The following is a 115,343-nucleotide window of genomic DNA, read 5'->3' on the forward strand; positions in this document are numbered from 1 at the left end:
AAAACAAGCAATTATTAATTGTAAACACCATAAGCCAAAGATGCAACGCTATGCATCTGAGAGGAACACCGTACCCGCGGTGTGAATCAATTGGTTAAGCTAATAAGAGCGCAGGGTGGATGCCTTGGCACTAAGAGCCGATGAAAGACGTGATAAGCTGCGAAAAGCTTCGGGGAGGAGCAAATATCCATTGATCCGGAGATATCTGAATGGGGAAACCCGGCTGAGAAGACCTCAGTCATCCATACGCCAATACATAACGTATGGAAGGGAACCCGCTGAACTGAAACATCTAAGTAGGCGGAGGAAGAGAAAGAAACATCGATTCCCAAAGTAGCGGCGAGCGAAATGGGAAGAGCCCAAACCAGAGTGCGTGCACTCTGGGGTTACGGACTGCATAAGTGAGCTGATTCGTTAATGGAACGGTCCTGGAAAGACCGGCCAGAGAGAGTGAAAGCCTCGTACATGAAAACGATAGGCAGCGGCAGGATCCAGAGTACCGCGAGACACGTGGAACCTTGCGGGAATTCGGGGGGACCACCCCCCAAGGCTAAATACTCCTTAGTGACCGATAGCGCATAGTACTGTGAAGGAAAGGTGAAAAGGACCCCGGGAGGGGAGTGAAAGAGAACCTGAAACCCTGTGTTTACAAGCTGTGGAAGCACGTTAAGGTGCAACCGCGTACTTTTTGTAGAACGGTCCGGCGAGTTGCGGATGCTGGCGAGGTTAAGGAGTAAAGCTCCGGAGCCGAAGCGAGAGCGAGTCTTAATAGGGCGTAAAGTCAGCATGTGCAGACCCGAAACCGGGTGACCTATCCATGTCCAGGTTGAAGTTCCCGTAAAAGGGAATGGAGGACCGAACGCACATCCGTTGAAAAGGGTGGCGATGAGGTGTGGATAGGGGAGAAATTCCAATCGAACCCGGAGATAGCTGGTTCTCCTCGAAATAGCTTTAGGGCTAGCCTCGTATTAGTTTAGCGGAGGTAGAGCACTGAATTTCCTAGGGGGCGTCAAAGTCTACCGAAGAATATCAAACTCCGAATGCCGCATAAATGATGTACGGGAGTCAGACTGCACGAGATAAGTTGGGTAGTCAAAAGGGAAAGAGCCCAGACCTACAGCTAAGGTCCCAAAGTGTGTGTTAAGTGGAAAAGGATGTGGGATTTCGAAGACAACTAGGATGTTGGCTCAGAAGCAGCCACACATTCAAAGAGTGCGTAATAGCTCACTAGTCGAGAGGTCCTGCGCCGAAAATGTCCGGGGCTAAAACACAACACCGAAGCTTAGGAATGTAATTATACATTGGTAGAGGAGCATTCTTAAAGAGACGAAGCAGTACCGATAAGGAGCTGTGGATTTTTAAGAAGAGAGAATGCCGGAATGAGTAGCGAGATGGAGGTGGGAATCCTCCAGGCCGAATATCTAAGGTTTCCAGAGTAAAGCTGATCTGCTCTGGGTAAGTCGGGGCCTAAGGCGAGGTCGAAAGACGTAGTCGATGGATAACAGGTTGAAATTCCTGTACTGCATATCATCAGAACTGTGGGGACACAGAGAGATACCGGAACCTGGGAGTGAAGATACCAGGGCAAGCGAGGTAGGTGCTAAGCTGGCAAATCCGCTTAGTAAGCCGAAGACGTGATGCGGAGCGAACAAAAGTAGCGAAGTCCGGGATTCGAGCTGTCGAGAAAAGCCGCTATTGTGTGATATGTACCCGTACCGTAAACCGACACAGGTGGATGAGGAGAGAATCCTAAGGCCGGCGGGAGAAGCATTGTTAAGGAACTCGGCAAAATGACCCTGTAACTTCGGGATAAAGGGTGCCACAGAGATGTGGCCGCAGAGAATAGGCTCAAGCAACTGTTTAGCAAAAACACAGGTCTATGCGAAACCGAAAGGTGAGGTATATGGGCTGACGCCTGCCCGGTGCTGGAAGGTTACGAGGAGAGGTTAGAGCAATCGAAGCTTTGAATCTAAGCCCCAGTAAACGGCGGCCGTAACTATAACGGTCCTAAGGTAGCGAAATTCCTTGTCGGGTAAGTTCCGACCCGCACGAAAGGCGTAATGATTTGAGCGCTGTCTCGACAATGCACCCGGTGAAATTGAAATACCAGTGAAGATGCTGGTTACCTGCGCCAGGACGGAAAGACCCCATGGAGCTTTACTCTAGCTTGATACTGGGATTCGGTACTGCATGTACAGGATAGGTGGGAGACTTTGATGACAGGACGCCAGTCTTGTCGGAGTCGCTGTTGGGATACCACCCTTGTGGTACTGGATTTCTAACCAACCTCCGTGACCCGGAGGTGGGACAATGTCAGGTGGGGAGTTTGACTGGGGCGGTCGCCTCCGAAAGGGTATCGGAGGCGCTCAAAGGTTCCCTCAGAATGGTTGGAAACCATTCAAAGAGTGCAAAGGCAGAAGGGAGCTTGACTGCGAGACCGACGGGTCGAGCAGGTACGAAAGTAGGACTTAGTGATCCGGTGGTAGAAAGTGGGATTGCCATCGCTCAACGGATAAAAGCTACCCTGGGGATAACAGGCTTATCACTCCCAAGAGTTCACATCGACGGAGTGGTTTGGCACCTCGATGTCGGCTCATCGCATCCTGGGGCTGAAGTAGGTCCCAAGGGTTGGGCTGTTCGCCCATTAAAGCGGTACGCGAGCTGGGTTCAGAACGTCGTGAGACAGTTCGGTCCCTATCCGGCGCGGGCGTAGGATATTTGAGAGGAGCTGCCCTTAGTACGAGAGGACCGGGGTGGACTGGCCTCTGGTGTATCTGTTGAGCCATCAGGCTCATGGCAGAGTAGCCAAGCCGGGACGGGATAAACGCTGAAGGCATCTAAGCGTGAAGCCCCCCTCAAGATGAGATATCCCATACGCAAGTAGTAAGACCCCTTGAAGACGACGAGGTAGATAGGGCAGAGGTGGAAGCGTAGTAATACGTGAAGCTGACTGTTACTAATCGGTCGAGGGCTTAACCAAAAGGTTATGGTTAAGGATAGGTAAGAGGAAGTTATTTCCTAAAGGATGGAAGATAGAAAGTAGAAGAAATTCAGTGTGCAGTTTTGAAGGTATATAAACGTTCAAGAAAATCAAATATAAACGTGGATGACGGGGTGTGGCTCAGCTTGGCTAGAGCGCCTGGTTTGGGACCAGGAGGTCGCAGGTTCGAATCCTGTCACCCCGATTCTTACAAATATGCGCGAGTGGCTCAGTTGGTGGAGCGCGACCTTGCCAAGGTCGAGGCCGCGGGTTCGAGTCCCGTCTCGCGCTCTTTTTATTTCTAGGATTTATGCGGGTTCCGAGGTTTTCGGAGCCCGCTTTTAATTTACATAGAATTGCTAAAAGTTTTTACTGAAGGTTTTGTATTATCATTCCGTATATGCTTGCTGGAAGAAATTCAAGAAACGAAGAAAAATGAAGGAAAATGCGTGATTTTTTTAATTTCCACTTGCATGTATACCGTGCCTGTGATATAGTATAAAGGCTGAAAATTCACGCCGGTCGGATTTACGCAGGACGGTGCTCATTATGAGTCCCCGCGGAAAGCATGAGAAGACGGCGGAAGAAAAACCAAAATTGGAGGAAAGAAACATGAGCGTTATTTCAATGAAGCAGTTACTCGAAGCAGGTGTACATTTTGGACACCAGACCAGAAGATGGAACCCGAAAATGGCTCCGTACATCTACACCGAGAGAAATGGTATCCACATCATCGACCTTCAGAAATCTGTAGGTAAAGTAGATGAGGCTTACAAGGCAGTATCCGATATCGCAGCAGACGGCGGCACAATCCTGTTCGTTGGTACAAAGAAGCAGGCTCAGGACGCTATCAAGACCGAGGCTGAGAGATGTGGTATGTTCTATGTAAACGAGAGATGGTTAGGCGGTATGCTGACAAACTTCAAGACCATCCAGAGCCGTATCGCTAGATTAAAACAGATCGAGGCTATGTCTGAGGACGGAACTTTCGACGTTCTGCCGAAGAAAGAAGTTATCGAGCTGAAAAAAGAGTGGGAGAAGCTGGAGAAGAACCTGGGCGGTATCAAAGATATGAAGAAGATCCCGGATGCTATCTTCGTAGTAGATCCGAAGAAGGAAAGAATCTGCGTACAGGAGGCTCATACTCTGGGTATTCCGCTGATCGGTATCATCGATACCAACTGTGATCCGGAAGAGCTGGATTATGTAATCCCGGGTAACGATGATGCTATCCGTGCCGTAAAACTGATCGTTTCCAGAATGGCAGACGCTGTTATCGAAGCTAAGCAGGGCGAGGCTGAGGCAGCTGCAGCAGAGGGCGAAGCAGAGGCTACAGAGGCTTAATTAACCCCAAAATTAAAAACTGAAACCAAAAGACCAGGAGCACGCCGCGGTTTTCCGCATAAAAGCGTGCTCCGCGCGGGTATACGAACGTGTACCTGAATTTATATACACGGAGGGATTTAAGATGGCAGTTACAGCCGCAATGGTAAAAGAGTTACGTGAAATGACAGGCGCTGGTATGATGGACTGTAAGAAAGCTCTTGCAGCTACAGATGGCGACATGGACAAAGCTGTTGAGTTCCTGAGAGAAAAAGGACTTGCAGGCGCTACTAAGAAAGCTGGCCGTATTGCAGCAGAGGGTATCGTTATGACTAAGGTTACCGCTGATGAAAAGAAGGCAGTTGTAGTAGAAGTAAACGCAGAGACAGACTTCGTAGCTAAGAACGAGAAGTTCCAGAACTATGTATCTGATGTTGCTGAGCAGGCGCTGAACACAAGCGCAGCAGATATTGACGCATTTCTGGCTGAAAAATGGGCAAAGGATCCGTCCCTGACAGTTGCAGAGGCTCTGTCTTCCCAGATCTCCATCATCGGCGAGAACATGAAGATCCGTCGTTTTGCTCAGTTAGCTGAGGAGAACGGTTTCGTTGCTTCCTACATCCATGCAGGCGGCAAGATCGGCGTTCTGGTAGACGTTGAAACTGACGTTGTAAACGATGCAATCAAAGAGATGGCTAAGAACGTAGCTATGCAGGCTGCAGCTCTGAAACCGCTGTACACCAACGACAGCGAAGTAGATGCAGATTACATCGCAAAAGAGAAAGAGATCCTGACTGTAGCAGCTAAGAACGAGAAGCCGGACGCAAACGACAAGATCATCAGCGGCATGGTTATGGGTCGTATCAAGAAAGAGCTCAAAGAGATCTGCCTTCTGGATCAGGTATATGTTAAGGCTGAGGATGGCAAGCAGAGCGTAGCTCAGTATGTAGCTCAGGTTGCTAAAGAGAATGGTGCGAAGATCACTGTTAAGAAGTTCGTTCGTTTTGAGACTGGTGAAGGTATCGAAAAGAAGGAAGAGAACTTTGCAGAGGAAGTTGCAAAGCAGATGGCACAGTAAGCGAACTACTTGTTGTAACTTCATATAACTTATTAGAAAGTGCTGAAACCCAGTATTTATGTAGGGTTTCAGCACTTTTTTGTGTACTGTTTTTTGATACTTTTTTATATAACTTGTTGCAATTTATTCTATCTTCTTATGCGAATTGTGTAAAAAAGTGTGTAGTGAGTTGTGTAGAGGTTTTGGGGGATTTGTGTAATAACACGAATGGAACGCCTCAGCTGATTGCAGACGCACCTTTGCAGTCTGCTCAGCATTACATTTACCGGTCTCAGGATCCCATTAGCGATTCTTTTGGGTGGCATTATGGGACTCACCGGAATCTGGCGGGCGCTTATGCTGACCTTGATCGTGAAAGGATAGGGGATAAAAGTGCACCAGAAAGTCGCACTTGAAAATTTCGCCAGATGCGCTATAATAAGTCTGGCGATGGTTCAGCATGGAAACATTGCAAATTTGATAAAAACAGGGGAGCTCGTTAGCGGGCTGAGAGGAAGTAATCGAACTTCGACCCTTTAACCTGATGCGGATAATGCCGTCGTAGGAAGTCATGAGATGAATTTTTACAGGAGATATCCGCAGGGGTATCTCCTGTTTTTTCATATAACAGGAAAATCCGTTGAAATTTCCTGTTATATAAAAAGTCCTACCGGGCGGGATCGCACTGCGGCGGAAGGGAATCATGTCGCAAGCGACCGCGCTCGGCGCGGGAATGTGCCAGGGCACATTCTTTTAAAATTAAATTCTTTGAAAGGGGGAACGTATTCCGCATGTGTGCGGCGAGCTGAGGGGGAGCGCCCTGAGCTTTGTAGGCAGCGATGGGAAGCCGTGTTCCGGCGTGAGAGGATACCAGAGAGTATCGACCGAATTTCATGCAGAAAACGTAAATTGTTCGTAACTGTTCAAGAATATCAAAGAAACAGAACAGTTGCAAATTTTCAAAGAAGGAGAAGAAAAATGAATAAGACAAACACGAAAAAACTGGCGATTGCGGCTGTATTCTGTGCCGTTGCCATCGTAGGAAGTTTATTTTCCGTTCCGGTGTTCGGAAGCAAGTGTTCCCCGGTACAGCATATGGTAAATATCCTGTGTGCCGTTCTTCTGGGACCGGGCTATGGACTGGGAGCGGCCTTTGCAGCGGCGCTGATCCGAAATCTGTTAGGACTTGGAAGCCTGATGGCATTTCCGGGCAGTATGTTTGGCGCCCTGATCTGCGGACTGGTTTACAAGAAAACGCAGAGTGTGTTCGCAACTTTGATCGGTGAGGTGCTTGGAACGTCCATTCTGGGCGGATTTGCAGCATATCCGGTGGCAGTTTTCCTGATGGGAAAGAGCGCGGCGGGACTGGCTGTCTATGCCTATGTGGTTCCGTTTTTGATCTCGACCGCGGGAGGCGCGATCATAAGCGCGGTTCTGATTTTAAGTTTAAAGAAAGCCAATATTTTAGCAGGAATGCAGGAAGCACTGAGAGAGGAGAAGCCAGCACATGTTTAAAGAAATATTTGATAATGTAAGAGAAAAATGTCCGTTAATCCACAACATTACGAACTACGTGACTGTCAATGACTGTGCCAACGTGGTACTCGCATGCGGCGCGTCCCCGATCATGGCGGATGATAAGGACGAAGTTTCGGATATCCAGACCATCTGCGGCGGACTGAATATCAATATCGGCACATTAAACAGCCGGACCATCGAATCCATGCTGCTTGCCGGAAAGCGGGCAAATGAGCTGGGTCATCCGGTAGTTTTAGACCCGGTAGGCGCCGGTGCGTCGAAACTCAGAACAGAGACCGCCAATCAGCTTTTAAAGGAAGTCAGGTTTACCGTGATCCGCGGGAACATTTCGGAGATCAAGACACTGGCACTTGGAAATGGGACGACGAAGGGCGTGGATGCCGATCTGGCAGACCGGGTGACGAAGGAAAATCTGGACGAGGCGGCAGCTTTTGCGAAGGCATTTGCCGGAAAGATGAATGCGGTCGTTGCGATCACCGGTGCGATCGACATTGTGGCGGATGCGGAGAAGGCATACTGCATTTACAACGGTCGTCCGGAGATGTCTTCCATCACGGGAACCGGCTGTCAGCTCTCGGCTCTGACGGCGGCCTTTGTGACAGCCAACCAGGAACAGCCGCTTGAGGCAGCTGCTGCGGCAGTCTGCGCGATGGGACTGGCCGGGGAGACGGCATACGCCCGTTTAAGTGAACTGGACGGCAATGCGACTTATCGGAATTATATCATTGATGCTATTTATCGCATGAACGGAGAAGCGCTGGAGGCTGGAGCAAAATTTGAAGTAAGATAATAGAGCTTTAGTGTCCGTTTTTATAAGAACAGCTGAGAAAAGGAGGAAATGCAGATGAACTGCAGACCGGAAGATATGCTGCTTTACGCGGTGACAGACCGCGCATGGCTGAAGGGGGAAACTCTGGAGAGTCAGGTTGAGAAAGCTTTGAAGGGCGGGGCGACGTTTGTCCAGCTGAGAGAAAAGGAGCTTGACGAGGCGGAGTTTCTGGAGGAGGCAAAGAAGCTTAAAATGCTTTGCAGAAAGTATCAGGTTCCGTTTGTGATCAATGACAACGTGGAGATTGCCCTGGCGGTGGATGCGGACGGCGTCCATGTGGGACAGAGCGATATGGAAGCGGGAAAGGTCCGGGAAAAGCTGGGACCAGATAAGATCATCGGCGTTTCCTGCAAAAATGTAGAACAGGCGCTTCTTGCGAAAAAGCATGGGGCGAATTATTTGGGAGTCGGAGCCATCTATCCGACGGGAACCAAAAAGGACGCCGATGCCGTGACGCCGGGGATGCTTGCCAAGATCTGTCAGGCAGTCGATATTCCGGTTGTTGCGATCGGCGGACTGAATAAAGAACATCTGGAACTGTTAAAAGGAACAGGTGTGGACGGCATTGCAGTGGTCAGCGCCTTGTTTGCGGCCGATGATATTGAAAAGGCAGCAGAGGAACTGAAGGAAGCTGTAAAAAAGGTCCTGTAAAGATGAAAACGTTGTCATTTTGTCAAAAAATGGCATGAAAAAGTTTATAAGAAAAAGCTTGTGAAAAAAGCTTCATTAAAAAATGGTAAGAAACTTTGCAAAAAGTTTTTTATGGCGGCACATTGGGGGCACCACCTTGTGTCGCCTTATAAAAGTTATTGATGCCTGAAAGGAGTTAATTATGAAGACAGCATTAACAATCGCTGGAAGTGATTGCAGCGGAGGCGCCGGTATCCAGGCCGATTTAAAGACGATGATCGCCAATGGAGTATATGGAATGAGTGCGATCACGGCGCTGACGGCCCAGAACACAACCGGCGTCCAGGGGATTTTTGAGATAACCCCGGAATTTCTGGAACAGCAGATTGACAGCGTATTTACGGATATTCGTCCGGATGCGGTAAAGATCGGTATGGTTTCTTCAACCGGACTGATCAAGTCGATTGCGAAGAAGCTTTGTGAGTACCAGGCAGAAAACATTGTTGTGGACCCGGTTATGGTGGCGACGAGCGGAGCAAAGTTAATCAGCGACGACGCCATCGACACCTTGAAAGAATCGCTTTTTCCATTAGCGGCGGTTCTGACACCGAACATTCCGGAGGCGGAGGTCTTATCAGGAATGGAAATTAAGTCTGCCGACGATATGATTACGGCAGCAAAATGTATCAGTGAAACGTACCATTGTGCGGTTCTCTGCAAGGGTGGACATCAGTTAAATGATGCCAACGATCTTTTATACCGGGACGGCGGATACCGTTGGTTTAACGGAAAACGCATCCACAATTCCAACACCCATGGGACGGGCTGTACCCTGTCCAGCGCGATTGCATCCAATCTGGCGAAGGGCTATGATCTTGACACCGCGGTGGAACGTGCCAAGGCATATATTTCCGGCGCACTGGGAGCGATGCTGGATCTTGGAAAAGGATCCGGGCCGATGGATCATGGATTTGATTTCTGGGGAAAAGGATTTGCGGAGGAACGCGTATGACAATGACAGAGAGGCTTTTGGAAGCCACAAAGGAGATCTGGGCTGGTTACAATGAAAAACCGTTCGTAAAAGGCATTGCGGACGGCAGTCTGGATCATGATAAATTCAAATATTATATGATACAGGATTATCTGTATCTGATTGATTACACAAAGGTGTTTTCCATCGGGGCGGCAAAATCAACGGATCTCGCATTTATGCGCCTGTTTGCCGGATATACCCACTCGATTCTGGATGGGGAGATGGATATTCACCGTGCTTACATGGAACGTTTGGGGATAACCAGAGAAGAGGCGGAACAGACGCCGGTCGCTCTGGATAACCTTTCTTATACTTCTTATATGCTTCGCATCGCTTATGAGGGGGGCACGCCGGAGGCGGCAGCAGCGATATTGTCCTGCGCCCTCAGCTATGAATGGATTGCGAAGAAAATCGCAGCAGACAGACCGGATGCCGACAAACATCCATTTTATGGGGAGTGGATCCGGGGATACGCTTCCGAGTCTTACCACAAGGAAAATGAAGTCCTTGTAGAGTGGATGAACCGTCTGGCAGAGGATCTGTCTGAGAAACAAAAGAAACATCTGGTGGATATTTTTGTGGCCTGCTCCCGCTATGAAGCGGCATTCTGGGATATGGCGTGGGAAATGAGGCGGTAAATATGCTTACATTTGACAACGTGCGTTTCCAATATGCGGTAGAGGATTTTTCGATCATTGACCATCTGTCGTTTGAAGTCCAGGATGGGGAGTTTGTGTCCATCATCGGCGCTTCCGGCTGTGGAAAAAGTACGATCTTCCGGCTGGTAAATAAGCTTCTTACCCCGGCTTCCGGTGTGATCCGGGTGGATGGGGAATCGATCGAAACGAAGAAAAATTACTGCGGATATATGCCGCAGCAGGATCTGCTGTTTCCATGGCGCACCGTGCGGGAGAATCTGATGCTTCCGATGGAGATTCAGGGCGGATATTCGAAGGAACAGATGCAGAAAAAAGCGGATGATGCGCTTCGATCGGTTGGACTTGCAGACTGGGGAGATAAGACGCCGAAAGAGCTTTCCGGCGGTATGCGCCAGAGAGCCGCCTTTGCGAGAACGGTTCTGACGGGTTCAGACCTTCTGCTTTTGGATGAGCCGTTTTCAGCCCTGGATTATCTGACAAGACTGTCTATGCGGGAGTGGCTTCTGGAACAGTGGGAGAAGGAGAAAAAGACGGTTCTTTTCATCACGCATGATGTGGAAGAAGCGGTGTTTCTGTCCAGCCGGATTCTCGTGGTGGAACAGTCACCGATCACACATCTGCGCTCCATCGAGGTCCCGGCGGGATATCCGCGATCCCGGGAAGAGCTTCGCAGACCGGAGATTCTGTCCTTAAAGGAAGAACTGATCGGAATGCTTAAGAAGGAGAAGGCGTGATGGAACAGAAAAAAACAAATAAAATGGGAAGCCGGATGAATGCGAATCTTCCAGCCCTGATTCTGGTGGCGGTGCTTCTGTTTACATGGCAGGCAGCGGCTATGGGGATTGATGCGGCCTATATTCTCCCGTCTCCGGTTCAGGTGGTTGTACGGCTGTGGGAACTTCGGGGTCCATTATTTACGGCACATCTGCCGGCGACGATGTCGGTAGTTGCGATTGGACTTTTGATCTCGATCGTGCTGGGCGTGGGACTGGCTGTGCTGATGGATGCCAGTGAGACGGCAAGAAAGGCGCTGTATCCGCTGATCATCGCCTCGCAGACGATCCCGACGACGGCGCTGGCACCGCTGTTTGTCCTCTGGTTTGGCTACACGATCTGGAGCAAGGTGCTGGTAACGGTGCTGATTACGTTTTTCCCGATCACGATCACGGTATTTGACGGGTTCCGGTCGGTGAAGACGGAAATGGAAGAACTTTTGTTTACATTTGGCGCGGATAAGCGTCAGATCTTTTTGAAATTAAAGATTCCGGCGACGCTTCCGTACTTTTTTTCAGCGATCAAGATGGCGGTACCGCTGTCGATCATCGGAGCGGCGATTGGAGAATGGCTGGGCGCTCAGAGCGGACTCGGATATTTCAGCCGGAGAATGATGACCCAGTTAGATGGAGCCGGTGTATTTGCACCGATTCTGCTCCTATCGGTAGTGGCGATGGCGGCAACGTGGGTTGTCTCGCTGCTTGAAAAGCGGATGATTTTCTGGAGGAATGAGTAGGAAATTGTGATATAGGATGAAATTTTGAAGTATGTGTGCGGATATTGAAAAGTCTGTATTTTTGAAATGTGTGCTGCAGGCCGAAAAAGTGTATTCACAAAAAGAGCTACTCGTGAAGAAGTCCAGATCGTTGAGATTGGTATGTGAATCCAGTAAGTCATATGCAAAAAAACTGGAAAACAGATAAGTGATAGGGAAATATAAACGGAAATTTGTAAAACTGAAAGGATATGAGATGAAAAAACGAATGAGAATGGCTGCCGCAGTGATGGCAGCAGTGATGGGAATGATGACACTTGGCGGATGTGGAACGGCCAGCGAAAAGAGTGAGACAGCTGCTCAGGCAGAGGGCACGGATGCGAAACAGACCTCGGAAGATGGAAAAAGTCAGGATCTTAAAGAGATCAATGTGGTTCTTGACTGGTATCCGAATGCGATCCATACCTTTATTTATACGGCGATCGAGCGCGGCTATTATGCGGAAGAAGGACTGGATGTGAATGTGCGTTTTCCGGCCAATGCGAACGATGCGTTATCACTGGTAGCGGCTGGAAAGGCGGAGATAGGCATGTACTATCAGCAGGATGTGATCCAGGCGGTTGCCAATCAGGGAACGAAGATCAAATCCATCGGTGCGATCGTGCAGTCCCCGTTAAGTGTCGTTCTTTCTTTAAAGGATAAGAATATCACAGGACCGGAAAATCTGGTTGGAAAAACCGTTGGTTACGGCGGAACAGCACTCAGCGAGGCGGTTGTCAAGAGCATGATGGAATATGTGGGAGCGGATGCATCGGATGTAAACCTGATCGATGTCGGATTTGAACTGATGAGTTCTATGACGACCGGCAATGTGGATGCGACGATCGGATGCCTTGTCAACCATGAGGTTCCGCAGATGGAGGAAGAGGGCTTTGATGTCAACTACTTCATGGCAGATGGATATGGAATCCCGAATTATTATGAGGAAGTATTCCTTGCCAACAACGAAATGATCCAGCAGGAGCCGGAAGTTCTGGAAGGATTCTTACGCGCATCGAAGAAGGGCTTTGAAGACTTTAAGAACGATCCGAATGGCTGCCTGGCAATCCTGATGAATAATCAGAATGAGGAAAACTTCCCTCTGACCCAGAGCGTGGAGGAGAAGTCCTGTGAGACACTTCTGCCGCTCATGGAGAGCGATGAGGTTCCGTTTTTGACCCAGACCGAAGAGTGCTGGCAGGAAAACATCGACTGGATGAGCGAGAGCGGGCTGATCGATAAGAAAGTGGATGTTTCGGATGTGATGGTAAACCTGCAGGAGTAAGAGCCAGAAGTAGTCAGAGACTGGCTGTTTGCGCAGAGCAAGTAAATTTCCGGAACTGGAAATTCTGGTGTTTAACATATATATGCAAGACAAGAATGGTAACAGAGTTACAGAGTTACTGGGGAAGATGGAGTCTCAGAATGTTGACAGTCTGCCAGCCAGGATATATAATATTTTCGTAACTGTTCAGTACCTTAACAGTCACGCGCAAAAATCCATTAAAGAAAAAACACCAGAATGGAAGGGGAAACAAATAGATGAAGAAAATTATTTTAACCGGCGATCGTCCTACAGGACGCTTACATGTCGGACATTATGTTGGCTCTCTGAGCGAGAGAGTGAGACTTCAGAACTCCGGCAAGTTCGATGAGATTTATATTATGATTGCCGATGCGCAGGCACTGACGGACAATGCCGATCACCCGGAAAAGGTGCGTAAAAATATTCTGCAGGTTGCCCTGGACTATCTGGCTTGTGGAATTGACCCGGAGAAATCCACCATCTTTATCCAGTCGATGGTGCCGGAGCTGACAGAGCTTACTTTCTACTATATGAACCTGGTTACGGTATCCCGTGTACAGCGAAATCCTACCGTAAAAGCAGAGATTCAGATGCGTAATTTTGAGGCAAGCATCCCGGTTGGATTCTTTACTTATCCGATTAGCCAGGCGGCGGATATCACTGCATTCCGCGCGACGACCGTTCCGGTTGGAGAGGATCAGATGCCGATGTTAGAGCAGTGCAAGGAGATCGTCCATAAATTCAACAGCGTGTACGGCGAGACCCTGACGGAACCGGAGATCCTGCTTCCGTCCAACAAGGCGTGTCTGCGTCTGCCGGGTATCGATGGAAAGGCAAAGATGAGCAAATCGCTTGGAAACTGCATCTACCTTTCTGATTCGGAAGCAGATGTGAAGAAGAAGATCATGTCCATGTTTACAGATCCAAATCACCTGCGTGTCGAGGATCCGGGTAAAGTCGAGGGCAATCCGGTCTTCATCTATCTGGATGCATTCTGCCGTCCGGAGTATTTTGCAGAGTTCCTGCCGGATTACCAGAACCTGGACGAGCTGAAAGCGCATTACCAGAGAGGTGGTCTGGGCGATGTGAAGGTGAAGAAATTCTTAAACAACGTCATGCAGGCTGAACTGGCTCCGATTCGCGCGAGACGTCAGGAATGGGAGAAGAGAATCCCGGATGTATTTGACATTCTGAAAGAGGGAAGCAAGGTAGCAGAGGCGAAGGCTGCTGAGACGCTTCGCGATGTGAAGGCTTCAATGCGGATCAATTACTTTGATGATGACAGTCTGATCGATACGATCGAGGACTAAGAGAAAAAGTGGAAATTCGGCGCGGCTTTCTGAAATGCCGGGAGTGTGCTGCCGGAAATGAATTGAATTAAGAAATAGAGAAAAGTCTGTCTTCTGGCATGGGAAAGGTGTCGGGGGACAGACTTTTTTGCGTGATTCCCACTTAAAAACGGTTTACATAGTCCCTAAAATTCGATATAATAATCTGTATTGCGTTATAACGCAAGGCTATATCAAATATGAAATGAAAGAATACTAAGAGGGCTACACATGAGTAAAAACAAACAATGGGCGAGTAAGCTGGGCTTTATTATGGCGACGGCTGGGGCGGCGATTGGATTGGGAAATCTGTGGAAATTTCCATATCTGATGGGAAAGAACGGTGGATTTCCATTTCTGGTTGCGTATCTGTTTTTTATCGTCGTTCTCGGACTTCCGGTTATGATCACGGAAATGTCCTTGGGACGGAAGACGCGGCATGATCCGGTGCAGGCGTATGCGGACATTCATCCGCACGCACGGATTGTCGGTATATTCGGCGTACTGGCGGCGTTTATTATTTTGAGTTATTACAGCGTCATCGGCGGCTGGATTTTAAAGTATATTGCCAGCTATGTGACGACGGCGGCAGCGCCGGATTTTAACGCCTTTATCGGCAGCAGCGAGCCGGTGATCTGGCATATTGTATTTATGGCAGCGACTATAGCTGTCTGCTATTTTGGCATCAATGGCATTGAGAAAGCGAGCAAATTGATGATGCCGATGCTTCTGGTTCTGTTATTTGTCATCATTTTCAGAAGCGTGACGCTTCCGGGAGCTTCGAAAGGACTGTTATTTATCTTCCAGCCGGATTTTTCGGCGTTCACGCTTTCTTCTGTCAGCGCGGCACTGGGACAGGTGTTTTATTCCCTGAGTCTCTGTATGGGTATCACGATCACCTACGGAAGCTATCTGAGTGGAAAGGAAAATATTCCAAAAAGCTGTATGATCGTCGGTGGTCTGGACACCGTGATTGCGGTTCTCGCGGGTATCGCGATCTTTCCGGCAGTATTTGCCTTCGGTCTGGAGCCGGGACAGGGACCGGGACTGATTTTCGGCACACTGCCGATGGTATTTGCGAATATTGCGGGGGGAACTTTCTTTGCAATCCTGTTTTTTGCGCTGGTTTTTTTCGCAGCCGTTACGAGTGCGATCGCACTTCTGGAAGTCTGTGCCTCTTTTGCGATTGATTCGCTGGGCTGGGAACGCAAGCATGCGGCGCTTGTGATTGGTACGGCGATCACGCTGCTTGGCATTCCGAGTGCGCTGTCCTTCGGCGTCCTGAGTGATGTCACAATCCTGAATCAGTCGGTCTTTGATTTCGCTGGACTGGTAACGGATAATATTCTGATGCCGCTCGGTGGACTCACGATGTGCTACTATGTAGGCTGGAAATGGAAACCGGAGTATCTACTTGCGGAGATCGAGGCGGACGGTACGAAATTCCGTCTGGGAAAACTCTGGGTGTTCTGCATCCGATTCCTGACGCCGATTATGGTGGGAATCGTCAGTGTAACTGGATTTTATAATTTGTACTTGGCGATTCGGTAGGAAGAGCGGTTTTGTTGACAAAAACAGGAAATTGCCGTATAATTTGTTAAAGTTCAGACAAGGTCATGGAAATAGGGATAGGATGTGCTTGACGGTGGATCAAGGGCGGAAAAAGACCATTTGTGTGATAATCTGAATGGACAGACAACTTGGGGAAACTTGAATATAAGACAATTAAATTATGGGGATACCGCAGAATGACAAGGATGTGATTAGGCGGTGTCCCTACTTCGACTGTCGGGAATGAATCGGATATGAGGCATTGCCGCAGGCGGAAAAGCTGCGCCGTGTGAGTGAGCACAGAATCACAAGCCGGAAGACGTTGCGGAGAAAGCAGAGAAGGAGGATGAGATATATGGTTCAGAGAAAGAAAACATTAGCCAAGACAGCGGCAAAGAAATCTGTTTCAACGGAAGAGAAAAAGGTTCCGTCTGTTGTGGAGAAAAAAGAGACAGCCGTAGCTGAAGTGGCGAAGAAAGAAACGGCAGTGGCAGCAGTCGCAAAGAAAGAGACAGCGGTAGCGGAAGTGGCAAAGAAGGAAACAGCTGTTGCAGCGGTGGAGAAAAAAGAGACGGCAGTAGCATCCGTTCCGAAAAAGGAAACTGCACTGGCACATGTAGAGAAGAAAGAAACAGCCGTAGCGCCGGTACAGAAGAAGGAGACCGCCCTCGCAGAGAAGAAAGAGATGGCAGCAGCCGCAGAGAAAAAGGAGACAGATGTGACCGTAAAGAAAACAACTGCAAAGAGAACTACAAAGACAACCACTGCAGCAAAGAAGACAGCTGCGAAGAAGGAAGTAAAGACAGTTGCATACGTACAGTACGCAGGCTCTGAGATTTCTATCGAGAAGCTGGAGGCAGAAGCAAAGAAAGCATATGCAGCTCTGGGACATAAAGAGGACGAGATTGAGACTCTGACCCTGTATGTTAAACCGGAAGAGCGTGCCGTTTACTATGTGGTAAATGGAGAAGGTTCCAGCGAGTACAAGATTGTGTACTAAGGTGGGCGTTCGGTGAAGTTTCCGGCTCTGTATGACGGGAAGTTTACATACCATATCTGCTTAAAATGAGGGAGCAGGTATAAAAATCTAAGAATGGTAAAAAGCCAGTTTTTATATCTTTGGTGTATTAAGAGAGATATAGAACTGGCTTTTTATTTCATAGAAAAATGTGTCCTATGAAACAAAATACGCTCCGCGAGGATGCACAGTGATTCTGTATGGAATATGTCAGCTTCGCTGATCAGAATCACGCGCCAGGTCTCACGGACGGTTCACTGATCTGTGGATATTTTGATATGGGGATGTTTTAAAATCATAAAAGGGAATGCGGATGATTCGGTGCAGGGCGGAATGAAGGAAAAAACAGCCAGAACAGTACTCCAGCGGTTAAGGTCAGGCAAATCTCCATGGCACTGTTGATGATTCCCGATAAAATCCAGCTGTCCAGACAGAAAACACAAGAAATCCAGAGAAGCAGGAGGCAGAGGCGCCCACGGGCAGCAGGAGAATCCAAAGAGTGAGTCAATTTGCTGAAAAAGGTAGTATGGGAGTTTGTTTGGGAATAACGGGCAGGAGCTGGGGACGAAAGATAGAACTGCAAGCTTAAATAAAACAGATTATAAAGAAATAACAGTGCAGCCGCCAGCGCCAGAAGCGTGTGAAGGATAGCACAGACTGGGAGGTGCTCCGGGGTATAGGGCAGCAGGGCAGCGGCAGTGAGGAGAAGCAGGCAGCATTTTGCCTGGCGGGGGCGGTACAGGGAGAGTTGGGAGTAGAAAAAGCCGCCGCAGAGCAGGCACCAGAGAAAAAATTCGCCGCGTCGGTGCAGTGCGATGCTGATACTGGAAAAATTGGAAGAAAACAGATTGCATCCGCGTGTGAGTGAGAAACTAAAAAATGGGAGGAGAACGAACGTAAATATCCATCGAATCATGAGGATAGTGTGGGAAAATGGGGCGGAAAAGATACTGGAAAGAAGAGGCAGAAATAGTTGACGGAATTGCTGTTTATGTAATAGTATTATTATTTAGGAAAGATGAATTATATGTTTGATTAAGAAGGATAATACAAAACCATGATAAATTTACCAGCAGCATTTACTGAACGAATGAAACAGATGCTCGGCAGGGAGTACGATGCGTTTATCGCCAGTTATGATAAGGAGCGCTCACAGGGACTGCGCGTGAACGGACTGAAAGCGGATCCGGCTGAATTTGCTAAGACGGCTCCATTTTCTCTGAATCCGGTTGCGTGGGCGGCGGAGGGATTCGCTTATGGGGCGGAGGAGCGTCCGGGGCGTCATCCGTACCACGATGCGGGCGTTTACTATATTCAGGAGCCGAGCGCGATGATTGCGGCTTCGCTTTTAAACCCGCAGCCGGGGGAAATGATTCTGGATCTCTGTGCGGCACCGGGCGGAAAATCGACGCAGGCGGCGGCGAGATTGGGCGGAGAAGGACTTCTGGTGAGCAATGAGATCCATCCGGCGCGTGCAAAGATTCTCTCGCAGAATATCGAGCGCATGGGAATCCGGAATGCGGTTGTGACAAATGAAGATTCCGGGCGGCTGACGAAGTATTTTCCGGCATTTTTTGATGGGATCATCGTGGATGCACCGTGTTCCGGCGAGGGAATGTTCCGCAAGGATGAGACGGCGGTCACGGAATGGAGCCCGGAGAATGTGCGTCGCTGTGCTGGGCGGCAGCAGGAGATTCTTGAAAATGCGGCGATGATGCTGAAACCGGGCGGACGGCTGGTGTATTCCACCTGTACTTTTGCGCCGGAGGAGGACGAGCAGGCGATCGGACGTTTCTTAGAGGCACATCCAGAGTTTGCGCTAGAGGAAACGCCGGACTATCCGGGACTTTCGCACGGTGTTCCAGCCTGGGGGGCGGGCGTGACGGATGGAATCGAGAAAACGGTCCGTATCTGGCCGCACCGGACCGAGGGAGAAGGCCATTATGCAGCACTTCTTCGAAAAACGGGCGAGCCGGAGAGCGTGAAGCGTAAATATCCGGCTTCGATGAAGGACAAGAAGCTTCTGGCAGTCTATGAGGATTTCTGCAAAGAGATATTTATTGAGCCGAAGAAATGGACAGCGGACAGTACGATGACGATGTTTGGCGATCAGCTTTACCGGACGCCGGAGGAGATGGTCGATTTTAAGGGGCTGCGGGTGCTTCGCCCGGGGCTTCAGATGGGAGAATTTAAGAAAAACCGTTTTGAGCCGTCCCACGCGCTGGCACTTGCCCTGCATCCATCGGAGGTAAAACAGAACGTGAACCTGTCTGCCGACGCGCCGGAGACGGCGGCATACCTGCGCGGCGAGACGATCCAGCTTTCTGAGGAAGACGCCGGAAAAGGCTGGTGCCTTGTGAGTGTGGACGGGTATTCGCTCGGATGGGGCAAGAAGAGCGGCGGGACGCTGAAAAACCATTATCCGAAGGGACTGCGGAAGCAGTATTAATAGAAGAAGGAAAAATCCTCCGGCATCGGAGCCGTAAACTCCATTGCTTCCCCAGTGATCGGATGCCGGAATGCCACCGTATAGGAGTGAAGCGCCTGCCGTCCGATGAAGCGGTAATCCGGGTTGTATAGAAAATCCCCTAAAAGCGGGTGCCCGATGGCTTTCATGTGGACCCGGATCTGGTGGGTGCGTCCCGTTTCCAGGCGAAGCCGGACGAGGGAGCAGCCGAGATCGTCCCGGTAATCGAGACACCGGTAATGGGTGACGGCGTGTTCCCCATGATCCATATCGATGCAGCGTTCGATGGTGGAACCATCTTTTCGGGCGATCGGCAGATCGATGGTGCCAGATCCTTCTGGTTTACCGGCAACAATCGCGAGATATTCGCGGCGTATCTCTTTTTTTGCAGTCATGGCGGAGAGAAATGCGCCGCTTATTTTATGTTTGGCGATCAGCAGAAGACCGGTGGTGTCTCGGTCTAAGCGGTTCACGGCACGGAACACGAAATGTTCGCCGCGCGAGGCAAACCGGTACGCGAGGGCGTTTGCCAGCGTATTTTCATGGTGTCCCTGGGACGGGTGGACAGGCATTCCGGTGGCTTTGTTGAGTATTATGAGATCTTCGTCTTCATATACTATATCGATCGGAAGATTGACCGGAGGAATATCTGAAGAAACGGGTTCGTCCGGGAGAAAGAGCGTCAGGGTGTCTCCGATCTGAAGCGGTGTGTTCAGCCAGGACGGTGTTCCGTTCAGGCAGATCTGCTCAGGGTTCTGTTTGAGCTCGATGAGGATGCGGCGGGAATATCCGGCATCGCGGAGGAAGGCGCCGATGGTGTCAGCTTTGTTTTTATTTGTAATAGTGTATGATAATGTCCGTTTCATTTAGGGAACCTCTTTGTAATCATTGTGATGCCAATAAGGATAACATAAAAGCAAGGAGGCTGCAATCTCATAGTATTTTTTGAAGGATTCTCGAAACCCTATTGACTTGCGATCAAAAACCTAGTATCATTACTAATAAGTAAGGCTGTTTTTATTCAAATTACTTATAAGTAGAACTAATAAATACAATGCAGAGAAAAGGAGAATGAACGATGGCAAAAGTAGGAATTGTAATGGGAAGCGATTCGGACATGCCGATCATGGCACAGGCAGCAGATTTTCTGGACAAGATGGGGATTGATTATGAAATGACAATCATTTCTGCACACCGTGAGCCAGACATCTTTTTTAACTATGCAAAATCCGCTGAGGAGAAAGGCTTTAAGGTTATCATTGCAGGTGCTGGTAAGGCAGCGCATCTGCCGGGTATGTGCGCGGCACTGTTCCCGATGCCGGTGATCGGTATTCCGATGAAAACCTCGGATTTAGGCGGAGTTGATTCTCTGTATTCGATCGTACAGATGCCATCCGGTATTCCGGTTGCAACGGTAGCGATCAACGGCGGTAAGAACGCGGGTATTCTGGCAGCCAAGATTCTGGCAACTTCCGATCCGGAGCTGTTAGCGAAATTAAAGGCATACTCCGAGGAGATGAAGAATGAAGTAGCCGGTAAGGATGAGAAATTACAGAAACTGGGACATAAAGAGTATCTGGCACAGAAATAAAAACAAAAAATATAAACAAGGACATACGGAGGAAAACCATGGATTACAAGAATTCCGGAGTAGATATTGAGGCTGGTTATAAGTCAGTAGAACTGATGAAAGAGCATGTAAAGAAAACGATGCGCGAGGAGGTGCTGGGAGGTCTGGGCGGCTTTGCCGGTGCATTCTCCCTGGCAAAGATTAAAGAGATGGAAGATCCGGTTCTCTTATCTGGTACGGACGGCTGTGGTACCAAGGTAAAACTGGCGATCATCATGGACAAGCATGACACGATCGGTATCGACGCGGTTGCGATGTGTGTCAACGACATTGCATGTGCAGGCGGCGAGCCGCTGTTTTTCCTGGACTATATTGCCTGCGGCAAGAACTATCCGGAAAAGATCGCGGATATCGTAAAAGGCGTTGCAGAAGGCTGCTTACAGTCGGAGGCAGCTCTGATCGGCGGCGAGACAGCTGAGCATCCGGGACTGATGCCGGAGGAAGATTATGATCTGGCTGGTTTTGCTGTCGGTGTGGTTGATAAAAAAGACATGATTACCGGCGAAAACCTGAAACCGGGTGATGTACTGATCGGTATGGCATCCACCGGCGTTCACAGTAATGGTTTCTCCCTGGTCCGCAAGGTATTTGAGAAGGAACTCAACAAAGAGGGACTGGAGACCTACTATGAGGAGTTGGGAACCACGCTTGGCGAGGCACTTCTGGCACCGACCCGTATCTATGTAAAGGCGCTGAAAGCAGTGAAGAATGCAGGCGTGACTGTGAAAGCGTGCAGCCATATCACTGGCGGCGGCTTCTATGAGAATGTTCCGCGTATGCTGAAAGACGGTGTCCGCGCAGTCATCAAGAAAGACAGCTATCAGATTCCGCCGATCTTTGGTATGCTGGCGAAGAAAGGCGATATCGAGGAGCACATGATGTACAATACCTACAACATGGGTATCGGCATGGTCGTAGCAGTCGATGCGGCTGATGCAGAGCGTGCGATGGAGGCAATGAAGTCCGCTGGCGATACACCGTACATCATCGGTTCCATTGAGGCGGGAGAAAAGGGAGTAACATTATGCTAAGAGTCGTTGTAATGGTATCTGGCGGCGGTACAAATCTGCAGGCAATCCTGGATGCGGTTGATAATGGCAAGATCACGAACGCAGAGGTTGTAGCGGTTATCAGCAACAATGAGGGCGTTTATGCGATTGAGCGCGCGAAAAAACACGGTGTCCCAGCGTTTGTTGTGACTCCGAAGGCGTATGAGACGCGAGATGCATTCGATGAGGCGCTTTTAGAGACCGTCAAGGCGTGTAAGCCGGATCTCATCGTTCTGGCTGGATTTCTTGTGAAGATTCCGGCGGCGATGATCGAGGCATACAGAAATAAAATTATCAATATTCACCCGTCCCTGATTCCGTCCTTCTGTGGCGTCGGCTATTATGGACTGAAGGTGCATGAGGCGGCACTGGCGCGCGGCGTCAAGGTGACGGGCGCGACGGTTCACTATGTGGATGAAGGAACCGATACCGGTCCGATCCTCTTCCAGAAAGCCGTAGAGGTGCAGCCGGATGATACGCCGAAGACGCTGCAGCAGCGCGTGATGGAACAGGCAGAGTGGGTACTGCTTCCGCAGGCGATCGATGCGATTGCAAACGGAAGAATATAAGGAGAAGAACATGAAAGTTTTAATCGTTGGCAGCGGCGGACGTGAGCATGCGATCGCATGGAAAGTGGCTCAGAGTCCGAAGGTAGATAAAATTTATTGTGCACCGGGCAATGCGGGAATTGCAGAGTATGCAGAGTGTGTGCCGATCAGTGCGATGGAATTTGATAAGCTGGCGGCATTTGCAAAAGAGCATGAGGTTGACCTGACCGTGATCGGCATGGACGATCCGCTGGTTGGCGGTATCGTGGATGTGTTCGAGGCACAGGGACTGCGTGTATTTGGACCGAGAAAAAATGCGGCGATTCTGGAAGGATCGAAGGCATTTTCCAAGGATCTGATGAAGAAATACAACATTCCGACCGCAGCCTATGAGACTTTTACCGATCCGCACAAGGCGCTGGAATACTTACAGACCGCTAAGATGCCGATCGTTTTGAAAGCAGATGGTCTGGCACTTGGAAAAGGTGTTCTGATCTGCAATACTTTAGAGGAAGCAGAGGCAGGCGTCAAGGAGATCATGGAGGACAAGAAGTTTGGTTCTGCCGGCAATCAGATGGTTATCGAGGAGTTTATGACAGGACGCGAGGTTTCTGTCCTTTCCTTCGTCGATGGCGATACGATCCGCATTATGACCTCCTCCCAGGATCACAAGCGGGCGCTGGACGGCGATCAGGGCTTAAATACAGGCGGTATGGGAACCTTCTCGCCAAGCCCGTTCTACACAAAAGAAGTAGACGAATTCTGCAAAAAGTACATCTATCAGCCGTCGGTTGACGCGATGAAGAAGGAAGAACGTACCTTCAAGGGTATCATTTTCTTCGGTCTGATGCTGACCGAAGATGGTCCGAAGGTGCTGGAATACAATGCGCGTTTCGGCGATCCGGAGACACAGGTTGTCCTGCCGCGCATGAAGAACGACATCGTGGAAGTCTTTGAGGCATGTATCGACGGAACCCTGGATCAGATCCAGCTGGAATTTGAGGACAATGCGGCAGTCTGTGTTGTTCTGGCGTCGGATGGTTATCCGGTGAAATATGAAAAGGGTTTCAAGATTCACGGTCTGGAGAAATTCAAAGACACGGACGGTTACTATGTATTCCATGCAGGCACGAAGTTCGATGCAGACGGTGATATCGTGACAAATGGCGGTCGGGTGCTGGGCGTTACTGCAAAGGGCAAAGACCTGAAAGAGGCGCGCGCCAACGCATACAAGGCGACCGAGTGGATCGATTTCGCTAACAAATATATGCGCCATGATATCGGGCATGCGATTGATGAGGCGTAAGGGAAGCGGAAGCGATTGTCAATACAGAAATGTGATTCGTATTTGCGGGACTCATTGCCTTCCTTATCACGAGAAAGGTACGGAACCGCTGCATTTACGAGAAAACAGTAAAGTGCCCATATAAGAGGCGCGGAGCGGAAAACTGTAAGACCTGCCAATACTTCTATAAGAGAGGTGTGACATCGGAAGACAAGAAGGGCTTCGAGAGATTCAAAGAAGAGAAATAACGAAAAATGCCGGGTAAGACGACGATTCTTATCCGGCGTTTTTGCATATGTTCTTTTCTTTCTCTTTCTTTTTTATAAAAAATGTGAGACAATAAAAGAAAACAGAAGTTCTAAAAAAGTAAAAGCGGGAGGATTTTATGGAAAAAAAATTAAAACTTCCGGTTGGAATTGATGGATTCGAAAAGATACGTCGAAATGGTTTTTACTATATCGACAAAACAAAATTAATCGAACAGTTATTTTTAAATTGGGGTGAAGTGAATCTTTTCACACGCCCGCGCCGATTCGGAAAGACCCTCAACATGAGTATGCTGAAGAGTTTTTTTGAGATTGGAACGGATACATCACTGTTTGATGGGCTGTATGTTTCTGAGAATAAGGAACTGTGCGAGCAGCATCAGGGGCAATATCCGGTTATCTTTCTTTCTTTAAAGGACGTGGAGGGATTGAGTTTTTCAGAAGCAAAACGTAAATGTATTCAACTGATCAAACGGGAAGCTGAAAGATTTTATGATCTGAAAAACAGCGAGCGACTTCTGGATATAGATAAAAAGAATTATTGCCGACTTTTAGATATGACAGTCCAGGAAGAAGATTCCGACATTGTATCTTCTTCTATAAAGATGCTGTCGGCTCTTTTATATAAGCATTATGGTAAAAAAACAGTCATTCTCATCGATGAGTACGATGTCCCGCTGGATAAAGCATTTCAGCATGGATATTACAAAGAAATGGTTCACTTTATTCGCGGACTGTTAGGTGAAGCATTAAAAACAAACGATTCGCTTTCATTCGCAGTGCTGACCGGCTGCCTTCGTGTTTCGAAAGAAAGTATCTTTACGGGCCTCAACAATTTCAAGATCCTGTCGATCACGGATACGCGTTTTGACGAACAGTTCGGTTTTACAGATACGGAAGTACGGAAACTGCTTTTAGATTATCATCTGGAGGATCGCTTCGAAGAAGTGAAGGAGTGGTACGATGGATACAGATTCGGAAATGCAGATGTATACTGTCCATGGGATGTAATAAATTTTGTGGACCGCGCGAAGGATGACAAAGAGGCAAAGCCGGAAGCGTACTGGATCAACACAAGCGGAAATGACCTCGTAAAGCGTTTTATCGATAAAGCAAATAAAACGACGAAGAATGAAATTGAGCGCCTGATCAACGGGGAAGCCATCGAAAAGGAGCTTCGCCTGGATCTCACGTATGAAGAGGTCGATCAGAGCATCGAAAATCTCTGGAGCGTTCTTTTTACGACCGGATATTTGACGCAGAGTGGAAGAAATGAAGACGGAGCTTATCGGCTGATTATTCCAAACCGGGAAGTACGAGAAGTCTTTCGTCTTCAGATTAACGAGTGGTTTAAAAAGTCGATCTTCAGTAACACGGAGCGTCTAACAGCATTCTGGAAGGCTTTTGAAGAAGGAGATACCGAAGGTGTCGAGCAGTATTTAAACCGCGTACTCAGTAATTCCATCAGCGTATTTGATACAAAGGCAAGGAAAGAAGAAAAAGAAAGCTCTTATCATAATCTTCTCGTCGGGATTCTTACCGGAAATGCAGACTGGCTTGTAAAGTCAAACGTCGAAGCCGGAGAAGGATTTGCAGATATCATCGTAGAAACAGATGATCCAGATGCGGGAATCGTCGCAGAACTAAAATATACAAAAAACTTTGACGATATGAAGATGACTTGTCAAAAGGCTATTGATCAGATCAGGGATCGCCGTTATCAGGAATATCTTCTGAATGATGATCGGAAGGACATCCGGCTGTATGGTATTACCTTCTGTAAGAAACGGTGCTGTGCAATCAGTGAAAAGCTGTGAGATGTTGAGGCTTGTGATGATCGTGCGATCACTTTGTAATTTTCTTAAAAATACGTACCTGAAAAACAGATCACTCTTTAAACAACTATCCTTATGTGAGATAATAAGACTATAAGAAAACAAAAATACTCAAAAAAGGAGAGATGAATATGAAGATAAGAAAGAAGCTTATCACATCTGCAATGATTGTAGTCATGATGATGAGCGCAGCAACGACTGCACTCGCTGGCCAGTGGCAGCAGAATTCAAAAGGCTGGTGGTGGCAGGAGGATAATGGCACTTACCCAAAGTCACAGTGGCAGTGGATCGATGGCAATAAAGATGGCATTGCAGAATGCTATTACTTTGATAACAGCGGCTATATGCTTTCAAATACCACGACCCCGGATGGATACGTAGTAAACGGCGATGGGGCATGGACGGAAGGAGGAGCAGTAAAGACGAAGAATGTAAGCACAGAACCCGTAACGACAAATACGTCAAACGGCACGGTTGCAAATTCACAGGCTCCGGCAACCGATGTCTATAGCGGAACCTATGCATACAATATTGGCACTTACTCGTTTTCAATGAAGATCGTGTATGATCCGGCAACCAAGACGCTGACAGATACCGAGTGGCTTCCGGGATTTGGCGGAGTCACGGATACGTACCATTATGCAGGTGTGAATGAGATTGGCTACACCGTGTTTGAGTGCACAAGTTCGAATAGAACCGCCATCAGTAGCAATTCATATATTTATTTTTCGGCGCCTGGTGTAATGGTCGTAGAGACTGAGAATGGCTATGAGAATGTAAAGAAGCAGTAAAAAGGAGAAATCGATGAAGTTACGAAAGAAGTTAATCGCGTTATCTGCGCTTACATTATCACTCATCATGGTTGTTCCGGTGTTTGCAGATAACCCGATCGGATGGCAGAAGAATGAAACAGGATGGTGGTACGGAACAAATGCCACAGGAACAACCTGGTATCACGATGGCTGGCAGTGGATCGATGGAAACAAGGATGGAATTTCAGAGTGCTACTATTTCGCTCCGAACGGATACATCGTAACAAATGGGAAGACACCGGATGGATATGATGTAAATGCCGATGGTCAGTGGACCATAAATGGTGTCGTACAGACCATAGGCGCTGCGGCAGCACAGGCTACAGGTACAGCAAATACCAATAGACCATCGTCAAAGGAGATCATTGATTATCTGTATCGTGGAAGAAACGCAGAAATAAGGAATGAAGCGATTGGAAAATTAATTGACACTTCAAAACCGGAGTGGAACAATGGCGTCACCAACATTTACATGATAGATGCTGTTGGCGCTCCACGTTGGAGCCATACACATGGCGGATGGTATTATTTAGGCTACGACAATACGGACGTAGAAGCGATTGCGCTGAATGATGAAGGCTATCTTCTTGCAGATACCGTGACACCGGATGGATATTATGTAAATAAGCGGGGTGTGCTCGAAATTGATGGCCGTGAAGTAACGCACTGCGAAGAATGCCTGTATACCGCAAGCAGCGTAAATGTGCCGGATCCAAATCATGTGGATCTAAGTAAATATAACGATTGGGAAATCGGCATCGGCCATAGTTGGCGCATGAGTAGTTTCCCATACGGAAAACTGATTTATAATCATGTTACTGGAATGGATAGAGAACAGGGTGGCATCGGCTCCAACATTGTAAGCCATAATGATTTCGGCGTTTGCGCGGTAGGGAATGCAGAAAATTCGTATAAGCACACGAAAAAATAAATAGATTTTAAAGCAGCGGGAGGAATCCTGCTGCTTTTTTTGTGCTGATAGAAAAACACCGGATTTTCACGAGACCAAGGAAGGTACGCATGAATTTCACCAAAAACACGATTTACACAACATATAATAATTAGGATAACACCGGAAAAAGAACGGGGGCAGACAATGATAAAACGAAGAAAGAAAATAGCGGCGATGCTTGTGGCAAGTATGATTCTTGTGACAAGCCTGCCAAATACAGCAGAAGCGTTTAATAAGTAATTGATGTTGTGGCTGACGAACCTTTCGATGAGTCTTTAGGCTCCAGCACAGGAAAAGAGCTCTTATAGGGCGAAAAACAAAACACCGGCTTAGCCGATGATAATGATTGTCTGGATTTTGGAAAAAAATGCTTTTGAAAAATATATTAAAAACATTCAAGCGTGCTATAATAGAAAGAAAAGATGAACTGTTTTCATGCAATTAAAAGGAGGACAACGCAATGGCTAACAAATATGCAGGAACCCAGACGGAAAAGAACCTGAGGGAGGCTTTTTCCGGCGAATCACAGGCGAGAAATAAATATACCTATTTTGCATCCAAGGCAAAAAAAGAGGGATTTGAGCAGATTTCCGCCCTTTTTTTAAAGACCGCAGACAATGAGAAAGAACACGCAAAGATGTGGTTTAAGGAATTAGACGGCCTGGGAAATACCGCAGAGAATCTGGCATCTGCTGCAGACGGCGAGAATTATGAGTGGACAGATATGTATGATGGATTTGCCAAGACGGCTGAGGAAGAGGGCTTTCCGGAGCTGGCAGCGAAATTCCGTATGGTAGCGGAGATCGAAAAACATCATGAAGAGCGCTACCGTGCCCTGCTTCACAATGTGGAAGCGCAGGAAGTATTTAAGAAGAGCGAAGTGAAGGTATGGGAATGCCGCAACTGCGGTCATATCGTAGTAGGCGAGAAAGCACCGGAAGTTTGTCCGGTATGCGCGCATCCGCAGGCTTATTTCGAGGTTCATGCGGAGAATTACTAAATCTGGGGACTCAATCGTGGAAGCAGATGCCTTTTGTGGGAATGTGAGACGCAAGAGGTAGTTCTGGATTTGGTATGTGATTGAGTATAAGTAATGTGAGTTAGAGTGGATATGCCATGGACGGCGAGGATCTGATGGATTTGCTGGTCAGTCAGCTGGGGCACTTTCGAAAACGACGAGACGCCAGCTGAGGGTGCTGCCGATTCCTTATTGTGTATAAAAAAGGAAGATGCATCATATAAAAGATACGAAAAATAAGCAGGCTGTTTTGGATCGATTCGTATGAGATCGTCTTTTTTATCATTCGCACCAGATGTTTCGAAGGAACAATGCCAGGCAGAGCATTGGATCGATATAGAAAATGTGTCAGAATCAGTAAAAATGACGCCGGAAGAAATTGAAAATTTGAATGCACGGATTTTACGGACATATGGAACGGAAATGCATGATTTGAAAAATGAAGCCTTTGCCAAAGAAGAGAGAGTTGTTTATGATAAATGGTGTGGAAATTTCTTATCATTTGGGATACAGGGGATAAATTGGACTGTGCGTGATGCTCAAAATTGCGTGAATAAAAATGTTCATATCAAATATGGAATCGCGACTTCACAGGGGTTGATCAAACAGTTTCCGATGGAGACTTTTTTAGCCGATGAGGAGGATCCATCCGATCCGGAGTGGGATGAGGCAGCACTTTGTCTCTGTATGGTCGGGGAACCGCTTTTGATTTTGGGTTCGGTGCAGGAGGAGAGTTATCTGTATGTCCGGAATGAATGCAGCGAGGGCTGGATATCGGCAGAGTCGGTGGCAGTCTGTCGGAACCGGGCGGAATGGCTGATGGCGGCATTTCCGATCCATCCGTTAGTAGTGACAGGGGACATGGTCTGGCTGGAAGCAAGTGCGGTCTATCCGGGAACCAGTGCATACCGGCTTCGGATGGGTACGGTGTTGGAATTGTGCGTGGAAGAAGGAATCCCAGAGATAAAAGAAACAATAGAAACAAACAGAATAAAAGGGACAGGAGCGCTAATAGAGACAACAGAAGCACAGGCAGAACAGAGGGTACAGAACAGACTGTCTTGGAATAATTACATCGTCTGGCTTCCATGCCGCGCTCCGGATGGCAGTTTCTTCCGGCAAAAAGGATTGATTCCAATGAGCCGGGACGTATCGGTGGGATATTTGAGCTTGACAAATGAGGAGATTATTAAACAGGCGTTCAAGTGTCTGGGAGACCGCTACGGCTGGGGCGGAATGCTGGAGAGCCGGGATTGTTCTTCCTATATCCGGGAAGTGTACCGCTGTTTTGGATGGATCCTGCCTCGCAATACGACCGGTCAGCTGCAGATGCCAGTTCGAAAAATAGAGCTGGCGGGGCGGCGCTGCTCAGAAAAAAAGCAGATTTTAAAAGTATTAGAACCGGGCACACTTCTATATTTTCCGGGACATGTGATGATGTATCTGGGATATGAGAATGGCAATTTTTATGTCATAAACGATGTGAGCAGGCTGGTGAAAGAAGGAGAAACGATGCCGGTGCGTGTACGATCGGTGATTGTCAACACGCTGGCAGTCAGGCGTCCCAATCTGCGGACTTGGATGGAGGAGCTGACGCTTGCTTTGATTCCTTGGGAACATGAAACGTACAGCAGATAGAAAAAGGGAGAAAAAGAGAGATGAAGATAATTGTATGTGTGGATAATCATAACGGCATGATGTTCAATCACAGACGGCAGAGCCAGGACCGCGTGCTTAGAAAGCGTATTATGGAGCTGACAGGTGGGAAAAAACTGTGGATGAATGCATACAGCCAGAAACAGTTTTTACAGGTGAATGGAAATATGCCGAAAGAACAGGAACAATCCGGGCAACTGGGGCAATCTGGGCAGATTCAGGCAGATGAAGCGTTTTTGGAAAAGGCGGGGCCGGGAGAGTACTGTTTTGTCGAGGACAAGGATGTTGTTCCGTATGAGAGCCGGATCGAAGAAGTGATTCTCTGTCATTGGAACCGGGATTATCCGGCAGATATGTATTTTAAGATGGATCTGGGCAGCTGGAAGCTGGCAGAAACGCAGGAATATGCGGGTTCCTCGCATGAGAAAATCACAGAAGAGCGGTATGTGCGCAGGTAAAAAATATACATAAAAAGTAAGTACAATATAAAAGAGTAAGAAAAACATAAAAAACAAGTCAAATATAAAAAAGAGCCGGTTCTGCACCTGAAAACCAGGCGCCAGAACGCGCAAATCTACATGGCTCTGAAAGGGATAGGCTTAAACGGAAAGGCAGAAATTCATATGAGAAAATTGAAAATGTGGCTTCTGGGGCTGGCTGCAGCGGCGATGCTGTCTGTTTCAGCGTGCGCGCAGGAGATTCCAGAGGAAAGTCTGAATGGAAACGGAAGTGTCAGCGCGGAGGAAAATCAGGCGGAAAGTGCGGACGGAGATTCGCAGGCGGTGTCATCGTCAGAAAATGGTGGAAACCGTGTATCTTCTGCTTCGGGAACGTCATTTAATCTGGCGGATGTACCGGCATATTCTGGTCAGCCGTATGTGGCGGTCAATGGAAATGTGCCGTATTTTACCGATGCGGACCTGACGGATGTATCATTTGAGAGTTACAGTGATCTGGACAGCCTGGGGCGCTGCGGCGTGGCATATGCCTCGGTTTCGCAGGACACGATGCCGACGGAGAAGCGCGGCTCGATCGGGGAAGTCAAGCCGACGGGATGGCATACGGCGAAGTATGACAATGTGGATGGAAAGTATCTCTATAACCGCTGTCATCTGATCGGCTACCAGCTTACGGCGGAGAATGCCAATGTCAAAAACCTGATTACCGGAACCCGCTATCTGAACGTACAGGGAATGCTGCCATTTGAAAATCTGACAGCCGATTACGTGAAAGAAACCGGAAACCATGTCATGTACCGCGTGACACCGGTTTTTGAGGGCAATAATCTGGTTGCCTCCGGCGTCCTGATGGAGGCGGAATCCGTCGAGGATCAGGGCGAGGGAGTGCTGTTCTGCGTGTACGTCTATAATGTCCAGCCTGGTATTGCGATCGATTATGCGACAGGAGAAAGCTGGGCGGACGGTTCTGGAAGTGCGGGAAGCACAGCCGGACAGGGAACGGCTGGAAATGGCAGCAGCCAGAATCAATCGGCTGGATCGGGAGCAGCTGGTTCGTCGGGAGGCGGCGCTGGATCCTCTGGAAGCAGCGCGACGGTTCAGACCTACATTCTCAATACCAACTCGAAAAAATTTCACCTTCCAAGCTGCACATCTGTCACCCAGATGAAGGCGGCAAACCGGCAGGAATTTACCGGTACGCGCGATGAAGTGATTGCACATGGATATGAACCATGTAAGAACTGCAATCCCTGATAAAACAGGGATGCAAAGTGTCTCGTTTGTGCTGTGTATGGAAAGAATCGGATGAGAACACGGTTAAGGAAGTTTCAAGAAGAGGCAATTCCTTAAAGAAAAGTTATAAGAGAAATTTTCCGCTTACGATACGCCCCCGGTGTACATCCGGTCAGGCGTTTGAAACAGGAAGAATAGTAGCTTTGTGTTGTAAAGCCGGAGCTTTGGGCAATTTCCGCGATAGATAGGCGGGAGTTGTTCAAAAGCTCCTGGCTTTTTTTGATCCGGTATTCAAGGAGATACTGGAAAATCGTGATGCCAGTCATCCGTTTGAAAAAACGTTCACATTCTTCCGGACAGAGGCAGACTGCGTCAGAGATCTCGCGCAGGGTGATTTTCTGCGAGTAATGCGCCTGCAAGTAGTGGAAAATCTCTTTCAGGCGGCTGTTGGCGGCAGAAGTATCGCCGCGTTTATTGAACGTGGATTCGTCTTGACGGAGAAAGCGCCAGGCGATGATCCAGAGGGAAAACAGGATACCATATACCTGAAACGAGCTTTCAGGTGTGTGATTCTCTGAAAGCTGTAAAATACGGCAGATGGAGTCCGTCAGCAGAGAACCGTCGGGTGTGAGGGCGTCAAACTGGAAAAAAGACAAGGTTTCCTCATTCAAAAGGGGCAGAACCATCGCATCCGACAAAGCAGCCCCGCTGGCAGCAGTCAGAAGCGCCGGGGAAAAATTGATGCAGTAGTAGGAGGAATCCGGCGTCAATGGCAAAGCGCTGTGGACGAGCCGTCGGTTTAAAAAAATACCGCAGCCGGACGAAATCGGGAATCTGGAACCAGGCGTCTGAAAACAGACCTCGCCGCGCTCGACCAGGCAGAACTGGAAATCTTCATGCCAGTGCCAGCTCACAAGCTGATAAGACGGATCGGAAAAGTCGGTTCGGTACACCGAAACCGGAAAATCCGGGAAAATACGAATCAGGTTTTCCTCCCGGTCAGAATTTATGGAAAGATAGTTTGTAATCATAATAACCTCAATATAATGAAAAAACAAGCCGATATTTTTATATATAAATAAAGATAATACCGATATAATGATAAAGTCAATGAAAAAGAACGAAACTCATAAAAGAATAGTGGAGAAATGAAAGATGTTAAAAAGGAATAGAGATGGAAAGAATCAAATGAACATCAAGGAGTCGAATCATGCCACAGAAAAACAGGCATCAAATTCCACAGAAGTTCCTTCTTCGTCTGCCCGCCTCGGCGCTCTCTGCTGCATGATCGGCGCGACTAGCTGGGGATTTTCGGGAACATGCGGGGAGGCACTGTTTTCATCCTACCCGATCGATGCGGCGTGGGTGACGGCGCTTAGAATGCTGGGGGCGGGGACGATTCTTCTGCTTGCTGCCGCTGCGAAGGGAAAATTGCCGGTGCGGGCACTGGTTCAGGATAAGAAAGCGATGGCTCAGATGGTGCTGTTTTCGTTTCTGGGATTGGTGCTGTCCCAGTATGCGTACTTAAATGCAATCAAATGGACCAATTCGGGAACGGCGACGGTGCTGCAGAATTTATCGATTATCTTCGTGGCGGTCTTTGTATGCGCGGCAGAACGTACATTGCCCACGAAACGGACGTTTTTCTGTATCTGTCTGGCATTCTTTGGAGTCTGGCTGATCGCGACGGGAGGAAGACTGGACGGCATGGAACTGACGGCGAAGGGACTTTTCTGGGGAATCATGGGAGGTGTCGGCGCAGCTGCGTATTTCCTGCTTTCAAAAAATCCGGTGAAGCAGTGGGGAAGTATTCCTGCAACCGGGATGGGAATGTTTATCGGCGGCGTGCTTTTATCGGGAGCCGTCCGCATCTGGGAAGTTCCGGCGGGGCTGGACGGTCATGCCGCATTTTATCTGGGTGTGCTTGTGATACTGGGAAGTGCGGTTGCGTATACTCTTTTTTTAAAGGGAGTTTCTTTGACGGGACCGGTGCGCGCTTCGGTGCTTGCCTGCCTGGAACCGCTGACGGCGGCGTGCCTGTCAGCGGTCTGGCTGAATTCCGTTTTTACACCGGCAGAGTTGATTGGATTCGTCTGTATTCTGGCGACGGTTTTGATTATGAAATAGTATAAGAATAATATTAGAGATTTACTTTTTTAACAACACTTTGCAAGAATTCTCCTATCCTCTTTAGTGTGGCAGTATCGATAGAGAGAAAAAGGATTGATAATTTCACAAAATATTCACAAATAATTAGCACTCACCTATTGATAATGGAAGTCGATTTTTGTTCTGTCTTGTGTATCCTAGAAGTGCCTGTTTTACAGGCTTTCCGGGGCATCAGCCATTTTGTCTGGTATTGTAAAGCAGTGTCAGATTTGTCGTAAATGTCGTAAATTTGTGGTCAAAAAAAGATGAGAAATGGAGAGTGCTAATAAAATGAAATTAACGTATACAAAGAAGAATAGAAATTTTCAATTTAATAATGAAGTGCAGAGAAAGGCGTGAGTCATAGAAATGTGGCTTGCGTCTTTTTCTGTCTGGAAAGGAAGTGAGATAGAATGGCACAGATTTTTCGTGTAGAGAGAACTAAGAATTTTACGGTAATGAGTAATCACCATTTCAAGAATAAGAAGCCAGATTGAAAAAGGGGAAGTCATTGCATGGAGCAAAGATAAATATAACCTGTTCCATCAGCAGGTGAAAGACAGCTTAGTAGCGGATTGTGCAATGGCAGTGTTAAAAGCACTGGAAAATTGTATCAGCAAAGAAAAGTTTAAGGAAAAAATGAAACAGTTTGGATGGAATGTAAATTGGACAGAGAAACGGAAGCACATTACTTTTCAGAACCAGGATGGGAAGAAGGTGAGAGACAGCAATCTGTCAAAAACATTTCATCTGGATATCAGCAAGGAGGGACTAGAGAATGAATTTGATAGAAATAGGAAAAAATCCAGAGATATTGAAATCAGAGAAAGCAGAGCAGCCGAAGAACTTACAAATTATTACAGAGAACTTGACACAGCCATCGCAGCTGCCGGAGGAATCACCGATCAAGCTCAAAGTAGAAAAAGATCTTCTAATGCAGAGTTTCGAGAGAGCGAAAGAGTTCATGCGGACACAGAAAAAGCAGATACAGATGCTGGAAGAAGAGAAACAGACGATCTTGTCCGACAGGCAGAGATTGCGAGAAGAAGTTCGGAAATCAACCGTAGGAATTCAGTGTCTGACAACCGAATTGTCCGAAACGCAGAAGCTGAATCAATCGCTTCAGCAGAGCAACGACGATCTGAGGAACAGAAAATCTGTCTGAATAGAACAGACTTGTAAAACTGCAGAAAGCATCTGCGGAGTGGAAACTGAATACACGAGGAAAATAAAAAATTGAAACACCAAGACTTGACAAATTCCTGTAATGAGTTAAAATATAACAGTGTTATATAGCGCTGTTATATTTTGAAAAGAAGTTTAGAGGATACGAAAAGAATGTCGACGAAAGCAGAAGATACACAGAAAAACATATTAGATACAGCCAGAAAACATTTTCTGAAAGATGGTTTGACAGGAGCATCTTTAAGAAATATTGTAAAAGATGCAGGACTTACTACTGGCGCATTTTACAAATATTATCCGACGAAAGAGGCACTTTTTGATGCACTGACGGATCCTTATATGGAACATATTTATCAGATTTATGACCAGATCGTTGAGGAGTTTGAAAAGCTTTCTGCCAGTGATCAGACAAGGAATATGTCGGATACATCCAGTGATGGGATGGAGCAGATGGTTGATTATATCTATGATCATTATGATAATTTCAGATTATTGTTGAAATGCGGAGACAGTGGAAAATTTGAATTATTCATACACAATATGGTAGAGCGGGAAATGAAGTCCAGCCTGAATTATATGGAAAAGATGAAAGAGAACGGTGTAAAAATACCGATTGTAGAGGAAAGCCTTATGCATATGATCTATACGGGATTTTTTTCATCAGTATTTCAGATCATTGAGCATGATATAGACAGGGAGACTGCAAAGAAAAATGTACATCAACTGAAAGAATTTAATACAGGTGGCTGGGAACGATTGTGGAATATTGAATTTCCAGTATAACTGATGCAGGAATTCTGAATAGGTTATGTGTGTTGCAGGTTCTGGATTTCTGAATAAAGTTCAGACAGGATAATAATATCAGGTGGTTGATGCCAGTAGACCACCTATTTTATTATATGTTGGTTAGCTCGAACTAACAGAAGGTAAAATAATAAAACGAAACAATAAAACGAACGTAAGGAGTGAAAAGATGTGAAAGAAAAAAAGAAGTCGGCAGTCAGCTGGATCCTGACGTGGGCCGGACAAAAAAGAATTGCCTATGTGTGGAGTGTGTTACTTGCAATAGGAAATGTGATTTTTAAGATTTTGCCGTATTTTATTATTGCAGATGTAGTAAAGCTGTTTTTAAATGGTGAAAAGGAGTTTGAAATATATCTTGCAAAAGCGGTTCTGATTGCATTATCGTTTATCATTGCAGAACTGCTTCATTCACTTTCGACAGCATTGTCACATAAAGCAACGTTTGCAGTACTTGCAAATATAAGAAAATCCTGCTGTGACAAGCTGGCGCGGGTACCTCTTGGCTATGTGAAAGACACACCTTCCGGTACATTTAAAAATATTATGGTGGAAAGAATCGACAGTATCGAGACAACACTGGCGCATATTGTCCCGGAATTCACGTCCAATCTGCTGGCACCGATTGTGATTTTGATTTATTTCTTCCTGACAGACTGGAGACTGGCACTCTGGTCATTGGTGCCGGTTATAGTGGGATTTCTTTCCTATTTTGGAATGATGCTGGATTATAAACCAAGCTTCGAGAGAACGGTTCAGACAACAAAAGATCTGAATGATGCGGCAGTGGAATATATTGACGGAATCGAAGTGATCAAGGCATTTGGAAAGACAGAAAGTTCTTATGCAAAATTTACAAAGGCGGCTATGGCTTATGCAGATTCCTTTATTTCCTGGATGAAACGGTGCTCGATCTTTCATGGACTGATGATGGTGGTCACACCTTATACGCTTCTTACGGTATTGCCGTTTGGGGCACATTATGTAGCCAATGGAACACTTGCGATTTCAGATTTTGTCATCTGCATTATTTTATCACTTGGAATCGTTGGACCGTTGATCACAGTGGGTTCCTATACAGATGATCTTGGCAAGATCGGAGTGATTGTTGGTGAAGTGGCAGGAATTCTGGAACAGCCGGAGCTTGAACGTCCAGAGAAAAGTAAAAGTGTTCCAAAAGATAACTCCGTTACTCTTGAAGATGTCAGATTTGGTTATCACGACAAAGAAATCCTGCACGGAGTAACTATGGAGCTGAAAGCAGGAACGGTAAATGCAATCGTAGGACCTTCCGGAAGCGGCAAGTCGACCATCGCAAAGCTGATTGCGTCCCTGTGGGATGTGGATTCCGGAAGCATCAAAATCGGTGGAGTTGATGTCAAAGAACTGGCATTTGCAGATTTTAATCGGAAAATTGCATATGTTGCACAGGACAATTATCTGTTTAATGAAACAGTCCGTGAAAATATCAGACAGGGAAATCCAGATGCTACAGATGAACAGATCATCGAGGTGACAAAGAAAAGTGGATGCTATGAATTTATCATGCAGTTGGAGAATGGATTTGATACGGTTGTAGGAGGTGCAGGAGGACATCTGTCAGGTGGTGAGAGGCAGCGTATCTCCATTGCAAGAGCAATGTTAAAGGATGCTCCGATCGTGATCCTTGATGAGGCAACTGCCTACACAGATCCGGAAAATGAGGCAATTCTGCAGAATTCTATCGCAAAACTGGTAGCAGGGAAGACCCTGATCGTAATAGCACACAGACTTTCTACTGTTAAGGACAGTGACCAGATCTTTGTTGTAAATGATGGAAATGTAACAGCACATGGCACACATGAGGAACTTCTGGTGTCATGCCCGCTTTATAAGGAAATGTGGAATGCCCATATTTCTGTAAAAGATACGGTGAAGGAGGGAGAATGATATGTTTGGGATTCTGGCAAAATTCTTTCGTTTTTCAGGCAGGGAAAATGGCAATAAATTTAAACTGTCGATAGTGATCGGACTCATAGAGGCTCTTGCCTCAGCAATGAAGATTCCGGCTATTATGTACATACTGATTGGTCTGCTGAGTGGGAAACCGACAGGAAAATATATTGGAGGCTCCGTTGCGATTATGGTTCTTGCAATTGTAGTCGACGTAATCTGCAAGAGATACTCTACAGTGCTTCAGACAGAGGGAGGATATAATGCAAGTGCTTTTATGAGAATCAAGATTGCAGAACATCTGCGATATCTGCCGATGGGGTATTTCAATTCCAATAGTATCGGGGAAATTTCTTCCATTACAACCAATACAATGGAAATACTTGGCGATGTGGCTGCGAGAGTGGTTATGCTGACAATGCAGGGAATTCTGGAAACATCAATGATCATTCTTATGCTGTTTATTTTTGACTGGAGAATTGGACTGATAGCTGCAGCAGGAGTACTTATTTTCTTTGGGGTCAATTCTGTGATGCAGAATGCGGGTAAAAAAGATTCAGAGCAAAAAGTGGTATGCGATATGGAGCTTGTAAACCAGATCATGGAGTATCTGCAGGGAATATCAGAAGTTAAATCATATAACTTGCTTGGGAAACAGGCGAAAAGATTAAATGATGCAAATGAAGCATGTGAAAAGATCAATACAAAGATGGAAATGCTGTTTGTGCCCTATCATTTTCTGCAAAGTGTGATAACCAAAATTACAGGTGCTGTGATCGTGGCTTGCAGTGCATATTTTTATATTAATGGAACTATGAGTGCGGTTTATGCGATCGGTATGACAATTTCAGCATTTATGCTTTATGCCAGTCTGGAATGTGCAGGAAATTATTCATCTCTTTTACATGTGGTAAGCGTATGTGTAGATAAAGCAAATGCAATATTGGAGCTGGATACCATGGATATCGACGGTAAAGAAATACAGCCGGAAAATTACGATATCAGACTTTCTAATGTTTCGTTTTCTTATGACAAACGGAAGATCATTGATGATATATCGCTCTCTATTCCGCAGAAAACGACGACAGCAATCGTTGGACCATCTGGTGGAGGAAAATCAACACTTTGCAATCTGATTGCCAGGTTCTGGGATGTGGATTCCGGGGAAGTGACACTTGGAGGTGTGAATGTAAAAGACTACAGCATGAACAGTCTGATGAGTAATTTCTCATTTGTGTTTCAGTCGGTGTATTTGTTTGCAGACACCATTGAGAATAATATTAAATTCGGACGCCAGGATGCAAGTCATGAGGAAGTGGTGGAAGCGGCGAAGAAAGCATGTTGTCATGATTTCATCAGCAAACTTCCGAATGGATATGACACAGTGATCGGAGAAGGAGGAGCCACACTTTCCGGTGGTGAGAAGCAGCGTATTTCGATAGCCAGAGCGATTATGAAGGATGCGCCAATCGTCATATTGGATGAAGCAACGGCAAATGTTGATCCGGAGAATGAAAAGGAGCTGATGGATGCAGTAGATGCACTTACAAAGGAAAAAACGATTATTATGATTGCCCACAGATTAAAAACAGTCAGACATGCAGACCAGATTGTGGTTGTTGAAAAAGGAAGAATTGCACAGCAGGGAACACATGAGCAATTAATGAAACAGGAAGGTATTTATAAGAGATTTGTGGATGCAAGGCAGCAGGCGGTAAGTTGGAAACTGGTGCACTGAGAAATAATCTACAGTCGGTGAATATCCAAATTGAATTGTCTGAAAGAGATTTAATTTAAGTTTCGCTAAGTTTCACTTATATAGGCAGAATGAGGGATATTCAATAATGTAATATGAAAAAAGCACTGAAAACCGTTGGATTATGGGTTTTACAGTGCTTTTCCTTTTGCCAAAGAGGAAAAATGCAGTGAATTTAAGTTTTGCTACGTGTTGTGGATTTTAAGACATCTCACGTAAGGACGTTCTTTTCTGCATTGTCAGATGAAGGACTGGCACACAGTACGATCAAAGGTCTTTATGGCTTATTGAATCCCAGTTTTGAACTGACAGTGGAAGATGGGATTATCCGCAAGAATCCAGTAACAGGAACACTTGGAGATTATGGGGCTCCGGCAAAGGAGAAAGAAGCATTGACACTGGAACAGCAGGAAAAACTTTTGAAGTTTGTTGAACAGAGTAATGTGTATAAGCCTCATCTTCCAATGATGCAGGTTATGTTTGGGGCTTGCCTGAGAGTGAGTGAAACCATCGGCTTAACCTGGTCAGATGTGGATATGAAGAACAGGGAGATCCATGTAGGTGGACAGCTTGTGTATTATGAAGGTGATGACGGATATTGTTTCCATGATTCAGAAACCAAAACGGATGCAGGAATCAGAAATATTCCTATGACACAGATGGTATATGATGCGTTCCGTAAGCAGAGAGAACTGAACCTAATGTTTGGTTTACAGAGTAATGTTGAGATAGGTGGACGCAGTGGATTCATCTTTAATATAAAGCATGGACGTCCGATTATGCCAGCGGGAGTGAACAGCTTTCTGAAAAATATTGTTAATGCCTATAATAAAAAAGAAAGCAAATTGGCAGAAGAAGAGAAGCGAGAGCCGGAGTTGATGCCTCCTATTTCATCGCATACCCTTCGTCATACGGGATGTACCAGATTGGGTGAGAACAATGTCAATCCCAAAGTTATGCAGTATGTGATGGGCCATTCAGATGCACAGATCACAATGAATGTCTATAATCATATTTCAGATAAGTCTCATGTGGAGAATGAGATGTCTAAAATGAACCTGCCAGAAACCGTACCTGCTGTGGTATAAACCATAAGTTGTTGTCGTAAAATGTGGTAAGAAAATCAGACGAATATATTTTTCCAAGAATTTGTGGTAAAAATGTGGTCAAATCAAGAAAATCGAGTGCGAAAGTAAGTGAAAAATCCCTGTGAAGTAGTGGCATACGCCATGCACAGCTCGGGAAAGACTTCCCTCGCTGTAGGGCTGTCGCCCTATACATTTCCATGAAAGAGCCATCTTTATCAAGCAAGCTTGAAAGATGGCTCTTTCACGTAAATGTGCATGGCTCGTAGCGTTCACAAATTCTTCACAAAAAAATTAGCACTCGCCTCTTGACAGTGCTAATAAGAAGTGCTATAACATAGCCAGAACGAAGGAAGAGGAAGAAAAGAAAAGTTCCCAGACCGTCCCGGTTCCGAAAATGTTGGTAAATAAACATAATGAAATGAAGTTAGAAAAGGAGAGATGACTTATGTTAATGCCGAGTATTTTTGGAGAAAATTTGTTTGATGATTTCTTTAATGATTTTCCGTTTTATGATGATAACGCCGGACAGAAGATAGAGAAAAAGCTGTATGGACGCCATGGACAGAACCTGATGAAGACCGATATCAAGGAAATGGAAGATGGCTATGAGCTGGAGATGGATCTGCCGGGATTTAAGAAAGAAGAGATTTCGATTTCCCTGGAAGATGGTAATCTGACGATTCAGGCTGCGAAGGGACTGGATGAGGACGAGAAGGAGAAAAAGTCCGGTCGTTACATCCGCAGAGAGCGTTACGCAGGTTCCAGTGCGAGAAGCTTCTATGTCGGTGATGATATAACAGAGGAAGATATCAAGGCGGAATTTAAGCATGGTATTTTGAAGATTTTTGTTCCGAAGAAAGAAGCAAAACCGGAAGTCGAGCAGAAAAAATATATTGCGATTGAAGGATAATGTAGAAGAAGCAGTCAGCCGGATTGATGGATGCAGTTGTCTGGCTGTAACGTAGAAAAGAGCGCTGCGGCACTCATGGAGCGGTTTTACCAGAAATGGAAAGCCGGTTTGTGAGTGTTGCGGCGCTCTTTTTCACTATTTTATATCTGATTAGTAGTTAATACCTGTGATACCGATAGATCCCTCTTTGTCCAGACCAAAGGTAACTGCCGGTTTACCGGATGGATCGCCTACGATGAAACCTGCCTTGGTCAGTTCGGTGGAAGAAACATCGGCTGTCTTGACTGCCTCAATCAGCGCGTCGGTAAATACCTTGTCTGCGTCGAGAGCCATAAATTCAGTTCTGTTATTTACGACAATCCCGTCATCGATGCCGATGTAGGACGGATAGACAAGCAGCTCGGCTAAATCGTTCATATTTTTATTGGCGATGATGCTTTGAAGGGATCTGGCAAAACCACGGTAAAGTTCTGTGATTTCTTTTTCGCTCAGAGTCTCGTCTTCTGCATAATCTGCATCCGTTGTCTGGGCGGTTTCTTTTTCTCCGGCAGTAGTTGTTTCGCTGGCATCGCTGCTTTCTGCTGATGTATCGTTTTCCTGTGTGGATTCAGCGGCAGTTGTTTCAGCCGTGGTTGTTTCAGACGGCTGGCTGGAGCAGGCGGTCATGCTGGCGGCTGCGATGAGAGTGGAAACCATCAAGGTATAAATTGATTTTCTCATAATTTCCTCCATTTGCAATCAATGGACTCCCGGAAGCTTTCTGTGCTTAATGTTGTGAGATGATTTGCAGGAAAGACTCCGAGAGTACCTATCAATAAGGTATGGACAGTAGGTGTCCTCTGTCTGTATGTTTGGCTGATATGATTATCATATCATAAGGCGATGGGAATGTATATGAGGTTTAATGTAATGCGTTTAAATCCGCCTTTTTTAGCCTTTTATTTTTTATAGAAACAATTCCCACCAACCACCTGATAGCTGGAGTAGCTGTCGTAGTTTGCTGATTTGGTCGAGGTAAAATAAAGGTAGTCGCCTATCTGATTTTCCCCGGCGAGCGCTGCCTTTGCCGCCTTGGTGGCAGTAGAGGACGGTCCTCTATCGAGATATTTGTCAAGCAGGCCGGAGGTCGCGCCTGGGAACTGTCCGTCCGCGTAGATGACGCTGGAGATGGATTTGCCCCATTTGCCAGATTTGACGCGGTTGACGATCAGACTTCCGACTGCCAGATAGCTTTCATAGGATCCGCCGTTGGCTTCCATCGTGAGGCAGGCGGAGAGCAGATAAACGTCGCTCTCGGAGGCGGAGATCACGTAGGATGATTTAGCGGCTGGTGCAGCCGTGCTCTTTTTCGAAGAGCTTCCAGAATTTCCAGATTTTCCCGAAGTCTGGGAGGAACCTTTAGCCGCGTTTGCTTCTGCCTGCGATTTTGCGGCTGCAATCTGGGCCTCCTCGGCGGCTCTGGATGCCTGCTCAGCTTCTTCAGCAGCCTGCCGTGCCGCCTCCAGCGCTGCCATCTCAGCCTCAATGCTGATTGCGCGTCCTGGCTTAACGCTGATTGTGACATAATCAGAAGAAACGTAACCGGAGGTGTCAACGGAAAGCTGGATTTTGACCCATCCAGTTTCCTGACTCAGTACAGGATAGTAGTCTTCCGCGGCAGCCAGACCGACGATGGCAGAATCCGTGCTGGCTTCCTCACGTACATGGAGTGTCTGTGTGCTGACGGTAGCGATATAGAGACCGAGCTCTTTGGCGAGCGGCTTGATATCATCGCCAAATACAAGATAATCGTCCTTGAGCCATCCCTCCAGCCCACCGGAGCGGATTTTTGTCCAGCCATTTTTGCGTTTTAAAATGGTACCGCCGCCTCCGCGGAAGCAGGTGCCGAGTACCTTGGCATCTGTATCTGGTTTTTCTCTCAGGTTCAGCGCATCATCCACATTGGCGACCGCGAGATTTTCATACGGATCGACCGGCTTTTCTTCTTTGATTTTGGCTTTCGCCGTACTTTTAGCATCGGTGCCGATCTGATGACTGTTTTTTAAGGTGCTGGAAGAAGCGATGGAAGGATCAGAGCCGGCGTTGTTCTTCTTATCAGAAGGTTTAGAGAGGCATAGAAATGCCAGCAGAGCCGCCCCGGCCACAATAAAAAGGATCAGGAAATAGATCGCCATCATTGTTTTATCCATTTTTTTGCGCCTGGAAGAAGCCGGTTTCAAAGGGGAATCGTTCATATCGTATATCCTTTCTGATATAAAAACATCTTGGAAATATTACAAAGATATTACAAAATTCTTCATTTACTATAGCAAATGGGGAAATCCTTGTCAACAAAGGCGGATTTTACGATTAGAAGAGGAGATGAAGCTGAGTAAAAATGATGTTTTTGGAAACACTATTCCATCAGTGACAGCAATCGTTTCTCCGGAATTCACACGAAACAATCAATCAAAAACAATCATAAAAAATCAAAATTGTGCAATATAACCCAAAAAGAGGCAGCATGTTTGTGAATAAGTTTGATTGATTTTGAATGAAAATGATTTTATAATACAGTCAGAATCAATCAAGATAAGAAAGGAATGAAGGCTTATGATTTATACGGTAACCTTTAATCCATCGTTAGATTATATTGTGTCAGTGAGCGATTTTAAGCTCGGACTGACCAACCGGACAGATTCGGAGCTTTTGCTTCCGGGCGGAAAGGGAATCAATGTTTCGACGGTCCTTCAAAACCTTGGAATTGCCAATACGGCGTTTGGCTTTACTGCCGGGTTTGTCGGCGAGGAGGTTCGGAAGGAAGTGGAGCAGCTGGGCGTGAAAGCCGAGTTTATTTCCCTGGATGAGGGAGTCTCCCGCATCAACCTGAAGCTGAAATCCATCGACGGGACTGAGATCAACGGTCGGGGACCGAGGATTCCGCGGGAAGCGGTGGATGCGCTGATGACCCAGCTTGACCGGCTGGGGGCGGATGATACGTTGGTGCTGGCTGGAAGTATTCCAGCGTCGATGCCGGATGATATTTATCAGAAGATTATGGAGCGCCTGGATGGCAGGGACGTCCGGATTGTTGTGGACGCGACCAAGGATCTGCTGCTCAATGTGCTGGGACACCATCCATTTTTAATCAAACCGAACAATCATGAACTGGGAGACATTTTCGGCGTGAAGCTCTCGGAGCGGGAGGAAGTTGTTCCGTATGCGAAGAAGCTGCAGGAAAAAGGTGCGGTCAACGTGCTGGTTTCGATGGCAGGCAAGGGCGCGGTTCTTCTGGCGGAGGATGGAAGCGTCTATGCGGCGGAAGCACCGAAGGGAACCTTGAAAAATGGTGTCGGAGCCGGAGATTCGATGGTAGCCGGTTTCCTGGCCGGATACGGGGAGAGCGGAGATTATGAACACGCCTTCCGCATGGGACTGGCAGCTGGAAGCGCGAGCGCCTTTTCGGAGCAGCTGGCGACGAAGGATGAGATAAAGAAAGTGTATGAGACCTGTAAAATCACAAAAATCGGATGAGGTTGTATGCAGACATTTTTGAAGCTGGCAGAATGTACTGCCGGATATGCAATGCATACCTGACATTCGGGCATAAATAGGGAGGCAACAGATATGAAGATTACTGATTTACTGGATCCGAGAAGTATATCGCTGGATGCGGCACCCACCAGCAAATCGGAGACACTGGACAAGGCGGTAGAGCTGATGGCGGCGAGCGGAAAGCTGTCGGATGTCGAGGCATTCCGCAAGCAGGTTTATGCGAGAGAAGAAGAGAGCACGACCGGTATCGGCGAGGGGATTGCAATTCCTCATGGAAAATGTGATGCGGTCAAAAAGCCGGGGCTGGCGGCGATGGTCATCAAAAATGGCGTGGATTTCGACTCCCTGGACGGCGAACCGGTCACTCTGCTGTTTCTGATTGCAGCGCCAAATACAAAAGATAACGTACATCTGGATGTGTTGAGCAAGCTTTCCGTTCTCATGATGGACGAGAATTTCTCAGATTCCCTGCGAAATGCTTCTTCGGTGGAAGACTTTCTTTCCATTATTGATAAGGCAGATGCAGAACAGGCAGGCATCGATGAGAGACTGGCGGCTGATTCCGTCGAAGAAGCGGCAGATACAAATGGAGAGAATGCCGCACAAGCAGGTGGTCAGGAGATTCAGGCGAAAAAAGCGGGTGCAGAGACGGAAAAGACAGCCGGACCGAAGATCTTAGCGGTTACTTCCTGTCCGACCGGTATCGCGCACACCTACATGGCTGCCGAAGGCCTGGAAAAAGCGGCACGCGCGAAGGGCTGGAAGATCAAAGTTGAGACGCGCGGTTCAGCCGGAGCAAAAAATGTGCTGACGGCACAGGAGATCGAGGCGGCGGACTGCATCATCGTGGCAGCGGACGCACAGGTGCCGATGGATCGGTTTGACGGAAAACGAGTGATCGAATGTCAGGTTTCGGACGGTATCAGCAAGGCACCGGAGCTTTTGGAGCGCGCGGCGTCCGGGGAGGTACCGGTTTACCACGCAGCATCATCTGGAAACAGCAGCCCGGCAAAGGCAGCCTCTGGCGGCAAATCGGGCAGTGTCGGACACCAGATTTACACGCAGCTGATGAATGGTGTCTCCCACATGCTCCCATTTGTAGTCGGCGGCGGCATCCTGATTGCGATTGCGTTTCTGATTGATGGTTTTAGTGTGGATATGAATGCACTTCCGCTCGACCAGCGTGTAAACTTTGGTACGATTACCCCGCTGGCGGCATGGTTTAAAAATGTCGGCGGTGTGGCATTTGGCTTTATGCTCCCGATTCTGGCTGGTTTCATCGCGATGGCGATCGGAGACCGCCCGGCGCTGGCAGTCGGTTTTGTCGGCGGCATGATTGCTTCTCAGGGAAAATCAGGTTTCCTTGGCGCCCTGGCGGCAGGTTTTATTGCCGGATATCTGATTCTGGCGCTTCGGAAAGCGTGCGAGAATCTTCCAGAGGCACTGGAAAAGATTGCTCCGGTCCTGATTTACCCGGTTGTGGGCGTCCTGCTCATCGGACTGGTTATGAGCTTCGTCGTAGAGCCGGTCATGGGCGCGATCAATATGGCGTTAAACGATGGTCTGAGCAGCATGGGTGGTTCGAGTAAGCTGATTCTTGGTTTTGTGCTGGCGGCGATGATGGCGATCGACATGGGCGGTCCATTCAACAAGGCGGCATATGTATTTGGTACGGCGGCAATCGCCTCCGGCAACTACGATGTGATGGCAGCTGTTATGATTGGCGGTATGACACCGCCGTGTGCGATTGCGCTGGCAACAATGCTGTTTAAGAAGAAATTTACAAAGGAAGAGCGCGAGGCAGGACCGACCAACTTCATCATGGGTCTGGCATTTATCACGGAGGGCGCGATTCCATTTGCAGCGTCCGATCCGGTACACGTGCTTCCAGCCTGCATCGTCGGTTCGGGTGTTGCGGGAGCGATGAGCATGTTATTTAACTGCACACTGATGGCGCCGCATGGCGGAATCTTCGTATTCCCAGTCATGGGAAATCCGCTGTTCTATCTGCTGGCACTGGTGGTTGGCATGGCGATCTCGACGGTACTCTTAGGAGTTCTCAAGAAGAATGTAGAAGAATAGATAAATAATTTTTTTTGACGGAATGTGAATCTTTATTAGAAATTTTTTGGTCAAATCAATCAAAATAGGTTATAATGAGAAGGAGAACATCATCATGAAAGAGTTTAAATATACCATTACAGACCCGGAAGGAATCCACGCACGCCCGGCAGGTGAACTGGTAAAGGCGGCAAAACAGTTTACGAGTACGATCAAACTGACGAAAGACGGAAAGAGCGGCGACTGCAAAAAGATTTTCGGTATCATGGGACTGGCAGTAAAGAACGGGCAGGAAGTAACCCTGACCTTTGAGGGTGAGGATGAAGAAGCAGCTTATGAGGCAGTCAGCCAGTTTATGAAGGAAAATATGTAGTTTAATAAAGATGCCGCGATGTAAGGGATTATTACATGGCGGCATTTTTCGATAATGGATCAATGGAAAGGGGAATGGTCATGCAGACGTATCGTGGAAAAAGTGTATTTGGCGGTGTCGCAGTTGGAAAAATATGTGTGTATCAGAAAGGCGAGCAGACCGTAAAACGGACGAAAATAGAGAATGCAGAGCAGGAAAAAGCGCGGTTTAATGCGGCAGTTCAGGAGTCCATCCGCCAGCTCGGCGAGTTGTATGAAAAGGCGGTAAAAGAAGTTGGCGAGGCGAATGCGGCGATTTTTGAGATTCACCAGATCATGCTGGAGGACGAGGACTATCTGGACGCGGTTCAGAATATCATCGATACGCAGAAGGTCAATGCCGAGTATGCGGTTGCGGTGACCGGTGACAATTTCGCCCAGATGTTTGCGGCGATGGAGGACGAATATATGCGCGGGCGCGCGGCGGATGTCAAAGATATTTCGGAGCGGATTGTGCGCGTTCTGTCCGGAGGCGCAGGTCAGGGCATCCATACGGACGAGCCGGTGATTATTCTGGCAGATGATTTAGCACCGTCAGAGACGGTACAGCTTGAAAAGGACAAGGTGCTATCCTTTGTGACGGTACACGGTTCCGTCAATTCCCACACGGCGATCCTGGCGCGTACGATGAGCATTCCGGCGCTGATCGGAACGGACGTGGCGCTCGATGAGACGGTAGATGGGAAATTTGCGGTTGTGGATGGTACGAACGGAGTCCTGTATGTGGAACCGGATGAGGAGACATTGGAAACAATGCGCCGCCGGCAGCGGGAGGAACAGGAGAAGAAAGAACTGCTGCAAACACTGAAAGGGCGCGAAACAGTCACTCTGGATGGCAAGGAGATCCGCCTGTATGCGAACATTGGCAACAGCAAGGATCTGGCGTCGGTCATTCAGAACGATGCGGCGGGCATCGGATTGTTCCGCAGCGAATTTTTGTATCTGGAAAAAGAAACATTTCCGACGGAGGAGGAGCAGTTCCAGGTATATAAACAGGTAGCGGAAACGATGGCGGGCAAACCGGTCATTATCCGCACGCTGGACATCGGCGCGGACAAGCAGTGCGATTATTTTGAACTGAAAAAAGAGGAAAATCCGTCGATGGGCTGCCGGGCGATCCGTATCTGCCTGACAAGACCGGAGATTTTCAAGACACAGCTTCGCGCGCTGTTTCGGGCAAGTGCCTATGGCAATCTCCAGATCATGTATCCGATGATCACAAGTGTCTGGGAGGTCGAGGCGATCGCGAAGATTGTCGAGGAGGTCAAGACGGAGCTGACCGCACAGAATCTCCAGTTTGGCGACCCGAAGCAGGGCATTATGATTGAAACCCCGGCGGCAGTCATGGTAAGCCGGGATCTGGCGAAAAAAGTGGACTTTTTCAGCATCGGAACGAACGACCTGACCCAGTATACGCTGGCAGTTGACCGTCAGAACCCGGAGCTGGATGCATTTTACGATCCGCACCATCCGGCGGTGCTGGCGATGATCCGCATGGTTGTCGAAAATGCGCACGCCGAGGGCATCTGGGCAGGTATTTGCGGCGAATTGGGCGCGGATCTGAGTTTGACAAAAGAATTCCTGAAAATGGGTGTGGATGAGCTTTCCGTATCGCCGGGGCGTGTGCTGCCGATTCGGAAGGTCATTGTCGAAAGCAGCTGCAGTTGATAAGAATATTAAGACAGAGAGAAGTGAAAAATTGAGCTAAAAAAAGTTCAACCACAGCAGAAGATGAAAGGAAAAGAGTCATGCTGACAGAAAAAAGATACGAACTGATTTTGGAACTTCTGGATAAAAAGAGGAGTGTGACAGTTCCTGAGATTAAAGAGGTGCTGGGAGTTTCGGAATCGACGATCCGGCGGGATCTGAATGCGCTTGACAAGGCGGGGCGCCTGACCAAGGTGTTTGGCGGCGCGGTGTCCTCGGACGGGACATTTACGGGAACCGAGCCGTCAGTGGCACAGAAGATGGAATTGCAGCAGGAGGAGAAAAGGAGAATCGCCCAGTTTGCGGCGGGACTTATCCAGCCGGATGATTTTGTCTATCTGGACGCGGGCACGACGACCGGGTATATCTTAGACTATCTTCCGGCGCGCAGCGCCACGTTTGTGACGAATGCGGTATCACATGCCAAACGGCTGGCAGCCGCCGGAAACCGCGTAATTCTGATTGGCGGTGAGTTAAAGGGCACGACGGAGGCGGTCATCGGAAGTCAGGCGATCCTGACGATCCAGAGCTATCATTTTACAAAGGGATTTTTTGGAACCAACGGCGTCAGCAAGCGCCACGGTTTCACGACGCCGGATCCGAATGAGGCATTAGTCAAGCAAGAGGCGATGCGCCAGACAGAGCGCTGCTATGTGCTGGCGGACAGCCAGAAATTCGGCATGGTAAGTTCGGTGACGTTCGGGGGGTTTGAAGAAGCGACGATCCTCACGGAGACAGAGCCGCCGGAAGGATTTAGCGGCAGCAAGAATATCCGGGTGGCAAAGTAGAATAGTGAGCAGTAACAATCGTGTTTTTCTAATGAAAGCCTAACATATATACGATTTGACAAACTATTAGAATATTGCTATATTTATAGAAAATCAATAGGGCGGCAAACGGGCAGGATTATGTATGACGATCGAGAGGAACGATGGATCCGAACCGATCGCAGTCAGCATGGATCCTGAATCGTTATGCTGCCCTTGTTAGTGTTTACAGTTATGTAAAAGGAGAACTTTCTAAAAGGAGAATTTATCATGCAGCAATTTCACGGCAGTGACGAATACATCGCTTCGGATGAACTGATCCGCAGCGTTAACATTGCGGCGGCGCTCAAAAAGCCGCTCTTAATCAAGGGAGAACCGGGCACTGGAAAGACGATGCTCGCGGAGGCGATTGCCAGATCCCTCGATATGGAACTTTTGATCTGGAATATTAAATCGACGACCCGCGCACAAGACGGTCTTTACGTGTACGATACGGTACAGCGTCTTTACGACAGCCAGTTTGGTGCGGATGGCGTTGATGATATTGCCAGATATATCCGCCTCGGAAAGATGGGAGAGGCATTTGAGAAGGAAAAGCAGACGGTTCTTTTGATCGATGAGATCGATAAAGCGGATCTGGAATTCCCGAACGACCTGCTCTGGGAACTTGACAAGATGGAATTTTACATTCCGGAGACGGGAAAGACTGTCAAAGCGAAGCATCGTCCGATTGTGATTATTACCTCCAATGCGGAGAAGGAGCTGCCGGATGCGTTTCTGCGCCGCTGTATCTTCCATTATATTGCATTCCCGGAGCAGCCGATGATGGAGAAGATCATCAAGGCACATTACCCGGATCTCGACCAGAAGCTGATCGACGGCGTGCTGGACGCCTTCTACCGGGTGCGCGATCTGCGCGGCCTGCAGAAGAAGCCGAGTACCTCCGAGGTGTTGGACTGGATTCAGGCGCTTGTGATCGGCGGCGTGCCGGTGGAGAAGCTGGAAAAGGAGATCCCGTTTGCGGGGGTACTCTTAAAAAAGACAGAGGATTTAAAGCTGGTGGAGAATAACCGATATGTTTACTGATTTTCTGTATCTACTCCGTTCTTACGGGATGAAGACGAGCCTCAATGAGTGGAACAGCCTGATGGATGCGCTGGAAATGAACCTGAACGACGCGAGCCTGACGGAGTTTTACTATATGGCGAGGGCGGTTCTGGTCAAAAAAGAGTCCGAATATGACAAATTTGACCAGGCATTTCTGGCATATTTTAAAAATGTGCAGACGTTTGAGGAACTTCCGAAGGAGGTCTTAGACTGGCTTGCCAAGGCGCACGCGCAGACGCCGTATGATAAGGATGAGGTCGATGCGCGGTTTGCGGGACTTGATCTGGACGATATCCGTAAAATGATGGCGGAACGACTAAAAGAGCAGCATGAGCAGCACCACGGCGGCAATAAGTGGATTGGAACCGGCGGTACGTCGGCATTTGGACATTCCGGTTACAGCCCGAAGGGCATCCGCGTGGGCGGACCGGGCAAAAACCGGAGCGCGCTGCAGGTGGCGGAACAGCGGAATTACCGCGATTTCCGCGACGATGCGGTTATCCAGATCCGGCAGTTCCAGGTGGCGCTCAAAAAGCTGCGTCTTTTATCCTGCCGTGAGGATGGACCGAAAACGGAACTCAATGTGGAGAAAACGATCGAGAAGACCTGTGACGAAGGCGGACGTCTGGAGCTCGTCATGGAGCGCCCGAGAAAGAACCAGACGAAGCTTCTGCTTCTGATGGACAGCGGCGGGTCGATGTGGGCATATGCGGATCTGTGCAACCGGCTGTTCCAGGCGGTCAATCAGTCGTCCCATTTTAAGGATTTGAAGATTTATTATTTCCACAACTGTTTCTACGATCAGCTGTTTACGACGCCGTCCTGCTCCTGGAGGGATAAGATCTCGACCGAGTGGGTCTTTCACAACCTAAAACCGGAATACAAGGTAATCCTGGTTGGGGATGCGTCGATGGCGCCGTCGGAACTTCTGTACCGCGGCGGCAGTCTCGACTATTTCCACAGCAACGAGCGGACGGGCATTTACTGGCTGCAGGAGATGCACCGGCGTTTTCCGTCGGCGATCTGGCTGAACCCGATGCGGGAAAATAACTGGGCATATGCCTATGGTGCGTACACGATCAGTCTGATCCGCGAGGAGATTCCGATGTTTCCGCTGACGGCGGCAGGACTTGAGGCTGGAATTAAGGAATTGAAAAAATAAATATGGAAGAAAGGGCGTTTCCCGATATTGACAACAAAGTAAATTTGTGCTATTATTCATCACAAACTCTTTGCACTGCATATCAAACTACAGTACAAACTGAGCAGACCGTGAATATCATGGGGTCGGGTCGCAGAAGCGACAGTGGAAGTTAGTTTCATCCACGGGACAGTAGTTACTCATACTGGTTCGTGGGTGTTTTTTTATACTTTTTTACGGGTTAAACCGCAGCACCCACCTATCGTTAGTGCCATGAGATATTTTTTGGAGGTAACGAATATGAAACAGAACGATTTTCAGAAGGTGGCAAATCAAGTGTCTTTTGTAACGATAGTAGTGAACATCCTTTTGTCGTTTATGAAGCTGTTAGCGGGTGTGTTCGCACATTCGAATGCGATGATCAGTGACAGTATCCATTCGGCGTCCGATGTGTTCAGCACGATGATCGTGGTGATTGGAATTAAGCTGTCGTCCAAACAGCCGGACAAGGAGCACCCGTATGGACATGAGCGGATGGAGTGTGTGGCTGCGATTGTCCTCTCGATGGTTCTCTTTATGACAGGTCTGGGGATTGGCGTGGAGGCGCTTACGGACGTGCTCAAGGGAGAATACAGTCACCTGCAGGTTCCGGGAATGCTGGCGCTGGCAGCGGCTGTTATATCCATTGTCAGTAAAGAAGCGATGTACTGGTACACCCGATATTATGCGAAAAAGATTGATTCCAGCGCACTGATGGCAGATGCATGGCATCACCGTTCCGATGCGTTTTCCTCGATCGGTGCGCTGGTCGGAATCGTGGGCGCGAGAATGGGATTTCCGGTCATGGATCCGATCGCGAGCCTGGTTATTTTCGTCTTTATCGTGAAAGCGGCGTATGAGATTTTTAAAGATGCGATGGATAAAATGGTCGATCATTCCTGTGATGAGAAGACCGAAGAACAGCTGCGCGCCTGCGTTCTTCAGAATCCAGATGTGGCGCGGATTGACCTGCTTCAGACGCGGATCTTTGGCAATAAAATTTATGCGGACATTGAGATTGAGGTAGACGGTTCCATGCCGCTGCGGGAGGCGCACAAGATTGCCGAGTTGGTGCATAACAGCATTGAAAAGACATTTCCGAAGGTAAAACACATTATGGTGCATGTCAATCCGGAAATTGACCGGAAATAGAAAGAAGGACTGCCGCAGACTGGCATATTTCCTTTTAAGCAGACCAAGATAACAATAAAAATCTTGTTTACTTAGAAGAGGGCATGCCAGATGCGGCGGTCCTTTTGGCGCTTTTGGGAACATGAAAATTTTAAACATTTTTAAGGACGTTCTGAAAGTTATACTTCCCATTTGCAATGAATACCATCATACTGCAAAATGGAAAAACTGCAATCATGAATATGGAAAAAATGAAAGAAAAAGGAAAGAAAAAAGGAACCGTTAAGAAATTCTTACGAATCGGATCTTTTGACGATCTTTTTTAGAATCGGTCTGGACTTTTTTTCCGACTCTGCTATAATAAGGATTCAGAATCCATATATACAGGCCGCAGCCATATGGCGCGGCAGAGAGGTTTGTGAAAAAATGAAAAATAAAAGTATGAGTATACTTAAAATGACTGGTGCAGCAGCTGCACTGGTGCTGATGTTTGCACAGCCAGTACTGGCAGATGGCAGTTTTGCAAATGGAACAAGTGTAAATGGCGTCGCAGTCGGCGGAATGAGCAATGAGGAAGCGAAGGCAAAGCTGGAGCAGAATTACGGTTCTTATAAATTAACGATTAAAGAACGTGGAGGCAAGACAGAAGAGATCACCGCAGCGGAGATCGGCTATAAAGTAGTGATTACAAATGAGCTGCAGGCAGCGATTGACCAGCAGGCAGCAGGGGTAGCTGGAGCAGGAGCGCTGACGATCGCGATGCCGCTTTCCTGCGATCAGACGATGCTTGCAAACCGCATTGCTTCCTTAAATTGTATGTCAGATAGTGTAGCACCGACGGTAGATGCCCATATATCCGCCTGGGAAGAAGGAAAAGATTTCACGATTGTTCCGGAAGTAAAGGGAGAATCTGTGGATAAGGCAAAGGTACAGACGGCGATCAATGCGGCGATCGCCTCCGGCATGACAGAGATCGATCTGGAAGCATTGGGATGTTACACACCGATCCAGGTGACTTCCGGCGATGCATCCTTAAAAGCACTCTGCGCCCAGATGAACCAGGCTAAAAATGCGACCATCACCTTCCATATCGGTGATGCGACCGAGACACTGTCCGGTACTGAATATGTCAGCTGGTATACAGGCGGCGAGAATGGTGTCATTACTGTAGACCGCGATAAGGCAGCTGCTTACATCAAGGCGCTGGCAGCGAAATACGACACAGCTGGAACTACCCGTACTTTCCATACCACTTCCGGAAAAGAGGTAGCCTTGACAGGCCCTTATGGATGGAAGATTGACCAGACTGCGGAGACAGACAACCTGGTTCTGATGGCGCAGACAGGTATCAATCAGGAACGTGAAGTCCAGTTCTCCCAGCAGGCAGCCAGCCATTCAGACGCAGACTGGGGCAATACCTACGCAGAAGTTGATTTCGGCGCCCAGCATGTATATATGTATGAAAACGGCGCCCTGACCTGGGATGCTCCGTGCGTAACCGGAAACGTGTCCAAAAACTACACAACCCCGGAAGGTATTTACAGCCTGACCTACAAGCAGGCCGACCGCGTTCTGCGCGGCGCCAAACGGGCAGACGGCACATATGAATATGAAAGTCACGTAGACTATTGGATGCCATTCAACGGCGGCATCGGTTTCCATGACGCAAGCTGGAGAAGTAAATTCGGCGGAACCATCTACCAGTATTCCGGCAGCCACGGCTGCATCAATCTGCCGGTTGATAAAGCAAAACTTCTCTACGAGAAAGTATACAAGGGAATGCCAGTTCTCTGCCATAACTAAACATTTCTTCTAAGCGCACATTCAGTATTTAGAAGAAAGACATGGGGGACTTTCTTGAATATAGTTAGATAAGAAAGTAGATGGTGGACAAAGTAATTTATCATACGGAACGAGAAAAGATCCTACGCCGTCATCCAGCCGCATTCATGCGCTGGATGACACCAGGATCTTAAATTTTACCAAGTTATCATCCAATAAACAGGAGAAAAAGCCGCCCGGGCAAAAATGGAATTTTCGAGACTGTGGATTTACTTGGCAGATTCGGATTTGATGTTGAAAGAAACCGCAACAAACTTGCTTTGTGAGGATTTCTTTCTGTTTTTAATCAAACCGAAGATGCCTAGAAAATCCCAGTCCTCGAAACCTGATCATTTTTGCCCGGGCGGCTTTTTCTCCGTCCCATCCACGACAATCAAATTATTTAGCTATCTATTTATTTTCCTTCCCCAATAATCAATTCTTCCCCATACGGCAAGGTCTTGATCCAGTCACAGAATGTATGCCACTCCGCCAGCTTATGATCCTTTCTGGCATAATAAATATTAATCAGTGTCTCATAATTAAACGAACAAGTCCGCATCTGATTATAACTGCTCGGCAGCAGCTGGATCATATCATACCAGTCATCCTTATTCTTTGTCTCCAGATAACGCAGGCGGATTTCCTCCAGCTTGGCGATAACTGTTTCCATAAATGCGCGTGTTCCGGCTGTCATGTGGTCGCAGCTGAAATCGTCCATCGAAAACGGTTTGCTGGCGATTTTGTGCATCGTGCTGGTTGAATTGGCGACGGTCGCTACTTTATAAGTATCATATTCTTTCCACCAGTAGAGAGGTGCGGTCACATCGACTGAGACAAATACCTGGCGCAGAAACTTGCGGTGGTCGCTGCCTGCTTTGCGGAGACGTTTCGCAAGGTCGAGATCGTTCGGTCCCAGTTTATATTCGCCATTCTCATCATAAAAGCTGTCCATCCGTCCCCAGCTGTTCATCGGATTGCGGGCACCGCGCATGGCATTTTCCAGATTCATGACGCTGGTACGTTCTAATTTAAGCATAATCAAACTCCTTTTTTCATATAAGTGAATTATTTTCAGGATAAACTCACTTTTGTGAGTTGTTTCAGGCGGGATCAGTATAGCATAAAAACCACTTCCCGTAAACAAAGCATAAAAAACATATATTATAAAAAAGCCTTAGAAATAGGCATTTGTTTGATTAGACACAGAAAAAAATAAAGAGATTATACGATATGTACAGAAAAATATAATGAAAACATATATTTTTTAAAATGAAATAGTATTGACATAAAATGAAAAACGTGCTAATATTTAGCCATAGAAATTCACTGATATGAAAATTGAAAAGAAAAAATTAGATTCTACGAAAATAAAGTGAGAAAAATTTTCATATCATAATCACAAATGAGACAAAATGTCAAAAAGGAGAGATGAGCAATGAGCAATGGATATTTCAAAGTAGAGATGCCGAAAAATGAGCCGGTAAAAGCATATCTTCCGGGAAGCCCGGAGAGAGCCAGCTTAAAGAAAGAGCTGGAGCGCCAGTCCGCACAGGTTGTTCAGGTTCCGATGATCATCGGTGGTAAGGAAGTTTGGACAGAGAGAAAGACCAAAGCAGTTATGCCGCATGACCATGCACATGTAATCGCAGAAGCAGCTTCCGGCGGTGAGAAAGAGTTAAAGGATGCAATTGCAGCAGCTCTGGCAGCTAGAAAAGCATGGACCGAGATGCCGATGGAACACCGCGTATCTATCTTCTTAAAAGCAGCTGATTTAATCGCTGGTCCGATGAGAGATAAAGTAAATGCAGCTACCATGTTAGGACAGAGCAAGACCGCATATCAGGCTGAGATTGATACCTGCGAGCTGATTGATTTCCTTCGTTTCAACGTATACTACTTACAGCAGATTTATGACAGACAGCCGAACAACACACCGAATGTTTGGAACCGCATCGAGTACCGTCCGCTGGAAGGTTTCGTAACCGCGATTTCCCCATTCAACTTCACATCCATCGGTGCTAACCTTCCGACCGCTCCGGCGATCGCAGGTAACGTAGTTCTCTGGAAACCGGCTACCACAGCAGTTCTTTCCAACTACTATGTAATGCAGGCCCTGATGGCTGCAGGACTTCCGGCAGGTGTTATCAACTTTGTACCGAGCCGTGGTTCTGACATGAGCAAGTACGTATTAAGCGATCCGAACCTGGCAGGATTCCATTTCACAGGTTCTACCGAAGTGTTCAGCGGTGTTTACTCCTTAGTAGGCGAGAACATCAAGAAATACAAAACATATCCGCGTCTGGTTGGCGAGACTGGTGGAAAGGACTTCATCTTTGCTCACAATTCCGCAGACGTACCGGGTCTGGTAGCAGCTCTGACAAGAGCATCCTACGAGTATCAGGGACAGAAGTGCTCCGCAGCTTCCCGTGCATTTGTTCCGGCAAGCATCTGGCCGCAGGTTAAAGAGGGTATGCTGGCAGAGATTGAGAAGATTAAAATTGGCGATATAACCGATTTCAGAAACCTGATGGGTGCTGTTATCGATGCATCCGCATTCAAGACCAACAAAGAGTACATCGACTATGCAAAAGCATCCGAGGATGCAGAAGTTATCTGCGGCGGATACGATGATTCCAAGGGATATTTCATATATCCGACCCTGATTGAGGCTAAGAAGCCAGATTTCAAGACTATGGTAGAGGAAATTTTTGGACCGGTTATGACCGTATATGTATATCCGGATGACAAACTGGATGAGACTCTGGCAAGCTGCGATACCGCAACGTCCTATGGTCTGTCCGGAGCAATCTTTGCAGATGACCGCGAAGCTATCGTTAAGATGGAAGATGCACTTAAAGGAACAGCCGGAAACTTCTACATCAACGACAAGCCGACCGGTGCAGTTATCGGCCAGCAGCCGTTCGGTGGTGCAAGAGCATCCGGAACCAACGACAAAGCCGGCAGCGAGATCAACATGTATCGCTGGTTAAGCCCGAGAACCATCAAAGAACTCAGAGTACCGTGCCTGGATGTAACATATCCGTACATGGTTGAGGCATAAGCAGTGCAAAGCAGGGCAGTAAGACAGGAACGTTGTGCTTGCACATAAGGAACTGTCTTGCTGGACTGATTTATAGGGCGCAGCCCGTCCAGCGAAGAAAAGCGCAGCTTTTTTGAGCTGGGGCACTGAGCACGCTGAAGCCACTGAGCATGCTGGGGTGCAGCTCTTCCCCATAATTTACTAAATTAAAACCAACCACCCAGAGGATCGGCGCTGATCCGGAATCTGTGTAACGAAACACACGATTTCATATCGGTGCCGATCCTTTTTATAATTTAGAAAATCTGTCCGAGTATCCCAGCCACACCCGCTCAGATATTGTTCCGTTTGTTTGGAATGAAATTGCGGCATTCTGTTATTAAAAATCCCATTATGTTACTGCTCACACATGTGTGCCCAGCAACGGGATTTTGCCGATGCTGCGCATTCCAAATCGGCAAAATCTGCTGCGAGAACTGTATCGTACAGAATTTTCAGTTCAGAAAATTCCTATTTGTGAACAGTTACCCTATTATTCCTTACATTCATCTGATTTGAACCAGTCCTTGTATTTTTCATAAAGATCCAGTAAAATCAAATACGAAATATGGATTTGAGGATTTGTTTTTGTTCAAATTTTCTCGGTTCGATTTTAAATTCAAACAAAAAGGATGAGAAAGCAATGACGGTGATCGATGTATCTGGCTGCGGAAGCGGTGCGGTGTTTTTGATAAAGGGAAAAGCCAATCTCCTGTTCGAGGCGGGGATGGCGTATGCTGCCGATCAGATGGTGGAAAATATAAAAAGAGAACTGGGCGATGCAGAGTTAGACGCGGTTCTTTTATCCCATTCCCATTATGATCATGTAGCGGGGCTTCCGGCGGTGCGGAAAGCATGGCCGGGGGTGAAAACATATGCTTCCGAGCGCGCAAAAGAAATTTTAGTGAAACCGGGCGCTTTGAAGACGATCCGGCGTCTAAGCGGCGAGGCGGCAGAAGCGGCGGGGCTTCCATGGGATTCGGAATATGACGATGCAGATTTACAGATTGATGTATCGCTGGAGGACGGCGAGACGATCGAACTGGGCGACCATACGATCTACGCGTTTGCGACGATCGGCCACACGAAATGTTCCATGTCTTACCTGATTGATGATGAGTTGATGCTGTGCAGTGAGACGGTAGGCGTCATGGGGCATGATGGGAGTTATATGCCGTCGTTTCTGGTAGACTATAAGGCGGCAGAAGAATCGATAGAGTATTCATCGGAATTGGATGCAAAAGAGATTATTTTAAACCACTATGGCTTTGTCAGTGAAGCGGATAAGGCGGCGATCTGGGATGTCCTGATGCAGAAGCTTCGTGACAGCCGTGATGTCATGATTGATATTATGAACCGGTTCCCGGAAGAAGAGGCGGCGCTTCGGGAGATGGAGCGCGTGTTCCATTCTCATGTAGATAAGAAAGAACAGCCAGACGAGGCATTCTATATCAATGCGGCGAGCATGATGAAGACACTCAAAAGACAGTTTCCGGAACGGTTTCCGAGACATTTTCAGCTGATTGCGGCAGTGGATCGGAACTGGGGTATCGGCAATAAAGGGCAGATGCTGACGGTGATCCCGTCGGATCAGAAATTGTTCCGGCAGGAAACGATGGGAAAAATCATCGTGATGGGCTATAAAACGTTTCTGACCTTCCCGGCTCAGCGACCGCTGGATGGCAGAATCAACCTGATTTTGACAAAAAAGAAGGCTCTGAGCGTAAAGGGGGCAGAGATCTGCCATAGTGTCGAGGAGGCGCTGGTGCGGATTGACGAGCTGAAACAGGAAAAACATCTGACAGATGTAGATGTCGTCATCATCGGCGGCGAGTCGGTTTACCGGCAGTTCCTTCCGTTCTGCGACACAGCGCAGATCACCTGGATTGATTTTTCCTATGTGGCAGACACACACATGGTTGATCTGGAGAAAGAAGGCTGGGAACTGGTAAGACGAAGCGGCGAGCAGACATTTTTCAATTTATGCTATGAATTCAGGGAATATCGGAAGCTGGAAAAGGAATCGCTCTAAGGTTGTCAAAAATAGGACAAAGTGGTAAAATAATCGAGAATTCTGAAAAGTCAAACAATAAAATGTTCATATAACAGTAAGGAGGAATAGAATGTACCCGATTTTAAAAGCTGAAAAACTGGCAGATAAGATTTATCTGATGGTTGTAGAAGCACCGCGTGTAGCGCGTGCATGTGAGCCGGGCGAATTTGTCATCGTCAAGATGGGCGAAGAGGGCGAGAGAATCCCGCTGACTATCTGTGATTTTGACCGTCAGACAGGAACGATCACGATCGTATTCCAGACCGTGGGAGCTTCTACCGAGAAGATGAGCACCCTCAAGGCTGGGGATGCATTCCATGATTTCGTAGGACCGCTTGGAAATCCGTCCGAGTTTATCCATGAGGATGTAGAAGAGCTGAAAAAGAAGAAATACCTCTTCGTAGCCGGCGGTGTCGGTGCGGCTCCGGTTTATCCGCAGGTAAAATGGATGCATGAGCACGGCATTGATGTAGATGTTATCGTAGGTTCTAAGACCAAAGATCTGCTGATCCTGACCGAGGAGATGGAGAAGGCAGCCGGAAACCTTTACATCACAACCGATGATGGCAGCTTTGGCATTAAAGGTATGGTTACAGGTGTCATCGAGGATTTAGTTGAAAAACAGGGACGCAAGTACGATGTCTGTGTTGCAATCGGACCGATGATCATGATGAAATTTGTCTGCCTGCTGACGAAAAAACTGGAGATTCCGACGATTGTCAGCCTGAACCCGATCATGGTAGATGGAACCGGTATGTGTGGTGCCTGTCGTGTCACCGTAGGCGACCAGGTCAAATTTGCCTGCGTAGACGGACCGGAGTTTGATGGACATCTTGTTAATTTTGACGAGGCGATGGAACGTCAGAGAATTTATAAGACTCAGGAAGGCAGAGCGATGCTGCGCCTGAAAGAGGGCGATACTCATCACGGCGGATGCGGACAGTGCGGAGGTGACAAATAATGGAAGCAAAGAGAGATATGATGAAAAAGGTGCCGGTCAGAGAGCAGGATCCGAAGGTACGTGCGACTAATTTTAAAGAGGTATGTCTCGGCTATAATATGGAAGAAGCAGTTGCGGAGTCTGAGAGATGTCTGAACTGTAAAAATGCAAAATGTATCGCTGGATGCCCGGTTTCCATCAATATTCCGGCGTTTATCCAGGAAGTAAAAGCGGGAAATATTGAGGAGGCAGCGAAAGTCATCGCACTTTCTTCGGCACTTCCGGCAGTCTGTGGACGTGTCTGCCCACAGGAATCCCAGTGTGAGGGACAGTGTGTGCGCGGTATCAAGGGCGAGGCGGTTTCCATTGGTAAACTTGAGCGCTTCGTGGCAGACTGGTCCCGTGAGCATGGTTTTGTACCGGCAGCGCCGGAGAAGACAAACGGAAAGAAAGTAGCAGTCATCGGTTCCGGTCCTGCAGGTCTGACCTGTGCAGGCGATCTGGCAAAACTGGGCTATGCAGTAACCATTTTCGAGGCACTTCATGAGCCGGGCGGAGTATTGACCTACGGCATTCCGGAGTTCCGTCTTCCGAAGAGCGGCGTTGTACAGCCGGAGATCGAGAATGTCCGCAAGCTGGGCGTTAAGATTGAGACAAACGTAGTTATCGGAAAATCTATCACAATCGACGAACTGATGGATGAAGAAGGTTTCCAGGCAGTCTTCATCGGTTCTGGTGCCGGACTTCCGAAGTTCATGGGTATTCCGGGTGAAAATGCCAACGGCGTATTTTCTGCAAATGAGTACCTGACCAGAAATAACCTGATGAAGGCATTCCGCGATGATTATGACACACCGATCATGGAATCGAAGAAGGTAGTTGTAGTCGGCGGCGGAAACGTAGCGATGGATGCGGCAAGAACGGCTCTGCGTCTCGGTGCAGAAGTTCATATTGTATATAGAAGAAGTGAGAAAGAGCTTCCGGCACGTGTGGAGGAAGTACATCACGCAAAAGAGGAGGGCATCCATTTTGACCTTCTGACCAACCCGGTTGAGATTCTCGAGGATGAGAACGGATGGGTCAAAGGCATCGTATGCCGCCGTATGGAGCTTGGCGAGCCGGATGAATCTGGAAGAAGACGTCCGGTTGAGGTGGTCGGTTCCGATTTCACGATCGATGCAGATACCGTTATCATGGCGCTGGGTACTTCCCCGAACCCGCTGATTTCCAATACGACCAAAGGTCTTGAGATCAACCGCTGGAGATGTATCGTGGCGGATGAGAGCAATGGAAAGACAACGAAAGAGGGCGTTTACGCCGGAGGCGACGCAGTGACTGGCGCGGCTACGGTTATTCTCGCGATGGAAGCCGGACGAGCAGGTGCAAGAGGCATCGACGAGTATCTTTCTGCAAAATAATGAAATCTCATCATGTAGATTTGCTGAATGAAGCAATCGCCCCGGCACTGACCCGGCTGGCGCTTCCGATCATGGCGACCTCTCTGGTTCAGATGCTTTACAATCTGACTGATATGGCGTGGATCGGACGCCTCGGGGCAGGCGCCGTCACGGCGGTGGGATCGGCAGGTATGTATACCTGGTTTTCACAGGGATTTGCGATTTTGGCGAGGACGGGCGGTCAGGTAAAGACCGCCCATTGTCTTGGTGCGGGAGAAAATGACAGTGCGGCGCAGTATGCGAGAGGTGCGCTGCAGTTGGGAATTTTGTTTGCCGTGCTGTATGGGCTGGTTTCGCTCTTTGGAGCCAGTCGGTTAATTGGATTTTTTAAATTAAACAGCCCGGAGGTGATTGCACAGGCAGAATGGTATGTGCGGATCGCCTGTGGGCTTGTGATCTTTTCTTATCTAAATGCGATCTTGACAGGACTTTTGACGGCGGCGGGAAATAGCCGGACACCGTTTATCGTCAATGTGGCGGGGCTTGTCTTCAATGTTGTGCTGGATCCGGTGCTGATCTTTGGAATCGGACCATTTCCGGAACTGGGAGTCAGCGGAGCAGCGGCTGCGACGGTCACGGCACAGGCGCTCGTAAGCCTCCTGTTTTTCAAGGCAGTCCTGCGGGAAAAGGTGCTGTTTCCGCATCTGCGTATCTGGGTGCTGGTTCCAGTGAAGGTTTGGAGGGAGATCGTGCGGATCGGTGTGCCGTCGGCGGTGCAGAACCTGATTTACGCAGGAATTTCGATGATTCTGACCCGCCTTATCACCGGATGGGGTGATCTGGCAGTGGCGGCACAGCGTGTTGGCAGTCAGATTGAATCCGTTTCCTGGATGGTCGGAGATGGCTTTTCGGCGGCAGTCAATGCATTCCTCGGACAGAATTATGGGGCGAAGCGGTATGACCGTGTGCGCCGCGGCTATTTCTGTGCGATCGCGATGACGGCGGCGTGGGGACTCTGCACGACATTTTTGCTGATCGGAATGGCGCGTCCGCTGTTCTCGATCTTTTTGCAGGAAGAAGAGGTCATGGCGCTCGGCGTCAATTACCTGCGGATCGTGGGACTGAGCCAGATGTTTATGATGGTGGAACAGACCTCGATCGGTGCGTTTTCCGGTCTGGGGCGGACGCTGTATCCGTCGATCGTCAGCGTGACCTTTACCTCCGCGCGCATCCCAGTGGCGGTGTTGTTGTCCTCTGTGATGGGACTTAGCGGTATCTGGTGGGCGTTAAGTATTTCCAGCATGGTAAAGGGATGTATTCTGTTCGTTAGTTTTGTCGTGTTTTTGTATGTTTTTTTGGAGAGAAAGAAAGATGAGAAAACCGTCTGAAAAGTTACAAAAAACATATGGACGAATTGAGAATTTCGTGAGATAATAGGGACAGGATTGATGTGATAAAATTAACAAAGTACAAAATCCAATCATTTCGAAAGGAGTCTTACAATGATTTATTCACAAGAAGTAGAAAATATGTGTCCAGTAGCCCAGGGCGTAAATCACGGCGCTGCTCCGATCCCGGAGGAAGCAAAGTGGGTTAAGTCCAAAGAAGTAAAGGATATTTCCGGTTTAACACACGGTGTTGGCTGGTGTGCGCCGCAGCAGGGTGCTTGTAAGCTGACCCTGAATGTTAAGGAAGGTATCATTCAGGAAGCTCTGGTAGAGACGATCGGATGTTCTGGTATGACCCATTCTGCAGCGATGGCAGCAGAGATTCTTCCGGGAAGAACCGTACTGGAAGCATTAAATACAGACCTTGTCTGTGATGCAATCAACACCGCCATGCGTGAGCTGTTCCTCCAGATCGCATATGGCAGAACGCAGAGTGCGTTTTCTGAAGAGGGGCTTCCGATTGGTGCCGGCCTTGAAGACCTTGGAAAAGGACTCCGCTCTCAGGTAGGTACGATGTACGGAACTCTGAAAAAAGGTCCGCGTTACCTTGAGATGGCAGAAGGCTATGTAACAGGAATTGCACTGGATGAAGAAGATCAGATCATTGGTTACCAGTTTGTAAACTTAGGTAAGATGACCGACTTCATCAAGAAGGGCGACGATCCGACCACTGCATATGAGAAGGCAAAAGGTCAGTACGGCCGTGTAGACGATGCAGTTAAGATTATCGATCCGAGACAGGAATAATTGTTATTGTACATAGATAGGAATTTTCTGAACTGAAAATTCCGTACGATACATTTCTGACATCGGAGTTTGCCGATTTGGAATGCGAAGCATCGGCAAAATTGCGTTGCTGGGCACGTATGCGTGAACAGTAACAAATAATCACAGGGTACATAGTTAAGGAGGAACATCACAATGGCATTATTTGAATCATACGAGAGACGAATTGACAAGATCAATTCCGTATTAAATAGCTATGGCATTGCTTCGATCGAAGAAGCTGAGAAGATCACGAAGGATGCCGGACTGGATGTATACGATCAGGTAAAGAAGATCCAGCCAATCTGTTTTGAAAATGCGTGCTGGGCTTACACGGTAGGCGCGGCAATCGCAATCAAGAAAGGCTGCCGCAGAGCTGCCGATGCGGCGGCAGCGATCGGCGAGGGACTGCAGGCATTCTGTATTCCGGGTTCCGTAGCAGATCAGCGTAAAGTAGGTCTGGGACATGGAAACTTAGGTAAGATGCTTCTGGAAGAAGAGACCGACTGCTTCTGCTTCCTGGCAGGTCATGAGTCCTTTGCAGCCGCAGAGGGTGCGATCGGTATCGCAGAGAAAGCAAACAAAGTTCGTAAAAAACCGCTTCGCGTTATCTTAAACGGTCTTGGCAAAGATGCGGCTCAGATCATTTCCCGCATCAACGGCTTTACATATGTAGAGACAGAGATGGATTATTACACAGGCGAAGTGAAAGAACTGTGGAGAAAATCTTACTCCAAGGGACTTCGTGCGAAAGTAAACTGTTATGGTGCAAATGACGTTACCGAGGGTGTAGCGATCATGTGGAAAGAGGGCGTAGACGTTTCCATCACCGGTAACTCCACCAATCCGACCCGTTTCCAGCATCCGGTAGCAGGTACATATAAGAAGGAATGCGTAGAGAAAGGCAAGAAATACTTTTCCGTAGCATCCGGCGGCGGTACAGGACGTACCCTTCATCCAGATAACATGGCAGCAGGTCCGGCTTCCTACGGCATGACCGATACCATGGGACGTATGCACTCCGATGCACAGTTCGCAGGATCTTCCTCCGTACCGGCTCACGTAGAGATGATGGGTCTGATCGGTATGGGTAATAACCCGATGGTCGGAGCTACTGTGGCGGTTGCGGTAGGGATTGAGGAAGCAGCGAAGGCTGGGAAATTCTAAATATACTTTGTAAATTGAAAATGTGTCAAGCCCAGAAAGTACCGTAATTACAGCGATTGCGGTACTTTTTTTGTGCCTGGAAATGAAATTAGGTGTGAGTGGTAAAAAATGGGGGTCCAGAGCGTTCCGTTGGGGGATGTATTCCAGTTAGAACCGCCGCAGTTCACACAGCCGCCGGTGTTGTGTCGCCGATTCCAGCTGCTGCCGTATCTGTCTCCGGAGTCATCTCAGCGTCCCCCTCGGGCACTGCCGCTGCTGCGTCGTAGTTGTATGTTTCCATAAAAAGATACCTCTCTTCATATTGGATATATTGCAGTATATGAAGAGAGAAAATTGAGAGGTGCCTGTATCAGGATTCTTTTTGTTCTTGTATCAGTAAAATAGAGATGATAAAATAGAGATTAGATAAAAGAAAAGTTGTAATTATAATTCGATATGGTTATAACATGGGAACGGAAAATAGAAAAATCAATGGAAACGGGGGGATGTCATAGTGAAAGAACGGCTGAAACTTCCGATTGGGGTAGAAAGTTTTGAAGAGATTCGAACAGATGGCTTCTATTACGTGGATAAGACAAAGTTAATTGAAGAACTTTTAAACCAGTGGGGAAAAGTAAATTTATTTACACGCCCACGGCGTTTTGGAAAATCATTAAATATGAGTATGCTTCGCAGCTTCTTTGAAGTCGGGGCGAAGCCGGAATGGTTTAAGGGCTTATATATTTCTGAAAATACAGCTTTATGTGAAGCTTACATGGGAAAATTTCCAGTTGTTTCCATTAGCTTAAAAGGAGTCAATGGGGCAACGTATGAGGAAGCAAAGGGATATTTAATTAAAGTAATTAACCGCGAAGCCAGACGGCTGCAATTTTTGATGGACAGTCCAAAACTGACCCGGTTTGATCGGGAACTGTTTGACGAGCTTCTGCGGAAAAATATGGACGACGAGACGCTGACCAGCAGCTTACAGGAGCTGTCTGAACTTTTAGAAAAACATTTTGGAGAAAAAGTAATCGTTCTGATCGATGAATACGATGTTCCGCTTGCCAAGGCAAATGAGAATGGATTTTACGATGAGATGGCACTTTTGATACGGAATTTATTTGAAAATGTCCTGAAAACGAATGACAGCCTTAAATTTGCGGTGCTGACAGGATGCCTGAGAGTGGCAAAAGAAAGTATTTTTACGGGGTTGAACAATTTTAAAGTATATCCGATTACCAGTGCCGCGTTTGATGAATACTTTGGTTTTACAGATGCAGAAGTAAGGGCATTGCTTCATGCTTATGATCTGGATGAAACATATGAGACGGTGAAAGCGTGGTATGATGGATATCGTTTTGGAAAAGCGGATGTCTATTGCCCGTGGGATGTAATCAATTATTGCAGCGATCATATTAGTGATTCAGAGCTGCCGCCACAGAATTATTGGATCAATACCAGCGGAAATGAGACGATGTACCATTTTATTGATGAAATGGGAGAAAAGCAGAAATTGACGAAAACCGAACTGGAAGCGCTGGTAAATGGGGAGTCAGTCCAAAAAGAAATTAACGAGGAACTGACCTATAAAGAGCTGTATGCATCTACCGAAAATATCTGGAGTGCGCTGCTGATGACGGGATATCTGACCAAACGCGGGGAAGCCGATGGAAAACGCTACCATCTGGTTGTTCCGAATCAGGAGATACGAAATATCATAACGGAGCATATCCTGATGCGTTTCCGGGAAAATGTGGTCAGGGATGGAGCGATGGCGGAGAAATTCTGTCGGGCGCTGGCAGATGGGAGTTGAGCAAATATTAAATTATGGGATTGCCTGCAACCGGAAGAAGTGTAAGGTAATGATGAAAAGAAGTAAATAGGAAAAAAGCACAGGGGCTGCTGTGATATGGAATAAGTGTTTGGATTGATTGGAACACACAAAAATTTCTTGTCACAGCAGCCCTTTTGTTGTACTTATATTACAATTTTTTCTGTTTTTCTTTCGATTCATCAAAGTAACGCATCAAACGATACAAAATCTCCCGTTCATCATCGGAATAATATTTTAACGACAAAAGTTCCGTGTCATCCATTCCGAGAAGATAGTCCGAGGTAGTATGAAGCACCTTGCAGAGCTCTGGAAGAATTTTGCTGGATGGGATGGAAAGGGACATCTCCCATGCGTTTACACTAGAGCGGGTAATCGAGAGTCGTTTAGCCAGTTCACTTTGAGTCATGTCATTTTTTTCGCGAAGTTCGCGAATTCGATCAGCAGTTTGTACGATCATGGAAATCCTCCTTTTTATAATAATGATAGCGTTCCAAAAGGTAAATGAAATTATCATGAAAAGATAATGGGAAGTGACGGGATAAAAATGTGTTAAATATAATTGCCTATAAAGGATAATGAAAATTGACAAAGGAACAAAAAATGATATAATTATTTTAAGAAAAATTGGACCACATGCAAAAACAAGGTGTGCATTTAAAATATAGGTACGGAAAAAGTTACAATTAAAAAAATGGAAGAGATGGAGCAAGGCGTGATTGCTCAGGATTATACAAAACGATTAAAAAGGAATGTGAAAATGGGAGAATGGAATGACAATATTTTGTTTTTAGGCGGTTTCATATTGGCGGGGGCAGCAGCAATCGGCGGTGTTATCACTTATTTGATATCGAAGATTCGCTGGGCATCTTTAAATTATCAGCTGGATATGGAGTATGGAAAGAGAAATCTTTCGAAGCATGCGAAAAAACGATAGAAAAAACTAAAAGAAGTACGATGTTTCAGCACGATCAAAGTTATAGAAACAGGGGATAAGAGTATGCCAGAAATGATAGCTTCCACGTATGAAATAATAGAGAAGATTGGTTCCGGTGGCGGCGGAAATGTCTTTTTAGCGTATCATGTACGTCTGGGGAAAAAGGTTGTCCTAAAGGCGGATAAGCGGAAGATCACGACGAAACCGGAGCTTTTACGCCGGGAAGTAGATATATTAAAGGAGTTAAATCATCCGTATATTCCGAGAGTGTACGACTTTTTTGCAGAAGGCGATACGGTTTATACGGTTATGGATTATATCGAGGGAGAAAGCCTCGATCGTCCGTTAAAAAGGGGAGAACGGTTTTCACAGTCACAGGTCATCACATGGGCGTGTGAGCTGCTGGAGGCATTGTCATACCTTCACAGTCCGACCCACGGGGAACCGCCGCGCGGATTTGTACACAGCGATATCAAACCGGCGAACCTGATGCGGACCAGGGACGGACATATTTGCCTGATTGATTTTAACATTGCATTGGCTCTGGGCGAAGAAAATGTTATTGGCTGTAGCGCGGGATATGCGTCGCCGGAGCATTATGGACTTGATTATTCATCCAAAAGCGCGTTGGGGTTTGTGTCGGACAGTCATATAAGAGAAAATGAACCGAAGGATGAGATGGCAACGGTGCTTATGGCAGATGACGGGGCAGATTCAACTTTAACCGTTGCAGAGCCAAATCGGACAGAGACATTTCATAAAGAGGAAAGTGCTTCGAGCCAGTACAAAAAGGTAGTTCCCGATGTCCGCTCCGATATCTATAGTGCAGGGGCAACTCTATACCATCTTTTAAGTGGAAAAAGACCTGCGAAAGATGCGCTGGCGGTGGAACCGCTTCTGGAAGAAAATATAAGTCTGCTGGTCTGCCGGATCATAGAAAAAGCGATGAATCCCAATCCGGATCTCCGGTATCAGACGGCAGATGAGATGCTGGAAGATTTCAGGACACTTCGTAGCCGGGATCCACGTGTGAAGAAGCAGAAACGGCTGGATCGGACAATGGCAGCCGCTTTTGCAATTCTATTTGCAGCGGGTGTATCGATGTCTTTTGTGGGATTAAAGCGGATGAAAACAGCGGAGGAATGGTTGAAACTGACGGAGTATTCGAAAGCTGCATTTTCAGAGGGAGATGTGCAAAAAGCCGTTTCATATGCGTTGGAGGCGCTGCCGGATCGGAAAGGACTCCTAATGCCGCAATATGAGGCAGAGACAGAAAAGGCGCTGGCAGATGCGCTGGGTGTCTATGATTTGGCGGATGGCTATAAGGCGGAACGGGTTATTACATTGCCTTCAGAGCCGCTTGCCCTGGCAGAGTCGCCAGATGGGAGAAATGGGGCGGCGGTTTATGCGTGGAAACTGGCAGTTTTTGATATGGCGACAGGGGAGATACGGGCAGAACTTCCAGTCGAAGAATCTGCTTTGTCGGAGGTGCATTTTTTAGATGCAGATCGGCTCGTCTATGCGGGAGCAGAAGGAGTCAGTGTCTATGATATATCTGCTGGGAAAAATTTGTGGACCGGGGAGAAGGCGACGGCATTATCAGTATCCGGGGATGGGAAATGGATTGCGGCTGTCTATAAGACGGAACCGTATGCAGTTATTTATGATGCACAGACAGGAGCCGTGCGCGAACGGGTTGATTTTGCCGGGCGCAGCCAGCAGGTAACGGCCAATGACCGTTTTGTAAATCCCCATGACAACCTGTTCTGTCTGAACGAAGATGGAACTTTTCTGGGAGTCAGCTTCCAGGATGGTTCCCTGGAAGTAATGAATCTGGAATATCCGGACGATACGCTGGTTTTATATGAGGCAGGAAGCGGATACAGCCACTTTGAAGGCGGATTTTACCAGAAATATTTTGCCTTTTCTGCATCTGGCAATCAGGGTTCCCAATTTGCGGTCATTGATACGGAAGCAGAAATACAGACAGGCGGATTTGATTCCCAGAGTCCGTTTGGCGTGTATACGGATGAAGATGGAATCTGCGTACAGACGGAAAATCTTCTGGTTCAGATCGATCCGGAAACGGGAGAGCAGAAACCGCTTGTAACACTGACTGATCTGATTGATGGATTTACCAGAGACGGGGAGAGAACCCTGATAACAGCGGGAAATCAGGTACAGTTCTATGACCGGAGCGCCAGCCTCGTGACTTCCTTTGAGAAAGAGACGGGCAATGAACTGCTTCAGATGGCAGGCGGAAAAGCGCTGATTGGCAACAGTGATTCGCCGTCCCTACGGGTCATTGGATATGAAGATCATAAAGAACAGGAGATATTTTCTTACGATCCGTTGGTCAAACATGATGAGGCGCGGGTCAGCGCGGATGGAAATACGATCCTGCTGTTTCAATACGATCGGTTCAATCTGTATGACAGGGCTGGAAATCAGCTCGCGGAAGTTGCGATTCCCGACGCGGATCAGGTATACGATCAACAGTACCGGAGAGAAGATGGAAAATCGTGGCTGGAAGTGATCTATAACGATGGAAAAATCCGGGAATACAGTGCCGCGGATGGCACCTGCATTTCGGAAAAACAGGGGGAAAAGCCAGACGTAACCTTGACGGAGACCTTTGAAACCAGCCGGTACCGGATTGAATCGCCGCTTCATGGCACACCGGTGGCGTATGATAAGAAATCGGGAAAACAGGTCAGGAGGCTGGCAGAAGATGCCTACCTTACCTATATAACAGAAACGGGTGATAATATCGTGGCACAGTATGTGACAGTGGGTGGAACACGTTATGGAGAACTGTTAAATCAACAGTGTGAGCCGGTTGCGGAGCTTCCGTGGCTGTGCGATGTAGTGGACGACACGCTGATATTTGATTATCCATCTGGTAATATGCGGGAAAGCCGCATTTACAATATCCATGAGCTGAAAGAAATAGCTCGTGAAGAGTGATGAAAATCACAAAGGGGAGTATGAAAGAGATTGCAGGAGGTGGTACAAGGGAGCGTGAGAGAAAGAGGTACGTTTGAAGCGGAACATGATGATTGCCGATGCAGAGCAGAAAATGTAAAGCAGAGGTCGTAATGAAAACGCGCAAAGGTACATAATTCGAATGAAAAGGAGGAGGAGTGTGTGAGAAAAGGAAAGAAAAAGCTGGCGCAGATGATGGCAGCCGTCCTGACGGCGACGACACTGCTTCAGACACCGGTCAGTGTATTCGCAGATCCGGTTGTGAAAGAGCAAGTGGAAAAAGAAGCTTCGGAAGGGGATTCAGAAACCACACAGGAGCCGGAGGACGAGAAAGAGGCAGAAAAAAACGAGACCTCAGAAGACGAGAAAAAAGAAGATTCCAAGGAGGATGCAGGCGAAGATCCGGATCAGAGTGAAGATGGAAAATCAGATGCCGATTCAGACGATTCGGAGGATGAATCGAAAGAGGATTCGAAGGACGGCAAAGAAGGGGATGATTCTGACAAGGAGGAGACCGGAAAAGACTCTGAACAGGATAAGAAAGAGGACTCTGATTCGGTAGATTCTAAAGAGGATCAGGATACTTCCGAAAAAGAAGATGCCAAGAAAGATGCAGAAGAAGCCGAAGAGCCAGAGGAAGAGCCGGAAAAGAAGCCGGGGATTCTGGATAAGATTTTAGATGCATTGTTCCCGAAGAAGGAGATTCCCGAAGAAGAGATTGAGGAAGTGGAGGAGGCAACTCCGAGCGAACTGATTGCACCGCAGTCGCTGCTTGCACCGGCGGAAGTAGTGGATGCGTATGTGCTGCTGAATAATGACAGTTATACAACCAATCAGGACATCCCTGTCAGTGATATTCTGGAAAATATGAAAAGCCTGGAGGATGGTTCAGATGTTGAACTGCCGGAGGATTATGATACGATTCTCTGGACAAAAGGTGAATGGGTCAATAGCGGTAAGAATGACAAGGTTCTGGACAATCCGATGGAAGTTTTCATGGACGGGGTGATTACGATCCGGAATGCGGGTCATCGTACATCCTGTAATTTGGAGTTCTTGGTTGGTACGGGCAAACAGCTGGATGATGATGCGACACGCTATAAGGTACGTGTATATCTGAGAGGAAGAATTGAAGAGCAGCTGGATTTCTCAATTTACGATGATGCTGGACACGAACTATACGGAGACTGGAAAACAGATACCTCAGAAATGGATAGTGAAGATTTAACCGTCACTGCCAGAAAGTTTTATTGTGATGAGTATCAAAAAGGAGAAACATATAAGTTAAAACTGGATTCGTTTGTAAAACGCTGCATGAATCAGGACATGTCGGTGAAAGCATATCGTACAGCTGATTACGTGGATCATTTAGAAAACAATATACTGTCGGGGGCAACGGAGCTGACAGATGAATTGTTTAAAACCGGATATGAATCCGAATTTACAGAACCGGATGAATTTGAGGATGATAATCTGATTACGATTGCATATATGGATCCGGCGACAAACGTAGTTTTAGGCAGCCTGTCCTTTGAAGTGGATGTGTTGCCAGAGGAAGAGGGAGAAATTCTCGGTCAGTTTTATGCATATGAAAATGGAAGCATGAAACCGGTATCAGAGGAAGAGTATGGCAATCTGTATTCTGGCAGTACGTTTTATTGCTGGATGAGATACACTCAGAATGGATATTCTATAATAGAAAATGAATATTCGAATATGGATGTGGATGAGGTATTCTATGAACTGGAAAAGGGATATACGCCAGTTTCAAAGATATACTATCTGCTGGATATCGATGGAGATAAAGAAGTATCAAAAGTATATCTGGGATATCGCACGGATAATGATGAGTATATATGCCCGGAGACGATCGCGGAAGCGGAACAGAATGGGGCGAAAGATATCACGGATGAGGTTTTAAAACAGCCGGGAAAAGAAGCACCGTATGGATATCAGCTCCAGCCGGAAGACTATATGCAGTACTATGAGGGAATCATGGAAGATGACCTGGCAGAACTGGAAGTATGGGGAATGTTTGGTCTGACCGTCTTTTTCGAAGACGGGACATGCTATATGCAAGAGGTAGAAGTTGATGCGCTAGAAGATGATTACGATGGAGATCTGGAAGAAGATGACGGACCGATCGTCGGACGTGAGGATCCATATTTCCAGATGCAGAGTGCAAATGAAGTGTCATATGCAAATTCATTTTATGTGAAAAATACTCCATCCTATACAATGGATACCTACTACGGCTATGGATACCAGACCGTCTTTTTAATGGATGAACAGGTTGACTTGTCTACGCTGCATCCGGTTTTCTGGAATGCGTCAGATATGAAAGTCCACAGCGGAGAAAAACAGATAAGTGGAGTATCCGAAAAAAATTTCTCGGATGGCCCGGTACAGTATGTGGTACACAATGATAAGAAGAAACGCAACTATCAGGTTTCGTTTGTGAAGAAAGAGAGCGGACCGAGCCTCTATGTATTTGGACCGGAGATGCGTGAAGTCTACCTGACCGATTATTTTAAATACCGTCATGATATTCTGATCGCGAATGTGGGTTCAGAAGCGCTGACGGGTCTTAAAGTAGAACTGGAAAATGCGAAGAATGTAGCGCTGGATAACTACTGGACACTGGGCGGAAACGGTAATGATACGCTGGGTGCCTTTACCAGTACGAGTGTCCGCTATACGGGCGACCATGTAGATATGCCAAACCTGGCAAAGGTACGTCTTGTCCCGGACGGCGAAGGCGAAATTTCCGGTACGCTGGTTATTTCCACAGACGGACAGGAGCCGGTGGAGATCGAACTTCAGGGATATGCGGAGGATCCGCACTTTACCACGGACGAGCTGAGCGATGCGGTTAAATATGTACCGTATTCCTATATGCTTGCGACCAGCAATATTCATCAGGAAACAACGGAAACATATAAAATTACAGATGGAGAGCTGCCGGAAGGTCTGAGCCTGAATGCAGCAACCGGAGAAATCTATGGTGTTCCGCTGGAAACAGGTGAATTTACGTTTACGGTAAAGGTTACCTACAGTAAGGCAGAATTTTTACCGTCCCTCGAAGAATTTACATTGACGGTGCTGGATAACACCAATCAGAATGTTCACGATGCGTCGGATGCAGGATACGAGGTAAAAGAATATCTTGGTACTGAAATGGCACAAGGAACTTATGATTACTTAATCAGCGGACTGTCGGATGAATTATTTGTTTCCAATGGTCTGTATGACGAGTTCGTAGGACTCTGGTTAAACGGTGAAAAGTTAGTGGATGGTGTTGATTTCACGAAGGTAAGTGGAAGCACCCGCATGACAATCCGCAGCCAGACCTTCCAGAATAAAGGAAGAAGCGGTATTAATACAATCGCAGCCGAGTTCCGTACAGGCAGCGGCAGTACAAAGGTATTAAAGAGAACCGCACAGAACTTCCGGATCACTGGAAAGAATCAGGGTGACAACGGTAATAACAACAACGGTAACAATAACAGCAACAATAACAATGGCAACAGCCAGACAAACACCAATACTGGCAACAGAACTTCTTCCAGCCGTGACACTGGCAGCAGCGCAGGATCCTGGTCCCGGGAAAATGGCAAGTGGCGCTATAAGAATCCGAATGGAACCTATGCGGCAAATGAGTGGAAGCAGCTTTCCTACAATGGCGCGATGGAATGGTACTATTTCGGAGCAGATGGAACCATGATGACCGGCTGGCTGGTACTGAACGGAAAAACCTATTACCTGAATCTGGAATCTGACGGCACACAGGGTAAGATGTGTACCGGTTGGAAACTGATTGATGGTATCTGGTATTTCTTCAATGACAGTTCAGATATGGAACAGCGCGGCGTCATGACAACAGGGGGCTGGCAGTACCTGGCATACAACGGCACAATGGAATGGTATTTCTTCAATGAACAGGGTCAGATGCAGACTGGCTGGGTAACAGATGGAGATAAGAAATATTATCTCTACCCGATCGCGGATGGAACGCGCGGCAGAATGTTGACTGGCTGGCAGACGATTGACGGAAAAGAGTACTATTTGAACGAAGTGTCAGATGGAACTAAGGGCGCGATGGCGACGAGTACACGGATCGGTGACCGATACGTGGATCAGAACGGTGTCCGGGTTCGGTAAGCTGGTACGAAAAAATGAATTTTTAGTGTGAAGACAGGGCAGTGGATGATGTGGATCCGCTGCCTTGTTTTTTGTGATAAATGAGCATAGTTTTATTTTGTCAAATTAAATAATCATAAAATGATTATAAAAATTGACAAAAGTAAGAAGGATGGTATAATAATTTATATACAAATGTGCAATAAAAGATGAGGGGCTTGGACGATGAAAAAAAGAATGGTTTTGGCGGATCTGGATAGTGAGTATTTAAATCATATAGCCGGGTATTTTATGGAACATGCACCACAGTTGGAACAGAATTTATTTACAAAATCAGAGAAATTAAGAACGTATCTGGAGCGTGGGGAAGCAGCAGATATTTTGGTTATTAGTGAAGATATGCTGGATGCAGTACCTTCAAACCTGGGCGAAAAAACGACCAAAATTCTGCTTTCATCAACCATGGAGCCGAAAGAAGGATATGCAGTTGTAAAAAAATATCAGAAAACACAAAATCTGTTGAATGATATATTGCTTAAATATGCGGAAAAGAGTGGTTCAGCGGAGGCGATCCGGGGGAAAAGTAATACACGTATGATTGCGTTTTACAGTCCGGCGGGAGGCAGCGGAAAGACGGCATTGTCTCTGGGACTGGCATCCAGTATGGCGGCAGAAGGGAAAAAGGTGTTTTACTTAAACCTGGAAGCGATCGATTCGGTCAGTGAGATATTGCCTCATACATCGGGCAGTCTTTCAGACTTGATTTTAGCCGTGCGTTCAAAAGGTATGGATGCGGGATTGAAAGTGGCGGCTTATGTGGGTATGGAGCCGGAAGGGAGATTTTTCTATATATCAGGACTGGATAGTGCGGCAGAGTACAGGGAGCTAAAAGGTGAAGATATACAAAGACTCCTGAAATCAATCCGGGATTTGGCAGAATACGATGAAGTGATTATAGATTTATCGTCGGGCTTTTCGGAGATAGAAGAGGTGGCGTTGAAAGAAGCGGACGTGATTTATGTACCACAAGTAGAGGGAGAGGCAGCCGTTGCAAAAATGAGACGTTTTCTTCGTGAAACGGAATTTCAGGAAACATGGCGGGTTCTGGCAGAAAAGATGAAAATGATTGTAAACCGGACAGCAGCATCAGAGATTCGCTCAGAGTTTTCAAATAGTGGAATTTTGGCACAGATTTCCTGTGTTTGTGTCGTGGCAGAGGCGCCATTGTTTTCAGATATGCGGCAGATTATACGGTCGGGAAATATGTTGAAGTCGATTATGGTGCCTCTCATGAGCCGGGAGACTGCGGAATAAAGTTTCTGAGAGAAGGGGAATGATGCGATGATAGAGAATATGCAGGAATATGTGAGACATATCCGTGCGGCTGTATCGGATCGTCTAGATTTGACGAGAGAAGTGGAAGATGACGAGATAAGGGAAGTAATCAGCCAGATCGTAGCAGAAGAATCGCGCCAGAACTATCTATCCTTAGGAGAACGGCAGACTGTGATTGAAACGGTGTTCAACTCGATGCGCGGTTTGGATGTACTTCAGCCATTGGTGGATGATCCGTCGATTACAGAGATTATGATTAATGGTCCTCACCATGTTTTTATTGAACAAAATGGACGCCTGTATCAGAAAAATGTTAGTTTTGGTTCAAAAGACAATTTGCTAAACGTCATTTTAAACATTGTATCCAAAGTAAACCGAACGGTCAATGAAGCAAATCCGATCGTAGATGCCCGCCTTCTGGATGGTTCCCGAGTGAATGTTGTACTTCCACCGATCGCATTGGACGGACCGACGGTGACGATCCGAAAATTCCCAGAGGATCCGATGACGGTCAAAAAGCTGATTGAATACGGTTCCATCACTCCGGAGGTGGCGGAACTTTTGGAACGAATGGTAAAAGCGAAATTTAATATATTTATTAGCGGTGGTACAGGCTCAGGAAAAACAACATTCCTGAATGCGTTGTCCAATTTTATTCCAAGAGATGAGCGTGTTATTACGATCGAGGACTCGGCGGAATTACAGCTGAAGGGGATTGACAATCTTGTCCGGATGGAGACACGAAATGCCAATATGGAAGGGAAAGGAGAGGTTACCATCCGGGATCTAATTCGCTCTTCCCTGCGTATGAGACCGGAGAGGATCGTTGTAGGAGAGGTCCGGGGCGCAGAGGCACTTGACATGCTTCAGGCGATGAATACCGGTCATGATGGTTCTCTTTCGACGGGACATTCGAACTCAACCAAAGATATGCTGAGTCGACTGGAAACGATGGTTTTGTCAGGAAATAATATTCCGCTCGAAGCGATTCGCCAGCAGATTGCATCTGCGATTAATATTATTATCCAGTTATCGCGTTTGCGTGATAAGAGTAGGCGGACGGTGGAAATCACGGAAGTGGTTGGATACGAAAATGGCGAGTTCCAGTTAAATACACTCTATAAATTTGTCGAACATGGCGAAGATAAAAATGGACGAATTATAGGAGGACTGGAACGTACAGAGAATCCGATGGTAAATACGTTTAAATTTAAAATGGCTGGTATTTCGGATAAGGTGTAAAAATGGGGGAAAGAAATGTTTGGTAAGAAAAAGGAAAGATCTGTTCCCAGGGAAGATGGTCTGACAGATTATGATGTATATATAATGGGAAAGCAGGAACGCATCCTTACGATTATTTTTGCTGCGATTGTGCTGTTTGCAGTTGGATATGTTTTTTATCATAATATTATTTTATCGATGCTGTTTGCTCTTTTGTCATTTAAGTCTCCGGATATTCGGACGGAACAGATTATTCGAAAAAGAAAAAATCAGCTGACTTTGCAATTTAAAGATATGCTGTATTCATTGTCCTCGGCATTGTCAGTTGGAAAGTCGGTTGAAACAGGTTTAAAAGATTCATTAACCGATCTACGGGTTATATATCCGGATCCACAGACAGATATATTGGTGGAATTGGAATATATCATCCGCGGTATCAGTATGAATAATACGGTAGAATCGATGCTTCAAAAATTTGCCGAGCGCGCACATCTGGAAGATGTTGATAATTTTGTTGATATCTTTGTCACCTGTAAACGGACAGGCGGTGATTTGATTCAGGTGATGCGTTCGACCTCCAATACGATTGGAGAGAAAATTGAGGTGAAGCAGGAAATAGATACGATGATCGCCGGAAAAAAATTTGAATTTAATGTGTTGATGGTTATGCCGGTTGTGATGATTGTATTTTTGACGTTGACATCGGGGGATTATATGGCTCCGGTATTCAATCAGATAGCAGGTAATCTGGCAATGACGGTGGCAATTATCTTATTTATTATCGCTTATATTGTGGGTTCAAAGATTATGAAAATTCAGGTTTAATGAATGGAGGAGGAAATGCTGGGTATCATAGTTTCAGGCGCGGTGGCAGTGCTGTTAATTGGAAATTTTCTGCTCTGCTATCTGCGTTCCAAAGGGAAATATGACGAGTATATGGAATATGTAGATAAAGAAGAGTATGGATTGAAGGATTTTATTCCACTAGGTCTTTGGAGAAGTGAACATAGATTTCCTGAGTCTAAAAGGCCTATGCAGCTTCAGACGGTTCTGGCGCGTCATAAAAATACGGTGTATCAGAAAATTCTGGAGATACGGGGACCGAAAGATGCGTCTTTTTACCATTTTATCCATGGTGGTTACCGGGAGGCGGCAGCGATTTTATCTGGTGCGATGCTTTCATTGATGGGAGTGATTTTTGCAGTACAAGGAGATTCTTCGAATGGAATACTGTTGAGTGTACTTGCAGTAGTGGCGGGAATAGGAGTCCCGTTCCTGGTTGACAGCAGCCTGGATGGGGATATTCGGAAGCGGAGAAATGCACTTCAGATGGAATTTCCGGAATTTGTGAACAAATTGACACTGCTGGTAAATGCCGGAATGACGATCTCAAAGGCGTGGGAAAAGATTATTAACGAGAATAAAAAAGAACATATTCTTTATAATGAAATGCGTTTTGCCTTGATGGAGATCAAGGCGGGAAAACCAGAAGGTGTAGCATATGAAGAATTTGCGAGACGCTGCCATGTCAAGGAGATCACAAAATTTGTTTCGGTCATTGTGATGAATCTGCGCCGCGGCGGCAGTGAGGTGGTACCGGTTTTACAGGCGCAGGGAAATGAGTGCTGGGAGATGCGAAAAAATGCTGCCCGTCAGATGGGAGAGGAAGCCAGCACGAAAATATTGATTCCATTAATGATTATGTTTTTAGGAATCGTTTTGATTGTATCGACGCCGGCGGTTATGAGTATGACGTCGGGAATGTAAATGGTAGATTGGCTGAACAGCCTTTTTATAACAATAAGACAAAGGAGGAAATGGTATGGAACTGCTGAAGCGTTTCTGGACAGAAGAAGATGGTATGGGAACTGTGGAGATTGTTATGATCATTGCGGCTCTGATGTGTATTGCACTGTTGTTTAGAAAACAGGTATTTGATTTTGCAAAAGGTATCATGGAGAAAGTGTTCAAAACAGATACAGTGAAGGATGTTGGAGTCGGAGGCTGATATACAAAAAGTTTTTTGTGAGATCATTCGTTTACGTTTGATTTTTAAAGTGGAAGACTACAATCACATTGAACGGGCAGAGATAGGTAATACCGAGTTCTATTCTCTGCCCGATACCAAGACAGGAGACGGTGGAATGAAGAGGAAAGGATTCTCCTTATGTACGTTTCAAAAAAATCAGGACGGATATTTGACGATTGAAGCAACGATGGTCTTTTCGGTCCTGTTTTTTTCTTTGATATTTATTCTTTTTATGGGAATAGTGCTGTATCAGGAGGTAAATACACAGAGTCTGGCGGCACGGGCGTCTGAGAGAGGTTCAGTTATATATAGTTCCCGTGTATCAGATATGACAACGGGAATAAAAAAGTTGGATGATTTTAAAATTCATGATCCATACCGCAATGTACCGTTTATGGATAGCGGGGCAAAGAAAGATTATACGTCGGTTGTGAACCAATATGTGTCTGCGGGGCTGGGAAAATATAATGTTATTACTGGAACTGTGAAAAATAGCGGAAATTATACAAAAGTAGAAGATAACCTGATTTCTAAGAAAATCAAGGTCAATATAGAGAGCAGTTATAAGATGCCGGTTGATTCGGTTGCAGAAATGTTTGGGAAAAAAGGTCCATTTGATGTAAATACAACGATGGTATCGGCCGTAGTTGATTCACCTGATTTTGTCCGTAATGTTGACTTGACGATGGATGTGGTTAAACAGACGAAGCTATATGGAAATATGGAAAATGGGTACAATAAAATCAGGGATGCGTTGGATAAAGTAAAAGAACTATTAAAGTAGAAGAAGCCGTAAATAATGGGGGAGAGAATGAACTTTTTTCGAAAGAGAACAACGAAAGGTGCGATATCTATATTTCTGGTTATGATATTGGTGCCAACTTTGCTTTTGTCAGCAGTGCTGATTGATGGAAGCAGAATGGCGAGTGCCAGAGCGATGACGCAGGAAGCAGGGGATTTGGCAGCAGCCAGTGCACTGGCTTCTTATAATGAAGATTTGAAAGATGAGTATGGTCTATTTGCGATAAAAGACCCAGGTAAGATAGAAGAAATTTATAAGGAAAGCCTGAAAGCTACCTTATATGCATCCGGACTTTCGGATGATGAAGAATACTCAGAAAAAATATGGGGGATTTTAAAATCGCAGATTGGAGCTGGAAATCCATATAAGGGGAAAAAATTTTTGAATTTATATGATTTTTCGGTTGATTCCTGTGATGTTGAGGCGATCCATAGCCTGGCAAATCAGGAAGTCTTGGAGAATCAGATGATCGAGGATGCAAAATTCCGCGGAGTTTATATTATGGCAGACAGGCTTGGTTTGATAAGCCAGTTGGGTAAGGCACAGGAGGAACAGAAGGCAAAAGAAGAAGCTGCGGACGCCATGGAAAAAAAGATGGAAGTGGATGATAAGAATAAAAAAACAGATCAGATCTTAAAAGAACTGCGGGATACCATTGAAACATTAAACAACGCTATCAAGAAGGTGGATGAGTGCCAGGAACGCTATAAGAGTGAGTTACAGGCGGAAATGGAGCGCATCAAAAGTGAATATGAGGCGGATGATGAAGGAGATCAGGAGAGCGGAAGCAAAAAGAAGAAACAGTCTGCAGATGTTTCCTGTAAGGCGAGCCGCACTGCGCTGAAGGATGCGTTGAAAGATGTCAGAAAGACAGCTTCAGATGTTTATAAAAAGGCAGAATCAGCAAAAAAGGAAGTTCAGAATTCGATTACAAAGTTGCAGCAATATAAGGATGGATATAATGGAACATCGAATGAAGATATAAAGGAATTGCAGGAGGAAGCAGAGTCTGGCATTAAGGAATATGAAACAACTTATCTTCCTGCGATTGAGAAAATATTAGACGATGAGACGTTAAAAAAGTTAAAAGAGGACAGTGGTCTGGAGGGGCGTATTGATAAAAAAATGACCCAGATAGACGCAGCGATCCGGAAATATGGAGAAGAAAATCCGAGGCAGGATTCCGATGAAGATGATTCTTCATCGGAGGATGACTCAGAAGACGATGAGGAAGAGGAAGTAGAATATTATTTTTATTACTTGAATACTGGTGGCATGACAACATCGGTTTCTGAGGCGTTAAGTGGTTCCTCTAAAACACGTTCCTATGATCCGGCAATTAAAAGTGAAACGGAATATTTTAGCGAAAAAAAATGGAATAGCAAAAAAAATTGGGAAAATATTAACCCAACAATGGAAATGGCAAATGCAGATCAACAAAAGAAGAGCAATGCCACAATTACCGAAGATTTTGCCAAAAATCAGTCAGCGCAGTCACAGGAAAATGTGTCAGATGAAAATCCGAAGGCAAGGGGAAGCGTGGAGAATGCCGTGTATCAGGCATTGCCGTCTAAGAATAAGTCGTTGACGGATCAGGAAAAGGAGAAAACAACTTCTTTTTATAATCAAGATGGAAATCTTGACGGGGCAAAAAATCTTCTTAAAAATCGTGACCAGAGTATGCTTTTAAAGGTTGGGGAGGCAGGTCGGGATGAAATCCTGGATCTTTCCTATATGTTCGGGACTTTCCGGACACGCCTGACAGGCGTTGAAAAATTTTCTAAAAAGGGAATGTCAGATGCGGATAAGAACAGCTTTTATATGCCAGAGTGGAGATATGCACATGAAGATGGAGAGCAGGATATGCGGTTTGATGCGAAAAAGAACCGCGATTCAGTTTTGCGAAGTGAAGTGGAATATCTCGTATATGGCATGCAGAGCGATCAGAAAAATGAAGATGCGGTATATGCGACCATTTATGCAGAACGCCTTGTGAATAATATGCTGGCAGTTTACCGAAATAAAGAGATTAAAGCTGCCTGTATAGAAGCAGGGGCAGCCGCAAGTCTTTTAACAGCTGGTCTTGTGCCTCCAACGGTGTTTAAATGGATGTTTATTTCCGCCTGGGCAGTGGCAGAAACGTATGTAGATATGAATTACCTGATTAACGGAGGCTATAAAATTCCGTTGTTTAAGACAAAGGATAATCTGATTTTGACACTGGATCCATCGGAATGGACAGAGGGGAAAGATTTAAAGTCACATTACCAGGAAAAAGGAATTTTTGTTTCGTATGAGGATTATCTCCTTATTCTGCTGCTTATACAGGGAAAAGAAAAGCAGATCTTGAGAACGGCAGATTTGATAGAGATGAACATGAAAAAAACGGATGGAAATTTCACGATGGCAAATGCGTATACATACCTGCGGGCGGAAAGTGCGATGTCGGTCCGTTATATGTTTGGAAGTGTGACACCGTTTCAGGCGGAATACGAAAAGAATGGTGTAATGGGACGGATGAAGTTTAAGAGCACGATATATCAGGGATATTAATAGGAGGAGTGACATGAAAAAATGCAGGAAGCAGAGAGGCGCTCTGACGATAGAGGCATCGATCTCCTATTCGATTTTTATGATGATTGTTGTTACGTTCCTCTATATCATGCGGATTGTCTATGCCTATGGATTGATACAGCATGCCGTTGCTCAGACTGCCAAGGAATTGTCCATGTATTCCTATTTATATCAAGTAACGGGCATGAACGATGCTTATCAGGATATAAAAAATTCGACTTCCGGTAGAAAGGATCAGTTTAATACGGATGCAGGTGAAATAGTAAAACTGTATGAAAATCTGCAAAGCGGAAATTATGGGGAATTGGAGTACAATGGAACGCTTAATCCGAAAGATATATTGAAAAATATAGGCAGTGCGATGCTCAGTGAAGCGTCGGATGAAGCAAACACGCAGCTTCTCACATTGGTGGCGAGACCAATGATGGCTGGTTACATAGGAGCGGATTCATCGGAACAATCGGCGGATTCACGTTTGCAGGCGCTTCGTGTGGTGGGCGGATTGAATGGAATTGATTTGAATAGTTCCAGTTTATTTGAAGATGGTGTGACGATTGATTTAGTGGCATGCTATACGATCGATCCGATTCTTCCACTTGATATTGTGCCAGAACTTAATTTTTCAAACCGCGCATATGTGCGTGGAATGAGTGGGAAAACAGCTTTCCAGAGAAAAGAATCTGAAAATAAAAAAGAACAGAGTGTCTGGGATATGGAAAGTGATGTGAAACGTGGCACAGAAATTCAAAAGCAGCAAAATGTAAGAAATCTGCCGGATAAATTCTTTGTATTTTCTGCATTTGATTCAGTAAGCGGAAAGGCGACGGCGGAGCAGTCCATTGATTTACGTGAAAAAACGTATCAGTCAGTCAGCGGAATTAAAGGTGCGATTAACAGGAAGTGCAGCAAAATAGAGAATTATAAAACGACCACTTATGATGGGGTAACAGTGGATGCTGGAGCAATTAAAAGCAGAGAACTGATCATTTATATTCCGTCTTCAACAAAGGACAGGAAAATTGATCGTAGTATGTATGATGAGGCGGTGAAAGAGGTCCAGAAGAATCATCCAGATATTAAGATTATCACGAAGGAGCTCGACTGACGATGCATGGAATTATATGTTTGATTTTGGGTGTGCTGGCTTTACTTGGAGGAATGCGTATTCTTATAGCCTGGAAATGGTTTAAGGGAGCGGAAGAAGCTTTTCATACAATCTGGCTGGATAAAAGAACATATTGGATCAGTTTGGTGTATGCAGTAACTGTGATCCTTATATTTTGGCTGGGAAATCGGGAGAGAACTGAAATCGGCAGTGCCTATGTGCGTTATTTTGATATGGTAATTACGTATTTTCTGTTGGCGGCGGTGGATATCCGGAAAAAGATAGTGCCAAATGAAATACTTCTTTGTTATCTGGCAGGGCAGATGTTGATGATGGCGGCATTTGATACGCCGGAAATTTGGATTCAGTCTTGGATAGGTGCTATTGTGCTAAGCGTATTGTTGGGCATTTTGGCATGGTTTTCAAAAGGCGGATTGGGGCTGGGGGATGTGAAGCTGCTGGGAGTTACAGCCCTGACGGCTGGGTGGATGTACACGATTCAAGTGGTTTGCCTGGCACTTGTGCCATCGTTTGTGTATAGCATATGGGCGTTGGCTGTTTGCCATAAGGGACGAAAAATGGAGATTCCTTTTGTGCCGTTTTTGCTTGTGGGAATGATGCTGCAACTTTGGTGGCAGTGCATGAGTTGATGCAGGAAACAGAAGTTGCAGAAGAATAAAAGTTTATTAAGCTGAGTTGCTGAAAATATTTGGTGATTCAAGGTGTGATAGGAGGAAGGGAGAAATGGATATGAATGAACAGGTACATACATCGTATGATACAGTGGGCAGTTCCAGTTATCTGACGATGGCATTGCCAGACGAGGTGAAGGTTGTACATTATCGTCTGGAAATGCTGACGTCGAATGAAATTACGCAGTTGCTGCCAGTTTCAAAACGGGTCGTGGATGGGGAAAATGTTTTATATTTTAATATTTCGTCGCTTTTTTCGCTGGAACAGATTCTGGAGAGAAGAAAACTGAAAAAAGATGAGTTAATAACGATTATGGAAGGACTGGTACGGGCAGCGAAAGATGCAGAAGATTATCAGCTTCCTATATCAGGGTTTGTGATGGAGCCAGCGTATATTTTTGTGGATTCAGCGACCTGTAAACCTTTTTTTGCATATCTGCCGATTGAAGGGACGGATGAGAATGGACATTCAGTAAAATCGTTTTTCCAGAATCTGATTATGCAGGGAAAGCTGGAATTGACGAATGATAATTTTATTCAGGTGTTACTGAACGCACTGAACCAGGAACCATTTACAGTGGCAGCATTGGAAAAATGTATAAAAGATATCCGTTCATCGCGTGGAACAGAGGAAGCAAGAAAAGTTACAGGTTCCCGGAATTTATATGCGGGAAATACTCCACAAAGAAAACCGGAAAATATTTCGGCAAATCCTCCGGTTCAACCGGTAAATTGGAATGGGGCGCCACAACCGGCACATTCAGAGAGAAATTTTATCGGAGAGAACATAGGGGCGCAGGCTACGGGAGAAATGGGTGTCAAGACAGAGCGCCCGGAAACGCCGGGAAAACCGCTGCCACCGCAGTCTAAAAAAGAAACTAGAGTAGCCAAAAAAAATGCAAAAAAGAAAGAAAAACCGGTTAAGAAAGAGAAAAAAGTTTCCAATCCGGCGGTGGACGAAAGTTTTGATGCGGAAAAGGCAAAGAAGAAATTTTTGCTTCCACAGGCGATTGTTATGGTTGCAGTGGCAGCGATGATTTCGTTCGGATTTTTCGTAGATGGAGAGACTGGTGCAGTTGCGGTAAATAATATACTGGCAGCAGTGATTCTGATTGTTTTATTTGAAGTCATTTTATACCGTGAGGTTTTTGTCAACTCTAAAAAGAAAGGCGGATCTTCTTCCTCTGGGAAAAAGGATAAAAAGGCAGTAAAACAGGCAGGTCAGAATGGGAAAAGACCAGCAGTTCCAGGACAGAAGCCACAGGTACCAAATCAGAATCAGCCGTCGTTCAGCCGTCCGGCAGCGCCAGAGGCATCTGTGCAGGAACGTCCAGTGATATCCCAAAGCGCACAGCCGGTTTCATCGATTCCGATGGCAGCCCCGCAACCAATTCCAATGCCAGCGGCACCGGTAGTACCAGAACGTATGATGGGAAGAACAGAGAATGTTTACGCGGCAGATTCGTCAGAAATGGATGAAACGCAGCTGGCGGGAGATGAAGGCTCTGATATGCCGGTTTATCTGGAATATTATGAAAATGGAGTGCTGACGAGAGTGCCCCTGGAACGCGCAAGTACGTTAATTGGAAGGCTTCGTAGCCAGGTGGATTTTGCTGTTACGAATCCCAGAGTTGGAAAAATACATGCCGAATTTATTGTGAGGGATGGAAAGGTTTTTGTAAAAGATTTGAACTCTAAAAACGGAACCTATATAAATGGAAATCCGCAAAGACTGGGAAGCAATGTGGAATATCCATTGAATGATAGAGACAGAGTTTCTATGGCTGACAGTGAATTTACACTTCGGTGTAGTTCCAGGTAAAAGTAGTATATTTCAGGAAAGGAGGGATGGAGAACATGAGGATAACCTATGGATGCTGTAGTGACCGGGGCGATGTCCGCACAGAAAACCAGGACCGTGTATTGGCATTAAGTGGAGAAGTAGAAGGAAAAGAAGCGGGGCTTTTCGTGCTGGCGGACGGTATGGGCGGTCTGGAGTATGGTTCGTCGGTCAGTACATATATTACGGATGAATTTTTGAAATGGTGGGAAGAGGATTTCCCACAGATGGCACATGCCGGGAAGTGCGAGAAAGAAGAAATCCGGGAGCTGCTGGAACAGGAAATATGGGATATAAACCAGGCGGTTCTGGCATTTCGAAAGCGGGAAAACTGCCGCTCAGGTTCTACCATTTCGATCCTTTTTGTATACGGGGATGACTATTATATTGTCAATATGGGGGACAGCCGTGTTTATATCGTTCAGGATGGGCGGTTAAGGAGATTGACGGAAGATCAGTCGATGGCAGCCCAGTTGGTCCGAGAGGGAAAATTGACAGAAGCGCAGGCGAAGCATTCGAAACAGAACCATATATTGACAATGTGTATTGGAATGTTTGAAATTCCTAAAAACTTTTACACAGAAGGAAAAGTAAAGTCAAATGACAGTTTTTTACTTTGCAGTGATGGTCTTTACAATGTATTGAGTGAAGAAAAAATATTCTGTACCTTAACACAGGGAGAATTAAAACCTCAGGAAAGGGCTGAATTATTAAGAAAAATGATTGAACCGGGTATGGCGAAAGATAATGTGTCAGATATTGTGGTAGAAATCATGAAATAGTGGAAAGTGGCAGTGAAGGTAAGAAAAGGAAAATGACGAGTGGAATTTTCTTAAAGACAGCGGCAGTTGTATTAGCATGCGTAGGCGGGGGAGTAGATTTAAAAACACATAAAATCCCGAACAGGCTGACGGTTCCAGGAATGCTTTTAGGTATAATTTTAAACTTTATTTTTGGAGGCGTAGGGAATGGAGTTAATAGTTTGGCAGGAATTGGAGTAGGATTCTTGGCGTTTGTGTTATTTGCTATCGGAGGATTAAAAGCGGGTGATGTAAAACTCTATATGGCAATTGGCGCATTCGGCGGCTGGCGTTTTTCACTGGAGACGATGATTGCTTCGATTCTTATCGGTGGTCTGACTGCTTTTTTGGTTATGCTGATGAGAAAAAGTGGCTGGAAGATGTTTAAAAATCTGTGGACGTATCTGATAAATATGATTTATATCCGAAAATTTTATATGTATCAGGCAGAGAATGAAAGCTCATATTTTAGTTTTGGATGCTGTATCGCATTAGGAGCTGGAGTGGCATTAGTTCGGTACATGTGGTAAGGAGAAGGAGGAAGCAAGATGAAAAAGAAAACGATTGCATTTGGAATGGCGTTAATGACGATGGTACTCGGAACGAATATCATGGCGTTTGCTGAAAGTTGGAAAAATGACGGCAAGGGATATTGGTGGCAGAATGATGATGGTTCGTATCCGGTCAATTGTTGGCAATGGCTGGATGGCAATCAGGATGGAATTTCGGAATGCTATTATTTTAATGGAAATGGTTATATGCTGTCGAATACAGTTACACTGGATGGCTATCAGGTCAATGGAGACGGTGCATGGGTGGTGAATGGTGTGGTTCAGACGAAAGGAAGAGGCTACTATACGTTAGAGGAAGCCAGTCAGATGGCATTGAATTACCACTATGCTTTATATCCAGATGCAGATGGAACATTTGTTATTTTTAACGAGGAAGCCAAAATAAAGAATGGCTGTTATGAATTTATAGTGCGTTGGCAGATGTCCGATCAAGAAGCGGCAGAGCGAATAAAAGAGGGGAGAGATGTAGCAGCCAATTTATATAGTGGTACCGTATATGTAAATATTCAGACAGGTGAAATGTGGGAAGAATGGTAGAAAGTTTCTTCTACGTGATATTTCTGCCCGAAGATTTTTTCGGGCAAAGATAAAAAGAATTGCATTTCTAACCCCACTATGATACGATAAGACACAGCAAAGCATCAATCATATCAAATCTAAAATCTACGCCTTCACGGCATAAAAAGATTCTTTGCATCTAAATTTGAATTCAAATTTTCAAAATTCTAATAATCTCTAAAAACAATCAAAAGAAGGATTGTTCGTACAAATTTCAATGTGATATAATGTAAATGTGAATACGGAGGATACAATATGTTAGGACGTATTGACCGCCAGATGCTGGCAGCAGGACCAGAGGCGCGTTATGATGCGAATGCCAAGATGCTGTTAGGCGAGAAAATTATTCTGGCGCATATACTGGCGGGCTGTGTGGAAGAATTTGCCAACATGGATCCACAGGTGATTTTAGGATACATAGAGGGGGAGCCGGAGATATCATCGGTTCCGGTTGAACCGGGAATGACGAATTCGCCGCATATCCGTGGCATCAGCACGGAAGACAGGGTTCCATATGAGCAGGTTGTGTTCTATGATATCCGATTTTATGTGAGAAATCCGAAAGTGGATGAAAATGTCGGGATTGTGATTGGAATCGAGGCACAGAAATCGTTTTATCCGGGATATGATCTGGTTACGAGAGGGATTTATTATGTAGCGCGGATGATTTCGTCCCAGATGGGCGTGGAATTTACTGGGGAGAATTATAACCAGATTAAAAAGGTATATTCCATCTGGATTTGTATGCGGGTTCCGAGGAAAATCGAAAATACAATCACAGAGTTTGCGGTGAAGCAGAATAATATGGTTGGGACACATGGAGAGCTGGGAAGATATGATTTGTTCCGGTGCATATTTGTATGTTTGTCAGATAAAATGACAGGACAACGGGAGGAAGTTCGGCTGCACCGGCTGTTGGAAACATTATTTGCGGATGGGATATCATTATCAGAGAGAAGAAATATATTACAGACAGAATATCAGATTACAATGACAGAAGAACTGGAAGGGAGGCTGAATCAGATGTGTAATTTGGGTGAAGGATTGGCGGAAAGATGGATGGAACGAGGCTGGAAAGAAGGGATGGAGAAAGGAATGCGTCAAGGAATACAACAAGGAATGCAACAAGGAATGCAAGAGGGCGTACAGCAAACCAGAACGATTTTCCGTCTCTTCATGAATGGTGAGCCAGAATCAATGATTGCTGAAAAAACAGGCAAAAGTGAACAGGAAATCCACGATATTTTATACGGTTCCGAGGAAGCGTAACTTGTACCTTTCTTAAGAAAATGGTATCATAAAAACAGCATATGGAAGGAGCTGTTCTTATTTAGAAAAGTTCCGAAGAAAAGGGGAAACGATATAATGTATAAGGATGATACCATTCTGGTGGTCGGTCAGGCGAAACCGAGCAAGGAGGACGCGATTTACAGCCTGCACGGCGAGTTTTATGTGAGTTTTGTGGTAGAACGGGCGACGGGAAAGATTCTTGATCTGGAGTGCAATACGATTTTGTCGGTGACGCGCAATTTTGTTGTGTCGATGCTGCTTGGAAAGAGTTTGAAAACGGATTTGGACGAGATGCAGCAGAGTATCCGGGAAAGGTATTTTGCACTGACTCAGAAGCCGCTCATTGCCTGTCTGAAGGACGCACATAACCGTTATATGATGGTGACAGGGCAGAAGTGATGTGGGTATTGGCGGTGTGCTTGTATAAACCATAAAGGCACGGTGCTGATAAAACGATGTTACTGTACACGGGTAGGCACTTTTGGAACCGAAAGTGCCGTAAGAAAACGTGGTGGCAGCAGGAATTTGCCGTATTTAAATGCGAAGCCACGGCAAATTCCGTTACTGGGCACGTATGCGTGTACAGTAACAAAACGATTGGCAGAGAATTAACAGAATAAAGATGGCAGCTCATCAGCAGAAATTGATGGGCTGCCATTTTGGTTATCATAGAAACGTATTCTACAACATTATTCTTTTCCGTTCCAGCAATATGTACACAGCTTGCACGGTTCCAGACCAATCGATTCGATTAAATCGTCGAGGCGGTGGAACTGCAGGGAGGTAAAGTTTAAGCGTTTACGGATTTCTTCGACCATTTCCTTATAATTCTGGCTGTCTGGGTTTGCGTAATCATCCAGAAGCTCCGGGGAAACATTGTCGCCCTCACGGTCGCGGATGATGCGGCGTGTGATGAGATCCAGCTCGGAATTGGAGCGGGAGAAGTTCAGATATTTACATCCAAACAGCAGCGGCGGACAAGCCGGACGGATATGTACTGCTTTGGCACCGCTCTGATACAGGAATTCGGTTGTTTCGCCGAGCTGGGTGCCGCGGACGATGGAATCGTCGATTAAGAGCAGGCTCTTGTCGCGGATCAGGGCGTCTACCGGGATCAGCTTCATACGTGCGATCAGGTTTCTCTGGCTCTGGGTGGTCGGCATGAAGGAACGCGGCCAGGTTGGGGTATATTTAATGAATGGACGGGCAAATGGAATGCCGGATTCATTGGCGTAGCCGACTGCATGCGCGATACCGGAATCTGGGATTCCGGCTACCAGATCGGCGTCGGACTGATCGCGTTTGGCAAGCATACGACCGCAGTGGTACCGCATTTCCTCGACGTTGATTCCTTCGTAGCAGGAGGTCGGATAACCGTAGTAAACCCACAAGAAAGAACAGATTTTCATTTCCTTGCGAGCCGGGCTGAGTACCTCTACGCCGTCGGCGTTCATGCGGACGATCTCGCCCGGTCCCAGTTCTTTGTAGTCCGTGTATCCAAGGTTGATGTATGCAAAGCTTTCAAAGGAAACACAGAACGCACCATCTTTGCGTCCGATGATCGCCGGGGTACGTCCGAGGCGGTCACGGGAGATATAGATGCCCTCCGGGGTCAGCAGGAGAATGGTCATGGAACCCTTGATTTTTTCCTGTGCCAGTTTCAGACCTTCAACAAGGGAATCTGCCTGACTGATGATGGCGCCGACCAGCTCGGTTGCATTGATCTTGCCGCCGCTCATTTCCATGAAATGAATATGCCCTTTCTTAAATGCTTCCTGAATCAGCTCTTTTTCATTATTGATCTTGCCGACTGTGGTGATGGCATAGCTTCCTAAGTGCGACTGAATTAACAGAGGCTGCGGTTCCATATCTGAGATACAGCCGATGCCCATGTTACCCTGCATTTCATCGACATCGTGCTCAAATTTTGTACGGAACGGGGAATTCTCGATATTGTGGATAGAACGGCTGAAACCGTTTTCTCCATAAACCGCCATACCACCGCGTCGTGTTCCCAGATGGGAATGATAGTCCGTACCAAAAAAAAGATCCAGTGTACAGTTTGTTTTTGATGTGACACCAAAAAATCCGCCCATTTGTTACTTCCTTTCAACTCTTTTGTCAATAAACTCCATGTGTTACGTTGCACGCGTTGTGATGCGTAACGACATCATTTTTATCATATCATATATTAGGTGTATTACACAATATGAAATATTTATTAAAAATACTTATGAATATTCTTTGGAACTGTTTACAGGCACATTTGGGATCGAAAGCGTCATAAGAGAACGTGGCGGCAGCAGGAATTTGCCGTATTTAAATGCGAAGCCACGGCAAATTCCGTTACTGGGCACGTATGCGTGAACACTAACCTTGTCAGAAAAATGTAAGAAGTAAAATGGGACGAAGTGTTCTTAATAAAGGAAGAGTGTGATATAATAAAACCATTGTACGTGAGTATGTCACATGGTCGGCTGTTCCGGATTGCATCGGAATGGCAGAAGAAAAAGAAAACAATTTGGAGGTTTTGGAGCGGTATGAGAAAAACATGGAAAATGAGAGCAGCAGCACTGTTACTTACGGCGGTCTGTACGGTAGGGGCGTCGTTTGCGGCGTATGCGGATGATGTGCCGTCCGGACCGGCATCGGATATGGAGCTGATTCAGAGGCGAGAGCAGGCGTCCGGTTCCCAGAATGAGGCGGGGGATGCACAGACGGCTGCTGGCAGCGAGAATCATGCTGGCGCAGCGGAAGGACAGCAGACAACAGAGAACCAGGAGACAGGAAATAACGGACAGACTGCTTCTGAGACACAGGGAACGGAGCAGGGGGACAGCCAGGTTCCGGATGGAATGGTAGCCAGCGGCGGTCGTTATATCGATCCGAATGCACCGATGGTGGCACTGACCTTTGATGATGGTCCGTATGCCCCGGTTGGAAACCGCATCATGGACTGCGCGGAGCAGTACGGCGGCCGTGTGACCTTTTATGTGGTCGGAAACCGTGTGAATTCCTATAAGAGTGAGATTCAGCGGATGTATGCCAATGGGCATGAGATTGGAAATCACATGCAGGATCACAAGTATCTCCAGAAGTTAGGCGCACAGGAGATTCGTCAGCAGGTGGAGGCCTGCAATCAGGCGGTTGCCGCGATCACAGGCGAGGCACCGAAAACAGTCCGTCTTCCGGGCGGTGGAAAAAACAGCACTGTGCTTGCCAATATCAGCCAGCCGATCGTACTCTGGAATGTGGATACGCTGGACTGGAAGACACGCAATGCGGCTTCATCGGTGCAGACCGTGTTAAACCAGGTAAAAGATGGCTCGGTGGTTCTGATGCATGAGCTTTACAATGCTTCCGGTGACGCGGCAGTCACGATCATTCCGGCGCTTGTGGAGCGCGGCTATCAGCTGGTGACGGTCAGTGAGCTGGCGCAGTTCCGTGGTGGACTGGCAGGCGGAACCGTCTATTACAGCTTCCACAAATAACAGGCTGCATTCACATACGGCGAAAGCCCCCATATTCTAACAGTAAGGGAAGAATATGGGGGCTTTTTCCTGTGAACCGGGCGAGAGAATGGATTCATTGCAATGAGGCGTACAGACGAGGACTGACAGGAAAAGGCGTCGGGGTGGCGATCCTGGACACAGGGGTATTTCTGCATCCGGATTTGGAAAATTGCGTTTACGGATTTCGGGATTTCCTTAAGAAAAAACAGCAGCCGTATGATGACAATGGGCATGGAACGCATGTGGCAGGGATGATTGCCGGCAGCGGCACGGCGTCGGCGGGACGCTATCAGGGTGTGGCGCCAGGGGCGCAGCTGGTCTGCCTGAAAGTGCTGGATCAGAGGGGAAATGGGTATGTATCGGATGTGCTGGCAGGGCTTCGCTGGGTGCGCCAGAATGGCAGCCAGTACGGGATCCGGATTATCAATATATCGGTTGGCTCCTTTACACCGAAGGGAATGAGCGAAGATTCGGCGTTGGTGCGCGGTGTCGATGCGGCGTGGGATGCCGGGTATGTGGTCGTGGTGGCAGCGGGAAATAATGGTCCAGCCGCGCACACGATCACAACGCCGGGGATCAGCCGGAAGGTCATCACGGTGGGATGTGCGGATGATGACCGGGAGGTAGAGGTGGCAGGCAGCCGGATGGTGGACTATTCGGGGCGGGGTCCGACGGACGCCTGTATCTGCAAGCCGGACATTGTGGCGCCTGGATCACGGATTGTGAGCTGTAACCTGCGGCGGAACGGGTACCGTTTTAAAAGCGGGACGTCCATGTCTACGCCGCTTGTCGCGGGGGCGGCGGCGCTTTTGCTGGAGCAGAACCCGGACATGACGAACCGGGATGTGAAGCTTCGCTTTAAAGAGCGGGCAGTGGATCTGGGGCTGCCGCGCAACCAGCAGGGCTGGGGAGCGCTGGATATCGGGCGGCTGTTAGAGTAGAAGCGGGGCGGTGCCAGATGACGTGTACAGGCAGACATTTTTGCAACGGAAGGTTTTGTGTGAACAGTAATGGTGGCAGCGTAACTGTATCGTACGGAATTTTCTGAACTGAAAATTCCGTACGACACAGTTCGGGTAGCAGCTTTTCTCAGCAAAATAATAGACAGAACCAGCCGGAAAATGATATAATTGTAGATACTTTGAATCGCAGAATCAGGTTATAGATCCGGCAGCATCCTGCAGTGCGTCCGGGGGAAAACCAAAAGAAAACAGTTGACATTTACAGCCGGATCCGCTATGATAGAACTAAGTTTAGAACATTTGTTCGTGATTGGCCGCGGAGCGGCGTTTTGGAGGGAAAGATGAATAAAGAAGACAAGCTGAAAGCATTGGATGCTGCGTTGACACAGATTGAGAAAGCATACGGAAAAGGCTCAGTGATGAAGCTGGGTGATTCTGGTGCGAATATGAATATAGAGACGATTCCGACCGGCTCCCTGAGCCTGGATATTGCACTGGGACTGGGCGGTGTTCCGAAGGGACGAATCATCGAGGTATACGGACCTGAGTCCAGTGGTAAGACGACGGTTGCCCTGCATATGGTGGCAGAAGTACAGAAGAGAGGCGGTATCGCTGGATTTATCGATGCAGAGCACGCACTCGATCCGGCATATGCGAAGAAGATCGGTGTTGATATCGATAATCTGTATATCTCCCAGCCGGACAACGGCGAGCAGGCTCTTGAGATTACCGAGACGATGGTGCGCTCCGGTGCGATCGATATCGTGATTGTGGACTCGGTTGCCGCACTGGTTCCGAAGGCAGAGATTGACGGCGAGATGGGTGATTCCCACGTAGGTCTGCAGGCACGTCTGATGTCGCAGGCACTCAGAAAGCTGACCGCAGCAATCAGCCGTTCAAATTGTATCGTTATTTTTATCAACCAGCTGCGTGAGAAGGTTGGTATCATGTTCGGAAACCCGGAGGTTACGACCGGTGGACGGGCACTCAAGTTCTATTCTTCTGTCCGCATGGATGTCCGCCGGATTGAGTCTCTGAAGCAGGGCGGCGAAGTAATTGGAAACCGTGTCCGCATCAAGGTTGTGAAGAACAAGATTGCTCCGCCATTCCGTGAGGCAGAGTTTGATATCATGTTCGGAAAAGGTATTTCCCGTGAGGGCGATATCCTGGATCTGGCGGCGAAGGAGAACATCGTGGAGAAGAGCGGCGCCTGGTATGCTTATGAGGGCAGCAAGATCGGTCAGGGACGCGAGAACGCGAAGAATTTCCTGGCAGCAAATCCGGAAATCTGCCTTGAGATTGAGAACAAGGTACGTGTCAAATACGGACTTTCCGAAGACACGATGATGCCGGAGGCGTCCAAGGAAGCACCGACGGAGCTTCCGCCGGTAGGAGTGGACGCAGAGGACGAAAAATAGAGTAAAATCCTGTTACAGGGCACATATGTGTGAACAGTAACAGGAAAAGTTACAGCTGGCAACGTGTGAACTGTAGCTATGAAAAGGGGCTGTATATGCGGATTGAACGCGTAGAATCCCTGGATAAGAGAAAGTGCAAAGTTTTCACGGATGAGGACTTTGCCTTTCTTTTATATAATGGGGAATTAGAAAAATACGGTGTCTGTGAGGGCGCGGTTTTGGAAGAAAGAACGGAGAGGGAGCTTTTGGATCTTTTAAGCCGCCGGGCACATGAGCGGGCGCTGAATCTTTTGAAGGTGCAGGACCGGACGGAAGGAGAAATGTGCCGCCGCCTTTTCCAGGAAGGGTATCCGGATTCGATCGTGCAGGAGACGATTGGATTTTTGCAGGAATATCATTTTGTGGACGATGCCAGATATGCGGCGAATTACCTGCAGGTTCATGGAAAGCGGAAAAGCCAGGCGGAATTGAAGCTTTACCTGCAGCGAAAAGGCATATCGCGCGAGATCATCCGGGAGCAGCTGGAAGAGACAGAACATGATTCGGGCGAGGCAATCCGCGTCTTGCTTGAGAAGAAGCATTACAGGGCGGGAGAGACAGCGCCGGAGGAGGAAAAAAAGATCATTGCCTATCTGATGAGGCGGGGATTTTCATGGGAAGATATCCGGAGAGAGATGAAGGAGCAGGAGGATGCACTTAGTTGACTTTCAGGCGCAGAGTCATTTACCAAAGATAATTTTGAATGGATTCTGTTTCATGATTGTGAACGTGCAAATGTATTATAAAACAGAACAGAACGCTGTCTAAAGGTGTCCCAGGAAGCTGGTTAGGAAGCGCTTATTCTGCTTGACATACTGTATAAAACCGTTTAAAATTATAGTATTGTATTTTCGTACAATGAAAACTAAATAAGGAGGTGCTCCTGTGTCACAAGTAATAATTGCGGTTATCGTTACAGGTGTTATTGTAGCAGCTATTACTTGGGTCGTTGCGAACCAGCATCGCCAGAAGACATATGAGGCGAAGATTGGAAGCGCAGAAGAACGATCCAGGGAAATAATAGATGAAGCATTGAAAATTGCTGAGACAAAGAAGCGAGAAGCTCTCCTTGAAGCGAAGGAAGAGTCGTTAAAGACAAAGAATGAGCTTGAGAAAGAAACAAAGGAAAGAAGAGCTGAGCTTCAGCGCTATGAAAGACGTGTACTGAGCAAAGAAGAAAACCTGGACAAAAAAGCAGAAGCGATGGAAAAGCGTGAAGCGGGTATGAATGTCAAGGAGGAGGCACTTAAGAGAAAGACTGCGGAGGCAGAGGCTCTCTATGAGAAAGGTATGCTGGAACTGGAGAAGATCTCCGGTTTAACCTCTGAACAGGCAAAGGAATATCTGCTGCGTTCCGTGGAAGAAGATGTAAAGCATGATACGGCGAAGCTGATCAAAGATCTCGAGGCGAAAGCGAAAGAGGAAGCAGAGAAGAAAGCCAAGGATTATGTGGTGACAGCGATTCAGCGCTGTGCTGCGGATCATGTGGCTGAGACAACCGTATCAGTCGTACAGCTTCCGAATGATGAGATGAAGGGACGAATTATCGGACGTGAGGGAAGAAATATTCGTACACTGGAGACTCTGACGGGCGTGGAACTGATCATCGACGATACGCCGGAGGCAGTTGTCCTGTCTGGCTTCGATCCAATCCGGAGAGAGGTAGCGCGTATTGCACTGGAACGTCTGATTGTGGATGGACGGATTCATCCAGCCAGAATCGAAGAGATGGTAGAGAAGGCACAGAAAGAAGTGGAAAACATGATGCGCGAGGAGGGCGAAGCGGCTCTTCTGGAAGTTGGCATTCATGGTATCCATCCGGAACTTGTCAAGCTGCTTGGTAAGATGAAATTCCGGACAAGTTACGGTCAGAATGCATTGAAGCATTCGATTGAGGTTGCACAGTTAGCCGGACTTCTGGCGGCTGAGGTGGGCGTCGATGTACGGACCGCCAAACGTGCAGGTTTATTACATGATATTGGAAAGGCAGTCGATCACGAGCAGGAGGGAACCCACGTAGAACTGGGTGTGGCGCTCTGTAAGAAGTACAAAGAGTCCGCAACCGTTATCAATGCAGTGGAAGCCCATCACGGCGATGTAGAGCCACAGAGCTTGATTGCATGTCTGGTACAGGCAGCTGATACGATTTCAGCGGCACGTCCAGGTGCGAGACGAGAGACTCTGGAAACATATACCAACCGTCTGAAACAGCTGGAGGATATCACGAACTCCTATAAGGGTGTTGATAAATCCTACGCAATTCAGGCAGGTCGTGAGGTGCGTATCATGGTTGTACCGGAACAGGTCAGCGACGATGATATGGTTCTGATGGCGAGAGAGATTTCAAAGCGGATTCAGGAAGAGTTACAGTATCCGGGACAGATCAAGGTCAATGTAATCCGTGAATCGAGAGTTACCGAGTACGCCAAATAAAACCCGGCAGCAGGGCTGCATGGAGTAAACTTGAGCATGAAAATAAAAGTCTTATGGATGAAGATACATTACATTCATAAGACTTTTTTGTTTCATGGGGAATTGCGTCCTATGAAACAAAAAAACGCTCCGCGAGGATGCGCACTCGCGCGAAGAAGAAACATGTCGCAAGCGACCGCGCGAGACGCCCGAATGTGCCAAGGCACATTCTTTACATCTTTTTTGAGAGAGAAAGAAAAACAGAAAAATACAGGTTTTTTTCATGAAGCGGAAAACGGAAACTCTGTTTTTCGGACAGACTGAAAATTTGCATGAGCAGGGTAAAATAAAGGGTCGTGAGCGTGAAGGCAGGCGGAGAAATTTTGCTTGCAAACTGTCCAAAAGACGAGTATTATAGCATGATAGAGTTGAAAAATAGTGATTATTTAGCAGCTTCATGCATTTATTGTGGCGTAATGGTAAGAAGATTGAACCGTTACCAAGATGCTGAATAGAAAGCCAGATGTGGCTGTTGGAAAGAGCAGCTGCAGTCAGACAACAAATGGAGGATCATCCGGCAGGGAAGTGCCGGATGGCAGATGGAGGGAGACAAAGATTATGGCGAAAATTGGTTTTATCGGAATGGGAAATATCGGCTATGCGATCATGCGAAGCCTGCTGAACAAATATAAAACGGAAGACATCACTTTTACGGATCTGAACCGCCGGAGAGTGGCACAGATAGAGAAAGAGACAGGTGTCAAGGCGGTTGACACAAACCAGGATTGTGCGGAAAATGCAAAATATATCGTATTAGCTATAAAGCCGCAGTTTTATGACAATGTACTGGCAGATATCAAGGACCATGTAACGAAAGAAAATATTATTATTTCGATTGCACCGGGTATCACGATTGACAGTGTCAACGAGAAGCTGGGCGGTGACCGCCGTATCGTGCGTGCGATGCCGAACACGCCGGCGCTGATCGGCGAGGGTATGACAGGTGTCTGCTACGACAAGAAGCTGTTTGAAGAGACAGAAAAGCAGATGATCAGCAATTTCTTTGAATCTTTTGGTATGATGGAGATCGTTCCGGAATATATGATGAATGCGGTTGTATGTATCAGTTCCAGTGCACCGGCATACATCTATATGTTCATTGAGGCGCTGGCAGATGCGGGCGTTAAGTACGGCATGCCGCGCGATGTGGCTTACCGGATGGCGGCGCAGGGCGTTGTCGGCAGTGCAAAGATGGTACTCGAGACCGGCAAACACCCGGGCGCACTCAAGGATGATGTCTGTTCGCCGGGCGGCACGACGATCTACGCGGTCAGTGTCCTGGAGGAGTATGGTTTGCGGAACGCGGTTATCAAGGCGTGTGACGCATGCTATGAGAAGTGTATCGACCTGAAATAGTGAAAAAAATGTTGAAAAAGAACCCAGAAGGAACCTGGACATAAGGGTGAGGAAATATGGAACAGAAAGTAGAAAAGCAGGCATCGCTGGAGCCCGTGCCGGTCAAACGTCTGAAACGAGAGTTAAAATATCAGGGAACCATCTTGAAAATGTACGAAGATACCGTCGAGGTAAACGGACATCAGGCAAAATGGGATTTTATCCATCATGACGGCGCGGCAGCGGTGCTTCCGGTTACGGAGGATGGAAAGATTCTCATGGTGCGTCAGTACCGCAATGCGCTGGACCGCTATACACTGGAGATTCCGGCTGGTAAGCTGGATTCGCCGGATGAGGCGAAGATTGACTGCGCGTACCGCGAGCTGGAGGAGGAGACGGGCTACCGTTGTGACCATCTGGAATATCTGATGAGCGTCAACACAACGATCGCGTTCTGTGATGAGGCGCTGGATATTTTTCTGGCACGCGATCTCAAGAAAACCCATCAGCATCTTGACCCGGACGAGGAGATTGAGGTAGAGGCGTGGGAACTTTCCGACCTTTTGAAACGGATCTACGCAGGAGAACTGACGGATGGAAAGACTGTGTCCGCGATTCTGGCGTATGCCTGCAAAGCAGGACAGAAGTAAAAATAAGGATCAGCGAAGCACTGTAAGCATCTGTGATGAAATAAATATATGGATTAAATGCTGAAAGACGCATGAAGCTAACAGCATATAGAGGCAGATATAAAGGCATATTATAAAAAACACTGAATACAGATAAGGTAACAAAGGAATAGGCAGGGATTGCATGTGAAAAGGAGATTCCGGCTTCCGGCTTTAAGTACCTGGGATGTATCAGTGTTTTTTTGGATCCTTGGGATTGTATTGGGGACGATAGCAGCCGTTTGTTTTCAAATTTCGTCCGGGAGCGGACATGCCGGGCTGGAAAGTGTGCTGGCAGCGAGGCTTGGACAAGAAATAGGAGATCCATCGGGTGCCGGGTGGCATCTAAACGCCGGAATGAAGGCAGCCAGCCGGGGAACTTTGTTTTTTCAGGTTTGGCTGCAGCGGTCAGGGATGGCGCTGGTGCTGTGGCTGGCAGGTATGACGCCGGTCGCATGCCTGGCTGCGTGGGGGGCTTGTCTCGTCTTAGGTCTGGAGCAGGCATGGCTGCTGGCAGGATTTACTGGCTGGGGCGGTTTTTGGGGACTGCCTGTATTTGTGGCAACGTTATTTCCACAGGTGGTGTTTTATATTCCTGTGTTCTGGCTGCTTCTTTCCTGGGCGCTTGCAAAGGAGAGGCGGATACGGACGGCTGGATTTTTAATCCTTTTATTGGTGCTGGGGATGGGAACAGCGCTGGAAGTGTGGCTGAATCCTGGTTTTGTATCATTACTGATCTCACACTGCCCATTTTAATGGGGCTGTCCGAATAAAAATATAATTCAAAATTTACAACATATGGGGGTGGAAAAAGTGGACGCACCATATGTTGTATTTTTATGTAAATCAGTCGAAAAATGTAGGAAAAGTGGGGAAAATTATGTTTGATTTTATGGGAAAATGTAGATATAATGATACCTGCGGACGATAAAAGCCCTGTTTGTGGAGAAGAAGGTAAGTTGCAGATAGGGTGAGAAAACCTCAGGAGAATGGATGGTTCGGATGGAGAAATCGATAGGATTACCGCGGAACGATATTTGTCCTGCAGGCTGGGGGGTTGGCAGAAAATGCCGTGAATAAAAGAATGGCGGAAATGGTTACGAGAATAGATTGGGGAAGTATGAGAGGGGAAGTAGACAGATTTGAACAGTACCTGCGGGAGGTAAAACAGGCATCGGAAAATACCGTACAGTCATATCGGAGAGATCTGATGCAGATGATTACTTATCTGGAGGAGAAAGAGATCCGGGAGGCGGCGAAGGTGACAAAGACCAGCCTGCATGGATATATTCTTCATATGGAAGAGCAGGGAAAGGCGGCTACCACCATTTCACGGATGATGGCGGCGATGAAAGCGTTTTTTAATTATGAATGTATGCAGGCATGCATCCGGCGGAACCCGGCGGAAAGTCTGCATGCGCCGAAAGTGGAGAAAAAGGCGCCGGTGGTCCTGAGTGTCGATCAGGTATCAGCGCTTCTGGCACAGCCATCCGGGCAGACACCGAAGGAGATTCGGGACAAGGCGATGCTGGCTCTTTTATATGCGACCGGAATCCGGGTGTCAGAGCTTATAGGGATCCAGATGGAAGATATCAATATGAACATTGGATTTCTGGTCTGTCGCGACGGGGAGAGAGAGCGGACGATCCCATTTGGACGTTCGGCGAAAGCAGCGCTGGAGGAGTATTTGGAACATGCGAGAAACGAGCTGCTGCGTGGAAAGGGATCGGACTATTTCTTTGTCAACTGTACAGGCGGCGCGATGAGCCGGCAGGGATTCTGGAAGATTATCAAATATTACGGCGAGAAAGCCGGGATTGAGGAAGATATCACGCCGCACACGCTGCGCCATTCCTTTGCGGCGCACCTGATTGCGAGAGGTGCAGACATGCGGGCGGTTCAGACGATTCTTGGACATTCGGATATGGCGACGACGCAGATGTATGCGGCGTACAGGGAAGATTGAAAAATATCATATAAATTATAAAAATAAAGCACCTGTTTTGTGAAAGACTTGACAAAACAGGTGCTTTATTATATACTTTAGTGGTTTAAAGTGCAAACGTTTAACGCAGATGAGGAAATGTGAAGGAGAAAGACAATGGAGCAAGTACATTTAAAGTACGGAACGTCGGCGGTCGATTTTGAGATTGACGGTGCGAAGAGTGTAAAATACCTGTATGAAAATAAAATGCGGGTCATTGAAGATATAAAAGCAGAATTTCTGCATTGTGTGACGGATGGTGTGATTGGCACGAAGCCGTTAAAGAAATTGATTGCACCGACCGATCCGGTTACGATCGTGATCAGTGATATGATGCGTTTCTGGATGCGTCAGGACGTGATTTGCGAGCTTCTGGTAAAATATCTGCACGATGAGATGGGCGTGGGATATGACCAGATTGCGGTTGTGGTTGCACTGGGAACACACCGCAAGAATACGGCGGAGGACCGCAGAAAACTTGCAAGCGAGTTTGTCTACGACCATGTAGCGAGCGTGACTGACCATGACTGCGATGCGCCGGATCTGGTATACATCGGTACGACGTCCTTCGGAACGCGTGTATCGGTCAATCCGCTGGCAGTCGGCAGAAAGGTCATCTGCATCGGCGGTACGGTGCACCATCTGATGGCAGGCTACGGCGGCGGAAGAAAGAGCATCGTTCCAGGTATTGCTTCCCGTGAGACGATCCGCATGAACCATGAGCGTGCGCTGGATCCGGAGAAACCGATGACGGATGTGCGTGTCGGCAGCGGTCTGGTGGAGAACAACCCGATCAACCTGGATATGCGCGAGGCAGGTGCCATGGTACATGTTACATTCGGTATCAATATCGTGGTAGATACGTCTTCCCGCCACAGCGGTTTATTCTGTGGTGAGTTTGACAAGGCATGGCAGGCAAGCTGCAGTTATGTACAGAAGGGATACGGACTGCCGATCGACTATCAGGCAGATGTCGTAATTGCAAGCTGCGGCGGTTTCCCGAAAGATCTGAATTTTTATCAGTCCACCAAGACGCTGTTTAACGCATCGAGAGCGGTCAAAGAGGGCGGTACACTCATTATGCTGGCGGAATGCCCGGAGGGAAGCGGTTCCAGGGATTTCTTCGACTGGATTAAGCCTCTCTCTAAGGGATGCCTGGATGAGGCACTGCGTGCGTCTTTCACCATCGGCGGCTATATTTTCTACGCAGCCTGCGAGTCCATCCGTCGTTCGAAGACGCTGCTTCTGTCTTCCATGGAGCCGGAGCTGGTTCGGGATATGGGCGTAAGATCGTTTAAAGATATGAAGGATCTGCTGGCAGAGGTAGACTTTAACGGAAAAGATGTATATGTAATTCCGTACGGCGGAAGCGTGCTCCCGCAGACAAAGGAAGCCTACGAGCGTATTTGCCGCGAGGCAGAGGAAAATGGAGGCGCGAAGTAATGAATATTCCGCTGCTAATTGTTATTTTATAGGTGCTTCTGCTGTTTGGCATCAGTATCTATGTGTCTTACAGCCAGAAAAAGGATTCAGAGAACTTCCTTTTATATAAAGGAAAAAATAATGCGTTTGTCGTGGCAGCTAGTATCGCGGGTCTGGCGATCGGCGGCGCTTCGACGATCGGTATCGCGGAGAACGCTTTTACCGTGGGGCTGTCGGCAGGCTGGTATGATACAGCATGGGCGATCGGCGCGGTTGTTTCTTCTATGCTGGCAGTCCGTTACCTGCGTAGAAGCCAGTACACGACCATCAGCGGTCTTGTAAGGGACCTCTATGGCACAAAGACGAAAATAGAAGAGCCAAAAATAGAAGAGTTTAAAGTAAAAAAGAACGTCAAACCCAAGCGAAAAACTTAGAATTTGACGTTCTTTTTGCATATTTATATTCGATTCGATGCTACTCAACCGTCCCGGCGTCTTTGATATAGGAAATGAAACTCTTCTTGATCGAGGTCACGATTTCTTTGCATTGTGTATATTCTTCGCTGTCGCTGGCATACTGCTCGTCGTAGTGCGGATCCAGAATGAAGATCTTGTTGCCGCAGAAGCCTAAGATGGTGCAGCCGTTTAAATCGCGGTAATGCGTGTCCTCAAATGCGAGAATGCGGAAGAGAAGTCCGCCTCCGTTGGCTTCATAGGCTGTTTTTTCATATACCTCGTAGGAATCCCCGCTCGGAACCATGATGAGTCTCGAAAATGCCTGGGATGGAAGTTTGAATGAAAAATCGTCGGTAATTACTTTGGAGCCGGTCAGCTCGATGGAGAGGTTGTCCGGGTCCTCCTGAGAAAAACTCACAACCTGTGCGGAATAATCAGCTGCATAAGACGGCGTCACGTAGAGAGCCGCAGCCAGAGCCGCGCAGAGGAATAATTTTGATTTCATCCTGAGATCTCCTTTTAGTCTGTCTTTTTGTTCCCCTATATAGAAGATAGGCTATGGAATCCATAGCCTATCTTAAACTCCATATAAATTTATTATAGCACAGACATCTTTAAAAGTCAGCTGGAAATTTTATCCAAAATCATCCAATTCTCGAATCTTTTTTCCCTTCTGACAGGTTCTTCTGTGCGGTGGAAAGCATCAGTTTGATACGATTCAACTGATTGACTTCACTGGCACCCGGATCGTAGTCTACGGCGATGATATTCGCCTCTGGATGGCTGGCGCGCAGTTCCTTGATGACGCCTTTTCCGACGATGTGGTTCGGCAGGCAGCCGAACGGCTGGGTGCAGATGATGTTCGTCGTGCCGCTGTGAATCAGTTCCAGCATCTCGCCGGTCAGGAACCATCCCTCGCCGGTCTGATTGCCGAGGGAAACGTAATGCTTCGCCATCGACGCCAGATCCTGAATCCGTGCAGGCGGAAGGAAATGTGTGCTGCGTTCCAGTTCGCGGCGGCAGGTGCGGCGGAAATACTCCAGCAGGGAGATTCCCATGTTGCACAGGTGTGCGGTGGAACGTTTGCCGCCCAGATTGTCGGCTTTGAAGTTGCTGTTGTAGAAGCAGTAAAGCAGGAAATCAAGCAGATCCGGCATTACAGCCTCGGCACCCTCGGCTTCCAGAAGCTCTACCACGTGGTTGTTTGCTAACGGGGAGAATTTTACCAGGATCTCGCCGACAATGCCAACCCTCGGTTTTTGGACATTGCGTCTTGGAAGTTCGTCGAAGTCATGAACAATACCGCGGATGTTGCGGTTAAACTCTGCCATGGATAAAGAACGTTTCTGCAGTGATTTGATGCAGATTGCTTTCCATTTCTCATGCAGGGCGTTGGCGGAGCCGGCTTTTGCTTCGTATGGGCGGGTCGCATAGAGAACACGCATGAAGAGGTCGCCGTAGACAACCGCCTGCATTGCTTTGGTAAGAAGCGGCAGGGTGATTTTAAAGCCCGGATTCGTCTCCATGCCGTTGGCATTTAACGAGATAACCGGAATCTGCGGCATACCGGCGCGCTCTAAGGCACGGCGGATAAAGCCGATATAGTTGGAAGCACGGCAGCCGCCGCCGGTCTGGCTCATGATAACGGCTGTGTGCTCTAAGTCGTATTTGCCGGAGAGCAGCGCATCCATGATCTGACCAACCACGATCAGGGACGGGTAGCAGGCGTCGTTGTTGACGTACTTAAGTCCTGTGTCGACAGCGGTACGGTCGGAGTTCTGCAGTACCTCCAGGTTGTAACCACAGCTTCGGACTGCCGGTTCGATGAGGTCGAAATGGATCGGCGACATCTGCGGGCAGAGGATTGTGTAGTTTTTCTTCATTTCCTTCGTGAAATAAACACGGCTGTATGCGCTGGAAACGATCGGTTTATGGTAGTGGCGCATCTCGCGCACACGGATTGCGGCGATCAGGGAGCGCACACGGATACGTGCGGCGCCGAGGTTGTTGACCTCGTCGATCTTGAGCAGCGTATAAATTTTGCCGGAGCGGGTCAGAATATCATTGACCTGATCAGTAGTAACTGCGTCCAGACCGCATCCGAAGGAGTTGAGCTGGATCAGATCCAGGTTTGGCTGTGTCTTCACATAGGAAGCTGCCTCGTAGAGGCGGGAGTGGTACATCCACTGGTCGGTGACGATCAGCGGACGGTCAACGCGTCCTAAATGGGAGACGGAGTCCTCGGTCAGCACGGCAAAACCGTAGGAAGTGATGAGTTCCGGAATGCCATGGTTGATCTCCGGATCTACATGGTACGGTCTGCCTGCCAGCACGATGCCGTGGTGTCCGGTTTCTTTTAACCAGGCGATGACTTCCTCGCCCTTCTTTTCCATATCCTGACGGGAGGCGATGAGTTCCTGCCATGCCTTGTGAGCGGCGGCGCGGATCTCTTTCTCCGGGATCGACTGATCCCTGGTAAATTCTTCGACCAGACGTTTTGTCAGGATTTCCTCATTTGTAAATGCCATAAACGGATTCCGGAAATGTACCTTGTGATCCGTCAGGGATTCTACGTTGTTTTTGATGTTTTCCGCGTAGGATGTGACCATCGGGCAGTTGTAGTGATTTCCCGCTTCCGGGGTTTCGTTGCGCTCGTAAGGAACGCACGGATAGAAAATGTAGGTCAGTCCCTGGCGGATCAGCCATTCGATATGACCGTGCGCGAGTTTTGCCGGGTAGCACTCGGATTCGCTCGGGATTGATTCAATACCAAGTTCGTAGATCTGTCTTGTCGATTTCGGGGACAGAACGGTGCGGTACCCCAGTTCCCTGAAGAAGACTGCCCAGAACGGGTAGTTTTCATACATATTCAGGACACGTGGGATGCCGACGGTACCGCGCGGCGCCAGATCGGCGGTCAGCGGTTCATAATCGAACATACGGTGGTATTTATAGTCGAATAAGTTCGGAATGTCTTTTTTCTGTTTGTTGCCGCCCAGTCCGCGCTCACAGCGGTTTCCGGTCACGAACTGACGTCCGCCATCGAAACGGTTGATCGTCAGGACGCAGTGGTTTGTACAACCCTGGCAGCGTGCCATCGTCGTCTTGTAGGTCAGGCTTAAGATCTTGTCGATCGGCAGCATCGTGGTCGTCTTGGAAGCATCGTAGCGCTCACGGGCAATCAGAGCCGCGCCGTAGGCACCCATGATACCGGCAATGTCCGGGCGGACTGCCTCACAGCCGGAGATCTTCTCAAAACTGCGGAGAACCGCATCGTTATAGAAGGTACCGCCCTGTACGACCACGTGTTTTCCGAGATCGGAGGCGTTGGTAATCTTGATAACCTTAAACAGGGCGTTTTTGATGACGGAGTAAGCCAGTCCGGCAGAAATATCTGCGACGGAAGCGCCCTCTTTCTGCGCCTGTTTGACGTTAGAGTTCATGAAAACAGTACAGCGGGTACCGAGGTCGGTCGGATTTTTGGCAAAGAGTGCCTCCTTGGCAAAATCCTGTACGCTGTAATTTAAGGATTTAGCAAATGTCTCGATAAAGGAGCCGCAGCCGGACGAACAAGCTTCGTTGAGCTGTACGCTGTCTACGGTGCCGTCCTTGATCTTGATGCATTTCATATCTTGACCGCCGATATCAAGGATGCAGTCTACATCCGGCTCAAATGCCGCCGCTGCGTAGTAGTGGGAGATCGTCTCGACCTCGCCCTCATCCAGCATCAGGGCAGATTTTAAGAGCGCTTCACCGTAACCGGTGGAGCAGGAATAAGCGATCTGTGCTTTCTCAGGAAGCTGGTCGTGGATCTCCTGCATCGCGCGGATCGCCGTCGCCAGCGGGCTGCCGTTGTTGTTGCTGTAGAAGCGGTATAGAAGAGAGCCGTCCTCGCCGACAAGCGCCACCTTGGTTGTGGTGGAACCGGCGTCAATGCCGAGGTAGCAGTTGCCTTCGTAGGTCGCTAAATCACCTTTTTTGACGTCATGACTTGCATGGCGGGTTCTGAATTTTTCATAGTCAGCTTCATCAGTAAAGAGGGGTTCCATCCGCTTTACCTCGAAATCCATCTTGATGCCGTGGGAAAGCCGTTCGATCAGATCGTGCAGGCTGGCAGTTGTCTTCGGATCAGAGTTCATCGCCGCGCCGATCGCCGCAAACAGATGCGAGTGATCCGGGGCAATGATCTGGTCCGCCCCCAGATTCAGGGTGCGGATAAATGCCGCGCGCAGCTCCGAGAGGAAATGAAGCGGTCCACCGAGAAACGCAACATTGCCGCGGATCGGCTTGCCGCATGCCAGACCGCTGATGGTCTGGTTGACAACCGCCTGGAAAATGGAGGCGGACAGATCCTCTTTGGTTGCGCCTTCGTTGATGAGAGGCTGGATATCCGTCTTGGCGAAAACGCCGCAGCGCGCCGCGATCGGATAGATTGCCTTGTAATTTTTCGCGTACTCATTAAGACCGGATGCGTCCGTCTGAAGCAGCGAAGCCATCTGATCAATAAAAGAGCCGGTGCCTCCGGCGCAGATTCCGTTCATACGCTGGTCGATGCCGCCGGTAAAATAAATAATTTTCGCATCCTCGCCGCCAAGCTCGATGGCAACGTCGGTCTGCGGGGCATAATCCTTCAGGGATGTGGCAACCGCCACAACCTCCTGGACAAATGGAATGCCCAGATGCTTAGAAAGTGTTAAACCGCCAGAACCAGTGATGACCGGCTCAACGGTCAGTGCGCCAAGTTTCTCTTCACCCTCACGGAGCAGGTCCGCGAGCGTCTCCTGTATGTTTGCAAAATGACGTTTATAATCGGCGAAAAGAAGCTTACCGCCGTCTTCAATAATAGATACTTTAACCGTTGTGGAACCGATGTCGATTCCTAATTTTTTACAGGAATTCATGTACAATCGGGGCAGTGCCCCTTCCCTCCTTTGTATTACACATGTATTCGGCTATACTTTAACATAGAATAAGGAAGAAAACAATCGGTAGGGTGCGTTAAAAAGATGCTAAAAATGTGCAAAATTTGTTAATATCGCGCATAATGGGAGGAGGGTGTTCCTGTACAAGGAAAGGCATTTTCTGCGTGGAAAATACCGCTTTTTCTGAGTTGGAATGCAGCCGTTACCGATCGCAGGCAGGCACTTTTGGAACCGAATGTGCCGTAAGATAACGTGGTGGAAGCGAGAATATAATTTGACAAAGAATCCGCCGCTCTCTATAATGAAAGGAAAACGGCAAAGGATGTGAATTATGAATTTTTTTAGAAAATTAGAGCGCAAATTCGGCCGGTTTGCGATCCCGAATCTGATGTACTATATCATCATGATGTATGCGGCTGGATTTGTGATGAGCCTGTTTAATCCGTATTTTTACGTGCAGTATCTGGCGCTTGATGCAGCGGCGATCCTGCGGGGACAGGTATGGAGAATCGTGACCTTTCTCGTATGCCCGCCTCAGTCGGGCGTCCTCTTTGCGCTGCTCGCGATGTATCTCTATTATTCGATTGGATCGACGCTGGAGCGCGTGTGGGGAACCTTCCGATTTAATATGTTTTTCTTTATGGGCGTGCTGGGACACATCATTGCGGCATTCCTGGTGTATGGTGTGACCGGCTTTTCGGTGCCGATGTCCCCGTATTACTTAAATGAATCGCTGTTTCTGGCGTTTGCCTGCACTTTCCCGGAGATGCAGTTCCTTCTGATTTTTATTCCGATCCGGGCGAAATACCTCGGAATGATGTATGGAGCGCTTCTGGTCTACAGTTTCTTAACGGGTGGCATTATCGCGAAAATTGAGATTGTTGTTTCGATGCTCAATTTTATCATTTTCTTCCTGATGACGCGTAACTACCGGAAGATCAGCCCGAAAGAGGCGGTCCGCAAGCAGAAGTTCAAAAACGAGATGCAGAAAGCGCAGATTCAGAAAATTTCGCTGACGCATCATAAATGTGCAGTCTGCGGACGCACCGAGAAGGATGATCCGAACCTGGAATTCCGCTATTGTTCGAAGTGTGCGGGAAATCTGGAATATTGCATGGATCATCTGTATACGCATAAACACGTGACCGAAGAAGAATTGAAAGATTCTAAATAGAACCAAGCGGTGGATTGTTTTTTTAGCAGGGGATTTAAATAGGTTGGATGAAGCATACAAAAGAGGTTATAAATGATTCACTGATGGGAAAAATCTCGATAAATGACAGAATATGAGGAGGAATGACAGAATGAAAAAGACAAAGATTGTCTGCACAATGGGACCAAACACCGATAACCGGGAGATTATGAAGGAGTTGGCGTTAAATGGCATGGATGTCGCACGTTTTAACTTTTCGCATGGCGATCATGCGGAGCATAAACATCGTCTGGAGATTCTGGAGAGTGTGCGCGAGGAGCTGGGGATTCCGATCGCATCGCTTCTGGATACCAAGGGACCGGAAATCCGTACCGGCAAATTAAAAGATGGAAAGAAAGTGACGCTGAAAGAGGGCGATCTGTATACGCTGACGACCGAGGAGATCGTGGGTGATGAGACACGCGGCTACATCAACTATGCGGGGCTGGCGGAGGATGTAAAGCCGGGTGACCGCATTCTGATTGACGATGGTCTGATCGAGCTGCACGTGCGGAAGGTCAATGGAACAGATATCGTCTGCCGGATTGAAAATGGAGGCGAGCTGGGCGAGAAGAAGGGTGTCAATGTACCAGGGGTACGTGTCAAGCTTCCGGCACTGACCGATAAAGATAAGGAAGACATTCGTTTCGGCGTGGATGCAGGCTTTGATTTTGTGGCGGCTTCGTTTGTCCGCAATGCCGATGCGATCCGCGAGATCCGGGAGATTCTGGATGAAAAAGGTTCTGCCATGCAGATTATCGCGAAAATCGAGAATGAAGAAGGAATTGAAAATATTGATTCCATCATTGAGGCGAGCGACGGCATCATGGTAGCCCGGGGCGATATGGGCGTGGAGATTCCGGCAGAGAAAGTTCCGCACATCCAGAAGATGATCATCCGCAAATGTAACCTGGCGTGCAAGGTCGTTATCACGGCGACCCAGATGCTCGATTCAATGATCCGCAACCCGCGTCCGACGCGTGCCGAGGTATCGGATGTGGCGAATGCAGTGTACGAGGGAACCGATGCGGTCATGCTGTCCGGAGAAACGGCGATGGGAAGTTACCCGATCGAGGCAGTCCGCATGATGAGCCAGATCGCCGAGGAGTCGGAGAAATATCTGGATTATATGTTCTACCAGAGAAGAAAGGTATCGGCAGAAAATCTTCGAAATATATCTAATACGGTATGCTATTCATCCGTAGCGACCGCCTCCGATCTGGAAGCGCCGGTCATTGTGGCTCCGAGTGTCAGCGGATTTACGACGAGAATGCTTTCGAAATGGCGTCCGAAAGCATTGATCGCGGGACTTTCCCCGAGCATGACGGCTGTCCGCCAGATGCAGCTCTACTGGGGTGTTAAGCCGTTCCATGCAAAACGCGCTGAATCGACGGATGCACTCTTATTTGCATCGGTGGAACTGCTGAAAGAGAAAGGTATCGTCAAAGAGGGTGAAATTGTGGTTGCAACTGCGGGTGTGGTGACACGTGCCAACCGTCATGAACCGGTAGCCGATACGAATATCATGCGTGTAATGGTGGTAGAGTAGAGACCGGATTCTGCGCCTGAATCTGTGACCGGTTCATAGATGTATCTGGAAAATGATTCAATTTGTCCGGAGGTTGTGTTCTGGCGGAGAAAAGGAGAAAAATACCAGTTACTGTTCACAGGTAGGCACTTTTGGAACCGAAAGTGCCGTAAGAAAACGTGGTGGCAGCAGGAATTTGCCGTATTTAAATGCGAAGCCACGGCAAATTCCGTTACTGGGCACGTATGCGTGAACAGTAACAAATACCGCCCATTTGTGGGCGGTTTTCGGGAAATCAGTTGATAAAACACGGTTTTTGGTGTATAAATAGTAGCAGGACAAAGGAGTCTGGGCGTGCCGGGAGTAGTGTATGTTCCCGGTAGTCCAGACTTTTAAGTTTTATATGTAGATTTTAGTTCGGAGGATGTAAAAGTGGAGAAGAAACCATTTGTAACACGGGAGCAGCTGGAGGAGATCAAGAAAACATACCCGACACCGTTCCACCTGTATGATGAAAAGGGAATCCGCGAGAATGGCGAGCGCCTGATGCGTGCATTTTCCTGGAACAAGGGATTCAGAGAGTATTTTGCTGTAAAGGCAACACCGAACCCATTTGTAATTGATATTTTAAAGAAACTTGGATGCGGCGTGGACTGCTCTTCGCTGACAGAGCTTATGATGGCAAAGGCGATGAAGTACGATGGCGAGAAGATCATGTTCTCCTCCAACGATACACCGCCGGAGGAATTCAAGATGGCTGCCGAACTGGGCGCGATCATCAACCTTGATGATTTTACGCACATTGATTTCCTGGAGAAGACGATCGGTTATATTCCGGAGACGATCAGCTGCCGTTACAATCCGGGCGGACTGTTCAAGATCAGCAATGATATCATGGACAACCCAGGCGATGCGAAATACGGTATGACAACCGAGCAACTATTTGAGGCATTCAAGGTGTTGAAAGCAAAAGGTGCGAAACATTTCGGTATCCATGCCTTCCTTGCAAGCAATACGGTTACAAATGAGTATTATCCGATGCTTGCGAAGGTATTATTTGAGGTAGCGGTCAAGCTGAAAGAAGAGACCGGCGCAGATATTAAATTTATCAACCTGTCTGGTGGCGTTGGCATTCCTTACCGCCCGGATCAGGAGCCGAACGATATCTTTGCAATCGGCGAGGGCGTCCGCAAGGTTTATGAGGAAGTTCTGGTTCCGGCTGGCATGGGCGATGTAGCGCTTTATACAGAGATGGGACGTTTCATGCTGGCGCCGTATGGCTGCCTTGTGACAACGGCAATCCATGAGAAACACACCTACAAAGAGTATATCGGTGTGGACGCGTGTGCAGTCAACCTGATGCGCCCGGCGATGTACGGCGCATACCATCACATCACGGTCATGGGAAAAGAGAACGAGCCGTGCGACCACAAATACGATGTAACTGGTTCCCTGTGCGAGAACAATGATAAATTTGCGATTGACCGGATGCTTCCGAAGATCGATATGGGCGATATCCTTGTCATCCATGATACCGGCGCACATGGTTTTTCGATGGGTTACAACTACAACGGAAAGCTGCGCTCGGCTGAACTGCTCCTGAAAGAGGATGGTTCCGTGGAGATGATCCGCCGGGCAGAGACACCGAAGGATTATTTTGCGACCTTTGATTTTTGTGACTTGTTTAAGAATATTTAGTTCATAAAAAATTGAAAAAGAACGGATTCTGTACAAGATGTGACAGAGTCCGTTCTTTTTATGCCATATTTTATCGAAAGCATTGACTTTTTTGTTCTTTCCTCTATACTTATCATATAACGTAATGACATTATATAACATAATGCTGCAAAAAGGAGGAAGTAGTATATGATTAAGAACACGGTGATTAACGCAGAGCTTGGATATGCATTAGCCACGGCCCGCCATAAGGATGCAATTGTGATTTGCGATGCTAATATGCCGATTCCGGATGGCTGCAATGTAATTGATGTGTCACTGATAAGAGGAGTTCCAACCCTTGAACAGACGATGTGCGCAATCATGAACGACCTGGTGGCAGAGCGTTACGAAGTGTTTGAGTTAATGCCCCAGTATAATGATGCTATGTATCAAAAGATTCAGTCGCAGCTGCCGCAGCTGCCTGGCGGAACCATCAGCCAGGATCGCTTAACGGAAACGATGCAGAAGGCCAAAGTCGTAGTGCGTACCGGTGATTTTGGCAGCTGCTGTACGATGGTATTATATTCAGCCTCCGGAATGGATAAATATGTAAAACAATATGACTGTTCTTTTTCACTGGAGAAGTAAGATAGGAGGACCATATGGCAGAAAAAAAATATCCCCGGATTGTGGTAGAAGAA

General features: G+C 47.2%; 93 protein-coding genes, 2 tRNA genes, 1 rRNA gene and 2 riboswitches (1 of these 98 running past the window's edge). Of the genes, 87 read left to right on the top strand and 9 right to left on the bottom strand.

Annotated features, from left to right (window positions below; all coding sequences use genetic code 11):
• Positions 1-92 precede the first annotated feature (92 nt).
• From DWZ45_RS04225 to DWZ45_RS04310, 18 genes are all read left to right on the top strand, one after another.
• Positions 93-2,980 (top strand): 23S ribosomal RNA (locus DWZ45_RS04225).
• A gap of 130 nt (positions 2,981-3,110) precedes the next feature.
• Positions 3,111-3,185: transfer RNA gene (locus DWZ45_RS04230), tRNA-Pro, on the top strand.
• A 13-nt stretch (positions 3,186-3,198) separates the two neighbouring features.
• Positions 3,199-3,271 (top strand) — tRNA-Gly (locus DWZ45_RS04235).
• A 321-nt stretch (positions 3,272-3,592) separates the two neighbouring features.
• Complete coding sequence (gene rpsB / locus DWZ45_RS04240; RefSeq protein WP_022359217.1) at positions 3,593-4,324, top strand: 30S ribosomal protein S2; 732 nt, start codon at positions 3,593-3,595, stop codon at positions 4,322-4,324.
• Positions 4,325-4,448: 124 nt separating this feature from the next.
• Positions 4,449-5,381: a translation elongation factor Ts gene (gene tsf / locus DWZ45_RS04245; protein ID WP_117796323.1), complete on the top strand. Its 933-nt coding sequence runs from the start codon at positions 4,449-4,451 to the stop codon at positions 5,379-5,381.
• A 457-nt stretch (positions 5,382-5,838) separates the two neighbouring features.
• Positions 5,839-5,945, top strand: a riboswitch (TPP riboswitch).
• 393 nt (positions 5,946-6,338) lie between these two features.
• On the top strand, positions 6,339-6,875 hold the full coding sequence (thiW, locus tag DWZ45_RS04250; protein ID WP_107000378.1) for an energy coupling factor transporter S component ThiW: 537 nt from the start codon (positions 6,339-6,341) through the stop codon (positions 6,873-6,875).
• On the top strand, positions 6,868-7,689 hold the full coding sequence (gene thiM / locus DWZ45_RS04255; RefSeq protein WP_117796325.1) for a hydroxyethylthiazole kinase: 822 nt from the start codon (positions 6,868-6,870) through the stop codon (positions 7,687-7,689). The genes thiW and thiM overlap by 8 nt, the downstream gene beginning before the upstream one ends.
• A gap of 54 nt (positions 7,690-7,743) precedes the next feature.
• The gene (gene thiE, locus DWZ45_RS04260; RefSeq protein ID WP_118467799.1) at positions 7,744-8,379 is read left to right on the top strand and encodes a thiamine phosphate synthase; all 636 of its coding nucleotides are present in this window, start codon (positions 7,744-7,746) and stop codon (positions 8,377-8,379) included.
• Positions 8,380-8,560: 181 nt separating this feature from the next.
• Positions 8,561-9,370, top strand: a complete 810-nt coding sequence (gene thiD / locus DWZ45_RS04265) for a bifunctional hydroxymethylpyrimidine kinase/phosphomethylpyrimidine kinase (protein WP_118467801.1) — start codon at positions 8,561-8,563, stop codon at positions 9,368-9,370.
• Positions 9,367-10,029 carry a thiaminase II gene (tenA, locus tag DWZ45_RS04270; RefSeq protein ID WP_118467803.1) on the top strand — a complete coding sequence of 221 codons (663 nt, stop codon included), beginning with the start codon at positions 9,367-9,369 and terminating at the stop codon, positions 10,027-10,029. The genes thiD and tenA overlap by 4 nt, the downstream gene beginning before the upstream one ends.
• A gap of 2 nt (positions 10,030-10,031) precedes the next feature.
• Positions 10,032-10,784 carry an ABC transporter ATP-binding protein gene (locus DWZ45_RS04275; protein ID WP_118467805.1) on the top strand — a complete coding sequence of 251 codons (753 nt, stop codon included), beginning with the start codon at positions 10,032-10,034 and terminating at the stop codon, positions 10,782-10,784.
• Positions 10,785-10,819: 35 nt separating this feature from the next.
• A complete protein-coding gene (locus tag DWZ45_RS04280) occupies positions 10,820-11,560 on the top strand; it encodes an ABC transporter permease (RefSeq protein WP_117796467.1) in 741 nt (246 codons plus the stop codon).
• 235 nt (positions 11,561-11,795) lie between these two features.
• A complete protein-coding gene (locus tag DWZ45_RS04285) occupies positions 11,796-12,863 on the top strand; it encodes an ABC transporter substrate-binding protein (protein ID WP_118468079.1) in 1,068 nt (355 codons plus the stop codon).
• A 257-nt stretch (positions 12,864-13,120) separates the two neighbouring features.
• Positions 13,121-14,194, top strand: coding sequence for a tryptophan--tRNA ligase (gene trpS, locus DWZ45_RS04290; RefSeq protein ID WP_118467807.1), 1,074 nt, complete (start codon positions 13,121-13,123; stop codon positions 14,192-14,194).
• A 249-nt stretch (positions 14,195-14,443) separates the two neighbouring features.
• Complete coding sequence (locus tag DWZ45_RS04295; RefSeq protein WP_117796330.1) at positions 14,444-15,763, top strand: sodium-dependent transporter; 1,320 nt, start codon at positions 14,444-14,446, stop codon at positions 15,761-15,763.
• Between the two features lie 355 nt (positions 15,764-16,118).
• The gene (locus DWZ45_RS04300; protein WP_118467809.1) at positions 16,119-16,763 is read left to right on the top strand and encodes a DUF6465 family protein; all 645 of its coding nucleotides are present in this window, start codon (positions 16,119-16,121) and stop codon (positions 16,761-16,763) included.
• A 658-nt stretch (positions 16,764-17,421) separates the two neighbouring features.
• The gene (locus DWZ45_RS04305) at positions 17,422-17,649 is read left to right on the top strand and encodes a hypothetical protein (protein WP_117796332.1); all 228 of its coding nucleotides are present in this window, start codon (positions 17,422-17,424) and stop codon (positions 17,647-17,649) included.
• Between the two features lie 189 nt (positions 17,650-17,838).
• Positions 17,839-19,230 carry an RsmF rRNA methyltransferase first C-terminal domain-containing protein gene (locus tag DWZ45_RS04310; RefSeq protein ID WP_182426627.1) on the top strand — a complete coding sequence of 464 codons (1,392 nt, stop codon included), beginning with the start codon at positions 17,839-17,841 and terminating at the stop codon, positions 19,228-19,230.
• On the opposite strand, the gene DWZ45_RS04315 is transcribed toward DWZ45_RS04310, so the two are convergent.
• Complete coding sequence (locus DWZ45_RS04315; protein ID WP_118467811.1) at positions 19,227-20,114, bottom strand: RluA family pseudouridine synthase; 888 nt, start codon at positions 20,112-20,114, stop codon at positions 19,227-19,229. The two genes, DWZ45_RS04310 and DWZ45_RS04315, sit on opposite strands and share 4 nt — an antisense overlap.
• Positions 20,115-20,326: 212 nt before the next feature.
• On the opposite strand from DWZ45_RS04315, the gene purE reads away from it, so the two are divergent.
• From purE to DWZ45_RS04370, 11 genes are all read left to right on the top strand, one after another.
• Positions 20,327-20,839, top strand: coding sequence for a 5-(carboxyamino)imidazole ribonucleotide mutase (gene purE, locus DWZ45_RS04320; protein ID WP_107000367.1), 513 nt, complete (start codon positions 20,327-20,329; stop codon positions 20,837-20,839).
• A 38-nt stretch (positions 20,840-20,877) separates the two neighbouring features.
• A complete protein-coding gene (gene purM, locus DWZ45_RS04325) occupies positions 20,878-21,909 on the top strand; it encodes a phosphoribosylformylglycinamidine cyclo-ligase (protein ID WP_022359210.1) in 1,032 nt (343 codons plus the stop codon).
• A complete protein-coding gene (purN, locus tag DWZ45_RS04330) occupies positions 21,903-22,496 on the top strand; it encodes a phosphoribosylglycinamide formyltransferase (protein WP_118467813.1) in 594 nt (197 codons plus the stop codon). The genes purM and purN overlap by 7 nt, the downstream gene beginning before the upstream one ends.
• Positions 22,497-22,506: 10 nt before the next feature.
• A complete protein-coding gene (purD, locus tag DWZ45_RS04335) occupies positions 22,507-23,781 on the top strand; it encodes a phosphoribosylamine--glycine ligase (RefSeq protein ID WP_118467814.1) in 1,275 nt (424 codons plus the stop codon).
• Between the two features lie 364 nt (positions 23,782-24,145).
• A complete protein-coding gene (locus DWZ45_RS04340) occupies positions 24,146-25,843 on the top strand; it encodes an AAA family ATPase (protein ID WP_118467816.1) in 1,698 nt (565 codons plus the stop codon).
• Positions 25,844-25,992: 149 nt separating this feature from the next.
• On the top strand, positions 25,993-26,652 hold the full coding sequence (locus DWZ45_RS04345) for a hypothetical protein (protein WP_118467818.1): 660 nt from the start codon (positions 25,993-25,995) through the stop codon (positions 26,650-26,652).
• 13 nt (positions 26,653-26,665) lie between these two features.
• Positions 26,666-27,604, top strand: a complete 939-nt coding sequence (locus tag DWZ45_RS04350) for a hypothetical protein (RefSeq protein WP_118467820.1) — start codon at positions 26,666-26,668, stop codon at positions 27,602-27,604.
• Between the two features lie 481 nt (positions 27,605-28,085).
• Entirely contained in the window at positions 28,086-28,625 is a 540-nt protein-coding gene (gene rbr, locus DWZ45_RS04355; protein WP_107000364.1) for a rubrerythrin, read from the top strand.
• 567 nt (positions 28,626-29,192) lie between these two features.
• Positions 29,193-30,281, top strand: coding sequence for an NlpC/P60 family protein (locus DWZ45_RS04360; RefSeq protein ID WP_182426628.1), 1,089 nt, complete (start codon positions 29,193-29,195; stop codon positions 30,279-30,281).
• Positions 30,282-30,301: 20 nt separating this feature from the next.
• A complete protein-coding gene (locus DWZ45_RS04365; protein WP_118467823.1) occupies positions 30,302-30,757 on the top strand; it encodes a ribonuclease Z in 456 nt (151 codons plus the stop codon).
• Positions 30,758-30,922: 165 nt separating this feature from the next.
• Entirely contained in the window at positions 30,923-32,011 is a 1,089-nt protein-coding gene (locus DWZ45_RS04370; protein WP_118468083.1) for a DNA/RNA non-specific endonuclease, read from the top strand.
• A 92-nt stretch (positions 32,012-32,103) separates the two neighbouring features.
• Here DWZ45_RS04370 and DWZ45_RS04375 read toward each other — a convergent pair whose 3' ends face one another.
• Entirely contained in the window at positions 32,104-33,021 is a 918-nt protein-coding gene (locus DWZ45_RS04375) for an AraC family transcriptional regulator (RefSeq protein WP_118467825.1), read from the bottom strand.
• Between the two features lie 124 nt (positions 33,022-33,145).
• Between DWZ45_RS04375 and DWZ45_RS04380 the strand changes: the two genes are divergently transcribed.
• The 7 genes from DWZ45_RS04380 (at position 33,146) to DWZ45_RS04415 (ending at position 41,810) form a co-directional block, all read left to right on the top strand.
• Positions 33,146-34,117 carry an EamA family transporter gene (locus DWZ45_RS04380; RefSeq protein ID WP_118467827.1) on the top strand — a complete coding sequence of 324 codons (972 nt, stop codon included), beginning with the start codon at positions 33,146-33,148 and terminating at the stop codon, positions 34,115-34,117.
• A gap of 603 nt (positions 34,118-34,720) precedes the next feature.
• Positions 34,721-35,320 carry a hypothetical protein gene (locus DWZ45_RS04390; RefSeq protein ID WP_182426629.1) on the top strand — a complete coding sequence of 200 codons (600 nt, stop codon included), beginning with the start codon at positions 34,721-34,723 and terminating at the stop codon, positions 35,318-35,320.
• A gap of 126 nt (positions 35,321-35,446) precedes the next feature.
• Positions 35,447-36,106: a TetR/AcrR family transcriptional regulator gene (locus tag DWZ45_RS04395; protein ID WP_233430187.1), complete on the top strand. Its 660-nt coding sequence runs from the start codon at positions 35,447-35,449 to the stop codon at positions 36,104-36,106.
• Between the two features lie 192 nt (positions 36,107-36,298).
• Positions 36,299-38,053 (top strand): ABC transporter ATP-binding protein, encoded by a 1,755-nt coding sequence (locus DWZ45_RS04400; protein ID WP_107000357.1) that lies wholly within the window; start codon positions 36,299-36,301, stop codon positions 38,051-38,053.
• Position 38,054: 1 nt separating this feature from the next.
• Positions 38,055-39,794, top strand: coding sequence for an ABC transporter ATP-binding protein (locus tag DWZ45_RS04405; RefSeq protein WP_118467829.1), 1,740 nt, complete (start codon positions 38,055-38,057; stop codon positions 39,792-39,794).
• Positions 39,795-40,006: 212 nt separating this feature from the next.
• Positions 40,007-40,900, top strand: a complete 894-nt coding sequence (locus DWZ45_RS04410; protein WP_227589625.1) for a tyrosine-type recombinase/integrase — start codon at positions 40,007-40,009, stop codon at positions 40,898-40,900.
• A gap of 445 nt (positions 40,901-41,345) precedes the next feature.
• Positions 41,346-41,810 (top strand): Hsp20/alpha crystallin family protein, encoded by a 465-nt coding sequence (locus DWZ45_RS04415; RefSeq protein WP_118293600.1) that lies wholly within the window; start codon positions 41,346-41,348, stop codon positions 41,808-41,810.
• 150 nt (positions 41,811-41,960) lie between these two features.
• Here the strand turns inward: DWZ45_RS04415 and DWZ45_RS04420 are convergent, their stop codons facing one another.
• Positions 41,961-42,530, bottom strand: coding sequence for a hypothetical protein (locus tag DWZ45_RS04420; RefSeq protein WP_118293599.1), 570 nt, complete (start codon positions 42,528-42,530; stop codon positions 41,961-41,963).
• 218 nt (positions 42,531-42,748) lie between these two features.
• Entirely contained in the window at positions 42,749-43,999 is a 1,251-nt protein-coding gene (locus DWZ45_RS04425) for a cell wall hydrolase (RefSeq protein WP_243017089.1), read from the bottom strand.
• A 403-nt stretch (positions 44,000-44,402) separates the two neighbouring features.
• On the opposite strand from DWZ45_RS04425, the gene pfkB reads away from it, so the two are divergent.
• The 9 genes from pfkB (at position 44,403) to DWZ45_RS04470 (ending at position 55,511) form a co-directional block, all read left to right on the top strand.
• Positions 44,403-45,323 carry a 1-phosphofructokinase gene (pfkB, locus tag DWZ45_RS04430; RefSeq protein ID WP_107000354.1) on the top strand — a complete coding sequence of 307 codons (921 nt, stop codon included), beginning with the start codon at positions 44,403-44,405 and terminating at the stop codon, positions 45,321-45,323.
• A gap of 93 nt (positions 45,324-45,416) precedes the next feature.
• On the top strand, positions 45,417-47,426 hold the full coding sequence (locus DWZ45_RS04435) for a PTS fructose transporter subunit IIABC (protein ID WP_118467831.1): 2,010 nt from the start codon (positions 45,417-45,419) through the stop codon (positions 47,424-47,426).
• Positions 47,427-47,520: 94 nt separating this feature from the next.
• Positions 47,521-47,778 carry an HPr family phosphocarrier protein gene (locus tag DWZ45_RS04440; protein ID WP_118467833.1) on the top strand — a complete coding sequence of 86 codons (258 nt, stop codon included), beginning with the start codon at positions 47,521-47,523 and terminating at the stop codon, positions 47,776-47,778.
• An 80-nt stretch (positions 47,779-47,858) separates the two neighbouring features.
• Positions 47,859-49,484 carry a phosphoenolpyruvate--protein phosphotransferase gene (ptsP, locus tag DWZ45_RS04445; protein WP_118468087.1) on the top strand — a complete coding sequence of 542 codons (1,626 nt, stop codon included), beginning with the start codon at positions 47,859-47,861 and terminating at the stop codon, positions 49,482-49,484.
• An 80-nt stretch (positions 49,485-49,564) separates the two neighbouring features.
• Positions 49,565-50,311, top strand: a complete 747-nt coding sequence (locus tag DWZ45_RS04450; protein ID WP_118467835.1) for a DeoR/GlpR family DNA-binding transcription regulator — start codon at positions 49,565-49,567, stop codon at positions 50,309-50,311.
• Positions 50,312-50,560: 249 nt separating this feature from the next.
• Positions 50,561-51,376 (top strand): MoxR family ATPase, encoded by an 816-nt coding sequence (locus DWZ45_RS04455; RefSeq protein WP_022359195.1) that lies wholly within the window; start codon positions 50,561-50,563, stop codon positions 51,374-51,376.
• The gene (locus tag DWZ45_RS04460) at positions 51,366-52,559 is read left to right on the top strand and encodes a VWA domain-containing protein (RefSeq protein ID WP_107000351.1); all 1,194 of its coding nucleotides are present in this window, start codon (positions 51,366-51,368) and stop codon (positions 52,557-52,559) included. Before DWZ45_RS04455 ends, DWZ45_RS04460 begins: the two co-directional genes overlap by 11 nt.
• A gap of 89 nt (positions 52,560-52,648) precedes the next feature.
• A riboswitch (NiCo riboswitch) is annotated at positions 52,649-52,733 on the top strand.
• A 105-nt stretch (positions 52,734-52,838) separates the two neighbouring features.
• Positions 52,839-53,729: a cation diffusion facilitator family transporter gene (locus DWZ45_RS04465; RefSeq protein ID WP_118467837.1), complete on the top strand. Its 891-nt coding sequence runs from the start codon at positions 52,839-52,841 to the stop codon at positions 53,727-53,729.
• Positions 53,730-54,149: 420 nt separating this feature from the next.
• A complete protein-coding gene (locus tag DWZ45_RS04470; protein ID WP_243015349.1) occupies positions 54,150-55,511 on the top strand; it encodes a L,D-transpeptidase family protein in 1,362 nt (453 codons plus the stop codon).
• A gap of 433 nt (positions 55,512-55,944) precedes the next feature.
• On the opposite strand, the gene DWZ45_RS04480 is transcribed toward DWZ45_RS04470, so the two are convergent.
• Positions 55,945-56,568 (bottom strand): hypothetical protein, encoded by a 624-nt coding sequence (locus DWZ45_RS04480; RefSeq protein ID WP_107000350.1) that lies wholly within the window; start codon positions 56,566-56,568, stop codon positions 55,945-55,947.
• A gap of 399 nt (positions 56,569-56,967) precedes the next feature.
• Here DWZ45_RS04480 and pruA point away from each other — a divergent pair, with 399 nt between their 5' ends.
• The 8 genes from pruA (at position 56,968) to DWZ45_RS04520 (ending at position 68,176) form a co-directional block, all read left to right on the top strand.
• Complete coding sequence (gene pruA / locus DWZ45_RS04485; RefSeq protein WP_117796350.1) at positions 56,968-58,593, top strand: L-glutamate gamma-semialdehyde dehydrogenase; 1,626 nt, start codon at positions 56,968-56,970, stop codon at positions 58,591-58,593.
• A 661-nt stretch (positions 58,594-59,254) separates the two neighbouring features.
• A complete protein-coding gene (locus tag DWZ45_RS14810) occupies positions 59,255-60,643 on the top strand; it encodes a dihydrofolate reductase (protein ID WP_338126567.1) in 1,389 nt (462 codons plus the stop codon).
• 91 nt (positions 60,644-60,734) lie between these two features.
• Complete coding sequence (locus DWZ45_RS04495) at positions 60,735-61,625, top strand: sulfide/dihydroorotate dehydrogenase-like FAD/NAD-binding protein (RefSeq protein WP_118467843.1); 891 nt, start codon at positions 60,735-60,737, stop codon at positions 61,623-61,625.
• Positions 61,625-63,022: an NADPH-dependent glutamate synthase gene (gltA, locus tag DWZ45_RS04500; RefSeq protein ID WP_118467845.1), complete on the top strand. Its 1,398-nt coding sequence runs from the start codon at positions 61,625-61,627 to the stop codon at positions 63,020-63,022. The genes DWZ45_RS04495 and gltA overlap by 1 nt, the downstream gene beginning before the upstream one ends.
• A gap of 20 nt (positions 63,023-63,042) precedes the next feature.
• Entirely contained in the window at positions 63,043-64,389 is a 1,347-nt protein-coding gene (locus tag DWZ45_RS04505; protein ID WP_347475157.1) for an MATE family efflux transporter, read from the top strand.
• Between the two features lie 114 nt (positions 64,390-64,503).
• Complete coding sequence (locus tag DWZ45_RS04510) at positions 64,504-65,196, top strand: hypothetical protein (RefSeq protein ID WP_022359683.1); 693 nt, start codon at positions 64,504-64,506, stop codon at positions 65,194-65,196.
• A gap of 174 nt (positions 65,197-65,370) precedes the next feature.
• Positions 65,371-66,381, top strand: a complete 1,011-nt coding sequence (locus DWZ45_RS04515) for a GGGtGRT protein (protein ID WP_022359682.1) — start codon at positions 65,371-65,373, stop codon at positions 66,379-66,381.
• Between the two features lie 493 nt (positions 66,382-66,874).
• A complete protein-coding gene (locus DWZ45_RS04520) occupies positions 66,875-68,176 on the top strand; it encodes an AAA family ATPase (protein WP_118467849.1) in 1,302 nt (433 codons plus the stop codon).
• A 169-nt stretch (positions 68,177-68,345) separates the two neighbouring features.
• Here DWZ45_RS04520 and DWZ45_RS04525 read toward each other — a convergent pair whose 3' ends face one another.
• Entirely contained in the window at positions 68,346-68,654 is a 309-nt protein-coding gene (locus DWZ45_RS04525; RefSeq protein WP_118467851.1) for a helix-turn-helix transcriptional regulator, read from the bottom strand.
• Between the two features lie 300 nt (positions 68,655-68,954).
• Here DWZ45_RS04525 and DWZ45_RS14490 point away from each other — a divergent pair, with 300 nt between their 5' ends.
• The 18 genes from DWZ45_RS14490 to DWZ45_RS04615 all read left to right on the top strand — a co-directional run bounded on the left by DWZ45_RS14490 (position 68,955) and on the right by DWZ45_RS04615 (position 91,473).
• The gene (locus DWZ45_RS14490) at positions 68,955-69,131 is read left to right on the top strand and encodes a hypothetical protein (protein WP_182426630.1); all 177 of its coding nucleotides are present in this window, start codon (positions 68,955-68,957) and stop codon (positions 69,129-69,131) included.
• A 63-nt stretch (positions 69,132-69,194) separates the two neighbouring features.
• A complete protein-coding gene (locus tag DWZ45_RS04535) occupies positions 69,195-72,098 on the top strand; it encodes a serine/threonine-protein kinase (protein WP_118467855.1) in 2,904 nt (967 codons plus the stop codon).
• A 180-nt stretch (positions 72,099-72,278) separates the two neighbouring features.
• A complete protein-coding gene (locus tag DWZ45_RS04540) occupies positions 72,279-76,277 on the top strand; it encodes a putative Ig domain-containing protein (RefSeq protein ID WP_118467857.1) in 3,999 nt (1,332 codons plus the stop codon).
• Positions 76,278-76,481: 204 nt separating this feature from the next.
• Entirely contained in the window at positions 76,482-77,570 is a 1,089-nt protein-coding gene (locus tag DWZ45_RS04545) for an AAA family ATPase (protein WP_118467859.1), read from the top strand.
• Positions 77,571-77,597: 27 nt separating this feature from the next.
• Positions 77,598-78,833 (top strand): CpaF family protein, encoded by a 1,236-nt coding sequence (locus DWZ45_RS04550; protein WP_118467860.1) that lies wholly within the window; start codon positions 77,598-77,600, stop codon positions 78,831-78,833.
• A gap of 15 nt (positions 78,834-78,848) precedes the next feature.
• Positions 78,849-79,637 (top strand): type II secretion system F family protein, encoded by a 789-nt coding sequence (locus DWZ45_RS04555; RefSeq protein WP_118467862.1) that lies wholly within the window; start codon positions 78,849-78,851, stop codon positions 79,635-79,637.
• 15 nt (positions 79,638-79,652) lie between these two features.
• Complete coding sequence (locus tag DWZ45_RS04560; protein WP_182426631.1) at positions 79,653-80,579, top strand: type II secretion system F family protein; 927 nt, start codon at positions 79,653-79,655, stop codon at positions 80,577-80,579.
• 55 nt (positions 80,580-80,634) lie between these two features.
• Complete coding sequence (locus DWZ45_RS04565; RefSeq protein ID WP_118467866.1) at positions 80,635-80,820, top strand: Flp1 family type IVb pilin; 186 nt, start codon at positions 80,635-80,637, stop codon at positions 80,818-80,820.
• A 136-nt stretch (positions 80,821-80,956) separates the two neighbouring features.
• Entirely contained in the window at positions 80,957-81,625 is a 669-nt protein-coding gene (locus tag DWZ45_RS04570; protein WP_118467868.1) for a hypothetical protein, read from the top strand.
• Positions 81,626-81,760: 135 nt separating this feature from the next.
• Positions 81,761-84,196, top strand: a complete 2,436-nt coding sequence (locus DWZ45_RS04575; RefSeq protein ID WP_147353097.1) for a DUF5702 domain-containing protein — start codon at positions 81,761-81,763, stop codon at positions 84,194-84,196.
• 13 nt (positions 84,197-84,209) lie between these two features.
• Entirely contained in the window at positions 84,210-85,322 is a 1,113-nt protein-coding gene (locus DWZ45_RS04580; RefSeq protein ID WP_118467872.1) for a hypothetical protein, read from the top strand.
• 2 nt (positions 85,323-85,324) lie between these two features.
• Positions 85,325-85,972 (top strand): A24 family peptidase, encoded by a 648-nt coding sequence (locus tag DWZ45_RS04585; protein WP_118467874.1) that lies wholly within the window; start codon positions 85,325-85,327, stop codon positions 85,970-85,972.
• Positions 85,973-86,066: 94 nt separating this feature from the next.
• A complete protein-coding gene (locus DWZ45_RS04590) occupies positions 86,067-87,836 on the top strand; it encodes a DUF6382 domain-containing protein (protein ID WP_118467876.1) in 1,770 nt (589 codons plus the stop codon).
• 35 nt (positions 87,837-87,871) lie between these two features.
• The gene (locus tag DWZ45_RS04595) at positions 87,872-88,636 is read left to right on the top strand and encodes a protein phosphatase 2C domain-containing protein (protein WP_182426632.1); all 765 of its coding nucleotides are present in this window, start codon (positions 87,872-87,874) and stop codon (positions 88,634-88,636) included.
• 32 nt (positions 88,637-88,668) lie between these two features.
• Positions 88,669-89,184 carry a prepilin peptidase gene (locus DWZ45_RS04600; RefSeq protein ID WP_118467880.1) on the top strand — a complete coding sequence of 172 codons (516 nt, stop codon included), beginning with the start codon at positions 88,669-88,671 and terminating at the stop codon, positions 89,182-89,184.
• A gap of 18 nt (positions 89,185-89,202) precedes the next feature.
• Entirely contained in the window at positions 89,203-89,763 is a 561-nt protein-coding gene (locus DWZ45_RS04605) for a hypothetical protein (RefSeq protein ID WP_118467882.1), read from the top strand.
• Between the two features lie 276 nt (positions 89,764-90,039).
• On the top strand, positions 90,040-91,053 hold the full coding sequence (locus DWZ45_RS04610) for a hypothetical protein (protein ID WP_118467884.1): 1,014 nt from the start codon (positions 90,040-90,042) through the stop codon (positions 91,051-91,053).
• Between the two features lie 96 nt (positions 91,054-91,149).
• Positions 91,150-91,473, top strand: a complete 324-nt coding sequence (locus DWZ45_RS04615; RefSeq protein WP_022359681.1) for a DUF3870 domain-containing protein — start codon at positions 91,150-91,152, stop codon at positions 91,471-91,473.
• Between the two features lie 290 nt (positions 91,474-91,763).
• Here the strand turns inward: DWZ45_RS04615 and DWZ45_RS04620 are convergent, their stop codons facing one another.
• Positions 91,764-93,170, bottom strand: a complete 1,407-nt coding sequence (locus DWZ45_RS04620; RefSeq protein WP_107000345.1) for an amidophosphoribosyltransferase — start codon at positions 93,168-93,170, stop codon at positions 91,764-91,766.
• A gap of 444 nt (positions 93,171-93,614) precedes the next feature.
• On the opposite strand from DWZ45_RS04620, the gene DWZ45_RS04625 reads away from it, so the two are divergent.
• From DWZ45_RS04625 to DWZ45_RS14645, 11 genes are all read left to right on the top strand, one after another.
• Positions 93,615-94,565 (top strand): polysaccharide deacetylase family protein, encoded by a 951-nt coding sequence (locus DWZ45_RS04625; RefSeq protein WP_118468089.1) that lies wholly within the window; start codon positions 93,615-93,617, stop codon positions 94,563-94,565.
• Between the two features lie 71 nt (positions 94,566-94,636).
• Entirely contained in the window at positions 94,637-95,527 is an 891-nt protein-coding gene (locus DWZ45_RS04630; protein ID WP_022359678.1) for a S8 family peptidase, read from the top strand.
• Positions 95,528-95,889: 362 nt separating this feature from the next.
• Positions 95,890-96,966, top strand: coding sequence for a recombinase RecA (gene recA, locus DWZ45_RS04635; protein WP_022359677.1), 1,077 nt, complete (start codon positions 95,890-95,892; stop codon positions 96,964-96,966).
• A gap of 95 nt (positions 96,967-97,061) precedes the next feature.
• On the top strand, positions 97,062-97,670 hold the full coding sequence (locus DWZ45_RS04640) for a regulatory protein RecX (protein WP_118467886.1): 609 nt from the start codon (positions 97,062-97,064) through the stop codon (positions 97,668-97,670).
• Between the two features lie 220 nt (positions 97,671-97,890).
• Positions 97,891-99,438 (top strand): ribonuclease Y, encoded by a 1,548-nt coding sequence (gene rny, locus DWZ45_RS04645; RefSeq protein ID WP_107000340.1) that lies wholly within the window; start codon positions 97,891-97,893, stop codon positions 99,436-99,438.
• Between the two features lie 597 nt (positions 99,439-100,035).
• Positions 100,036-100,833 (top strand): pyrroline-5-carboxylate reductase, encoded by a 798-nt coding sequence (proC, locus tag DWZ45_RS04655; protein ID WP_022359673.1) that lies wholly within the window; start codon positions 100,036-100,038, stop codon positions 100,831-100,833.
• 56 nt (positions 100,834-100,889) lie between these two features.
• Complete coding sequence (locus DWZ45_RS04660) at positions 100,890-101,462, top strand: NUDIX hydrolase (RefSeq protein ID WP_118467889.1); 573 nt, start codon at positions 100,890-100,892, stop codon at positions 101,460-101,462.
• Positions 101,463-101,675: 213 nt separating this feature from the next.
• Positions 101,676-102,236, top strand: coding sequence for a hypothetical protein (locus DWZ45_RS04665; RefSeq protein ID WP_147353098.1), 561 nt, complete (start codon positions 101,676-101,678; stop codon positions 102,234-102,236).
• 364 nt (positions 102,237-102,600) lie between these two features.
• On the top strand, positions 102,601-103,446 hold the full coding sequence (gene xerA / locus DWZ45_RS04670) for a site-specific tyrosine recombinase/integron integrase (RefSeq protein WP_118468091.1): 846 nt from the start codon (positions 102,601-102,603) through the stop codon (positions 103,444-103,446).
• Positions 103,447-103,581: 135 nt separating this feature from the next.
• Positions 103,582-104,907: a nickel-dependent lactate racemase gene (gene larA / locus DWZ45_RS04675; protein ID WP_118467893.1), complete on the top strand. Its 1,326-nt coding sequence runs from the start codon at positions 103,582-103,584 to the stop codon at positions 104,905-104,907.
• A 131-nt stretch (positions 104,908-105,038) separates the two neighbouring features.
• Positions 105,039-105,320, top strand: coding sequence for a hypothetical protein (locus tag DWZ45_RS14645; RefSeq protein ID WP_243017779.1), 282 nt, complete (start codon positions 105,039-105,041; stop codon positions 105,318-105,320).
• A 40-nt stretch (positions 105,321-105,360) separates the two neighbouring features.
• Here DWZ45_RS14645 and DWZ45_RS04685 read toward each other — a convergent pair whose 3' ends face one another.
• Together DWZ45_RS04685 and DWZ45_RS04690 are read right to left on the bottom strand one after the other, a co-directional pair.
• Positions 105,361-105,846, bottom strand: coding sequence for a hypothetical protein (locus tag DWZ45_RS04685; RefSeq protein ID WP_107000334.1), 486 nt, complete (start codon positions 105,844-105,846; stop codon positions 105,361-105,363).
• 139 nt (positions 105,847-105,985) lie between these two features.
• Entirely contained in the window at positions 105,986-110,242 is a 4,257-nt protein-coding gene (locus DWZ45_RS04690) for a 2-hydroxyacyl-CoA dehydratase (RefSeq protein WP_118467895.1), read from the bottom strand.
• 352 nt (positions 110,243-110,594) lie between these two features.
• Here DWZ45_RS04690 and DWZ45_RS04695 point away from each other — a divergent pair, with 352 nt between their 5' ends.
• The 5 genes from DWZ45_RS04695 to DWZ45_RS04715 all read left to right on the top strand — a co-directional run.
• On the top strand, positions 110,595-111,437 hold the full coding sequence (locus DWZ45_RS04695; RefSeq protein ID WP_118467897.1) for a hypothetical protein: 843 nt from the start codon (positions 110,595-110,597) through the stop codon (positions 111,435-111,437).
• Between the two features lie 112 nt (positions 111,438-111,549).
• Positions 111,550-113,004 carry a pyruvate kinase gene (gene pyk, locus DWZ45_RS04700; protein ID WP_279220376.1) on the top strand — a complete coding sequence of 485 codons (1,455 nt, stop codon included), beginning with the start codon at positions 111,550-111,552 and terminating at the stop codon, positions 113,002-113,004.
• 411 nt (positions 113,005-113,415) lie between these two features.
• The gene (locus DWZ45_RS04705) at positions 113,416-114,681 is read left to right on the top strand and encodes a diaminopimelate decarboxylase (protein WP_118467901.1); all 1,266 of its coding nucleotides are present in this window, start codon (positions 113,416-113,418) and stop codon (positions 114,679-114,681) included.
• 168 nt (positions 114,682-114,849) lie between these two features.
• Positions 114,850-115,290 carry an RbsD/FucU domain-containing protein gene (locus tag DWZ45_RS04710; protein WP_118467903.1) on the top strand — a complete coding sequence of 147 codons (441 nt, stop codon included), beginning with the start codon at positions 114,850-114,852 and terminating at the stop codon, positions 115,288-115,290.
• A gap of 14 nt (positions 115,291-115,304) precedes the next feature.
• Positions 115,305-115,343: the 5' portion of a sialidase family protein gene (locus DWZ45_RS04715; RefSeq protein WP_118467905.1), read on the top strand. 1,053 nt of this gene lie beyond the right edge of the window; 39 of the gene's 1,092 nt are visible here — the first part of the coding sequence; the start codon lies at positions 115,305-115,307; its stop codon lies beyond the right edge, outside the window.

Origin of the sequence: Clostridium sp. AF32-7AC (genome assembly GCF_003477925.1) — a bacterium.
GTDB lineage: Bacteria > Bacillota > Clostridia > Lachnospirales > Lachnospiraceae > Otoolea > Otoolea fessa.

Bases quoted from the DNA above. Each gene is read 5' to 3' on its own strand.
- purN (WP_118467813.1), top strand. From the start codon at position 21,903: ATGCTAAGAGTCGTTGTAATGGTATCTGGCGGCGGTACAAATCTGCAG.
- DWZ45_RS04340 (WP_118467816.1), top strand. From the start codon at position 24,146: ATGGAAAAAAAATTAAAACTTCCGGTTGGAATTGATGGATTCGAAAAG.
- pyk (WP_279220376.1), top strand. From the start codon at position 111,550: ATGAGGAGGAATGACAGAATGAAAAAGACAAAGATTGTCTGCACAATG.
- DWZ45_RS04375 (WP_118467825.1), bottom strand. From the start codon at position 33,021: ATGATTACAAACTATCTTTCCATAAATTCTGACCGGGAGGAAAACCTG.
- DWZ45_RS04405 (WP_118467829.1), top strand. From the start codon at position 38,055: ATGTTTGGGATTCTGGCAAAATTCTTTCGTTTTTCAGGCAGGGAAAAT.
- DWZ45_RS04380 (WP_118467827.1), top strand. From the start codon at position 33,146: ATGTTAAAAAGGAATAGAGATGGAAAGAATCAAATGAACATCAAGGAG.
- proC (WP_022359673.1), top strand. From the start codon at position 100,036: ATGGCGAAAATTGGTTTTATCGGAATGGGAAATATCGGCTATGCGATC.
- DWZ45_RS04615 (WP_022359681.1), top strand. From the start codon at position 91,150: ATGTATAAGGATGATACCATTCTGGTGGTCGGTCAGGCGAAACCGAGC.
- recA (WP_022359677.1), top strand. From the start codon at position 95,890: ATGAATAAAGAAGACAAGCTGAAAGCATTGGATGCTGCGTTGACACAG.
- thiW (WP_107000378.1), top strand. From the start codon at position 6,339: ATGAATAAGACAAACACGAAAAAACTGGCGATTGCGGCTGTATTCTGT.
- DWZ45_RS04575 (WP_147353097.1), top strand. From the start codon at position 81,761: ATGGCGAGTGCCAGAGCGATGACGCAGGAAGCAGGGGATTTGGCAGCA.
- DWZ45_RS04465 (WP_118467837.1), top strand. From the start codon at position 52,839: ATGAAACAGAACGATTTTCAGAAGGTGGCAAATCAAGTGTCTTTTGTA.
- DWZ45_RS04390 (WP_182426629.1), top strand. From the start codon at position 34,721: ATGGCAGTGTTAAAAGCACTGGAAAATTGTATCAGCAAAGAAAAGTTT.
- trpS (WP_118467807.1), top strand. From the start codon at position 13,121: ATGAAGAAAATTATTTTAACCGGCGATCGTCCTACAGGACGCTTACAT.
- DWZ45_RS04560 (WP_182426631.1), top strand. From the start codon at position 79,653: ATGCTGGGTATCATAGTTTCAGGCGCGGTGGCAGTGCTGTTAATTGGA.
- DWZ45_RS14810 (WP_338126567.1), top strand. From the start codon at position 59,255: ATGACGGTGATCGATGTATCTGGCTGCGGAAGCGGTGCGGTGTTTTTG.
- DWZ45_RS04415 (WP_118293600.1), top strand. From the start codon at position 41,346: ATGTTAATGCCGAGTATTTTTGGAGAAAATTTGTTTGATGATTTCTTT.
- DWZ45_RS04495 (WP_118467843.1), top strand. From the start codon at position 60,735: ATGTACCCGATTTTAAAAGCTGAAAAACTGGCAGATAAGATTTATCTG.
- DWZ45_RS04580 (WP_118467872.1), top strand. From the start codon at position 84,210: ATGAAAAAATGCAGGAAGCAGAGAGGCGCTCTGACGATAGAGGCATCG.
- DWZ45_RS04620 (WP_107000345.1), bottom strand. From the start codon at position 93,170: ATGGGCGGATTTTTTGGTGTCACATCAAAAACAAACTGTACACTGGAT.
- DWZ45_RS04370 (WP_118468083.1), top strand. From the start codon at position 30,923: ATGAGAAAATTGAAAATGTGGCTTCTGGGGCTGGCTGCAGCGGCGATG.
- DWZ45_RS04280 (WP_117796467.1), top strand. From the start codon at position 10,820: ATGAATGCGAATCTTCCAGCCCTGATTCTGGTGGCGGTGCTTCTGTTT.
- DWZ45_RS04535 (WP_118467855.1), top strand. From the start codon at position 69,195: ATGCCAGAAATGATAGCTTCCACGTATGAAATAATAGAGAAGATTGGT.
- DWZ45_RS04550 (WP_118467860.1), top strand. From the start codon at position 77,598: ATGATAGAGAATATGCAGGAATATGTGAGACATATCCGTGCGGCTGTA.
- DWZ45_RS04685 (WP_107000334.1), bottom strand. From the start codon at position 105,846: ATGAAATCAAAATTATTCCTCTGCGCGGCTCTGGCTGCGGCTCTCTAC.
- DWZ45_RS04310 (WP_182426627.1), top strand. From the start codon at position 17,839: ATGATAAATTTACCAGCAGCATTTACTGAACGAATGAAACAGATGCTC.
- DWZ45_RS04585 (WP_118467874.1), top strand. From the start codon at position 85,325: ATGCATGGAATTATATGTTTGATTTTGGGTGTGCTGGCTTTACTTGGA.
- DWZ45_RS04555 (WP_118467862.1), top strand. From the start codon at position 78,849: ATGTTTGGTAAGAAAAAGGAAAGATCTGTTCCCAGGGAAGATGGTCTG.
- DWZ45_RS04435 (WP_118467831.1), top strand. From the start codon at position 45,417: ATGAAGATTACTGATTTACTGGATCCGAGAAGTATATCGCTGGATGCG.
- DWZ45_RS04590 (WP_118467876.1), top strand. From the start codon at position 86,067: ATGGATATGAATGAACAGGTACATACATCGTATGATACAGTGGGCAGT.
- purD (WP_118467814.1), top strand. From the start codon at position 22,507: ATGAAAGTTTTAATCGTTGGCAGCGGCGGACGTGAGCATGCGATCGCA.
- DWZ45_RS04460 (WP_107000351.1), top strand. From the start codon at position 51,366: ATGTTTACTGATTTTCTGTATCTACTCCGTTCTTACGGGATGAAGACG.
- DWZ45_RS04420 (WP_118293599.1), bottom strand. From the start codon at position 42,530: ATGAGAAAATCAATTTATACCTTGATGGTTTCCACTCTCATCGCAGCC.
- DWZ45_RS04690 (WP_118467895.1), bottom strand. From the start codon at position 110,242: ATGAATTCCTGTAAAAAATTAGGAATCGACATCGGTTCCACAACGGTT.
- DWZ45_RS04350 (WP_118467820.1), top strand. From the start codon at position 26,666: ATGAAGTTACGAAAGAAGTTAATCGCGTTATCTGCGCTTACATTATCA.
- DWZ45_RS04695 (WP_118467897.1), top strand. From the start codon at position 110,595: ATGAATTTTTTTAGAAAATTAGAGCGCAAATTCGGCCGGTTTGCGATC.
- DWZ45_RS04295 (WP_117796330.1), top strand. From the start codon at position 14,444: ATGAGTAAAAACAAACAATGGGCGAGTAAGCTGGGCTTTATTATGGCG.
- gltA (WP_118467845.1), top strand. From the start codon at position 61,625: ATGGAAGCAAAGAGAGATATGATGAAAAAGGTGCCGGTCAGAGAGCAG.
- DWZ45_RS04625 (WP_118468089.1), top strand. From the start codon at position 93,615: ATGAGAAAAACATGGAAAATGAGAGCAGCAGCACTGTTACTTACGGCG.
- DWZ45_RS04660 (WP_118467889.1), top strand. From the start codon at position 100,890: ATGGAACAGAAAGTAGAAAAGCAGGCATCGCTGGAGCCCGTGCCGGTC.
- DWZ45_RS04570 (WP_118467868.1), top strand. From the start codon at position 80,957: ATGAAGAGGAAAGGATTCTCCTTATGTACGTTTCAAAAAAATCAGGAC.
- DWZ45_RS04440 (WP_118467833.1), top strand. From the start codon at position 47,521: ATGAAAGAGTTTAAATATACCATTACAGACCCGGAAGGAATCCACGCA.
- DWZ45_RS14490 (WP_182426630.1), top strand. From the start codon at position 68,955: ATGGGAGAATGGAATGACAATATTTTGTTTTTAGGCGGTTTCATATTG.
- DWZ45_RS04595 (WP_182426632.1), top strand. From the start codon at position 87,872: ATGAGGATAACCTATGGATGCTGTAGTGACCGGGGCGATGTCCGCACA.
- DWZ45_RS04640 (WP_118467886.1), top strand. From the start codon at position 97,062: ATGCGGATTGAACGCGTAGAATCCCTGGATAAGAGAAAGTGCAAAGTT.
- DWZ45_RS04565 (WP_118467866.1), top strand. From the start codon at position 80,635: ATGGAACTGCTGAAGCGTTTCTGGACAGAAGAAGATGGTATGGGAACT.
- tenA (WP_118467803.1), top strand. From the start codon at position 9,367: ATGACAATGACAGAGAGGCTTTTGGAAGCCACAAAGGAGATCTGGGCT.
- thiM (WP_117796325.1), top strand. From the start codon at position 6,868: ATGTTTAAAGAAATATTTGATAATGTAAGAGAAAAATGTCCGTTAATC.
- DWZ45_RS04515 (WP_022359682.1), top strand. From the start codon at position 65,371: ATGGCATTATTTGAATCATACGAGAGACGAATTGACAAGATCAATTCC.
- DWZ45_RS04315 (WP_118467811.1), bottom strand. From the start codon at position 20,114: ATGAAACGGACATTATCATACACTATTACAAATAAAAACAAAGCTGAC.
- DWZ45_RS04275 (WP_118467805.1), top strand. From the start codon at position 10,032: ATGCTTACATTTGACAACGTGCGTTTCCAATATGCGGTAGAGGATTTT.
- purE (WP_107000367.1), top strand. From the start codon at position 20,327: ATGGCAAAAGTAGGAATTGTAATGGGAAGCGATTCGGACATGCCGATC.
- DWZ45_RS04605 (WP_118467882.1), top strand. From the start codon at position 89,203: ATGAAAAAGAAAACGATTGCATTTGGAATGGCGTTAATGACGATGGTA.
- ptsP (WP_118468087.1), top strand. From the start codon at position 47,859: ATGCAGACGTATCGTGGAAAAAGTGTATTTGGCGGTGTCGCAGTTGGA.
- pfkB (WP_107000354.1), top strand. From the start codon at position 44,403: ATGATTTATACGGTAACCTTTAATCCATCGTTAGATTATATTGTGTCA.
- DWZ45_RS04545 (WP_118467859.1), top strand. From the start codon at position 76,482: ATGAAAAAAAGAATGGTTTTGGCGGATCTGGATAGTGAGTATTTAAAT.
- thiD (WP_118467801.1), top strand. From the start codon at position 8,561: ATGAAGACAGCATTAACAATCGCTGGAAGTGATTGCAGCGGAGGCGCC.
- tsf (WP_117796323.1), top strand. From the start codon at position 4,449: ATGGCAGTTACAGCCGCAATGGTAAAAGAGTTACGTGAAATGACAGGC.
- DWZ45_RS04510 (WP_022359683.1), top strand. From the start codon at position 64,504: ATGATTTATTCACAAGAAGTAGAAAATATGTGTCCAGTAGCCCAGGGC.
- purM (WP_022359210.1), top strand. From the start codon at position 20,878: ATGGATTACAAGAATTCCGGAGTAGATATTGAGGCTGGTTATAAGTCA.
- DWZ45_RS04470 (WP_243015349.1), top strand. From the start codon at position 54,150: ATGAGTATACTTAAAATGACTGGTGCAGCAGCTGCACTGGTGCTGATG.
- DWZ45_RS04480 (WP_107000350.1), bottom strand. From the start codon at position 56,568: ATGCTTAAATTAGAACGTACCAGCGTCATGAATCTGGAAAATGCCATG.
- rpsB (WP_022359217.1), top strand. From the start codon at position 3,593: ATGAGCGTTATTTCAATGAAGCAGTTACTCGAAGCAGGTGTACATTTT.
- DWZ45_RS04300 (WP_118467809.1), top strand. From the start codon at position 16,119: ATGGTTCAGAGAAAGAAAACATTAGCCAAGACAGCGGCAAAGAAATCT.
- DWZ45_RS04600 (WP_118467880.1), top strand. From the start codon at position 88,669: ATGACGAGTGGAATTTTCTTAAAGACAGCGGCAGTTGTATTAGCATGC.
- rbr (WP_107000364.1), top strand. From the start codon at position 28,086: ATGGCTAACAAATATGCAGGAACCCAGACGGAAAAGAACCTGAGGGAG.
- DWZ45_RS04425 (WP_243017089.1), bottom strand. From the start codon at position 43,999: ATGGATAAAACAATGATGGCGATCTATTTCCTGATCCTTTTTATTGTG.
- DWZ45_RS04525 (WP_118467851.1), bottom strand. From the start codon at position 68,654: ATGATCGTACAAACTGCTGATCGAATTCGCGAACTTCGCGAAAAAAAT.
- thiE (WP_118467799.1), top strand. From the start codon at position 7,744: ATGAACTGCAGACCGGAAGATATGCTGCTTTACGCGGTGACAGACCGC.
- DWZ45_RS04345 (WP_118467818.1), top strand. From the start codon at position 25,993: ATGAAGATAAGAAAGAAGCTTATCACATCTGCAATGATTGTAGTCATG.
- DWZ45_RS04285 (WP_118468079.1), top strand. From the start codon at position 11,796: ATGAAAAAACGAATGAGAATGGCTGCCGCAGTGATGGCAGCAGTGATG.
- DWZ45_RS04455 (WP_022359195.1), top strand. From the start codon at position 50,561: ATGCAGCAATTTCACGGCAGTGACGAATACATCGCTTCGGATGAACTG.
- xerA (WP_118468091.1), top strand. From the start codon at position 102,601: ATGAGAGGGGAAGTAGACAGATTTGAACAGTACCTGCGGGAGGTAAAA.
- DWZ45_RS04365 (WP_118467823.1), top strand. From the start codon at position 30,302: ATGAAGATAATTGTATGTGTGGATAATCATAACGGCATGATGTTCAAT.
- pruA (WP_117796350.1), top strand. From the start codon at position 56,968: ATGAGCAATGGATATTTCAAAGTAGAGATGCCGAAAAATGAGCCGGTA.
- DWZ45_RS04710 (WP_118467903.1), top strand. From the start codon at position 114,850: ATGATTAAGAACACGGTGATTAACGCAGAGCTTGGATATGCATTAGCC.
- DWZ45_RS04450 (WP_118467835.1), top strand. From the start codon at position 49,565: ATGCTGACAGAAAAAAGATACGAACTGATTTTGGAACTTCTGGATAAA.
- larA (WP_118467893.1), top strand. From the start codon at position 103,582: ATGGAGCAAGTACATTTAAAGTACGGAACGTCGGCGGTCGATTTTGAG.
- DWZ45_RS04610 (WP_118467884.1), top strand. From the start codon at position 90,040: ATGTTAGGACGTATTGACCGCCAGATGCTGGCAGCAGGACCAGAGGCG.